Source organism: Cryomorphaceae bacterium (assembly GCA_017798125.1).
GTDB lineage: Bacteria > Bacteroidota > Bacteroidia > Flavobacteriales > ECT2AJA-044 > ECT2AJA-044.
In genome coordinates this window covers 2,306,858-2,422,200 of sequence record CP059070.1, presented here as the reverse complement: position 1 = coordinate 2,422,200, position 115,343 = coordinate 2,306,858, and the positions used below count along the sequence as shown (strand labels likewise).

At 49.4% G+C, this 115,343-nt stretch carries 105 protein-coding genes, 2 tRNA genes, 1 other RNA gene and 1 pseudogene (2 of these 109 running past the window's edge); 31 read left to right on the top strand and 78 right to left on the bottom strand.

The annotated features are described in order from the left end of the window. The 32 genes from HZ996_10725 to HZ996_10570 form a co-directional block, all read right to left on the bottom strand. Nucleotides 1–363, bottom strand: partial view of a hypothetical protein gene (locus HZ996_10725; protein QTN39591.1) — the 5' portion only. 144 nt of this gene lie to the left of the window's left edge; only the first 363 of its 507 coding nucleotides appear in the window; it begins with the start codon at nucleotides 361–363; its stop codon lies off the left edge, out of view. Beyond that, nucleotides 360–1,082 (bottom strand): hypothetical protein, encoded by a 723-nt coding sequence (locus HZ996_10720; GenBank protein ID QTN39590.1) that lies wholly within the window; start codon nucleotides 1,080–1,082, stop codon nucleotides 360–362. Before HZ996_10720 ends, HZ996_10725 begins: the two co-directional genes overlap by 4 nt. Next, a complete protein-coding gene (locus tag HZ996_10715) occupies nucleotides 1,079–1,561 on the bottom strand; it encodes an HYR domain-containing protein (GenBank protein QTN39589.1) in 483 nt (160 codons plus the stop codon). Before HZ996_10715 ends, HZ996_10720 begins: the two co-directional genes overlap by 4 nt. After that, nucleotides 1,558–1,800 carry a hypothetical protein gene (locus HZ996_10710; protein ID QTN39588.1) on the bottom strand — a complete coding sequence of 81 codons (243 nt, stop codon included), beginning with the start codon at nucleotides 1,798–1,800 and terminating at the stop codon, nucleotides 1,558–1,560. Before HZ996_10710 ends, HZ996_10715 begins: the two co-directional genes overlap by 4 nt. Continuing rightward, nucleotides 1,778–7,081 carry a hypothetical protein gene (locus HZ996_10705; protein ID QTN39587.1) on the bottom strand — a complete coding sequence of 1,768 codons (5,304 nt, stop codon included), beginning with the start codon at nucleotides 7,079–7,081 and terminating at the stop codon, nucleotides 1,778–1,780. The genes HZ996_10710 and HZ996_10705 overlap by 23 nt, the downstream gene beginning before the upstream one ends. Then, nucleotides 7,059–7,748 carry a hypothetical protein gene (locus tag HZ996_10700; protein QTN39586.1) on the bottom strand — a complete coding sequence of 230 codons (690 nt, stop codon included), beginning with the start codon at nucleotides 7,746–7,748 and terminating at the stop codon, nucleotides 7,059–7,061. The genes HZ996_10705 and HZ996_10700 overlap by 23 nt, the downstream gene beginning before the upstream one ends. A gap of 31 nt (nucleotides 7,749–7,779) precedes the next feature. Next, complete coding sequence (locus HZ996_10695; protein QTN39585.1) at nucleotides 7,780–8,043, bottom strand: hypothetical protein; 264 nt, start codon at nucleotides 8,041–8,043, stop codon at nucleotides 7,780–7,782. 67 nt (nucleotides 8,044–8,110) lie between these two features. Further along, nucleotides 8,111–8,284, bottom strand: a complete 174-nt coding sequence (locus tag HZ996_10690) for a hypothetical protein (protein ID QTN39584.1) — start codon at nucleotides 8,282–8,284, stop codon at nucleotides 8,111–8,113. Continuing rightward, nucleotides 8,262–8,522, bottom strand: coding sequence for a hypothetical protein (locus HZ996_10685; GenBank protein QTN39583.1), 261 nt, complete (start codon nucleotides 8,520–8,522; stop codon nucleotides 8,262–8,264). Before HZ996_10685 ends, HZ996_10690 begins: the two co-directional genes overlap by 23 nt. Then, nucleotides 8,500–8,763, bottom strand: a complete 264-nt coding sequence (locus tag HZ996_10680) for a hypothetical protein (GenBank protein QTN39582.1) — start codon at nucleotides 8,761–8,763, stop codon at nucleotides 8,500–8,502. The genes HZ996_10685 and HZ996_10680 overlap by 23 nt, the downstream gene beginning before the upstream one ends. Further along, nucleotides 8,760–9,002, bottom strand: a complete 243-nt coding sequence (locus HZ996_10675) for a hypothetical protein (protein ID QTN39581.1) — start codon at nucleotides 9,000–9,002, stop codon at nucleotides 8,760–8,762. Before HZ996_10675 ends, HZ996_10680 begins: the two co-directional genes overlap by 4 nt. Beyond that, nucleotides 8,999–9,241, bottom strand: a complete 243-nt coding sequence (locus HZ996_10670) for a hypothetical protein (GenBank protein ID QTN39580.1) — start codon at nucleotides 9,239–9,241, stop codon at nucleotides 8,999–9,001. The genes HZ996_10675 and HZ996_10670 overlap by 4 nt, the downstream gene beginning before the upstream one ends. Then, nucleotides 9,238–9,480, bottom strand: a complete 243-nt coding sequence (locus HZ996_10665) for a hypothetical protein (GenBank protein QTN39579.1) — start codon at nucleotides 9,478–9,480, stop codon at nucleotides 9,238–9,240. Before HZ996_10665 ends, HZ996_10670 begins: the two co-directional genes overlap by 4 nt. Beyond that, entirely contained in the window at nucleotides 9,477–10,199 is a 723-nt protein-coding gene (locus HZ996_10660; GenBank protein ID QTN39578.1) for a hypothetical protein, read from the bottom strand. The genes HZ996_10665 and HZ996_10660 overlap by 4 nt, the downstream gene beginning before the upstream one ends. Further along, nucleotides 10,196–10,384: a hypothetical protein gene (locus tag HZ996_10655; protein QTN39577.1), complete on the bottom strand. Its 189-nt coding sequence runs from the start codon at nucleotides 10,382–10,384 to the stop codon at nucleotides 10,196–10,198. Before HZ996_10655 ends, HZ996_10660 begins: the two co-directional genes overlap by 4 nt. Beyond that, nucleotides 10,311–10,676, bottom strand: coding sequence for a hypothetical protein (locus HZ996_10650; GenBank protein QTN39576.1), 366 nt, complete (start codon nucleotides 10,674–10,676; stop codon nucleotides 10,311–10,313). The genes HZ996_10655 and HZ996_10650 overlap by 74 nt, the downstream gene beginning before the upstream one ends. After that, nucleotides 10,673–10,915, bottom strand: coding sequence for a hypothetical protein (locus HZ996_10645; GenBank protein ID QTN39575.1), 243 nt, complete (start codon nucleotides 10,913–10,915; stop codon nucleotides 10,673–10,675). Before HZ996_10645 ends, HZ996_10650 begins: the two co-directional genes overlap by 4 nt. After that, the gene (locus tag HZ996_10640; GenBank protein ID QTN39574.1) at nucleotides 10,912–11,154 is read right to left on the bottom strand and encodes a hypothetical protein; all 243 of its coding nucleotides are present in this window, start codon (nucleotides 11,152–11,154) and stop codon (nucleotides 10,912–10,914) included. Before HZ996_10640 ends, HZ996_10645 begins: the two co-directional genes overlap by 4 nt. Continuing rightward, complete coding sequence (locus HZ996_10635) at nucleotides 11,151–11,633, bottom strand: HYR domain-containing protein (protein ID QTN39573.1); 483 nt, start codon at nucleotides 11,631–11,633, stop codon at nucleotides 11,151–11,153. The genes HZ996_10640 and HZ996_10635 overlap by 4 nt, the downstream gene beginning before the upstream one ends. Further along, nucleotides 11,630–11,872: a hypothetical protein gene (locus HZ996_10630; GenBank protein ID QTN39572.1), complete on the bottom strand. Its 243-nt coding sequence runs from the start codon at nucleotides 11,870–11,872 to the stop codon at nucleotides 11,630–11,632. The genes HZ996_10635 and HZ996_10630 overlap by 4 nt, the downstream gene beginning before the upstream one ends. Then, nucleotides 11,869–12,111, bottom strand: coding sequence for a hypothetical protein (locus HZ996_10625; GenBank protein ID QTN39571.1), 243 nt, complete (start codon nucleotides 12,109–12,111; stop codon nucleotides 11,869–11,871). Before HZ996_10625 ends, HZ996_10630 begins: the two co-directional genes overlap by 4 nt. Continuing rightward, the gene (locus tag HZ996_10620; GenBank protein QTN39570.1) at nucleotides 12,108–12,590 is read right to left on the bottom strand and encodes an HYR domain-containing protein; all 483 of its coding nucleotides are present in this window, start codon (nucleotides 12,588–12,590) and stop codon (nucleotides 12,108–12,110) included. Before HZ996_10620 ends, HZ996_10625 begins: the two co-directional genes overlap by 4 nt. Continuing rightward, the gene (locus HZ996_10615) at nucleotides 12,587–14,029 is read right to left on the bottom strand and encodes a hypothetical protein (GenBank protein QTN39569.1); all 1,443 of its coding nucleotides are present in this window, start codon (nucleotides 14,027–14,029) and stop codon (nucleotides 12,587–12,589) included. Before HZ996_10615 ends, HZ996_10620 begins: the two co-directional genes overlap by 4 nt. Continuing rightward, a complete protein-coding gene (locus HZ996_10610; GenBank protein ID QTN39568.1) occupies nucleotides 14,026–14,508 on the bottom strand; it encodes an HYR domain-containing protein in 483 nt (160 codons plus the stop codon). The genes HZ996_10615 and HZ996_10610 overlap by 4 nt, the downstream gene beginning before the upstream one ends. Further along, the gene (locus HZ996_10605) at nucleotides 14,505–14,747 is read right to left on the bottom strand and encodes a hypothetical protein (protein ID QTN39567.1); all 243 of its coding nucleotides are present in this window, start codon (nucleotides 14,745–14,747) and stop codon (nucleotides 14,505–14,507) included. The genes HZ996_10610 and HZ996_10605 overlap by 4 nt, the downstream gene beginning before the upstream one ends. Further along, the gene (locus tag HZ996_10600; protein QTN39566.1) at nucleotides 14,744–15,466 is read right to left on the bottom strand and encodes a hypothetical protein; all 723 of its coding nucleotides are present in this window, start codon (nucleotides 15,464–15,466) and stop codon (nucleotides 14,744–14,746) included. Before HZ996_10600 ends, HZ996_10605 begins: the two co-directional genes overlap by 4 nt. Continuing rightward, nucleotides 15,463–15,945, bottom strand: coding sequence for an HYR domain-containing protein (locus HZ996_10595; protein QTN39565.1), 483 nt, complete (start codon nucleotides 15,943–15,945; stop codon nucleotides 15,463–15,465). Before HZ996_10595 ends, HZ996_10600 begins: the two co-directional genes overlap by 4 nt. Next, nucleotides 15,942–16,424, bottom strand: coding sequence for an HYR domain-containing protein (locus HZ996_10590; GenBank protein QTN39564.1), 483 nt, complete (start codon nucleotides 16,422–16,424; stop codon nucleotides 15,942–15,944). The genes HZ996_10595 and HZ996_10590 overlap by 4 nt, the downstream gene beginning before the upstream one ends. Continuing rightward, nucleotides 16,421–26,218: a hypothetical protein gene (locus HZ996_10585; protein QTN39563.1), complete on the bottom strand. Its 9,798-nt coding sequence runs from the start codon at nucleotides 26,216–26,218 to the stop codon at nucleotides 16,421–16,423. The genes HZ996_10590 and HZ996_10585 overlap by 4 nt, the downstream gene beginning before the upstream one ends. 24 nt (nucleotides 26,219–26,242) lie before the next feature. Then, entirely contained in the window at nucleotides 26,243–26,410 is a 168-nt protein-coding gene (locus HZ996_10580) for a hypothetical protein (protein QTN39562.1), read from the bottom strand. A gap of 253 nt (nucleotides 26,411–26,663) precedes the next feature. Further along, complete coding sequence (locus HZ996_10575; protein QTN39561.1) at nucleotides 26,664–27,611, bottom strand: type IX secretion system membrane protein PorP/SprF; 948 nt, start codon at nucleotides 27,609–27,611, stop codon at nucleotides 26,664–26,666. Between the two features lie 385 nt (nucleotides 27,612–27,996). After that, nucleotides 27,997–28,923: a sulfotransferase gene (locus HZ996_10570; GenBank protein ID QTN39560.1), complete on the bottom strand. Its 927-nt coding sequence runs from the start codon at nucleotides 28,921–28,923 to the stop codon at nucleotides 27,997–27,999. A gap of 154 nt (nucleotides 28,924–29,077) precedes the next feature. Between HZ996_10570 and HZ996_10565 the strand changes: the two genes are divergently transcribed. From HZ996_10565 to HZ996_10530, 8 genes are read left to right on the top strand one after another with little or no spacing between them, the layout of a single operon-like run. Further along, complete coding sequence (locus tag HZ996_10565) at nucleotides 29,078–30,430, top strand: sigma-54-dependent Fis family transcriptional regulator (GenBank protein QTN40042.1); 1,353 nt, start codon at nucleotides 29,078–29,080, stop codon at nucleotides 30,428–30,430. A gap of 8 nt (nucleotides 30,431–30,438) precedes the next feature. Continuing rightward, nucleotides 30,439–30,777 (top strand): Hpt domain-containing protein, encoded by a 339-nt coding sequence (locus HZ996_10560; protein ID QTN39559.1) that lies wholly within the window; start codon nucleotides 30,439–30,441, stop codon nucleotides 30,775–30,777. 24 nt (nucleotides 30,778–30,801) lie between these two features. Continuing rightward, nucleotides 30,802–31,182: a response regulator gene (locus tag HZ996_10555; protein QTN39558.1), complete on the top strand. Its 381-nt coding sequence runs from the start codon at nucleotides 30,802–30,804 to the stop codon at nucleotides 31,180–31,182. Between the two features lie 7 nt (nucleotides 31,183–31,189). Then, a complete protein-coding gene (locus tag HZ996_10550) occupies nucleotides 31,190–32,230 on the top strand; it encodes a sugar transferase (protein QTN39557.1) in 1,041 nt (346 codons plus the stop codon). Between the two features lie 30 nt (nucleotides 32,231–32,260). Continuing rightward, on the top strand, nucleotides 32,261–32,347 hold the full coding sequence (locus HZ996_10545) for a hypothetical protein (GenBank protein QTN40041.1): 87 nt from the start codon (nucleotides 32,261–32,263) through the stop codon (nucleotides 32,345–32,347). Continuing rightward, nucleotides 32,347–33,075, top strand: a complete 729-nt coding sequence (locus HZ996_10540) for a TolC family protein (GenBank protein ID QTN39556.1) — start codon at nucleotides 32,347–32,349, stop codon at nucleotides 33,073–33,075. The genes HZ996_10545 and HZ996_10540 overlap by 1 nt, the downstream gene beginning before the upstream one ends. After that, nucleotides 33,075–35,252 carry a hypothetical protein gene (locus tag HZ996_10535; GenBank protein QTN39555.1) on the top strand — a complete coding sequence of 726 codons (2,178 nt, stop codon included), beginning with the start codon at nucleotides 33,075–33,077 and terminating at the stop codon, nucleotides 35,250–35,252. The genes HZ996_10540 and HZ996_10535 overlap by 1 nt, the downstream gene beginning before the upstream one ends. Beyond that, nucleotides 35,249–36,439: a glycosyltransferase gene (locus tag HZ996_10530; protein ID QTN39554.1), complete on the top strand. Its 1,191-nt coding sequence runs from the start codon at nucleotides 35,249–35,251 to the stop codon at nucleotides 36,437–36,439. Before HZ996_10535 ends, HZ996_10530 begins: the two co-directional genes overlap by 4 nt. 2 nt (nucleotides 36,440–36,441) lie before the next feature. On the opposite strand, the gene HZ996_10525 is transcribed toward HZ996_10530, so the two are convergent. After that, nucleotides 36,442–37,890 carry an O-antigen ligase domain-containing protein gene (locus tag HZ996_10525; protein ID QTN39553.1) on the bottom strand — a complete coding sequence of 483 codons (1,449 nt, stop codon included), beginning with the start codon at nucleotides 37,888–37,890 and terminating at the stop codon, nucleotides 36,442–36,444. After that, complete coding sequence (locus tag HZ996_10520) at nucleotides 37,887–38,678, bottom strand: hypothetical protein (GenBank protein QTN39552.1); 792 nt, start codon at nucleotides 38,676–38,678, stop codon at nucleotides 37,887–37,889. The genes HZ996_10525 and HZ996_10520 overlap by 4 nt, the downstream gene beginning before the upstream one ends. A gap of 39 nt (nucleotides 38,679–38,717) precedes the next feature. Between HZ996_10520 and HZ996_10515 the strand changes: the two genes are divergently transcribed. The 5 genes and pseudogenes from HZ996_10515 (at nucleotide 38,718) to HZ996_10495 (ending at nucleotide 43,078) form a co-directional block, all read left to right on the top strand. Beyond that, nucleotides 38,718–39,605, top strand: a complete 888-nt coding sequence (locus tag HZ996_10515; GenBank protein QTN39551.1) for a glycosyltransferase family 2 protein — start codon at nucleotides 38,718–38,720, stop codon at nucleotides 39,603–39,605. Continuing rightward, entirely contained in the window at nucleotides 39,602–40,273 is a 672-nt protein-coding gene (locus tag HZ996_10510; GenBank protein QTN39550.1) for a glycosyltransferase, read from the top strand. The genes HZ996_10515 and HZ996_10510 overlap by 4 nt, the downstream gene beginning before the upstream one ends. A 15-nt stretch (nucleotides 40,274–40,288) precedes the next feature. Continuing rightward, nucleotides 40,289–40,780, top strand: a complete 492-nt coding sequence (locus tag HZ996_10505) for a hypothetical protein (protein QTN39549.1) — start codon at nucleotides 40,289–40,291, stop codon at nucleotides 40,778–40,780. Next, nucleotides 40,777–41,904 (top strand): glycosyltransferase family 4 protein, encoded by a 1,128-nt coding sequence (locus tag HZ996_10500; GenBank protein ID QTN39548.1) that lies wholly within the window; start codon nucleotides 40,777–40,779, stop codon nucleotides 41,902–41,904. The genes HZ996_10505 and HZ996_10500 overlap by 4 nt, the downstream gene beginning before the upstream one ends. Nucleotides 41,905–41,910: 6 nt before the next feature. Further along, nucleotides 41,911–43,078, top strand: a pseudogene (locus tag HZ996_10495) (glycosyltransferase family 2 protein). A gap of 193 nt (nucleotides 43,079–43,271) precedes the next feature. On the opposite strand, the gene HZ996_10490 reads toward HZ996_10495, so the two are convergent. The 6 genes from HZ996_10490 to rfbC form a co-directional block, all read right to left on the bottom strand. Continuing rightward, the gene (locus tag HZ996_10490) at nucleotides 43,272–44,834 is read right to left on the bottom strand and encodes a hypothetical protein (GenBank protein ID QTN39547.1); all 1,563 of its coding nucleotides are present in this window, start codon (nucleotides 44,832–44,834) and stop codon (nucleotides 43,272–43,274) included. 223 nt (nucleotides 44,835–45,057) lie between these two features. Further along, entirely contained in the window at nucleotides 45,058–45,957 is a 900-nt protein-coding gene (locus HZ996_10485; protein QTN39546.1) for an amidinotransferase, read from the bottom strand. Beyond that, entirely contained in the window at nucleotides 45,957–46,655 is a 699-nt protein-coding gene (locus HZ996_10480) for a TIGR00730 family Rossman fold protein (GenBank protein ID QTN39545.1), read from the bottom strand. The genes HZ996_10485 and HZ996_10480 overlap by 1 nt, the downstream gene beginning before the upstream one ends. Beyond that, nucleotides 46,639–49,512: an excinuclease ABC subunit UvrA gene (gene uvrA / locus HZ996_10475; protein QTN39544.1), complete on the bottom strand. Its 2,874-nt coding sequence runs from the start codon at nucleotides 49,510–49,512 to the stop codon at nucleotides 46,639–46,641. Before uvrA ends, HZ996_10480 begins: the two co-directional genes overlap by 17 nt. Then, nucleotides 49,509–50,456, bottom strand: coding sequence for a transglycosylase SLT domain-containing protein (locus HZ996_10470; protein ID QTN39543.1), 948 nt, complete (start codon nucleotides 50,454–50,456; stop codon nucleotides 49,509–49,511). The genes uvrA and HZ996_10470 overlap by 4 nt, the downstream gene beginning before the upstream one ends. Further along, nucleotides 50,453–51,001: a dTDP-4-dehydrorhamnose 3,5-epimerase gene (gene rfbC / locus HZ996_10465; protein ID QTN39542.1), complete on the bottom strand. Its 549-nt coding sequence runs from the start codon at nucleotides 50,999–51,001 to the stop codon at nucleotides 50,453–50,455. Before rfbC ends, HZ996_10470 begins: the two co-directional genes overlap by 4 nt. A gap of 71 nt (nucleotides 51,002–51,072) precedes the next feature. On the opposite strand from rfbC, the gene HZ996_10460 reads away from it, so the two are divergent. Then, entirely contained in the window at nucleotides 51,073–51,744 is a 672-nt protein-coding gene (locus HZ996_10460; GenBank protein ID QTN39541.1) for an NAD(P)H-binding protein, read from the top strand. Here HZ996_10460 and HZ996_10455 read toward each other — a convergent pair. Genes HZ996_10455 through mtaB form a run of 6 tightly spaced genes read right to left on the bottom strand, consistent with a single transcriptional unit; the run spans nucleotide 51,707 to nucleotide 57,045 of the window. Continuing rightward, nucleotides 51,707–53,365 (bottom strand): DUF4139 domain-containing protein, encoded by a 1,659-nt coding sequence (locus tag HZ996_10455; GenBank protein ID QTN39540.1) that lies wholly within the window; start codon nucleotides 53,363–53,365, stop codon nucleotides 51,707–51,709. The two genes, HZ996_10460 and HZ996_10455, sit on opposite strands and share 38 nt — an antisense overlap. Before the next feature lie 34 nt (nucleotides 53,366–53,399). Further along, nucleotides 53,400–54,056: a hypothetical protein gene (locus HZ996_10450; GenBank protein QTN39539.1), complete on the bottom strand. Its 657-nt coding sequence runs from the start codon at nucleotides 54,054–54,056 to the stop codon at nucleotides 53,400–53,402. Beyond that, nucleotides 54,056–54,856 (bottom strand): inositol monophosphatase, encoded by an 801-nt coding sequence (locus HZ996_10445; GenBank protein ID QTN39538.1) that lies wholly within the window; start codon nucleotides 54,854–54,856, stop codon nucleotides 54,056–54,058. The genes HZ996_10450 and HZ996_10445 overlap by 1 nt, the downstream gene beginning before the upstream one ends. Continuing rightward, a complete protein-coding gene (locus HZ996_10440) occupies nucleotides 54,853–55,164 on the bottom strand; it encodes a hypothetical protein (protein ID QTN39537.1) in 312 nt (103 codons plus the stop codon). The genes HZ996_10445 and HZ996_10440 overlap by 4 nt, the downstream gene beginning before the upstream one ends. Continuing rightward, the gene (locus HZ996_10435; GenBank protein QTN40040.1) at nucleotides 55,161–55,706 is read right to left on the bottom strand and encodes a TIGR00730 family Rossman fold protein; all 546 of its coding nucleotides are present in this window, start codon (nucleotides 55,704–55,706) and stop codon (nucleotides 55,161–55,163) included. Before HZ996_10435 ends, HZ996_10440 begins: the two co-directional genes overlap by 4 nt. Before the next feature lie 4 nt (nucleotides 55,707–55,710). Continuing rightward, nucleotides 55,711–57,045, bottom strand: coding sequence for a tRNA (N(6)-L-threonylcarbamoyladenosine(37)-C(2))-methylthiotransferase MtaB (mtaB, locus tag HZ996_10430; protein QTN39536.1), 1,335 nt, complete (start codon nucleotides 57,043–57,045; stop codon nucleotides 55,711–55,713). Here mtaB and HZ996_10425 point away from each other — a divergent pair. Beyond that, the gene (locus HZ996_10425) at nucleotides 57,037–58,668 is read left to right on the top strand and encodes an ABC transporter substrate-binding protein (GenBank protein QTN39535.1); all 1,632 of its coding nucleotides are present in this window, start codon (nucleotides 57,037–57,039) and stop codon (nucleotides 58,666–58,668) included. The genes mtaB and HZ996_10425 overlap by 9 nt on opposite strands. Here HZ996_10425 and HZ996_10420 read toward each other — a convergent pair. The 5 genes from HZ996_10420 to HZ996_10400 are packed head-to-tail and all read right to left on the bottom strand — an operon-like array spanning nucleotide 58,665 to nucleotide 63,402. Next, nucleotides 58,665–59,723 (bottom strand): endonuclease/exonuclease/phosphatase family protein, encoded by a 1,059-nt coding sequence (locus tag HZ996_10420; protein ID QTN39534.1) that lies wholly within the window; start codon nucleotides 59,721–59,723, stop codon nucleotides 58,665–58,667. The genes HZ996_10425 and HZ996_10420 overlap by 4 nt on opposite strands. A gap of 4 nt (nucleotides 59,724–59,727) precedes the next feature. Continuing rightward, entirely contained in the window at nucleotides 59,728–60,606 is an 879-nt protein-coding gene (locus HZ996_10415) for a rhomboid family intramembrane serine protease (protein QTN39533.1), read from the bottom strand. Nucleotide 60,607: 1 nt separating this feature from the next. Next, entirely contained in the window at nucleotides 60,608–61,351 is a 744-nt protein-coding gene (locus tag HZ996_10410; GenBank protein ID QTN39532.1) for a rhomboid family intramembrane serine protease, read from the bottom strand. Then, nucleotides 61,352–63,163 carry a DNA mismatch repair endonuclease MutL gene (mutL, locus tag HZ996_10405; protein QTN39531.1) on the bottom strand — a complete coding sequence of 604 codons (1,812 nt, stop codon included), beginning with the start codon at nucleotides 63,161–63,163 and terminating at the stop codon, nucleotides 61,352–61,354. It lies immediately after the preceding gene. After that, a complete protein-coding gene (locus HZ996_10400; GenBank protein ID QTN39530.1) occupies nucleotides 63,160–63,402 on the bottom strand; it encodes a hypothetical protein in 243 nt (80 codons plus the stop codon). Before HZ996_10400 ends, mutL begins: the two co-directional genes overlap by 4 nt. A gap of 112 nt (nucleotides 63,403–63,514) precedes the next feature. On the opposite strand from HZ996_10400, the gene HZ996_10395 reads away from it, so the two are divergent. Next, nucleotides 63,515–66,703, top strand: coding sequence for a response regulator (locus HZ996_10395; GenBank protein QTN39529.1), 3,189 nt, complete (start codon nucleotides 63,515–63,517; stop codon nucleotides 66,701–66,703). Here HZ996_10395 and HZ996_10390 read toward each other — a convergent pair. After that, nucleotides 66,700–67,815, bottom strand: a complete 1,116-nt coding sequence (locus HZ996_10390) for an AhpC/TSA family protein (GenBank protein ID QTN39528.1) — start codon at nucleotides 67,813–67,815, stop codon at nucleotides 66,700–66,702. The two genes, HZ996_10395 and HZ996_10390, sit on opposite strands and share 4 nt — an antisense overlap. Nucleotides 67,816–67,895: 80 nt before the next feature. Here HZ996_10390 and HZ996_10385 point away from each other — a divergent pair, with 80 nt between their 5' ends. The 3 genes from HZ996_10385 to bshA are packed head-to-tail and all read left to right on the top strand — an operon-like array spanning nucleotide 67,896 to nucleotide 72,692. Beyond that, nucleotides 67,896–70,841, top strand: coding sequence for a serine hydrolase (locus HZ996_10385; GenBank protein ID QTN39527.1), 2,946 nt, complete (start codon nucleotides 67,896–67,898; stop codon nucleotides 70,839–70,841). After that, nucleotides 70,831–71,562 carry a toxin-antitoxin system YwqK family antitoxin gene (locus HZ996_10380; protein ID QTN39526.1) on the top strand — a complete coding sequence of 244 codons (732 nt, stop codon included), beginning with the start codon at nucleotides 70,831–70,833 and terminating at the stop codon, nucleotides 71,560–71,562. The genes HZ996_10385 and HZ996_10380 overlap by 11 nt, the downstream gene beginning before the upstream one ends. Continuing rightward, the gene (gene bshA, locus HZ996_10375) at nucleotides 71,559–72,692 is read left to right on the top strand and encodes an N-acetyl-alpha-D-glucosaminyl L-malate synthase BshA (GenBank protein ID QTN39525.1); all 1,134 of its coding nucleotides are present in this window, start codon (nucleotides 71,559–71,561) and stop codon (nucleotides 72,690–72,692) included. Before HZ996_10380 ends, bshA begins: the two co-directional genes overlap by 4 nt. Here bshA and HZ996_10370 read toward each other — a convergent pair. Then, a complete protein-coding gene (locus HZ996_10370) occupies nucleotides 72,673–73,026 on the bottom strand; it encodes a translation initiation factor (GenBank protein QTN39524.1) in 354 nt (117 codons plus the stop codon). The two genes, bshA and HZ996_10370, sit on opposite strands and share 20 nt — an antisense overlap. A 66-nt stretch (nucleotides 73,027–73,092) precedes the next feature. On the opposite strand from HZ996_10370, the gene HZ996_10365 reads away from it, so the two are divergent. Next, on the top strand, nucleotides 73,093–75,075 hold the full coding sequence (locus HZ996_10365; GenBank protein QTN39523.1) for a dehydrogenase: 1,983 nt from the start codon (nucleotides 73,093–73,095) through the stop codon (nucleotides 75,073–75,075). A 194-nt stretch (nucleotides 75,076–75,269) separates the two neighbouring features. Continuing rightward, nucleotides 75,270–83,267 (top strand): fibronectin type III domain-containing protein, encoded by a 7,998-nt coding sequence (locus HZ996_10360; protein QTN39522.1) that lies wholly within the window; start codon nucleotides 75,270–75,272, stop codon nucleotides 83,265–83,267. A gap of 178 nt (nucleotides 83,268–83,445) precedes the next feature. Here HZ996_10360 and HZ996_10355 read toward each other — a convergent pair whose 3' ends face one another. The 7 genes from HZ996_10355 to HZ996_10325 are packed head-to-tail and all read right to left on the bottom strand — an operon-like array spanning nucleotide 83,446 to nucleotide 92,443. Further along, a complete protein-coding gene (locus tag HZ996_10355) occupies nucleotides 83,446–85,647 on the bottom strand; it encodes a patatin-like phospholipase family protein (GenBank protein ID QTN39521.1) in 2,202 nt (733 codons plus the stop codon). Between the two features lies 1 nt (nucleotide 85,648). Then, nucleotides 85,649–86,149 (bottom strand): DUF1569 domain-containing protein, encoded by a 501-nt coding sequence (locus HZ996_10350; protein QTN39520.1) that lies wholly within the window; start codon nucleotides 86,147–86,149, stop codon nucleotides 85,649–85,651. Continuing rightward, nucleotides 86,146–86,601 carry a nuclear transport factor 2 family protein gene (locus HZ996_10345; GenBank protein QTN39519.1) on the bottom strand — a complete coding sequence of 152 codons (456 nt, stop codon included), beginning with the start codon at nucleotides 86,599–86,601 and terminating at the stop codon, nucleotides 86,146–86,148. Before HZ996_10345 ends, HZ996_10350 begins: the two co-directional genes overlap by 4 nt. A 25-nt stretch (nucleotides 86,602–86,626) precedes the next feature. After that, entirely contained in the window at nucleotides 86,627–88,189 is a 1,563-nt protein-coding gene (locus tag HZ996_10340; protein QTN39518.1) for an FAD-binding protein, read from the bottom strand. Between the two features lie 2 nt (nucleotides 88,190–88,191). Further along, complete coding sequence (locus tag HZ996_10335; GenBank protein ID QTN39517.1) at nucleotides 88,192–90,153, bottom strand: gliding motility-associated C-terminal domain-containing protein; 1,962 nt, start codon at nucleotides 90,151–90,153, stop codon at nucleotides 88,192–88,194. Nucleotides 90,154–90,192: 39 nt separating this feature from the next. Next, the gene (locus tag HZ996_10330) at nucleotides 90,193–91,209 is read right to left on the bottom strand and encodes a formimidoylglutamase (protein ID QTN39516.1); all 1,017 of its coding nucleotides are present in this window, start codon (nucleotides 91,207–91,209) and stop codon (nucleotides 90,193–90,195) included. Next, nucleotides 91,196–92,443 (bottom strand): imidazolonepropionase, encoded by a 1,248-nt coding sequence (locus tag HZ996_10325; protein QTN39515.1) that lies wholly within the window; start codon nucleotides 92,441–92,443, stop codon nucleotides 91,196–91,198. Before HZ996_10325 ends, HZ996_10330 begins: the two co-directional genes overlap by 14 nt. A 42-nt stretch (nucleotides 92,444–92,485) precedes the next feature. Here HZ996_10325 and aroC point away from each other — a divergent pair, with 42 nt between their 5' ends. From aroC to HZ996_10310, 3 genes are read left to right on the top strand one after another with little or no spacing between them, the layout of a single operon-like run. Further along, on the top strand, nucleotides 92,486–93,550 hold the full coding sequence (gene aroC, locus HZ996_10320) for a chorismate synthase (GenBank protein ID QTN39514.1): 1,065 nt from the start codon (nucleotides 92,486–92,488) through the stop codon (nucleotides 93,548–93,550). Beyond that, on the top strand, nucleotides 93,547–94,947 hold the full coding sequence (locus HZ996_10315) for a dicarboxylate/amino acid:cation symporter (GenBank protein ID QTN39513.1): 1,401 nt from the start codon (nucleotides 93,547–93,549) through the stop codon (nucleotides 94,945–94,947). Before aroC ends, HZ996_10315 begins: the two co-directional genes overlap by 4 nt. 35 nt (nucleotides 94,948–94,982) lie before the next feature. Then, nucleotides 94,983–96,911 (top strand): PD40 domain-containing protein, encoded by a 1,929-nt coding sequence (locus HZ996_10310; GenBank protein ID QTN39512.1) that lies wholly within the window; start codon nucleotides 94,983–94,985, stop codon nucleotides 96,909–96,911. Between the two features lie 57 nt (nucleotides 96,912–96,968). On the opposite strand, the gene rplS is transcribed toward HZ996_10310, so the two are convergent. The 7 genes from rplS to HZ996_10275 form a co-directional block, all read right to left on the bottom strand. Continuing rightward, nucleotides 96,969–97,316, bottom strand: a complete 348-nt coding sequence (gene rplS, locus HZ996_10305) for a 50S ribosomal protein L19 (protein ID QTN39511.1) — start codon at nucleotides 97,314–97,316, stop codon at nucleotides 96,969–96,971. A gap of 64 nt (nucleotides 97,317–97,380) precedes the next feature. Next, entirely contained in the window at nucleotides 97,381–98,070 is a 690-nt protein-coding gene (gene trmD, locus HZ996_10300; protein ID QTN39510.1) for a tRNA (guanosine(37)-N1)-methyltransferase TrmD, read from the bottom strand. Between the two features lie 48 nt (nucleotides 98,071–98,118). Next, nucleotides 98,119–98,201: transfer RNA gene (locus tag HZ996_10295), tRNA-Leu, on the bottom strand. A 61-nt stretch (nucleotides 98,202–98,262) separates the two neighbouring features. Then, a tRNA-Lys gene (locus HZ996_10290) sits at nucleotides 98,263–98,335 on the bottom strand. A 99-nt stretch (nucleotides 98,336–98,434) separates the two neighbouring features. Next, nucleotides 98,435–99,112 (bottom strand): SCO family protein, encoded by a 678-nt coding sequence (locus tag HZ996_10285; protein QTN39509.1) that lies wholly within the window; start codon nucleotides 99,110–99,112, stop codon nucleotides 98,435–98,437. Beyond that, on the bottom strand, nucleotides 99,084–99,623 hold the full coding sequence (locus tag HZ996_10280) for a toxin-antitoxin system YwqK family antitoxin (GenBank protein ID QTN39508.1): 540 nt from the start codon (nucleotides 99,621–99,623) through the stop codon (nucleotides 99,084–99,086). Before HZ996_10280 ends, HZ996_10285 begins: the two co-directional genes overlap by 29 nt. A 46-nt stretch (nucleotides 99,624–99,669) precedes the next feature. Further along, nucleotides 99,670–100,428 (bottom strand): YHYH protein, encoded by a 759-nt coding sequence (locus tag HZ996_10275; protein QTN39507.1) that lies wholly within the window; start codon nucleotides 100,426–100,428, stop codon nucleotides 99,670–99,672. Between the two features lie 75 nt (nucleotides 100,429–100,503). Between HZ996_10275 and HZ996_10270 the strand changes: the two genes are divergently transcribed. Both HZ996_10270 and HZ996_10265 read left to right on the top strand, forming a co-directional pair. Beyond that, entirely contained in the window at nucleotides 100,504–101,022 is a 519-nt protein-coding gene (locus tag HZ996_10270) for a shikimate kinase (protein QTN39506.1), read from the top strand. Then, nucleotides 101,009–101,602, top strand: coding sequence for a nitroreductase (locus tag HZ996_10265; GenBank protein ID QTN39505.1), 594 nt, complete (start codon nucleotides 101,009–101,011; stop codon nucleotides 101,600–101,602). Before HZ996_10270 ends, HZ996_10265 begins: the two co-directional genes overlap by 14 nt. Here the strand turns inward: HZ996_10265 and HZ996_10260 are convergent. Further along, a complete protein-coding gene (locus HZ996_10260; GenBank protein QTN40039.1) occupies nucleotides 101,599–102,621 on the bottom strand; it encodes a pirin family protein in 1,023 nt (340 codons plus the stop codon). The genes HZ996_10265 and HZ996_10260 overlap by 4 nt on opposite strands. A gap of 217 nt (nucleotides 102,622–102,838) precedes the next feature. On the opposite strand from HZ996_10260, the gene HZ996_10255 reads away from it, so the two are divergent. Both HZ996_10255 and HZ996_10250 read left to right on the top strand, forming a co-directional pair. After that, nucleotides 102,839–103,774, top strand: coding sequence for a hypothetical protein (locus HZ996_10255; GenBank protein QTN39504.1), 936 nt, complete (start codon nucleotides 102,839–102,841; stop codon nucleotides 103,772–103,774). Further along, nucleotides 103,774–104,568: a hypothetical protein gene (locus HZ996_10250; GenBank protein ID QTN39503.1), complete on the top strand. Its 795-nt coding sequence runs from the start codon at nucleotides 103,774–103,776 to the stop codon at nucleotides 104,566–104,568. The genes HZ996_10255 and HZ996_10250 overlap by 1 nt, the downstream gene beginning before the upstream one ends. Before the next feature lie 4 nt (nucleotides 104,569–104,572). Here the strand turns inward: HZ996_10250 and HZ996_10245 are convergent, their stop codons facing one another. Genes HZ996_10245 through rlmD form a run of 4 tightly spaced genes read right to left on the bottom strand, consistent with a single transcriptional unit; the run spans nucleotide 104,573 to nucleotide 107,637 of the window. After that, nucleotides 104,573–105,079, bottom strand: coding sequence for a hypothetical protein (locus HZ996_10245; protein ID QTN39502.1), 507 nt, complete (start codon nucleotides 105,077–105,079; stop codon nucleotides 104,573–104,575). Next, the gene (locus HZ996_10240) at nucleotides 105,072–105,578 is read right to left on the bottom strand and encodes a phosphoribosyltransferase (GenBank protein QTN39501.1); all 507 of its coding nucleotides are present in this window, start codon (nucleotides 105,576–105,578) and stop codon (nucleotides 105,072–105,074) included. The genes HZ996_10245 and HZ996_10240 overlap by 8 nt, the downstream gene beginning before the upstream one ends. Before the next feature lie 26 nt (nucleotides 105,579–105,604). Beyond that, nucleotides 105,605–106,195 (bottom strand): SAM-dependent methyltransferase, encoded by a 591-nt coding sequence (locus tag HZ996_10235; GenBank protein ID QTN39500.1) that lies wholly within the window; start codon nucleotides 106,193–106,195, stop codon nucleotides 105,605–105,607. Continuing rightward, entirely contained in the window at nucleotides 106,192–107,637 is a 1,446-nt protein-coding gene (rlmD, locus tag HZ996_10230; GenBank protein ID QTN39499.1) for a 23S rRNA (uracil(1939)-C(5))-methyltransferase RlmD, read from the bottom strand. The genes HZ996_10235 and rlmD overlap by 4 nt, the downstream gene beginning before the upstream one ends. Before the next feature lie 90 nt (nucleotides 107,638–107,727). Between rlmD and HZ996_10225 the strand changes: the two genes are divergently transcribed. Beyond that, entirely contained in the window at nucleotides 107,728–108,849 is a 1,122-nt protein-coding gene (locus tag HZ996_10225) for an MBL fold metallo-hydrolase (GenBank protein QTN39498.1), read from the top strand. Here the strand turns inward: HZ996_10225 and HZ996_10220 are convergent. The 3 genes from HZ996_10220 to HZ996_10210 form a co-directional block, all read right to left on the bottom strand. Continuing rightward, a complete protein-coding gene (locus tag HZ996_10220; GenBank protein ID QTN39497.1) occupies nucleotides 108,846–109,424 on the bottom strand; it encodes a DUF479 domain-containing protein in 579 nt (192 codons plus the stop codon). The genes HZ996_10225 and HZ996_10220 overlap by 4 nt on opposite strands. Then, a complete protein-coding gene (gene rocD, locus HZ996_10215; GenBank protein ID QTN39496.1) occupies nucleotides 109,421–110,707 on the bottom strand; it encodes an ornithine--oxo-acid transaminase in 1,287 nt (428 codons plus the stop codon). The genes HZ996_10220 and rocD overlap by 4 nt, the downstream gene beginning before the upstream one ends. A 62-nt stretch (nucleotides 110,708–110,769) precedes the next feature. Next, a complete protein-coding gene (locus HZ996_10210; GenBank protein QTN39495.1) occupies nucleotides 110,770–111,858 on the bottom strand; it encodes a glutaminyl-peptide cyclotransferase in 1,089 nt (362 codons plus the stop codon). Between the two features lie 31 nt (nucleotides 111,859–111,889). Here HZ996_10210 and HZ996_10205 point away from each other — a divergent pair, with 31 nt between their 5' ends. Together HZ996_10205 and rnpB are read left to right on the top strand one after the other, a co-directional pair. After that, a complete protein-coding gene (locus HZ996_10205) occupies nucleotides 111,890–112,441 on the top strand; it encodes a Smr/MutS family protein (protein QTN39494.1) in 552 nt (183 codons plus the stop codon). 5 nt (nucleotides 112,442–112,446) lie between these two features. Further along, nucleotides 112,447–112,820: RNase P RNA component class A (gene rnpB, locus HZ996_10200), an RNA gene on the top strand. Nucleotides 112,821–112,883: 63 nt separating this feature from the next. On the opposite strand, the gene trxB is transcribed toward rnpB, so the two are convergent. From trxB to HZ996_10185, 3 genes are all read right to left on the bottom strand, one after another. Further along, complete coding sequence (trxB, locus tag HZ996_10195) at nucleotides 112,884–113,858, bottom strand: thioredoxin-disulfide reductase (GenBank protein QTN39493.1); 975 nt, start codon at nucleotides 113,856–113,858, stop codon at nucleotides 112,884–112,886. A 70-nt stretch (nucleotides 113,859–113,928) separates the two neighbouring features. Beyond that, the gene (locus HZ996_10190) at nucleotides 113,929–114,819 is read right to left on the bottom strand and encodes a DUF4249 family protein (GenBank protein QTN39492.1); all 891 of its coding nucleotides are present in this window, start codon (nucleotides 114,817–114,819) and stop codon (nucleotides 113,929–113,931) included. Then, nucleotides 114,816–115,343, bottom strand: partial view of a TonB-dependent receptor gene (locus HZ996_10185; GenBank protein QTN39491.1) — the 3' end only. Its footprint extends 1,827 nt past the window's final position; the window shows 528 of its 2,355 coding nt (coding positions 1,828–2,355); its start codon lies off the right edge, out of view — the gene reads right to left on this strand; the stop codon is at nucleotides 114,816–114,818. The genes HZ996_10190 and HZ996_10185 overlap by 4 nt, the downstream gene beginning before the upstream one ends.

Genomic DNA, 115,343 nt, shown 5'->3' with positions numbered 1-115,343 from the left:
AGCGTCGAGTTGGATGGTGATGTCTTGACAGATGGCTGTCGGATCGATGTTGTCGTCGACGGTCACCGTAGCGGTACACTGATCGGTATTGCCATTCTCATCGGTGACGGTAAGGGTCACGGTGTTTGGTCCGACGTTGGTACAATCGAATGTGGTGATATCGAGGAGATGTATGTTGTCGATGCCACAGTTATCGGCCGACCCGTTGTCGATATCGGAAGTGGAGATGGAGGCGTTACCGGAAGCGTCGAGTTGGATGGTGATGTCTTGACAGATGGCTGTCGGATCGATGTTGTCTTCGACGGTCACCGTAGCGGTACACTGATCGGTATTGCCATTCTCATCGGTGACGGTAAGGGTCACGGTGTTTGGTCCGACGTTGGTACAATCGAATGTGGTGATATCGAGGAGATGTTGTCGATGCCACAGTTATCGGCCGACCCGTTGTCGATATCGGAAGTGGAGATGGAGGCGTTACCGGAAGCGTCGAGTTGGATGGTGATGTCTTGACAGATGGCTGTCGGATCGATGTTGTCTTCGACGGTCACCGTAGCGGTACACTGATCGGTATTGCCATTCTCATCGGTGACGGTAAGGGTCACGGTGTTTGGTCCGACGTTGGTACAATCGAATGTGGTGATATCGAGGGAGATGTTGTCGATGCCACAGTTATCGGCCGACCCGTTGTCGATATCGGAAGTGGAGATGGAGGCGTTACCGGAAGCGTCGAGTTGGATGGTGATGTCTTGACAGATGGCTGTCGGATCGATGTTGTCTTCGACGGTCACCGTAGCGGTACACTGATCGGTATTGCCATTCTCATCGGTGACGGTAAGGGTCACGGTGTTTGGTCCGACGTTGGTACAATCGAATGTGGTGATATCGAGGGAGATGTTGTCGATGCCACAGTTATCGGCCGACCCGTTGTCGATATCGGAAGTGGAGATGGAGGCGTTACCGGAAGCGTCGAGTTGGATGGTGATGTCTTGACAGATGGCTGTCGGATCGATGTTGTCTTCGACGGTCACCGTAGCGGTACACTGATCGGTATTGCCATTCTCATCGGTGACGGTAAGGGTCACGGTGTTTGGTCCGACGTTGGTACAATCGAATGTGGTGATATCGAGGAGATGTTGTCGATGCCACAGTTATCGGCCGACCCGTTGTCGATATCGGAAGTGGAGATGGAGGCGTTACCGGAAGCGTCGAGTTGGATGGTGATGTCTTGACAGATGGCTGTCGGATCGATGTTGTCTTCGACGGTCACCGTAGCGGTACACTGATCGGTATTGCCATTCTCATCGGTGACGGTAAGGGTCACGGTGTTTGGTCCGACGTTGGTACAATCGAATGTGGTGATATCGAGGGAGATGTTGTCGATGCCACAGTTATCGGCCGACCCGTTGTCGATATCGGAAGTGGAGATGGAGGCGTTACCGGAAGCGTCGAGTTGGATGGTGATGTCTTGACAGATGGCTGTCGGATCGATGTTGTCTTCGACGGTCACCGTAGCGGTACACTGATCGGTATTGCCATTCTCATCGGTGACGGTAAGGGTCACGGTGTTTGGTCCGACGTTGGTACGATCGAATGTGGTGATATCGAGGAGATGTTGTCGATGCTGCAGTTATCGGCCGACCCGTTGTCGATATCGGAAGTGGAGATGGAGGCGTTACCGGAAGCGTCGAGTTGGATGGTGATGTCTTGACAGATGGCTGTCGGATCGATGTTGTCTTCGACGGTCACCGTAGCGGTACACTGATCGGTATTGCCATTCTCATCGGTGACGGTAAGGGTCACGGTGTTTGGTCCGACGTTGGTACAATCGAATGTGGTGATATCGAGGGGAGATGTTGTCGATGCCACAGTTATCGGCCGACCCGTTGTCGATATCGGAAGTGGAGATGGAGGCGTTACCGGAAGCGTCGAGTTGGATGGTGATGTCTTGACAGATGGCTGTCGGATCGATGTTGTCTTCGACGGTCACCGTAGCGGTACACTGATCGGTATTGCCATTCTCATCGGTGACGGTAAGGGTCACGGTGTTTGGTCCGACGTTGGTACAATCGAATGTGGTGATATCGAGGGAGATGTTGTCGATGCCACAGTTATCGGCCGACCCGTTGTCGATATCGGAAGTGGAGATGGAGGCGTTACCGGAAGCGTCGAGTTGGATGGTGATGTCTTGACAGATGGCTGTCGGATCGATGTTGTCTTCGACGGTCACCGTAGCGGTACACTGATCGGTATTGCCATTCTCATCGGTGACGGTAAGGGTCACGGTGTTTGGTCCGACGTTGGTACAATCGAATGTGGTGATATCGAGGGAGATGTTGTCGATGCCACAGTTATCGGCCGACCCGTTGTCGATATCGGAAGTGGAGATGGAGGCGTTACCGGAAGCGTCGAGTTGGATGGTGATGTCTTGACAGATGGCTGTCGGATCGATGTTGTCTTCGACGGTCACCGTAGCGGTACACTGATCGGTATTGCCATTCTCATCGGTGACGGTAAGGGTCACGGTGTTTGGTCCGACGTTGGTACAATCGAATGTGGTGATATCGAGGGAGATGTTGTCGATGCCACAGTTATCGGCCGACCCGTTGTCGATATCGGAAGTGGAGATGGAGGCGTTACCGGAAGCGTCGAGTTGGATGGTGATGTCTTGACAGATGGCTGTCGGATCGATGTTGTCTTCGACGGTCACCGTAGCGGTACACTGATCGGTATTGCCATTCTCATCGGTGACGGTAAGGGTCACGGTGTTTGGTCCGACGTTGGTACAATCGAATGTGGTGATATCGAGGGAGATGTTGTCGATGCCACAGTTATCGGCCGACCCGTTGTCGATATCGGAAGTGGAGATGGAGGCGTTACCGGAAGCGTCGAGTTGGATGGTGATGTCTTGACAGATGGCTGTCGGATCGATGTTGTCTTCGACGGTCACCGTAGCGGTACACTGATCGGTATTGCCATTCTCATCGGTGACGGTAAGGGTCACGGTGTTTGGTCCGACGTTGGTACAATCGAATGTGGTGATATCGAGGGAGATGTTGTCGATGCCACAGTTATCGGCCGACCCGTTGTCGATATCGGAAGTGGAGATGGAGGCGTTACCGGAAGCGTCGAGTTGGATGGTGATGTCTTGACAGATGGCTGTCGGATCGATGTTGTCTTCGACGGTCACCGTAGCGGTACACTGATCGGTATTGCCATTCTCATCGGTGACGGTAAGGGTCACGGTGTTTGGTCCGACGTTGGTACAATCGAATGTGGTGATATCGAGGGAGATGTTGTCGATGCCACAGTTATCGGCCGACCCGTTGTCGATATCGGAAGTGGAGATGGAGGCGTTACCGGAAGCGTCGAGTTGGATGGTGATGTCTTGACAGATGGCTGTCGGATCGATGTTGTCTTCGACGGTCACCGTAGCGGTACACTGATCGGTATTGCCATTCTCATCGGTGACGGTAAGGGTCACGGTGTTTGGTCCGACGTTGGTACAATCGAATGTGGTGATATCGAGGGAGATGTTGTCGATGCCACAGTTATCGGCCGACCCGTTGTCGATATCGGAAGTGGAGATGGAGGCGTTACCGGAAGCGTCGAGTTGGATGGTGATGTCTTGACAGATGGCTGTCGGATCGATGTTGTCTTCGACGGTCACCGTAGCGGTACACTGATCGGTATTGCCATTCTCATCGGTGACGGTAAGGGTCACGGTGTTTGGTCCGACGTTGGTACAATCGAATGTGGTGATATCGAGGGAGATGTTGTCGATGCCACAGTTATCGGCCGACCCGTTGTCGATATCGGAAGTGGAGATGGAGGCGTTACCGGAAGCGTCGAGTTGGATGGTGATGTCTTGACAGATGGCTGTCGGATCGATGTTGTCTTCGACGGTCACCGTAGCGGTACACTGATCGGTATTGCCATTCTCATCGGTGACGGTAAGGGTCACGGTGTTTGGTCCGACGTTGGTACAATCGAATGTGGTGATATCGAGGGAGATGTTGTCGATGCCACAGTTATCGGCCGACCCGTTGTCGATATCGGAAGTGGAGATGGAGGCGTTACCGGAAGCGTCGAGTTGGATGGTGATGTCTTGACAGATGGCTGTCGGATCGATGTTGTCTTCGACGGTCACCGTAGCGGTACACTGATCGGTATTGCCATTCTCATCGGTGACGGTAAGGGTCACGGTGTTTGGTCCGACGTTGGTACAATCGAATGTGGTGATATCGAGGGAGATGTTGTCGATGCCACAGTTATCGGCCGACCCGTTGTCGATATCGGAAGTGGAGATGGAGGCGTTACCGGAAGCGTCGAGTTGGATGGTGATGTCTTGACAGATGGCTGTCGGATCGATGTTGTCTTCGACGGTCACCGTAGCGGTACACTGATCGGTATTGCCATTCTCATCGGTGACGGTAAGGGTCACGGTGTTTGGTCCGACGTTGGTACAATCGAATGTGGTGATATCGAGGGAGATGTTGTCGATGCCACAGTTATCGGCCGACCCGTTGTCGATATCGGAAGTGGAGATGGAGGCGTTACCGGAAGCGTCGAGTTGGATGGTGATGTCTTGACAGATGGCTGTCGGATCGATGTTGTCTTCGACGGTCACCGTAGCGGTACACTGATCGGTATTGCCATTCTCATCGGTGACGGTAAGGGTCACGGTGTTTGGTCCGACGTTGGTACAATCGAATGTGGTGATATCGAGGGAGATGTTGTCGATGCCACAGTTATCGGCCGACCCGTTGTCGATATCGGAAGTGGAGATGGAGGCGTTACCGGAAGCGTCGAGTTGGATGGTGATGTCTTGACAGATGGCTGTCGGATCGATGTTGTCTTCGACGGTCACCGTAGCGGTACACTGATCGGTATTGCCATTCTCATCGGTGACGGTAAGGGTCACGGTGTTTGGTCCGACGTTGGTACAATCGAATGTGGTGATATCGAGGGAGATGTTGTCGATGCCACAGTTATCGGCCGACCCGTTGTCGATATCGGAAGTGGAGATGGAGGCGTTACCGGAAGCGTCGAGTTGGATGGTGATGTCTTGACAGATGGCTGTCGGATCGATGTTGTCTTCGACGGTCACCGTAGCGGTACACTGATCGGTATTGCCATTCTCATCGGTGACGGTAAGGGTCACGGTGTTTGGTCCGACGTTGGTACAATCGAATGTGGTGATATCGAGGGAGATGTTGTCGATGCCACAGTTATCGGCCGACCCGTTGTCGATATCGGAAGTGGAGATGGAGGCGTTACCGGAAGCGTCGAGTTGGATGGTGATGTCTTGACAGATGGCTGTCGGATCGATGTTGTCTTCGACGGTCACCGTAGCGGTACACTGATCGGTATTGCCATTCTCATCGGTGACGGTAAGGGTCACGGTGTTTGGTCCGACGTTGGTACAATCGAATGTGGTGATATCGAGGGAGATGTTGTCGATGCCACAGTTATCGGCCGACCCGTTGTCGATATCGGAAGTGGAGATGGAGGCGTTACCGGAAGCGTCGAGTTGGATGGTGATGTCTTGACAGATGGCTGTCGGATCGATGTTGTCTTCGACGGTCACCGTAGCGGTACACTGATCGGTATTGCCATTCTCATCGGTGACGGTAAGGGTCACGGTGTTTGGTCCGACGTTGGTACAATCGAATGTGGTGATATCGAGGGAGATGTTGTCGATGCCACAGTTATCGGCCGACCCGTTGTCGATATCGGAAGTGGAGATGGAGGCGTTACCGGAAGCGTCGAGTTGGATGGTGATGTCTTGACAGATGGCTGTCGGATCGATGTTGTCTTCGACGGTCACCGTAGCGGTACACTGATCGGTATTGCCATTCTCATCGGTGACGGTAAGGGTCACGGTGTTTGGTCCGACGTTGGTACAATCGAATGTGGTGATATCGAGGGAGATGTTGTCGATGCCACAGTTATCGGCCGACCCGTTGTCGATATCGGAAGTGGAGATGGAGGCGTTACCGGAAGCGTCGAGTTGGATGGTGATGTCTTGACAGATGGCTGTCGGATCGATGTTGTCTTCGACGGTCACCGTAGCGGTACACTGATCGGTATTGCCATTCTCATCGGTGACGGTAAGGGTCACGGTGTTTTGGTCCGACGTTGGTACAATCGAATGTGGTGATATCGAGGGAGATGTTGTCGATGCCACAGTTATCGGCCGACCCGTTGTCGATATCGGAAGTGGAGATGGAGGCGTTACCGGAAGCGTCGAGTTGATGGTGATGTCTTGACAGATGGCTGTCGGATCGATGTTGTCTTCGACGGTCACCGTAGCGGTACACTGATCGGTATTGCCATTCTCATCGGTGACGGTAAGGGTCACGGTGTTTGGTCCGACGTTGGTACAATCGAATGTGGTGATATCGAGGGAGATGTTGTCGATGCCACAGTTATCGGCCGACCCGTTGTCGATATCGGAAGTGGAGATGGAGGCGTTACCGGAAGCGTCGAGTTGGATGGTGATGTCTTGACAGATGGCTGTCGGATCGATGTTGTCTTCGACGGTCACCGTAGCGGTACACTGATCGGTATTGCCATTCTCATCGGTGACGGTAAGGGTCACGGTGTTTGGTCCGACGTTGGTACAATCGAATGTGGTGATATCGAGGGAGATGTTGTCGATGCCACAGTTATCGGCCGACCCGTTGTCGATATCGGAAGTGGAGATGGAGGCGTTACCGGAAGCGTCGAGTTGGATGGTGATGTCTTGACAGATGGCTGTCGGATCGATGTTGTCTTCGACGGTCACCGTAGCGGTACACTGATCGGTATTGCCATTCTCATCGGTGACGGTAAGGGTCACGGTGTTTGGTCCGACGTTGGTACAATCGAATGTGGTGATATCGAGGGAGATGTTGTCGATGCCACAGTTATCGGCCGACCCGTTGTCGATATCGGAAGTGGAGATGGAGGCGTTACCGGAAGCGTCGAGTTGGATGGTGATGTCTTGACAGATGGCTGTCGGATCGATGTTGTCTTCGACGGTCACCGTAGCGGTACACTGATCGGTATTGCCATTCTCATCGGTGACGGTAAGGGTCACGGTGTTTTGGTCCGACGTTGGTACAATCGAATGTGGTGATATCGAGGGAGATGTTGTCGATGCCACAGTTATCGGCCGACCCGTTGTCGATATCGGAAGTGGAGATGGAGGCGTTACCGGAAGCGTCGAGTTGGATGGTGATGTCTTGACAGATGGCTGTCGGATCGATGTTGTCTTCGACGGTCACCGTAGCGGTACACTGATCGGTATTGCCATTCTCATCGGTGACGGTAAGGGTCACGGTGTTTGGTCCGACGTTGGTACAATCGAATGTGGTGATATCGAGGGAGATGTTGTCGATGCCACAGTTATCGGCCGACCCGTTGTCGATATCGGAAGTGGAGATGGAGGCGTTACCGGAAGCGTCGAGTTGGATGGTGATGTCTTGACAGATGGCTGTCGGATCGATGTTGTCTTCGACGGTCACCGTAGCGGTACACTGATCGGTATTGCCATTCTCATCGGTGACGGTAAGGGTCACGGTGTTTGGTCCGACGTTGGTACAATCGAATGTGGTGATATCGAGGGAGATGTTGTCGATGCCACAGTTATCGGCCGACCCGTTGTCGATATCGGAAGTGGAGATGGAGGCGTTACCGGAAGCGTCGAGTTGGATGGTGATGTCTTGACAGATGGCTGTCGGATCGATGTTGTCTTCGACGGTCACCGTAGCGGTACACTGATCGGTATTGCCATTCTCATCGGTGACGGTAAGGGGTCACGGTGTTTGGTCCGACGTTGGTACAATCGAATGTGGTGATATCGAGGGAGATGTTGTCGATGCCACAGTTATCGGCCGACCCGTTGTCGATATCGGAAGTGGAGATGGAGGCGTTACCGGAAGCGTCGAGTTGGATGGTGATGTCTTGACAGATGGCTGTCGGATCGATGTTGTCTTCGACGGTCACCGTAGCGGTACACTGATCGGTATTGCCATTCTCATCGGTGACGGTAAGGGTCACGGTGTTTGGTCCGACGTTGGTACAATCGAATGTGGTGATATCGAGGGAGATGTTGTCGATGCCACAGTTATCGGCCGACCCGTTGTCGATATCGGAAGTGGGAGATGGAGGCGTTACCGGAAGCGTCGAGTTGGATGGTGATGTCTTGACAGATGGCTGTCGGATCGATGTTGTCTTCGACGGTCACCGTAGCGGTACACTGATCGGTATTGCCATTCTCATCGGTGACGGTAAGGGTCACGGTGTTTGGTCCGACGTTGGTACAATCGAATGTGGTGATATCGAGGAGATGTTGTCGATGCCACAGTTATCGGCCGACCCGTTGTCGATATCGGAAGTGGAGATGGAGGCGTTACCGGAAGCGTCGAGTTGATGGTGATGTCTTGACAGATGGCTGTCGGATCGATGTTGTCTTCGACGGTCACCGTAGCGGTACACTGATCGGTATTGCCATTCTCATCGGTGACGGTAAGGGTCACGGTGTTTTGGTCCGACGTTGGTACAATCGAATGTGGTGATATCGAGGGAGATGTTGTCGATGCCACAGTTATCGGCCGACCCGTTGTCGATATCGGAAGTGGAGATGGAGGCGTTACCGGAAGCGTCGAGTTGGATGGTGATGTCTTGACAGATGGCTGTCGGATCGATGTTGTCTTCGACGGTCACCGTAGCGGTACACTGATCGGTATTGCCATTCTCATCGGTGACGGTAAGGGTCACGGTGTTTGGTCCGACGTTGGTACAATCGAATGTGGTGATATCGAGGAGATGTTGTCGATGCCACAGTTATCGGCCGACCCGTTGTCGATATCGGAAGTGGAGATGGAGGCGTTACCGGAAGCGTCGAGTTGGATGGTGATGTCTTGACAGATGGCTGTCGGATCGATGTTGTCTTCGACGGTCACCGTAGCGGTACACTGATCGGTATTGCCATTCTCATCGGTGACGGTAAGGGTCACGGTGTTTGGTCCGACGTTGGTACAATCGAATGTGGTGATATCGAGGAGATGTTGTCGATGCCACAGTTATCGGCCGACCCGTTGTCGATATCGGAAGTGGAGATGGAGGCGTTACCGGAAGCGTCGAGTTGGATGGTGATGTCTTGACAGATGGCTGTCGGATCGATGTTGTCTTCGACGGTCACCGTAGCGGTACACTGATCGGTATTGCCATTCTCATCGGTGACGGTAAGGGTCACGGTGTTTGGTCCGACGTTGGTACAATCGAATGTGGTGATATCGAGGAGATGTTGTCGATGCCACAGTTATCGGCCGACCCGTTGTCGATATCGGAAGTGGAGATGGAGGCGTTACCGGAAGCGTCGAGTTGGATGGTGATGTCTTGACAGATGGCTGTCGGATCGATGTTGTCTTCGACGGTCACCGTAGCGGTACACTGATCGGTATTGCCATTCTCATCGGTGACGGTAAGGGTCACGGTGTTTGGTCCGACGTTGGTACAATCGAATGTGGTGATATCGAGGAGATGTTGTCGATGCCACAGTTATCGGCCGACCCGTTGTCGATATCGGAAGTGGAGATGGAGGCGTTACCGGAAGCGTCGAGTTGGATGGTGATGTCTTGACAGATGGCTGTCGGATCGATGTTGTCTTCGACGGTCACCGTAGCGGTACACTGATCGGTATTGCCATTCTCATCGGTGACGGTAAGGGTCACGGTGTTTGGTCCGACGTTGGTACAATCGAATGTGGTGATATCGAGGGAGATGTTGTCGATGCCACAGTTATCGGCCGACCCGTTGTCGATATCGGAAGTGGAGATGGAGGCGTTACCGGAAGCGTCGAGTTGGATGGTGATGTCTTGACAGATGGCTGTCGGATCGATGTTGTCTTCGACGGTCACCGTAGCGGTACACTGATCGGTATTGCCATTCTCATCGGTGACGGTAAGGGTCACGGTGTTTGGTCCGACGTTGGTACAATCGAATGTGGTGATATCGAGGGAGATGTTGTCGATGCCACAGTTATCGGCCGACCCGTTGTCGATATCGGAAGTGGAGATGGAGGCGTTACCGGAAGCGTCGAGTTGGATGGTGATGTCTTGACAGATGGCTGTCGGATCGATGTTGTCTTCGACGGTCACCGTAGCGGTACACTGATCGGTATTGCCATTCTCATCGGTGACGGTAAGGGTCACGGTGTTTGGTCCGACGTTGGTACAATCGAATGTGGTGATATCGAGGAGATGTTGTCGATGCCACAGTTATCGGCCGACCCGTTGTCGATATCGGAAGTGGAGATGGAGGCGTTACCGGAAGCGTCGAGTTGGATGGTGATGTCTTGACAGATGGCTGTCGGATCGATGTTGTCTTCGACGGTCACCGTAGCGGTACAGATCGGTATTGCCATTCTCATCGGTGACGGTAAGGGTCACGGTGTTTGGTCCGACGTTGGTACAATCGAATGTGGTGATATCGAGGGAGATGTTGTCGATGCCACAGTTATCGGCCGACCCGTTGTCGATATCGGAAGTGGAGATGGAGGCGTTACCGGAAGCGTCGAGTTGGATGGTGATGTCTTGACAGATGGCTGTCGGATCGATGTTGTCTTCGACGGTCACCGTAGCGGTACACTGATCGGTATTGCCATTCTCATCGGTGACGGTAAGGGTCACGGTGTTTGGTCCGACGTTGGTACAATCGAATGTGGTGATATCGAGGAGATGTTGTCGATGCCACAGTTATCGGCCGACCCGTTGTCGATATCGGAAGTGGAGATGGAGGCGTTACCGGAAGCGTCGAGTTGGATGGTGATGTCTTGACAGATGGCTGTCGGATCGATGTTGTCTTCGACGGTCACCGTAGCGGTACACTGATCGGTATTGCCATTCTCATCGGTGACGGTAAGGGTCACGGTGTTTGGTCCGACGTTGGTACAATCGAATGTGGTGATATCGAGGAGATGTTGTCGATGCCACAGTTATCGGCCGACCCGTTGTCGATATCGGAAGTGGAGATGGAGGCGTTACCGGAAGCGTCGAGTTGGATGGTGATGTCTTGACAGATGGCTGTCGGATCGATGTTGTCTTCGACGGTCACCGTAGCGGTACACTGATCGGTATTGCCATTCTCATCGGTGACGGTAAGGGTCACGGTGTTTGGTCCGACGTTGGTACAATCGAATGTGGTGATATCGAGGAGATGTTGTCGATGCCACAGTTATCGGCCGACCCGTTGTCGATATCGGAAGTGGAGATGGAGGCGTTACCGGAAGCGTCGAGTTGGATGGTGATGTCTTGACAGATGGCTGTCGGATCGATGTTGTCTTCGACGGTCACCGTAGCGGTACACTGATCGGTATTGCCATTCTCATCGGTGACGGTAAGGGTCACGGTGTTTGGTCCGACGTTGGTACAATCGAATGTGGTGATATCGAGGGAGATGTTGTCGATGCCACAGTTATCGGCCGACCCGTTGTCGATATCGGAAGTGGAGATGGAGGCGTTACCGGAAGCGTCGAGTTGGATGGTGATGTCTTGACAGATGGCTGTCGGATCGATGTTGTCTTCGACGGTCACCGTAGCGGTACACTGATCGGTATTGCCATTCTCATCGGTGACGGTAAGGGTCACGGTGTTTGGTCCGACGTTGGTACAATCGAATGTGGTGATATCGAGGAGATGTTGTCGATGCCACAGTTATCGGCCGACCCGTTGTCGATATCGGAAGTGGAGATGGAGGCGTTACCGGAAGCGTCGAGTTGGATGGTGATGTCTTGACAGATGGCTGTCGGATCGATGTTGTCTTCGACGGTCACCGTAGCGGTACACTGATCGGTATTGCCATTCTCATCGGTGACGGTAAGGGTCACGGTGTTTGGTCCGACGTTGGTACAATCGAATGTGGTGATATCGAGGAGATGTTGTCGATGCCACAGTTATCGGCCGACCCGTTGTCGATATCGGAAGTGGAGATGGAGGCGTTACCGGAAGCGTCGAGTTGGATGGTGATGTCTTGACAGATGGCTGTCGGATCGATGTTGTCTTCGACGGTCACCGTAGCGGTACACTGATCGGTATTGCCATTCTCATCGGTGACGGTAAGGGTCACGGTGTTTGGTCCGACGTTGGTACAATCGAATGTGGTGATATCGAGGAGATGTTGTCGATGCCACAGTTATCGGCCGACCCGTTGTCGATATCGGAAGTGGAGATGGAGGCGTTACCGGAAGCGTCGAGTTGGATGGTGATGTCTTGACAGATGGCTGTCGGATCGATGTTGTCTTCGACGGTCACCGTAGCGGTACACTGATCGGTATTGCCATTCTCATCGGTGACGGTAAGGGTCACGGTGTTTGGTCCGACGTTGGTACAATCGAATGTGGTGATATCGAGGGAGATGTTGTCGATGCCACAGTTATCGGCCGACCCGTTGTCGATATCGGAAGTGGAGATGGAGGCGTTACCGGAAGCGTCGAGTTGGATGGTGATGTCTTGACAGATGGCTGTCGGATCGATGTTGTCTTCGACGGTCACCGTAGCGGTACACTGATCGGTATTGCCATTCTCATCGGTGACGGTAAGGGTCACGGTGTTTGGTCCGACGTTGGTACAATCGAATGTGGTGATATCGAGGAGATGTTGTCGATGCCACAGTTATCGGCCGACCCGTTGTCGATATCGGAAGTGGAGATGGAGGCGTTACCGGAAGCGTCGAGTTGGATGGTGATGTCTTGACAGATGGCTGTCGGATCGATGTTGTCTTCGACGGTCACCGTAGCGGTACACTGATCGGTATTGCCATTCTCATCGGTGACGGTAAGGGTCACGGTGTTTGGTCCGACGTTGGTACAATCGAATGTGGTGATATCGAGGGAGATGTTGTCGATGCCACAGTTATCGGCCGACCCGTTGTCGATATCGGAAGTGGAGATGGAGGCGTTACCGGAAGCGTCGAGTTGGATGGTGATGTCTTGACAGATGGCTGTCGGATCGATGTTGTCTTCGACGGTCACCGTAGCGGTACACTGATCGGTATTGCCATTCTCATCGGTGACGGTAAGGGTCACGGTGTTTGGTCCGACGTTGGTACAATCGAATGTGGTGATATCGAGGGAGATGTTGTCGATGCCACAGTTATCGGCCGACCCGTTGTCGATATCGGAAGTGGAGATGGAGGCGTTACCGGAAGCGTCGAGTTGGATGGTGATGTCTTGACAGATGGCTGTCGGATCGATGTTGTCTTCGACGGTCACCGTAGCGGTACACTGATCGGTATTGCCATTCTCATCGGTGACGGTAAGGGTCACGGTGTTTGGTCCGACGTTGGTACAATCGAATGTGGTGATATCGAGGGAGATGTTGTCGATGCCACAGTTATCGGCCGACCCGTTGTCGATATCGGAAGTGGAGATGGAGGCGTTACCGGAAGCGTCGAGTTGGATGGTGATGTCTTGACAGATGGCTGTCGGATCGATGTTGTCTTCGACGGTCACCGTAGCGGTACACTGATCGGTATTGCCATTCTCATCGGTGACGGTAAGGGTCACGGTGTTTGGTCCGACGTTGGTACAATCGAATGTGGTGATATCGAGGGAGATGTTGTCGATGCCACAGTTATCGGCCGACCCGTTGTCGATATCGGAAGTGGAGATGGAGGCGTTACCGGAAGCGTCGAGTTGGATGGTGATGTCTTGACAGATGGCTGTCGGATCGATGTTGTCTTCGACGGTCACCGTAGCGGTACACTGATCGGTATTGCCATTCTCATCGGTGACGGTAAGGGTCACGGTGTTTGGTCCGACGTTGGTACAATCGAATGTGGTGATATCGAGGGAGATGTTGTCGATGCCACAGTTATCGGCCGACCCGTTGTCGATATCGGAAGTGGAGATGGAGGCGTTACCGGAAGCGTCGAGTTGGATGGTGATGTCTTGACAGATGGCTGTCGGATCGATGTTGTCTTCGACGGTCACCGTAGCGGTACACTGATCGGTATTGCCATTCTCATCGGTGACGGTAAGGGTCACGGTGTTTGGTCCGACGTTGGTACAATCGAATGTGGTGATATCGAGGAGATGTTGTCGATGCCACAGTTATCGGCCGACCCGTTGTCGATATCGGAAGTGGAGATGGAGGCGTTACCGGAAGCGTCGAGTTGGATGGTGATGTCTTGACAGATGGCTGTCGGATCGATGTTGTCTTCGACGGTCACCGTAGCGGTACACTGATCGGTATTGCCATTCTCATCGGTGACGGTAAGGGTCACGGTGTTTGGTCCGACGTTGGTACAATCGAATGTGGTGATATCGAGGGAGATGTTGTCGATGCCACAGTTATCGGCCGACCCGTTGTCGATATCGGAAGTGGAGATGGAGGCGTTACCGGAAGCGTCGAGTTGGATGGTGATGTCTTGACAGATGGCTGTCGGATCGATGTTGTCTTCGACGGTCACCGTAGCGGTACACTGATCGGTATTGCCATTCTCATCGGTGACGGTAAGGGTCACGGTGTTTGGTCCGACGTTGGTACAATCGAATGTGGTGATATCGAGGAGATGTTGTCGATGCCACAGTTATCGGCCGACCCGTTGTCGATATCGGAAGTGGAGATGGAGGCGTTACCGGAAGCGTCGAGTTGGATGGTGATGTCTTGACAGATGGCTGTCGGATCGATGTTGTCTTCGACGGTCACCGTAGCGGTACACTGATCGGTATTGCCATTCTCATCGGTGACGGTAAGGGTCACGGTGTTTGGTCCGACGTTGGTACAATCGAATGTGGTGATATCGAGGAGATGTTGTCGATGCCACAGTTATCGGCCGACCCGTTGTCGATATCGGAAGTGGAGATGGAGGCGTTACCGGAAGCGTCGAGTTGGATGGTGATGTCTTGACAGATGGCTGTCGGATCGATGTTGTCTTCGACGGTCACCGTAGCGGTACACTGATCGGTATTGCCATTCTCATCGGTGACGGTAAGGGTCACGGTGTTTGGTCCGACGTTGGTACAATCGAATGTGGTGATATCGAGGGAGATGTTGTCGATGCCACAGTTATCGGCCGACCCGTTGTCGATATCGGAAGTGGAGATGGAGGCGTTACCGGAAGCGTCGAGTTGGATGGTGATGTCTTGACAGATGGCTGTCGGATCGATGTTGTCTTCGACGGTCACCGTAGCGGTACACTGATCGGTATTGCCATTCTCATCGGTGACGGTAAGGGTCACGGTGTTTGGTCCGACGTTGGTACAATCGAATGTGGTGATATCGAGGGAGATGTTGTCGATGCCACAGTTATCGGCCGACCCGTTGTCGATATCGGAAGTGGAGATGGAGGCGTTACCGGAAGCGTCGAGTTGGATGGTGATGTCTTGACAGATGGCTGTCGGATCGATGTTGTCTTCGACGGTCACCGTAGCGGTACACTGATCGGTATTGCCATTCTCATCGGTGACGGTAAGGGTCACGGTGTTTGGTCCGACGTTGGTACAATCGAATGTGGTGATATCGAGGAGATGTTGTCGATGCCACAGTTATCGGCCGACCCGTTGTCGATATCGGAAGTGGAGATGGAGGCGTTACCGGAAGCGTCGAGTTGGATGGTGATGTCTTGACAGATGGCTGTCGGATCGATGTTGTCTTCGACGGTCACCGTAGCGGTACACTGATCGGTATTGCCATTCTCATCGGTGACGGTAAGGGTCACGGTGTTTGGTCCGACGTTGGTACAATCGAATGTGGTGATATCGAGGGAGATGTTGTCGATGCCACAGTTATCGGCCGACCCGTTGTCGATATCGGAAGTGGAGATGGAGGCGTTACCGGAAGCGTCGAGTTGGATGGTGATGTCTTGACAGATGGCTGTCGGATCGATGTTGTCTTCGACGGTCACCGTAGCGGTACACTGATCGGTATTGCCATTCTCATCGGTGACGGTAAGGGTCACGGTGTTTGGTCCGACGTTGGTACAATCGAATGTGGTGATATCGAGGAGATGTTGTCGATGCCACAGTTATCGGCCGACCCGTTGTCGATATCGGAAGTGGAGATGGAGGCGTTACCGGAAGCGTCGAGTTGGATGGTGATGTCTTGACAGATGGCTGTCGGATCGATGTTGTCTTCGACGGTCACCGTAGCGGTACACTGATCGGTATTGCCATTCTCATCGGTGACGGTAAGGGTCACGGTGTTTGGTCCGACGTTGGTACAATCGAATGTGGTGATATCGAGGGAGATGTTGTCGATGCCACAGTTATCGGCCGACCCGTTGTCGATATCGGAAGTGGAGATGGAGGCGTTACCGGAAGCGTCGAGTTGGATGGTGATGTCTTGACAGATGGCTGTCGGATCGATGTTGTCTTCGACGGTCACCGTAGCGGTACACTGATCGGTATTGCCATTCTCATCGGTGACGGTAAGGGTCACGGTGTTTGGTCCGACGTTGGTACAATCGAATGTGGTGATATCGAGGAGATGTTGTCGATGCCACAGTTATCGGCCGACCCGTTGTCGATATCGGAAGTGGAGATGGAGGCGTTACCGGAAGCGTCGAGTTGGATGGTGATGTCTTGACAGATGGCTGTCGGATCGATGTTGTCAACACCGGCAACTGCAACCGAAGCAATGCTCTTACATCCATTGACGTCGGTAACAGTCACGTCGTAGGACCCTGCAGAAAGACCACTCGCGGTGTTGGTGTTGGCACCCGAACTCCAGAGATACGAATATGGAGCAGTACCACCAGAAGCACTAGCCGTGGCGGATCCATCAGATGAGCTTGGGCAAGAGGCATCAGAAACAAGATCGGCATCTGCGACAAGCGCAGATGCTGGCTCTCCAACAACAAGACCTGAGATGACTTGCTTACAGCCATTCTCATCGGTAACAGAAACCGAATATGTACCAGCGGCCAAATCACTAATCGAGGAGGTGGCGAAATTGGAGGCTGGATTTCCATCAGGAGGACTTACAAGTAGGTTGCAATTTCCATTTCCAGGTACGTTTGCCGTATCACCAACAATTCTTCCAGCTATTACAATGCTGTCTAGGATGGCTCTAGTATTCCCGCCCCCGGTACTGTTGAACTCAAATTTTAACTGATAGTTGCCGGTTACACCAGACGGGAAGGTAACAGCTTCAGGAATAGATGGTACTAAGTTAGGACCCCAAATCGTCGATTCATTGTTGCTTTCATCGATGGCAACAACCTTCAGGGTTACGTTGCCCGTATTTGTGTTATTCTTATCGTAAATAAATGAAATCGGAGCGCTTGAGGTTAATGAGGTCCATGGGCTAGTAATAGACCGCTCAGAAGTTGAGTTATTCATGTTTCCAGAACGGAAGCTTACAGCACCCTCTATTACGTTCGTTGCATTGATGGATCCTCCCACTAACTGCCAGCATTCAGCCTCCACATTAGCCGTACTTCCTGCCTCCATATCTTGAAGATAGGTTGGCGAATATGAAGATCCTGAGCTACTAGCACCATTGGACCATTGGAAAGTCAATGATCCAGAGCCGCCAGATGCAGAAACGGTGATTGAGCCAGTAGACGCTCCGAAACAGTCTACGTCCGTAATGTTAGTTGATGATCCAGATATGCCATCCGGAGAAGTAATCAATAGGGATTCTAGTTCTGTTATACATCCGTTGGTATCAGTAATGGTCACCGAGTATGTACCGGCCGCAAGGTTTTCTACATCTTCAGTAATGTCTCCATTGCTCCATGCATATGTGTAAGGAGATGTTCCACCTGATACGACCATATTAAAGGCACCATCAGAATCTCCAAGGCAACTAACTCGACCAGCAGGGGCAAACGCAAACAAGGCGACAGGTTCGTTTATCGTAATCGAACCCGATACAGAACAGCCATTTGCGTCCGTTACAACTACTCCCTGGCTACCGGCAGATAGTGCTACTGCAGTTTGAGTGCTTTCAAGATTGTCCCAGGCAAATGAGTACGGAGGAGTACCACCGGAAACGCTTGCAGTGGCTGATCCATCCGCGTCACCATTACACTGAACGTCTTGAACGAGGACAACATTAAGTGTCAAGGCCTCAGGCTCAGTAATGACGACAGTTGTTTTACCTGTACAACCAAGTGCATCCGTTGCGGTAACTCCATAGGTTCCTGCAGAAAGGCCACTAACACTTGTACCAATTCCCCCGGTACTCCATTCATATGTAAAGCCACCATTTCCTCCAGTAGTAGAGTTAATGAGAGCTTGTCCGTCATTTAGTCCATTACATGAAACCGCACTTGATTCAATGGCGTTGACTACAATAGCATTCGGTTGACTAATGACGACAGTATTGTCAGAAGCCGTACATCCATTGGCATCAGTAATCACGACACTATATGTTCCCGCCGCAAGCCCCGTTGCTGTCTGAGTGGTTTGGTTACCTGCTGAAGCTCCCCATTGATAGCTATAAGGCCCAGTTCCTCCAGTAGGCGTTGCTGTAGCTGTTCCATCTGACAAGCCATTACATGTAACGGCTGAATTTTCGCTTCCCACGACTGTAAGGACATCAGGCTCTGTAATGGTAACCCAGTCGTTTGCGATACATCCGTTTGCATCTGTTACGATTACGTTAAAGACACCACCAATCAAGTTTGTAGCGTTCTGAGTAACCTGTGCTCCTGCATTTCCGTCCCATTGATAAGAATAAGGAGGTGTTCCTCCTGAAGGAACTACAGTTGCTTCTCCATCTCCATCTCCATTACAAGTAACACCTTGGACTTGAGATGCAACTACGGTTAAAACAGGAGGGTTTGCGATAACAATTGAACCAGTTTCAGTACAACCGTTTTGATCTGTAACGGTAACGCTGTAGGTCCCTGAACCAAGGCCGGTTGCCGTTTGTGTAGATTGTCCATCGGACCATAAGTAAGTGAAAGAGCCAGTACCACCTGAAGATGAAGCAGTGGCTGTTGCGTCGGATTCACCGGTGCATGATACTCCACTCGCCAAAATGACATCAACAGTTATTACATCCGGTTCCGAAATAACTACACTAACTTCTGAGGTACAACCATTATCGTCCGTAACCGTTGCTATGTATGTTCCTCCACTCAAGGATGAAACGGTCGCGGAAGTTGAACTTCCAGCTGAAGCAGGCCACTGGTAAGAATAGGGCGGGGTCCCACCGCTCGCCGTAATTGTAGCCTGAGCGCTATTATCACCATTGCAGCTTAAGGCAGTGTTAATAGTAAATCCTGTGATCAGAGGTGAAGGTTCTGTGAGCGTGACGTTGTTTTGGGCGGTACAGCCGTTGGCATCTGTCACAACGACTATAATTGTCCCAGCAGCAACATTGCTGGCTGTTTGCGTTGTCTGATTTCCAGCGGATGCACTCCAGCTGTAGGTATAAGGAGGGGTTCCTCCAGTCGGATTTGCCGTAGCGCTCCCAGTTGCATTGCCATTGCAATCAACATTCACGACACTTCCAATGGTCACGGATAAAAGACTTGGTTCGGTAACATCAACGTCCACGTTCGCCGTACATCCATTAGCGTCTGTAATTACGACATTATAGGTTCCCGCTACAAGCCCAGTGGCGGTCTGGGTAGTTTGGTTACCGGCAGGGGCATTCCATTGGTACATGTATGGGGGAGTTCCTCCTGAAGGATTAACACTTGCGGAACCCTCTGTGTCTCCAAAACATGGTACGGTACCGTCGACCGCTGTTGCTACTAGAGCACTTGGCTCGGAAACAACGGCTGATGCAGTAGTGGTACAACCATTTGCGTCAGTAACCGTCACGTTGTACGTTCCTGCGCTCAATCCACTTGGGTCTTGACTTGAGCCAGCGCCGTTGTCCCAGACGTAGCTATATGGTGGAGTTCCAAAGGTCACAGTAAGATCTATCGAACCATCTGAATCCCCATTACACGAAACATCTGTTGGAGAGGCAGAAGCAGAGAGTGCGTTGGATGGTTCGTTGATGGTAAAACTGATTTGAGCATTACACCCGTTATCGTCTGTGACATCAACCGTGTATGATCCTGCTGACAAGCCGGTTGGATCTTGAGCACTTCCAGCACCATTGGTCCAGGCATAAGCGTATGGAGGTGTTCCACCATTTACATCTAAGTCAATCGATCCTTGAGAGTCTCCGACACAGAAATTGTCCGTAGTTGAGCCACTAAGAGAAATGGAGGTAGGTTCGTCAATGATAGCGATCCCTTGTACCGTACAACCTTCGTCATCGGTAACCGTTACGGTGTAAACACCTTGTCCAAGTCCTGTTTCAGTAATTCCATTGCCTCCGCTGCTCCATGCGTATGTATACGGCCCAGTACCCCCTGAAACACTCGCTACTGCCTCTCCATCGGCGCTTCCATTACAAAGAGCATCGGTCTCCGTAATAGTGACTTGAAGATCCGTGGTAGAGGTAATACTGATTTGTATGTTATCAACAAGAATTTCTTCCGAGGCAATACTAAATCCATTTTGAATTCTAAACCGAAGTCTGGCCACTTTGCCCACATAGGAGTTCAGATTTTCGTTTGCAGATCCTGAACCGCTTTGGTTGGTCCCCGCTGCCGATAGAATAGTGTAGACAGTTGTGTATGAAGATCCTGTACCTGTGGTGTCTATTTCTACAATAACATTTTCACTCGCGCTACTTTCCGTCTCGAATGTAAACCAATCAAAAGTCAAGGTAGCAGTTGTCGCATTCGTTAAATCGACTTCACGATAAACGGCATCATTGGTTTGCGCCACAACTCCTCCAGCTCCGAAGACAAGACAATTTCCATTTGGGCAGTTTGCATTGGCTTCATTTCGGTTTCTTCCAGCGCTCGCATCTTGACCTTCTCCTTCTTCTGTCCAATCCGTACTCCAATTAATGCTTCCGTCCTGATTCGTCCAGACGTCTGGAGTGCTAAAGTTATCTGCGACTATACCACTACCACAATCGGCGGCAGGTATATCAGCGATAACGGTCTTACATACAATCAACGTACAACCATTATCATCGGTAATAGTGACACAATAGGTTCCTACCGCCAAGCCACTCGGATCTTGAACTACAGCCCCGTTAGACCAGAGGTAGGTAAATGGTGATGTTCCTCCTGAGACGTTCAAGTCAATGGCACCATCTGATGCGGATACTGAAGAGGCATTTGTAATTACCGTAGAAGTAGATATGACATTTGGATCGCTAAGTGAAATCGTTGTGTCAACAGAGCATCCATTTGCGTCAAAAACATTCAGCGTATAGCTTCCTTCGGTAAGCCCCGTTCGGTCTTGAGTATTTGGTCCGTCAGACCACCCATAAGTGTAAGGGCCAGTACCACCAATGACAGTAATGTCTATTTCTCCAAGTGCGTTTCCATTACATGGGTTTTGCGTAAGAACATAGGACAATGTAAGTTCATCAGGCTCCGTGATGGTATAGCTTTCTGTTACTTGACAGCTATTATCATCTGTAATGGTAACAAAGTAGGTCCCGGGACTCAACGAAGAAATAGAATTTGTTGCGCCTCCAGTAGACCAATTGTATGCGTAAGGCGATGTTCCTCCTGAAACGTTGGCGGTCAGTACACCGTCATTTTCACCGCTACATGTAACATTTGCTTGGACTATTCCAGAGGAAAGGGCATTGCTAGGCCCACCAACTACTAAGGTTTCAGTATATAAGCATCCATTTGCATCAGTAATGGATACCGTATAGTTTCCAGCGGAAAGGCTCGTTTGACTACTTACATTACCGGCTCCATTACTCCAAGCAAAAGAGTAAGGGGAAGTACCGCCTACAGGAACCAAAGTGATGGAACCATTTGCATCACCGAAGCAAAGAACATTTTGAATGGTTTCCCCTGGATCAATAGCGTCGGGCTCGTCGACAACTACGGTAATTTGTGCTGAACAATTGGCTGCGTCGTCTACAGTGACGAGATACGTTCCAGCAGGTACGCCGCTTAAGTCTTCTGTACTTGCACCGTTGGTCCATGAAATGGTGAAGGGTCCATTATTTCCGGTAATGGTAAGATCAATCGTTCCATCGCTTCCTCCGTTACAGGAAACATCGGTATTTGTTACACCTAAGCTTAGTTGAGCAGACTGAACAATGATACCAGTGCTGGTCTCCTTACATCCATTCCCGTCGGTTACAGTAACGGTGTATGTCCCCGCATCTAAACCAGAAACATCTTGAGATCCAGCACCGTTGCTCCAAGCATAGGCATATGGCAATGTTCCACCACTTACCGTCAGGTCGATTGAGCTAGCGCAAGCATCAGAAGAAACGGTATTAGCCAATACCAGGACGTCCGGTTCGTTAATCGTCACTTGTGCATTATCGGTACAACCATTGGCATCCGTTACAACTACGGAATAAGTTCCAGCCGGTAGACTATTCAAATTTGGAGTTACTGGACCGGTGTTCCATGCGTAGGAGTACGGAGGAGTACCGCCCGAAACGAAGCTGGTAACCGCCCCATCCGAATCACCATTACAGTTTAGGTCGGCGGTAACTAATTGAACTTCAAGTGAGTCGGGTTGACTGACGACAAAACTTCGAATAAGTGTACAACCGTTGGCATCTGTAATGGTCAAGAAGTAGGTCCCAGCTGAAAGGCTGCTAATATCTTCAGTTGAAGCACCTGTAGACCAATCATAACTAAGAGGGAAAAAGCCACCCCCAGTTGTCAGGTCGATTGATCCGTCATTCAAGCCGTTGCAAGAAACGTTGATGACAGTATCTAAAACGAAAATTTGTTGACCCGGTGGCGTTACAGTGATGGTCACAGTCGCTGTATCTCCTAAAGATGGGGATCCATCGTCGTAGATGGCATAGGTGAACTGGTCGGAGCCATTAAAGTTTGTATTAGGGGTGTATGTGATATCCCCTGTATTACCAGGATTGATATTGGACAATACACCGTTCAGTGGGTTCGTGATAATAACTAATGAGGCTGTATCAAGATTTCGATCAGGGTCCGGTCCGAAATCGTTAGAAAGAACATTAAAGGTAACGGATTCACACTGCTCTAACGTAACGTCATCATCCCCCACAACAGGTGGTATAAAGGCGTCAAATCCAAAGTCTGAGTCGCAATAAGTAGGTGCCGAACAGCATGAACCCTCCACAGGGATTTCGCTTAGCGTTGTGTAGAGGAACGGGAATGGAATCGTTGTGCTATCAACTTCAACAATGAATTTTTCTGGAACAGCTTCCTCGTATTGGACCTGAACGTCATCTACGAAGTACTCATCTCCACCTCCCCATCCGCCTGTGGGATAGAATCCAATAGTCACAATTTGACCAATAAAAGGGGTGAGATCAATCGACTCATTGGTTGGAGTGCTACCAACATTATTCGGCAAGGTAAGCTCTTGTGTGCCGTTTACGGAGACTTGTAAAAGATCATTACTACCACCAGCGTTTTCGGTGTAGACAAATGAGAATGTTGCTGTGCCGCATGCGTTTCTCAAATCGACCTGTCTACTAATGGTGTCGTTGTTGTTGACATCATCGAAAATCAAACACTGATCATCAGGACCGTTTGGACCGTCTACATCGGTACCGATATAGATCGATTGTCCATTTGATCGATTTTGGAATGGTGATGCGACGACAGGAGAGCCATTTTCATCGTCTTCCCAATTATTGAACCAATTAGCTGTGCCATCATTGTTGTCGTAGGCGATGGTCGAAAATTCGTCTCGTACGGTGAATGTAGGAGTGGTACAATTGCTGCCGGCTTCTACAATAGCAACGTCATCCAGGTACCATACGTCATTTCCAGCATCTGGCCACCACGCAGAAGTGGTCCCATTAAATGCCGAAAAGTCAATGATTACAGTTTGACCAACATAGGCGGATAAGTCAATGGTTTGGTCTGTCCACGTCTGGTTGTTATTTCCGACGAGCGTAAGTAAGGTCGTGTAACTAGAACCTCCGTTGGTACTGATTCGAACCAATACATTATCTCCCGATTCTCCATTATCATTACGCTCTGAAAACTGTAGTTCTGGACTAATATAACCGGTAAGGTCAATTGTTCTTTGAATACCGTCTCCGTCCTCAATATTGTTGGTGGCCGTAGCATTGTCTGTGTCGTCTCCAATATCATCGAATCGAATGGCGTAGGTCCCGCTATTCGTTTGTGCTGTAGAGATCTGAATATTTCCGGTAGATGTACCGACACCTCCGTTGTCTGTTTCGGTCCAACCGGCAGCCCACCCAGTTCCTCCAATGAGATTATTGCTCTCGAATCCATCGGTGGCGCCACTTCCTCCAGATCCGCCACTCACATCTATGGAAAGAGAGTACTCCCCATTTGCGTCCGTGAAAGTGGAATCGAATCGTGTATCACCAGAACTTAGAGTTCCATCTCCGTCAACGTCATTCCAAACCCTAATGAGAGCTCCTTGATACTCATTCTCAGAGCCGTCAATGGATTGATCTCTGTCTTCGTCTTCCCATACGGTTCCGGCCACTTTAATTTTACCTGTTTCAGGTGTACAAGGTCCTGCTACAATGTTTCCGTTGATATATACCCAAGCGGTGACACAAGTTGGCGTGGTGTGGTCGTCACAAATTTCATACTCCAAACTGTCTGAACCAGAGAATCCTGGCCCTGGAGTGTAGGTGAACGTTCCGTCTGAGGTGTTGATGTTGGTCACTACCCCGTTCACAGGACTCGTAACAATGGAGATTGTTGTGAAGTCAGGATTAGACTTGGGAAAGTCATCATTTGGAATGGGGTCTACTCCGGTGGCTTGGAATCCGTTGACTGTGACGGTATCGTTGATGGCCGTTGGAGGACAGTAGCTGTTAAAAATGTAGCTCGAAGTTGAGATGAATTCGTTGGAAACTACCCATGTGTTGTGGAAGATCTCATTTGTTCCACTCCAAGTATGGCACACAGTCGATGTACAGCCAGTTGTTGTGTCTGAACTCCCACCCACGGGAAGATCATTCCAGAACTGAGCTACGTTGTTTATAGAACTTGGCGCAAGCTGATTTACAGTAAATCCACCGTCGTTGTTCTCCGCATCGTAGATAGGGAAGTGAACGAGTCCCGCTTCGTATTTGAATTCGATGGAAATTGTGGCTCCATCCCCGACTTCAACTCCAAGTCCATCCAATCCGTCCCATTCGATACAATTGCTTCCTGCCTGAACCAATTCGAAAAGAACAAGGTCTTCAGGGTCATCGGTATCGCCATCGTTATTGGCATCGATATCCAAAGTGACCTGACCATCCGCATCCGCCGTAACGTTAATACAGTAGTTGCTTCCAACACATGAAATCCCGGTAATCGAGGTAAGCGCTGCAGAAGGAACAGTGGAGGCGTATGGAAAGGCAGAATCGTCGGGGGGATTCAAGAAAATCTTGTGTTCGGGCTGATAGGGGACCTCTCCATAGGCTGGAGCCCCACCGGATCCCGTAAATGTTCCGTTCAGGTCGGAACCATCTCTGGTTTTTCTGGATTCAAAGAGGTTCAAGGCGGTATCTAATCCCCATGTATTCGCCACAATTCCGAATCCAAAAGGACGAATATCGTTGTACTTGACTTCGTAGAGTGTTCCATCTTCGCGATATACGTACACGGAAGGTTTGAATACGACGTTGGAACCATTGGTGATTAACGCCCATTTTGTCGCCCAGACGCGACCGAGCTTTACTTCATCCACCGTTTCATCAATAACGGTGATGTCAAAAAAGTCATATCGGTTTGCGAAATCGCCTCCGCTAGAAGCGCGTGTAGTATTTTGAGCTACGTTGTTTTCGAAGTTTAACTCGATGTAGTAGTCCCCGTTCATTGAGGGATCGAATCGAATCGCATCGTATCCGCCCGGATTTGGGAAGTTCACGGCATCATTTGGACCAGCGACGGCCTCAGCATAGCTGTCAATGAAGCCAGGGTTCCCGGGTTCTATGGTACCGGAGGCAACAATATTGTCATTAGGGTCTCGAAGGCGCCAATAGGTGATTTCGTCCGTACGCTGTGGAGCGAAACCGAAATAGATGTACTCTCGAGAATTGTCAAAAATGTGAATGTTCAGTCGCTCATCAGGATTGGTGCTGGATTCCCAAGACGCAAAGTCGCCTCCCCAATCGTAAGGGGCCAAAGCTCCTTCGACCGTGAAGGTGGTGCCGCCAATGGTTGTGTCTTGCTGAGGACGAAGCTCTTTCGTTCCCTCGGCCCGTAGGGCCATAGCAGAGCCAAGCAACACAAAGGTTACCAGTAATAGGCGCAAGGTATGTCGTAGCGACAGTAGCACTTAATTCAGATCCGTAGCACTTGCGTTAATGAACAAAAACCCATCTCCATCAACAATGCAGTGCCCAAACGCAATGCCAGGGCGCTCTGAATCACTTGTAGATACTGGGTGGTTGGTCCTCTCGACTAAGATAGGAAGACCATTCTTAATGGTAATACTATAGCTCATAGTTCTAAGGCTTTGGTTTTCAAAATTTTACTAAACGTCATTCCATACATTCATTTAAGTTTTTGCTGCCTCACGGCAGGATAACTTGTTGATAACTCCATCAGACTACTCACATTGGGCGTTCATAATTTTTCCCAAAATGAGACAAGTCCTCTAATTCACCCGGAGCAGGAAGCGACCTTTGAGTTGAGTTACGGCTAGTAATTGAGTTAGAGATCGGCCGCTTCCCACCTGGGTAAATACTTTCACTATGTCAGAAATATCGTGGCGACTTGATCTTGTCTTTCTCGAAGACGAAATCAAACGTCACAGATATCTCGTGTGAACCGTCGTTCACATATTGCAAATCGCTCAAGGAGCGATCGTAGCTGTATCCAATTTTGAATTGCGGATTGATCTGGAAGGCCACCATAAGACCCCAGCTCGCTGGCAATTCTTGGTTAATCAAATCAGTGCGGTAGAACGCCCCAGTCCAGAGGCGATCGTAGAACAATAAGTTTGCGGTGAAGTCCCCGCTAAGTGGTGCTGCGTCTGCATAGCGCACCATCATGGTAGGCTTGAACTTCACGTAAGGGGAGAGGTCCACAACTCCTCCGGTGATGAAGTACATGTGGCGTGTATCGATTCCGTAAGTGTTGTCGGTACCGTCCAAATCGTCCTCAACGAATTTGGGGATACTGAACCCAGCGTAGAAGCGAGGGCGGTGATAGTAAACACCCATCCCAATGTTTGGAAGCCAGCTGTTCACGTTCTCCTGGAAGAGAGGATCGCTTTCTGCTACGGCCATACGAGTCAGGTCAACAACGTAGTGCTTGAAGCCCGCTTTCAATCCAAAGGCGAGATGTGATTTGCGATCGAGCTGAACGCGAGCGGTAAAGTCTCCGAAAATGCTCGTGGTTGTTGAAGGTCCAATCTTGTCGTGCATCAGTGAAGTACCGAATGCGAAGTTTTGATTGCGGAAAGGAGAGTGGAAGGTGAGGGTCTGAGTTTCAGGGGCTCCTTCGATTCCTACCCACTGGTCGCGGTGCAGCAATACCATCGTCATGGCGTCTCGTGAACCCGCGTAAGCCGGGTTGATGAGCAGCATGTTGTTGGTGTATTGAGTGAAGAGAGGATCTTGCTGAGCTACGGCTTGTTTCGGAGTAGCCACAAACACGAAAACGACCATGACCAGCAAGATGCTGTTCAGGGTCGTTCCCATGGTTTGGAACGCGCTTGTAAGGCGTGTGTTTATTTCTCCGTAAATACTCATAGCTGTAACTCGCACACGTATGCGCAAAGTCTAGGCCATGTGCCATATAATAGGGGGGTACAAGAAGGCAGGGTGTTCTCAAAAGGAGAAGCGGACTTTTGGTAAATCCAACAAAAAGCCTTTAAAACATTGAAAAACAAGCGAATAAGAGCTTCTAGTGGATAGAAGAATGTTTAGAAATGCGCTTGTTTTTCGTGGATATCTTTTTTTTGAGAGCGTGCCAAGAATTCAGAGAATCTTCCCAAAATGGGAAAGAAATCCAAGGAATGAAAAGTTTTTCAGAGTGTTTTTAGCCTACTGCAGGGGTGCTTAAAGACTAGGTTGGGCAGGAGATTCAGTATCCCCAATGACCCAAATCTCGGTTCAGTAAGCGGCTTAATTTTTCCATTTCGGAGGCGTAAACCTCTTCTTGAATTCTTCTCCGATCTTCAGGAGAAAGGGGAGCTTTTTCGAGATTTTTGGAACGGATGTTTTGAACCATTTTCTGTGCACCTTCGCTCGAACGTAGCTTTTCGACAAGCCCTGGAGCTAAAGAACGAATAGCTCGCTTTAGGATACTGCGCTGACCAAAGAGTGCATCGACAACGGGATTCTTGATTTTGCCGCTGACATTATGCTGACGTTCGGTATCGGGAATAAAATCTGCGTCTACGCCTATAAATGCATAAATTTCTTTGATGACGCGGAGCTCATCGGACCGTAGGTCCTCATACAGGAAAACCTTGATTTGTTCCGGGTTGAATTGATTGAAATATCGCTCGATATACGTTCCGTAGAACCCTTCTCGAACGAGATCATTTCGCTTCCACCAAATGCTATTGGAGTCTAGGCAGTTCATGAAGTCCTTTGATGGGGCTCGATGCTCTCGAACCAGATGCATATACCTTGAATAAAGCCGATCCACTGGCTCACGCAAGATCGCAATCAGCTTCATTTCCGGATTCCAGGCCTTGATGTTAACGGGTGCCTTTTCATTGTACAAATACATAGGTGATGTCTCGCCTTTTGCGGAGACCTTCCCGGCTTCCTCGAAGAGTTTCAAGTACTCACCCCGATCCGTTATAGCCCATGGGTAGTGTTCCATTTGATCTTCACTCTGATCTCCTTCTCGTTTGACATCTACCCCTTCAAGAGCAAAGAAATTGGTTTCCTTAACAGAGGACATATAGACGTCGGGGTGTTGATCCAGGTAGGCGTGCAGTGCAGTAGTACCGGACTTTCCAGCGCCTATGATCAAAAAGGTAGGGCCTTGGGTGTGCATAGTTCAGGATTGATGTCTTGAAAATAAGATTTTCTGCCTGAAGCCCTCGTTTCCGCCTTCATGTTCTGAACATTTTCTCGTTAATAAATCAGTGAGAATGCACTCTAGAAACGAGAAAATCACGCTATATTGCAGTGGAGACCAAAAGCAGCTTATGAAAGCACTGAAGATTTTCGTCGTTGAAGATGACTTGATGTACGGTAAAGTACTGGAGCATTTTCTGTCCCTTAACCCAGATAACGACGTACACTTATTCCCACCGGGCAAGCTTGGTATTGACAAGCTTCACGAACGCCCCGATGTAGTTAGTCTAGATTATTCTTTGCCCGATTTATCGGGAGCGGATGTCCTAAAAAAAATCAAGGCGTATAATAAGGACATTCCTGTGATCATTGTTTCTGGTCAGGAAGATGTGTCAACCGCAGTTGAGCTCTTAAAGAATGGAGCTTATGATTATGTTGTTAAAGATGAGGACACCAAGGACCGGCTTTGGAACCTGATCAAGAACCTGCGCGAAACCATCGATCTTCAATCGCAACTGGATGAGCTCAAGAAGGAGGTAACGACGAAATACGAATACTCCAACATTATCAAGGGTAATTCGGCAGCCATTAAGAGGGTCTTCAACCTGATTGAAAAGGCTATTAAAACCAACATCACCGTTTCCATTACCGGGGAAACGGGGACAGGTAAGGAGTTGGTTGCCAAGGCGATACACTACAATTCGCCCAGAAAGAAAAAGCCGTTTGTAACTGTCAATATTGCGGCTATTCCGTCAAACCTTATTGAAAGTGAACTTTTCGGCCACGAGAAAGGCGCCTTTACCGATGCTATTTCGAGAAGGATTGGAAAGTTCGAAGAAGCGCATACCGGGACCATATTTTTGGATGAGATTGGGGAAATGGACTTGCACCTCCAAGCCAAACTACTCCGCGTATTGCAGGAAAAGGAGATCACACGGATTGGTGGATCAGGTTCCAAGAAGATTGATTCCCGGGTAGTTGTTGCAACACACCGAGATTTAGCTGAAGAGGTGAGAAAAGGGAACTTCCGTGAAGACTTGTATTACCGCTTGCTTGGATTGCCCATTGAAATTGCACCGCTTAGAGAACGCAGCAATGATATTCTTCTTCTGGCCAAGTTCTTCTTGGATGAGTTTACACGGGACAATGGAATGGATAGTGTTGTCATCTCCAACGAGGCTCAAACCAAATTGATGAATTACCTCTATCCAGGTAATGTGCGTGAATTGAAGGCTACTATTGAGCTCTCAGCAGTAATGGCTTCAGAGGGTGTCATTCAACCCGAGGATATCTCCTTCAATTCTACCAATAAGATGAGTGACCTCTTTACGGAAGAAAAAACGTTGAGAGATTATCAATTGAGCATCATTCGCCACTTCATGGAGAAGTACGACAACAATATAGATACGGTAGCAAATAAGCTCAAAATTGGAAAGAGCACGATCTACCGTATGATTCAAACAAAAGAACTTGAAATCAACTAACCAGACTTATGGATAAGCTGTACAACTTAGATCAGCTCAAGGAACTCTCCGGTGGAATGGAGGATTTTGTCAAGAGTATGATTGACACCTTTCTAGAGCATACCCCAAATCACGTCTCGGAAATGAACGAGGCATTGAATCAGGAAGATCATGTTCAGGTTGGGCAAATAGCGCACAAAATTAAGCCTTCTATTGACCTCCTCGGAATTGAGAACATGAGAGACTTGGTTCGTCAAATAGAACGCAACGGCAAAGACAATGATCCTCAGGGAGATTTAAAAGAGCTCGTAAGCGAATTTAACACCAAGGCCGAGGCTGTCTTTGAACAGATTCGGGCAGATTTTTAACGACAAGCGCCTAAAACAGCAATCATGAGTAAAACCGTTTTGGTGATCGATGATGAACCAGTAATGCGCAAGCTTCTGGAGCAGTTCCTGAACAAGAAGTACGAAGTGACGGAAATGGACGACGGGAAGAGCGCCTTACAGTGGCTCTATAGCGGAAACATTCCTCACTTAATCGTAGCTGATTTGAACATGCCAGAAATCAATGGATTTGAATTTTTGGAGAAGGTTCGAGGAAGTGATTATTTCGAGTCTGTTCCCATCATTATTCTATCTGGAGAGGAGAGCAGTACAGAACGTATAAAGTGCTTGAAGTTAGGAGCTAATGACTATATCATTAAGCCCTTTAACCCGGAAGAGTTGATGTTGCGAATTGACAACCTTTTGACCCTTATTGAATCCAAATAACGAAGTCATGCCTACGATCACCTATGTGGGAGAAGACCAAGGGACAATTGACGCCTTTCAAGCAATTGATGGAGTTGAGGTTCAGGTCGTAAAAAATGCTCTGCTATTGGTCCACACCATTGAAAGTGGAGCCTTGACAACTGATCTCGTTATTGCCGAACGAGCGCTTACTGGAATGAACGGTGAAGAGGCCTTCGCAAAGGTCAAGAAGAACCTTAGATCCAAGGGGATTCCCTATGTGCTTCTGGATGAGCGATTTTCACAAGATGCAAGAGCCCGCCTAATTCGTGCGGGAATCGACGATGTCTACCGCAGGCCCATTGATCCGCAAAAAATTGTAGACCGAATCCCGTTTTGGACCCAAATGATGGAGTTCAAGAAAAGCGGAAAATCAAACTTCTCTGCGAAGTACGAATACCGTAAAATCTCGCCCTCCAAGCGTGTTTTTGATATCCTCGTAGCAGGAGGAGCGCTATTGGTCTTGTCCCCATTACTGATTGCGGTGGCCATTGCCATTCGTCTTGAAAGCAAAGGACCTATTTACTACATCTCCAAGAGGGTTGGAACAGGTTATAAAGTATTTGATTTCTACAAGCTACGTTCCATGTATATGGACGCCGATAAGCGCTTGAAGGATATGAAGCACTTGAACCAGTACAGCAATAAGTATACGGCTGAGAATAGAGAGCAACAGGCGGCCTTGAATCACGACACAGAAGAATCGACCACCTTGTTTCAAGATACGGGGTCAGTCAGTGAAGGTGAATACTTGAAGAAGAAGGCCGAAGAGGGCGGATCCGCTTTTGTTAAGATTGCCAATGATCCGCGGATCACCAAGGTCGGAGGATTTATCCGAAATACGAGTATCGACGAACTGCCCCAACTGATCAATGTGCTCAAAGGAGACATGTCAATAGTAGGTAATCGACCTCTTCCATTATACGAAGCTGAGCTATTAACAGATGACGACTGGTCTGAGCGATTTTTAGCTCCCGCTGGTATAACGGGTCTCTGGCAAGTAGAAAAGCGCGGAAAAGGCGGGAAATGAGCGAAGAAAGAAAGAAAGGGCTTAGACAATATTTATGCGAAGAAAGCCTCACTTTGGTTTGATATCAAGCTGATATTCAGAACGATACCAGCATTATTTCAGAAAGAAAACGTTTGATGAAGCGTTTGTTGGTCATCATATCGCTGTTTTTCTCTGTGTTCGCCCAGGCTCAATTCAACGAGCCCATCGATAGCGCGGCACTCGAGTTGCGTTGGATTGATACGGTTAAAGTAACCCTGAATAGTTATATCCCTCCGGTCGATATTCTTTTAGATACGGCTTTGAAGCACAGCCCAAAATTGGCGTTCTACAATGCTATTGTCAAGCAACGCGAATTTGAAGTCGGTGTGGCCAAAAAAGAATGGATGCACGGCATTCGTTTAGGGGGACAAGCACAAGCCGGTAATTTGGGGTCTGAAGCCTTGAATGACATTAACTTGGGTTACATTGGTGCCGTTTGGGTACAAATTCCACTTTCTTCTATAGTTGGTAGACCTGATGAGGTGGGAGCAGCAGAGTCTCTACTTGAAAGTGCGCGATACCGAGCCGATGATATTGAAAGGGAAATCATTGAAGACGTACTAGAGGAGTACAATCAGCTGCAGCTATCGCAACGGCTGCTGGTCATCAAGGCCGATGCCCGGGAAACGGCCATCCTTCTGATGGAGATGGCGGAAAAGGGATTTGAGGACGGCGATTTATCAGTGAGTGACCTAGCTCGAACCACAGATTTGAAGAGTAAAATACTTACTGAATACGAAGTTGTGCGCACTGATTACGAGAATTCGTATCACCGGCTAGAAAGACTCGTCGGACTTCCATTCAGTAGATTTGATAGGTACTAATGAATTTAATCCAACTCATTCGGATCCTTGCGCGTAAATGGAAGCTCATTCTGTTTACCGGTCTTTCCCTGGCTATCCTGGTTTTTTTCCTGACCCGAAACACCAAGCCGATCTACGTTTCTGAGACATCTATCTATACCGGAATTGCCTCAGGAATTAGCATTGAAAGTATTGACGGGGCAAAGATCGACTACAATGCTGTGAAAAACGCCTTTGATAATGTTCTTTTCACCATTGAGTCGAGAGAAACACTGGAAGAAACTGGGATGCGACTATTGGCGAGCCACCTGGTCTTGGAGGCGCCGAGGGATGAAGTTCTTTCGCAAGATTCTTGGGATTGGTTGAAAGAAAAGATACCTGCGGATGTTTGGGAACTGCTCAAAGATTCGACAGAAGAAGCAACTTATCAAAATATTCTGGTCAGCAGCCAAGAGTTTAGCCGTGGACAATTGGTTAAAGATTTATTTCATTCAGGGTCAAGTCCTTACAGTCATAATCAGATACGGTCAGTACGTGTCACTCGCGAAGGATTTTCGGATGTAATCAAGCTGCGCTATGAATACCACGATCCAGGAATTACGGCAAATACACTCCGAATTCTGACCGAGGTATTTATGAATAAGTACACCGACATGCTGCGCTCTCAGAGTTCAGATGTAGTTGCGTATTTCATGCGCCAGGTTGCACTTGCTGAAGAGCGACTCCTCATCGCCGAGAATGACCTAAAGACGTTTAGAACGGAAAAGAAGATTCTCAACTATCAAGAGCAAACAAAATTCATTGCCTCGCAGAAAGAGGACCTAGAAAAGGAATATCTAGAAGAACTGAGTCGATTGGCCAGTGCTCAAGCAGGGGTAGAGCGAATGGAGGAGCAGCTCTCCTTAAATCGCGCGTTGATTAAGTTCAGTTCTGAGGTACTGACCAAACGTCGTGAGCTTTCAGAGCTCAATGGTAAAATCGCGCAACTCGAGATCTACAGCAATGAGCCAGAAAAAGTGGCTCAATTAAAGAAGGAGGCTGATTTATTGAAGGCCGATTTGAGCAACACTTTGGAAACGCGCTATGCTTATAGCAAGACCACCGAAGGGATGAAAATCGAGGACTTACTGCGCGAGTGGTTGACGTTTACACTTGCCTATGACGAAGCAAAAGCACGCCTTGAAGTTCTAAAGCAGCGCAGAATATATTTCGATCGAACCTATGATGAATTCGCGCCGCTTGGAAGTCAACTCAAGCGATTGGAGCGAAAAATAGATCTGGAAGAAGACACCTTTTTGGAGCTGCTGCACGGGCTGAATTTGGCCAAGATTCGACAGAAGAATATAGAAATGTCGAATTCGCTCAAGGTTACTGATCAGCCTAGGTTCCCCATTGCTCCACTGCCGAGTAAGACCATGATTTTGGTGATCGTTGCCTTTATTATGGGCTTGATGTTGCCCATCGGTATTATCATCTTGCGCGAATTTTTAGATCAGACCATTAAATTCCCGGAGCGAGCGGAACGATTGTCCAGGCTCCGCGTTCTCGGTGCGTTCGCAGATCCAACCGTTAAGCTCTCAAATATTGATTACGATCAAGTGGATGATAAGTCCAGTAGGATCTTGCTGCAGAATATTCGATGGGAGTGGGAGAAGCATTACGGTGGTCTGATCGGACCTCGATTTATCGGATTTGCTTCTGCGCAATACGGAGAAGACAAAACCAAAGTGATGAAAGATTTGGCTTTGTCCATCCAGAAGAATGGACGTTCCGCCTTGCTCGTTACTCCAAATGATGTAGACGCACCATCGACCCTCAAATACAGAATTGATACTGACTTCACGCATCAGAAGAATATGCCGTCCTTCTTAATGGAATTGGGACGTGATGACTGGATGGAATTCGATTACATCTTGATGGAATTTCCTGCACTTCTAGAGCACAGTTATTCCATGCAGATCGTTCGTGAAATGCACTTTATTTTGTTCTGTATCAGAGCGCCTAGAATCTGGAAATCGGCAGATATGGCGGTGGTCGATTCCATGAAAGACACCAAGCGCAACCGAATTGCGGCCGTACTGACCAAGACCCACGTGGACTATCTGGACAGCGTACTGGGCACAGTTCCAAAGCGTCGAACACGAATCCGGCGACTCGTCAAGTCCATACTTACCTTCGAATTCTCGAACATCCGATGAGTAAGCCTGACCTCCTTTGCTTGGCCACACCGAATTGGGAGGGAGACTACGCCAAAACGATTGTTGAGATCATGACGGAGTTGTCCCAGGATTTTCGAATCCTATATGTGGACTATGCCTTTACATTTAAAGACGTGCTCAAGGGCCACCCGGATTTGCCTCTCGAACGAATTAAAAACAAGGCTCAATCGCTTCGTGCCCTCGAAACTAAGAGGGGTACGGAAATCCATGTTTTAACCCCTCCAGCCATCTGGCCGATAAACCCGCTCCCGGCAGGACCCTTGTATCGTTTCTTCCTGAAGCAGAACAATGCACGGATTCGCCGCCGCGTTCGCTGGGCTATGGCCGAACTCGGAATGAATGACCCCTTGGTCGTCGACGCCTTTAATCCGGCCGTAGGCCGATACAATACAACTTCTTTAGGCAAGGGGAGATGGATTTATTACTGTTATGACAACATTGCAGCGGCTCCATGGCTCAAGAAGCACGGGACTTATTTGGAGAAGGAGTTCATTCCGCTTACGGATGGCGTGATGACGACCTCGCCCGGAATTCAGCGCGAGAAAGAGCCACTCCACAATCGGGTAGGTCTTGTTCGGAATGGCGTAGATTTCGAGTTGTTTCACTCCGGTTTTAGAGATCAGGCCCTACGGGCCGATGAAAACGCTGCGCCAATCTTGGGCTACATCGGATCCATCGATGACCGCATTGACTATCAATTACTCGAAGCCCTATATCAAGCCATGCCTCAGGCCGAAATCCATTTTGTCGGTAGGGTGATGGACGAAGGGCTCGTAGCTTCTTGGCGAAACCGAGATCGGGTGGTCTTCCACGGAGCCCATCCACTGGAAAAGCTCCCAGAATTTTTGTCTACGTTTTCCGCTGCCCTCATTCCCTTTGTGAGCAACGAGTTTACGAAGGGTATATACCCTCTGAAAATTAATGAGTATTTGGCTGCTGGGGTACCCGTTATCAGTACTCGGTTTGCCGATTTGAGTGACTTTGAGACGTCCGTTGATCTATGCGAAGGTCACGAAACCTTTGTGCAAGCTGTCCAGAGCGCTGTGTTGGAGGATGACGCGGAGAAAAGAAGGAGAAGGGCCGAGGTAGCTCAGGGAAACTCTTGGAGCGCCCGTGCAGAAACGTTTAAGTCGTTGCTGAGGGAGTGGTTCCCTGGGGAATATTAGATTTAGTCTTCCGGGTCGTCGACGTCTACTGCGATTTTGCGCTGGGCAATTTCCTCTTCTCGATCATAGCGTTGAATGGAAGTGAAAATGGCGAGTAAGCTGAAATAGCATACAAAACTCGTAGGCATTTGGGTCAAGACGCTATTCCCGTAGCTCGCTCCAAGAATGCCGACGTATCCGGATAGAAGGGCTACTAAGACCGGCCTTCGAGGAGATTCCGGCATCCTGTATATCCTTACAAAAGCATAGATGGCCGGACCAAATATGAACAAGAAGAATAAGTTCAGACCAACGACTCCCGTTTCAGCTCTAATGGCGACATAAAGGCTGTCTGTAGGGAATTCGGCCAAAAAAGTCCCTGGAGCAAATCGCTCGCCCCAACTTCCTGCGCTTCCAACTCCGCCACCGAAGGGTTTGTCCCTCAGGTATACTTTAAGGCGAGCCTGGTTGTTGAGACGTACCAAAAGACTAGGATTGTTCGGGTCAAGAGCGGTTCGAAGACGATTGATTTCGTAGTTGCTATTGGCAATGGTGGTGTATTTCAAAAAGGCGAAGGCCGAAAAGCCAACTACGATACCCAATGCGAGAATGCGGAAGTTTTTGATCAAGATGAGGTACAGGATTCCTCCGAAAAAGGGCACCGCTAGCGCTCCTCGCGTACCTGATATGAGCATGCCGTAAAATGCGGCTAAGGCAACCACCAGCATGATCCAGCGAATTTTCCTTCTGTGGGAACTCAAAAAAAGCAATCCAGCAACCAGTGATGCTTGAGCCATGGCTGGTCCAAATTGCCCTGCATCGCTGTAGAACGAGAAGATCCGAAGCTTTCCAAAAAGCACGTGTTGAACGGCAGCACCAGCGTCCAACCAGCGTTGCTCAAAACCAAATACGCCGAAGAGTTGCTGCTTAACACCGTATAGAGCGCCCAGAAAGCTCAGCGTCATCCAAATAAAGAGAAAGCGGCTTATATCCTTAGGGCTTCTCAAGACCAGCATCCCTAAAAGTATGGTCAAAACAGGATAGAGAGCCATACCTCTCATGGCGTAAAACCAGGCTACGCGTGAACTTGCAATGGGGTTGGCAAGCTGTAAGATGATCATGGCCATCCATCCTACAAAACCCCATACCACAGGAGACTTCCAATACTTCGTGGGAGCTTTTTGCCAGAAAAAGAAAATAATGCCAATGCCGGTTAATACGAGTATAGCGTCAACCATTAAACCGAAGGGCACGCCGGGAATCAAGCGATTCAAGAACCCAACGAAAAAGCTGAAAATCAAAACCCCGTAGAGCCCAATCTTAGGATATCGGAAGAACCCTGCGACCGCCAGGATAATGAAAGGAAGCATTCCAATCATCAAGATTCCCATCATGCCATTTTTCATGATGAGTAATCCCCACACTACTAAACCAAAGAGAATCCCAACAGAGGTGGAGATCGTACGGCTCATAGTCGGTCTCTTGTGCGCAAATAAGTGAACATCAATTCAAAAGGGATCTCGTAGTAGAAATAGTCCATCAATTCGGGTTTGCCGTAAATGCGATTCCCTCGAATTTTTTGAACGTGCCGAACAGCATCAATATCCTTGAAAGCCCGATGCATGGCATAGAACTGAAAGCGGGCGACATTCTGTTCCCCAAATAGCGAGGCGTGAAAAACTAATTCCCAGGGATAGTCCTCTCGGGGAATCGCCTTTCGCATGATTTCCTCGACCCAGTCCTCTCTTTTCTTCAGTTTTATGTTTCGGACGATACCGTGATCCACCAATTTCAGCTGATACATAAAGGTGCCGATACTGTCTTTGGCGTGAATCTTCACGACTTCACTTTCCTCCAACATAAAGTAGTCAATGCGCGGAGCGGTTTCCCATCCGCGTTCGCGAGCCGGGTACTTGTAAGCACCTTCCTCAGAGGCCTTCACCATTACGTAATAGGCCTTTGTTCCGTAATACAGTCGAAAAGTCTCAATGAATCGAATATTGTCCTCGCCCAAGGCATAATTAGGGTCATCTTGGATGTTCTCCCAACGAAAACTAGTCGTTCGAACCGGAATAGCTCCGGGTAGGCTATACCAGCGCATATCTTCTCCAAAGGTCCATCCTGTGATGACTTCACCATCGAGCCGAGCTAAGGAGCTGTCCTCTGATACCGGTTGGGGTAGGTTTTCTCTTCCCTGTCCGAGCATGGTGCTGGAACAAAGAATCATCGCTAGATATAAGGTCAATTTCAACTTCCCCATGGGTAAAAATTAGTAAACTTGACGTAAAGTAACGCAGAATTGCCAACTACACCACCTAAGGTCGCGATAATCACCGTCAATTTCAATCAGACGGAGGCAACTGAAGAATTGCTTCGCAGTTTGAGGGCCTTTCCATATACTGAACTAGAGATTTGGGTGGTGGACAATGGATCCGGTGAAAATCCATCTGAGCTGGTCGAACGATTCCCGGAAATTAAATACATCCGTTCCGACCTGAACCTAGGGTTTGCAGGGGGAAATAATCTAGCGGTAACTGCAGCAGAAGCCGATTACTACTTTTTCATCAACAACGATACAGAGGTCACTGAAGGTCTCATCGAAAGACTTGTCGAGGATCTCGAGCAGCATCCGGATTGGGGAGGGGTCAGTCCGAGAATTCTTTACCACCATACACCGGACACGTTGCAGTATGCGGGAGCCACCAAAATGCACCCACTAAAAATTGGAAATGAAAGCCTAGGCTACATGGAAAAGGACTCGGAGTCCTTTCATAAAATTGTTCCCACGGAATTCTTGCACGGTGCAGCCATGATGATTCGGGGTTCTGTCATTAAGCAAGTCGGGCCCATGGATGATGTGTTCTTTCTGTACTACGAAGAATATGATTGGTGTGAGCGAATCAAAAGGGCCGGTTATCCTCTATACGTTGACGGACGTGTGGCCATCTATCACAAAGAATCTCTGAGTACAGGAAAAGCGAGTCCTCTAAAAACCTATTACCTTACTCGGAACCGCCGTTTGTGGGCGCGAAGGAATCAAACAGGAGTCACCAAGGTCCTTAGTGGGTTGTATTTCTACCTTGTGGTCATTCCAAAGAATTTGCTGAAATTCACCATATCCCGCGAGTTCAAGCACCTCAAAGCAACTTGGCAAGCGGCCACCTGGAACTTAAGTCATCGAGCATGATCGTCATCTCTATCTTATGGACGGCCCTTTTCATTTATCTCGGTTTTTCCGTGATCTATTTCCACCTATTCTCTTGGGGCGCTCTTTTCCCACTCAAGGACCCATCTCCAGTTGATGACTTAAAGCGAAAATATGCCGTACTGATTCCCGGGTACAAGGAAGATGCCGTCATCGTATCCGTAGCAGAAGCCGCGTTGAAACAGGACGCAAGTAAGGAGTGGTATGACGTCATAGTCATTGCCGATAGTTTTCAGTCCGAAACCCTTCAGCGATTAGCTGCGCTTCCTATTAAGGTAGTCGAAGTTGAATTCGAGGTAAGTACCAAATCCAAAGCCTTGAACAAAGCTATGGAGGTCGTTGGTGACGACTACGATGTTGCTGTGATCCTAGATGCAGATAACGTGATGGAAGAAGACTTCCTCCGGCGCATTGATGCTCAATTTGATCTCGGGTTTACGGTTGTCCAAGGACACCGCGTCGCCAAAAATACCGGCACTGCCATGGCGCAGCTTGACGCCATTTCTGAAGAAGTAAACAACAGTGTCTTTAGGAAAGGACACCGCGTATTTGGCTTGAGCAGCGCGCTCATTGGATCTGGAATGGCCTTTGATTACGCATTTTTCAAGGATATCATGGCCCGAATTAAGGCCATAGGAGGGTTCGATTAAAGAACTGAGCTCGAGATGCTCAGAGATCGAATAAAAATAGCGTATTCCATAGATGCTGTAGTTTATGATGAAAAGGTCAGTCAAGGAAAAAGCTTTCAGAATCAACGACGCCGTTGGCTTTCCGCACAGTTCATTTACCTCCAGCGGTATTTCGGTTCGGCACTCAAGCATTTGCTGACGAAAGGAAACGTGGACTTCTTTGACAAGGCGATTCAAATGGCCCTTGTTCCTCGTGCTTTGTTGATCGGATTTGTCGGGCTGTTTGGCGTGTTGTCCTTCTTCATCCCGATACCTCCGAGTAGTAATGGATGGCAGTTGCTCTTCTTGCTTCTGGTGTTGGCCTTTTTATTCTCCATTCCTCGAAAATTCTACAATGCAAAAACGCTCCGTGCCGTCTTGTATTTGCCAATCGGCATTTTGAACATGCTGCTCTCGCTCCTTCGAATTCGCGGGGCCAATAAGAAATTCATTCATACGCCTCACGGCGAAGACTCTAAGGACTCATGAGGATAGGTATTGAAGCACAACGCATATTCCGTCCCAAAAAACACGGAATGGACATGGTGGCCTTGGAAATGATCCGCCAACTCCAAAAAATTGACTCGGAGAACGAGTATTTCATTTTTGTCAAGCCCGATGAAGACCGTTGTTGGGAGCCTTCGGAGAACTTTCACTTGGTAGAATTGACGGGGTCATATCCCGTTTGGGAGCAGATCAAGCTTCCCAAAAAAGCCAAAGAACTAAAGCTCGATGTGCTTCACTGCACGTCGAATACAGCCCCTGTGAGAAACTCCGTTCCGCTGATTGTCACCTTGCACGACATTATCTTTCTAGAAAAGAATAACCTAATGACCAAGGGATTTACTTGGTATCAGAAACTCGGCAATGTTTACCGCCGTTGGGTGGTTCCAGCCATCTTGCCGAAGGCAAAAAAAGTGATCACGGTAAGCAATTTCGAAAAAGACCGGATCGGCAGACAGTTGGGCTTGAAGGATAACCAACTCGTGGCGGTTTACAATGGAGTAGGCGATCACTTTAAACCTGTTCGTGAAGAAAACGAGCAACGGCGCGTCCGAGAGAAGTATGGATTGCCGGATCAGTACATTTTCTTTTTTGGGAATACGGACCCCAAGAAGAACACCCCTCGAACGCTGCGGGCCTACGTAGATTATTGCCGTGAGAATGAGCATCCGCTTCCTCTGGTGATTGGGGATTACGCCCGGGAGCTCGTAGAGAATCTTTTGAAGGAGCACTCGGCATCTGATCTTATGGGGCAGTTCATTTTTCCCGGCTACATCCTGAACACCGATATGCCAGCCATTCTCACTATGGCAGACGTTCTCCTGTATCCCAGCCTCCGCGAGAGCTTTGGTATTCCCATTCTCGAAGGGATGGCTTGCGAAACTCCAGTACTCACGTCACGGGCTGCGAGCATGCCCGAGGTCGCCGGTGAGGCCGCCTTGCTGGTAGATCCCAATGAGCAAAAAGAGATTTCTGATGGTCTAAAGCGGCTTCTTGAGGATCAGGCCCTACGGGCCGATTTAATTGCTCGAGGCGTTGAAAGAGCCCGTGAATTCTCTTGGCGCAATACGGCGAAATCTGTTCTTGAACTCTATCATCAATTGAAGTAAGCTACTATGTGGGTGACTATTTTTTGGGTCTTGTTGTTTATCGTCTTCTATTCCTATCTCGGATACGGAATTCTTCTGGGCATCCTCATCAAGCTTGGATTCCGAAACAAGGAAGAGGTACCTGAATCGAATGAGTGGCCTTCAGTAGCTTTAATTGTCCCCTGTTTTAATGAGGGTAGCTATATCGAAGACAAAATCAAGAACTCCCTAGAACTGGATTATCCCAGAGATCGAATCGAATTCATCTTCATTTCAGATGGTAGCTCCGACAATACACCTGAGATTGTTCGTCGCTATGAAGGGCAAGTAAAACCCATGCACGAAGATGCGCGACGTGGGAAAGCGGCAGCTATGAATCGCGCCGTAGAGGCGACCCAAGCCGAGGTCCTCATCTTCTGCGACGCCAATACGGAACTGAATGCAGAAGCCATCAAGAGTATCGCCCGACATTACCATAATCCAAAGATTGGTGGAGTTGCGGGTGTAAAAACCATCAAACAAAACGACGCTGAGAGTGCCAGTGGAGCGGGTGAAGGAATCTATTGGAAGTACGAATCCACCCTCAAGAAGTGGGATAGTCGATTCTACACGGTGGTAGGCGCGGCAGGAGAACTCATGAGTTACCGTAGAGATTTATATGAAGAGCTACCTCAGGACACCATCCTTGACGACTTTATGCAAAGTATGCGCGTTTGCGAGAAGGGCTACAGAGTCGTCTACGTTGGAGCCGGAGCAGGCGAGCAGAGCGGCGAGTGCCAATGTTGAAGAAGAACTAAAGCGCAAGATCAGAATCGCTGCAGGAGGTTGGCAAAGTGTATTTAGACTCAAGCGTGCGGGAAATCCTTTCTTTGATTTTAGACTTTGGTTTCAGTACGTTTCTCACCGAGTGCTGCGGTGGAGTATTGGTCCCATTAGCTTCTTTTTATTGGTTCCGCTTGTTACTTTCCTTTGGTTGTCCAATACGCCTGGATTTGGGTTCTTCTTTTGGGCCATGGTGGTTGTGTACGGGATGATTTTCATTGGACGACTTCTCAACGATCGCAAAACACAGATCAAAGTCTTCTGGGTTCCCTATTATTTCTTCGTGATGAACTATGCTGTCATCATGGGACTCTTTAGGTTCTTGAAAGGGAATCAGAGCAGTCTATGGGAGCGAGCAAAACGCGCGGGATAAATTTTCTCATTCGCGTCTACCTATTCTCAAATTGGGAAGACATACAATTCCCCATTTCTGTTAAATGGCTGTTTATCAAGACTTAAGCCTTATGGTACTTTTGGCACAAAGCTTGAATATCTTGTAGCAGTTGTTTTTAGGTGGGGAAAGCCCTTTGAGAAGTCATACGATTTTGAAAAGGGTTTTCTTTTTTTTACCCCGCCTTGTCTAGAGGCTCAATTCCGTGCTTTACGCGAACCAAATGAGCGAACGACTGCCCGGAGATTTTACTGTCGCACCAAGAGATGAAATCAAAGTATTCGAAGGGTGCTTTTTCCAAGGGCTCTTCAATCAAGCTCATCAGTTCATCGCGCAATTCAATAAAGGGCTTTGTATCCTTAGGTTCATACTGATGAAGGCGCTTGAAGAAGCGAATGAGCGCTTGTTCCGTTTTGAAGACGCGGTTACGCTTTTTAAGGTATCGGTACGTGCTTTCGCTCTGATAGACCACCAGTTCGAAATGTCCCAATTCATAATGGAGAACCAGACTCATGAATTTCGAGAAGCTGAATAAATCCTCATTCTCGTCAATTCGCGTCTCATTCAAAATTTTATTGACATTCTTCAGGCTATCCGAGTACTGCTCTAAACCGAAATAGAGCGTAGCGATATTGAATAAGAAGTCAGCCTTGCGCAGCGGACTCAATTTTGTGTCGAACTTTTTAAGTCCACCTTCCACCTCGGGAAGGATATCAAGAGCCCTATCATATTCTCCTTTCTGCACATGAATAGTGAGCTCGAGTGATTTAAGAATGCTGAAAATCCGCATCTGAAGGTCCACATTGTCCTTTTGATCCAGTCGAGCAACGAACTCACCCAATTTGTCAAAGTGATCTCGTATTTCGCTGTGTTTCTTCAGTTGATTTCCGATGTAGATTACATTGGACAAGATGCTGAAGTAGGTGTTGGGTTCTTCTTTGAAGAGGATGAAGTTTTTTTCAATGAGTCTCAGGTTGAGAATCATATGTTGATAGCTCTTCTCGTAATCCCCGGTGGAGAAGTTGTGTGCTGAATAGATATGGTGAAACAAGTACTTCGCTTCAACGGTGAGCGCCATGTCCTCATCTTGAAGATGCGGATCCAAGAGGATCTGATTGAATTTCTCTTTTTCCTCTAAGTTTCGAACTTTTCCACCTTTGTATAGCGGAAGGAAGAAACGAGACTTCAAGTTCCAGAAGGTGTAGTAGTTCTTAATGAGCTCAATAGTATGTAAGTCTTCTTCGAGAATGTCCTTGATGGCCTGATCGTCTTGTCCCGAATAGTTGTCCTTTTCTAAAATCCGCTTTTCCCAAAGTCTAATTTCCAACAGGGTGGTGTGCTTGTCGTGTTCAAGCGCTAGCTTTTTGGCTTTTTTCAACAACTTGTCGCACTGTCTGTAAAGCGTCTTCTTGTACAGGATTTCCGCCATATGCAGCATTTTCTTGAGCTCAGCATCAACGGAGCTAGAAGCGTGATAGGCGTGAAGACTCTTGAGAATTAGTTCGTAGAGACGTGATTTTGTTACTGCAAATCGCTTGACAAACTTTTCCCCTTTAAAACGATCTAGAATGATCTGCTCGTCGTAGGTCTCTTGTTCGTCTACCGCGTCAAAGACTTGAATATGAACGTTGTTCTTTTCGATCACATGTCGCGTTGCATATATCTTGAAATACCGCTTTTCATGCGGTGTCAAGCTATGCACTAAAGCGTGAAGATGTTCGCTTGTTTTCTTAGACATGTAATTAGGTTTGGTGTGTTACAGAGTAACAGAGTACAATATAGTGGATTCAAGAGCCCATAATACAAGGGCTCTAGCTTGGAGGAAAATCAGAAGTGTGATATTAGGAAAAGCGGATTACCCGATTAGAGGCGTGATTTTAGGGAAATCAGGGGCTTGAAGCCAGTTTGCATCGGATATGTGATTTTATCCAGACTTTCGGAATTGTGATTTTAGCGAAAAGTCACCGGGCATCAACAGAGCAAATCATGCAACGCACGGATCCACCTCCAAATGTTTCGATCAAGGGTATAGTACCGACCACAACTTCGTAAATGTCCTGAATAACAGCTTTTTGGCTTGGCTGTAGTGATTGCCATGCTGTTTTGCTTAACGCCATAACGGGTCCGGAATGGCCTTCTAACTCAATCCAATTCCCCGCGAAAGAGGCCATTTGCTCGTGATTCAGATGCATCACCGGACGATTCGACGAATTCAGAGTGGTAATAACTTCAATGCGTTGATCTTGAGGGATTGCTTCCCAACAACCCATAGCCAGATGTTGGCCGAGGCCAAAAACGACATTGGTGTGGTAGATCGCCTGGCCATTTTTATCGAAGGCGTCGAAGAGCATGGCACGCAATCCTAAGTCTGTAGCTACTTGGTGGACCAATTCGTCGTCCGTTCGAGGTGAACGCGTTGCAAAGATTAATTCTTGAAGCGGGTCGAATATGAGGGATCCCGTGCCTTCAAGAAATCTACCGTCTTTCTCGTGAGGGCTCAGATCCGTGATTTTTGTCTGCGGCCAGTCAATGACGAGTTGATCTACCCATTGAGGACGCCGCTCATCGCGCCGTGTAGGCGCTAACATAGGATAAAGGAAAACGCGCCCTTTTTTTGGATGGAAGCTAACCCAATTGTTAGGGAAAACCGCATCGGGATTAGCCGTCTCGGAAGGCTCGTCGAATACCTCCACAAGTACACCGGCGTTCCGCAAGGAGTGGACCAAGGCATCGAATTCTAATCGAGCGAGTTCAGGAAGATTATCGGGGGGCTTTTCTTCACTTTGAAAGGCGTTGCTCTGCGCGGTTTGCGGATTGGGTCCAAAAGCGGCCGGGCGAACCATAAAGACTCTCGAGGCCATTAGAAATTCGGACGAAGAAGGTACTTCATGTAGAACTTGTCGATGGTCTGAACGACGTTGTCTGGCTCATCGCAAATGGTGATCAAATCCAGATCTTCAGGGCTGACGTTCGCAAATTCATTGAGCACAGTGGTTTTAATCCAGTCGAGCAGTGGGGACCAGAATTCAGAACCGTACAGAATAATGGGGAAGCGTTCTATTTTATTCGTTTGTATCAAGGTCAAGGATTCGAAGAACTCGTCCAAGGTTCCGAAACCGCCAGGCATGGCAATAAAGGCTTGAGAATACTTGACAAACATGACCTTCCGAACAAAGAAGTAATCAAAATCAATGTTTTTGTCTGGGTCGATATAAGGGTTCGATCCTTGCTCCATGGGGAGCTCGATATTCAAGCCTACCGAATTCCCTCCGGCACGCTTGGCACCTTTATTGGCCGCTTCCATGATACCGGGTCCACCTCCGCTTATTACACCATATCCACGTTGGCACAACCGGAAGGCAATGTCTTCTGCAAGCAGGTAGTACTTGTCCTCAGGTTTAGTGCGCGCGGAACCAAAAATACTGACGCAGGGGCCTATTTTACTGAGCTTCTCAAAGCCTTCAACAAATTCAGACATGACCTTGAAGATGGCCCAACTATCGTTGGCCTTGATCTCATTCCAGTCTCTCTGTAGATTACTCTTAAGTCGTTGGTTCATAGCTTGCCGTTTTAGCGGCTGCCGCACGAGTCCATTCGAGTTCTTTCTTGAGGAACTGACCGGTATAGCTGTGCGCCATTTCCGCGATTTCTTCTGGAGTACCCGTTCCCAAAATAGTGCCACCTTCTGCGCCACCTTCAGGACCAAGGTCAATGATGTGATCGGCGACCTTGATGACATCAAGATTGTGCTCAATCACAAGGACAGAATTGCCCCGATCTATTAAACGCTGCAGAACGTCCAGAAGTACGCGAATATCCTCAAAATGTAGACCGGTAGTGGGTTCATCCAGAATATACAGGGTCTTTCCTGTGTCCCTTTTACTGAGTTCCGTAGCCAGTTTAACCCGTTGTGCTTCACCTCCCGATAGAGTAGTGCTCTGCTGACCCAATTTGACGTAGCCTAGCCCTACATCGTTGAGTGTTTTGATTTTGTTGTAGATCTTAGGAATGTTCTTGAAGAACTCTGAAGCATCTTCAACGGTCATGTCCAGAACTTCGGCTATGGATTTCCCTTTGTAGCGAACCTCAAGGGTTTCTCGATTGAATCGCTTCCCACTACAGGTAGGGCATGGCACTTGTACATCGGGTAAGAAATTCATCTCGATCACCTGTACACCGGCTCCTTGGCAGGTTTCACAACGCCCACCCTTTACGTTAAAACTAAATCGACCAGGCTTGTACCCTCGGATTTTCGCTTCGGGAAGATTGGAGAACAGGGCCCGAATATCGCCCCACACATTGGTGTACGTAGCGGGATTTGATCTCGGGGTTCGTCCAATGGGGCTTTGATCAATATCGATGACTTTGTCAATGTGCTCGACCCCTTCAATTCGATCGTACTCCATAGGTTTGGTGACCGCGTTGTAGAAATGGGCGCTCAGAATACGATACAAGGTCTCGTTAATAAGCGTTGATTTTCCGCTACCACTTACACCGGTAACACAAGTCAATACGCCGAGAGGAAGCTCAATGTCCACGTTCTTTAAGTTGTTCCCTCGTGCGCCGAAAAGTTTGATCGTTTGATTAGCTGTCTCTCTGCGTCCTTCGGGTAGGTCAATCCGTTTAACTCCTTTGAGGTATTCCGCGGTCAGGGTAGGGAGCTCAAGTACGTGGTTTGGTTTCCCTTCGGCCACGATATGACCTCCGTGTACACCTGCTCCGGGGCCAATGTCAATCACATGATCCGCGTGTTCGATCATATCCCGGTCGTGTTCCACAACAATGATGCTGTTACCCACATCCCTCAGGTCCTTTAAAGCTTGAATGAGCTTGATGTTGTCTCGTTGATGGAGCCCAATACTAGGCTCATCGAGGATGTATAGTACACCGACCAGTTGAGACCCTATCTGAGTCGCTAAACGAATACGTTGTGCTTCGCCACCTGAAAGGCTCTTACTACCTCTGTTTAAGCTCAGATAATCTAGACCGACATCGCTGAGAAAACCGAGTCGGGATCGGATTTCTTTTAGGATTTCCAATGCGATGACTCGCTGTCGTTCACTGACGCGATCTTCTACACCAACCAACCAAGTTCGAAGGTCTCCAATGCTCATATTGCTGAGCTGGAAAATGTTATGATGATCAATGCGGAAGTGAAGGCTTTCTTTTCGAAGTCGCGCACCGCCGCATTCCGGGCAGTTCTTTTTGATCATGTAATCTCCGGCCCAACGTCTTAAGCTTCGACTCTTTGCGTTGTTGTGTTGCTGCTCCAAGAAGGGGATGAGTCCATCAAAATTGATAGAGTAGGTCTTAGTCACACCCAGCGTTTTGCTCTTGACTTCAAACGTCTCATGGGCTCCATGGAGAATGGCCTTCCATCCTTCATCTGGAATCTCTCCGACAGGCGTATTGAGGTCAAATCCAAAACGCTCTCCGATCATTTTAAGCTCTCCAAAGATCCAGTTGTTCTTCATTTCGCCGAGTGGCGCAATGCCTCCATTTTTAATGGACTTCTTTGGATTCGGAGCAATCTTGTCGCGGTCCACAACAGAAACCTTTCCAATTCCATTGCAGCTCGGGCAGGCCCCTTTGGGAGAGTTGAAGGAAAACGTATTTGGTTCGGGATGATCGTAAGCAATACCGCTTGTCGGACACATGAGCTGACGAGAGAAATACCGGACTTCATCGCTTTGATGTCGCTGAACCATCAGCATCCCCTTTCCCTGGTTCATGGCCGTCTCGATGGATTGCTTCAATCTTTGATCACTGGAGGAATCCACCTGTAGGCGGTCGATGACAATTTCAATGTCGTGGGTTTTATAACGATCCAGCTTCATGCCACGGGTCACCTCCACTAATTCTCCGTCAACACGGGCACGGACAAAGCCTTGCTTAAGGATGGTTTCGAAAAGCTCCCGATAATGACCTTTACGTGCTCGGACGACAGGAGCCAGCAGTAGAATTCGCTCTCCCTCAAAGTCTTCTTTGATGAGCTGTCGAATTTGCTCGTCTGTATAGCTTATCATTTTCTCACCCGAAACATAACTGTAAGCATCTGCGGCCCTGGCGTAGAGGAGGCGCAAAAAGTCATAAACTTCTGTGATGGTTCCTACAGTAGATCTCGGGTTCTTGCTCGTCGTTTTCTGTTCTATGGAGATGACGGGGCTCAGCCCGTTAATCTTGTCGACATCGGGTCGCTCCAGGCCACCCAGGAATTGCCGCGCATACGCGGAAAATGTCTCAATGTACCTACGCTGTCCTTCGGCGTAGATGGTGTCAAAGGCCAATGAACTTTTACCGCTACCACTCAAACCTGTGATAACAACCAGCTCATCCCTAGGAATAGATATATCGATGTCCTTGAGGTTGTGCACACGGGCACCAAGTACCTCTAACTTCTCTTCAAATTGGGTCATTCTACCGCCTTCTCTCTGTAGTAAACGCTTGTGTCTGTTGGTAGTTTAATCACGTACTCCTTTTCACTTGGATTCCGCAAATAGCTTTCGCGAAGCCAAGGGTTATAGTACTTAAGTGTTTTGTAGGATATTCCTTTCTCTTGAGCAAAATCACTCCAATGCGTCACACTCGAATCTACAACGGCATCGTACAAGTCGGGCATGGTATACAAATCCTTCTCTCGGTAGTGAAAACCGTATTTCTCCGGATGTTCCATGACTTCTTTAATGGCCATGATGCGGAATACATATCGACTGGTCTCGGGATTGAGCAATAAATTCCAATAGGAATTGACTTTTTGTCGCTCGAGTTGACGCTCTAGACCATTCATCCCCATATTGTAGCTCGCAGCGGCAAGGGACCAGGTTCCGAACTTTTCTTTAGCCTCCAAGAGGTAGTCACAGGCGGCATAGGTCGCCTTCTCTAAATGATATCGCTCATCAATTTCTTTGTTGACCTCTAAACCATATTCAGGGCCTGTAGACTTGAGGATTTGCCAGAAACCAGCGGCACCGGCGGGGGATACAATGTTTTGCAAGCCGCTCTCGGCAACCGCCAAATACTTGAAATCATCCGGAACACCCATTTCGGCTAGAATGGGCTCGATGATGGGGAAATACTTATTGGAACGCTTGAGAAGAAGAAGGCCATTCGACTGCCAGTACGTGTTCACCAAGAGTTCGCGGTCAAGGCGTTCCAACACGTCCGGGTCACTGACGGGAACGGTCTCGTCCATGAAACGAGGTTCGTTCGGCAAGTTGAGCGCGTAGACGTTGTAATTCCGCTCAAAGGTTTCCTCAAAAGTCACATCATCGGTTTCGACATCCTTATCCGAATAGATGAAGAGCTGGGTCAGGACAAAGAGGACAGCTAGTAATCCGGTAGCTTGAAGGAACTTTTTCATAGGGTAAAGGGACTCTCAAAGTCTTTCAAGAAGGCAGCAACTTGGTCCTTCTCGCTCAAAATTGGATTTTCCACATCCCAATTAATGTGTACGTCCGGATCGTTCCAGCGAATCGCGTCCTCACTTTCCTTGTTGTAGTACTGGGTGCACTTGTAGGAGAAAATCGTGTTGTCTTCAAGTGTTAAGAAACCATGTGCAAAACCGGGGGGAATCCAAAACTGATTCTGAAGCTCTTCGTCCAGGATTTCGGCATGATACTGTCCGTAAGTTGGGGATCCTTTGCGAATGTCCACGGCAACATCGAGTACGGAACCTTTGATTACACGTACTAATTTGCCTTGGGCAAATGGAGGCTTTTGAAAATGAAGGCCTCTAAGGACACCCTTTTGTGATAGGCTCTGATTATCTTGAACGAAAGGCCCAATAATTCCGGCTTCTCGGTAGCGTTCTTCTGAGTATGTTTCGGCAAAATAACCTCGGTCATCGCGGAATACTCGAGGAGTGATGACCAGCAGACCGTCTATATGGGAGGGGGTAATTTTCATAAGGAGCGAAGATACGAAGATTCTACCCCAAAATAATGAAAACAATACCTTCGCTGAGCTGTAATTAAGATATGCATCAAGTAAGTGTTTTAGGGGCGACAGGTCTTGTCGGACGAATGCTAATGGAAGAACTCATAGGGCATCCTGAGATCGAAAGGATTCAGGTTTGGTCTAGGCGTCCTCTTGCCATTAGCCACCCTAAAGTGGAGGTTATTGTTGCCGACCTATTTGATATTCAGCATCACGACACTCCTTTTTTAGAAGATGGAGTTTTCTGCTGCATTGGTACCACTAACGCCAAGACGCCGGATGAGGAAACATATCGAGCCATTGATTATGGTATTCCAGTCTCAGCAGCGTGTAAGGCGCGAAGAGACGGGGTGGAAGCCTTTGCGGTCGTATCCACCATTGGAGCCAATGCCGGTGCTCAGCCATTTTATTTGCGAACGAAAGGACAGATGGAGCTCGATGTTCTCAAGCACGGACCTCGGCGCAAATGGGCGCTCCGCCCAAGTTTTCTATTGGGCCCTAGAGGAGAGAAAAGAACGGGGGAGAGTATTGGGAAATTTTTCATCCAGCTGTTCGGCCCATTCCTCATGGGTTCGTGGAAAAGATATCGGGGGATTCAAGCCCGAGATGTCGCCAAGGCGATGATTGAATTGGTATTGAATCCCCGCGATAAATATGTGTGGGAAAGTGATGAGATCAAAGACCTTGCACTACTTTATCCTTCGGATAGCTAACCCGGAAACCACATTCGTACGTTTCGGTCGCCTTTCCATCTAAATCAAACTTCCATTCTAATTTCCCATCGTGTTCGGTATACGAACCCTTGCGACATTCCATTCGCTCAATTTCTAGACCTTCTTGCCTTGAAAGCGGGATATGATCCTCGATGTAAACGGTGACTGGACTGGACTTGAAGTTCTGTACTCGGTAACTGTATACGCGCTCTTGCTCAATTCGTTTCCCAATAATGCGGTTCTTTGAACCACTCATGAGGAGTTCGCGAGTTACTTGAATACCATCGTCGAAGCCCATGCTTACCTCAAGAGTATCGGCGTACATATTTTGATGAATCGCCAGCTCGCCTAGGAACATGTTTTGGTAGTATAACTTGGCCTTTGCGTCAGGGAGCATGTATTCTTGCCAATCCGCAAATCGGGCCTGAACATACACGCGCGAATCGAGCTTAGGCACCGCAACTAGGCGATACTCGCAATCGAGTTTCGCGGACTCCAATTTTACACGGACGGGATAGGCTGCCCCCGATTTCACTGTGAACTTTCGATCAAACTCAAAGCGCTTGTAGGCCAGTTGTTGATATGATTTGGCTTGAGCCACATCAAAGGATTGGACTATAACCGCATCCATGACCTCTTCGTCTGCCACATCCTCTTCCGCCGCATAGACCTGAACGGCGTCCAGTAAGGCCGCATCTCTACGAGCACCGCGTTGGATGAAATTCAACACCCACGGCTGAAGCATGGGCTTATTCCGATATCCTGCTGGATTGCTGGTCGATACAAAGAGGTCAATGCCCTTCCAATCTGTTCCTGTATTCTGATGCAGCAGAGCGCGTTGCTGCAATTCCATGGGTTCACCATATCCGTTCGAGCGAAACTCGATTTCAGGTTGCCAGCCCGCTGAAGGCACGGTGTAGCTGAAATCCATGCTCCCGCTTCCCGCTCGCTCGGCGTCAATTGTAAGGACCAAGCGATAGTCGTAATACGGATTCTTTGTAGGGTAAAGACTCTGGTATTCTTGACGTAGCGCTTGCAGTCGTTGACCCAATCGGCCACCGGTTTGCGTATAAAGCGCTTCTTCGCGCTGCAATTCAAGAAGGGCATCATTGACGATGGTCAAGCGTTTGCTTAGATAGTCCACGGCATTCTTCAACAATTCAAGGGAATCCCCGATGGCTTGCCCTTGGTTGATCGGATTTTCCAATAGAAGCCGTTTTTCGTTCTTGAGTACATCCAGTCGAAACCTCATGTCTTGCTGCCAATAGCGCATATCACTCAAGCTGTCGTCCGCAGCTTTGATCTTGGCCTGGAGTTCCCGTGCACGGGGATCCGTCGGTTCGGCGTTGTCCGGTTGAATGGTTCGGATTTCGTGGCGATAAGAGAGCAGGGTATAAGGGCCGGTTCCCGCAAGTATGATGCTGCTCGGATTAATACTGGGTTCCAAACCGTGCAGAATAACTTCCTGTATACCAGCGCTGAATTGAATATCGGCTGAGCGCTTTATTTGTGCGCCTGAAAGGAAGAACGTGACTTCATCCACCTCGGAGATAATTTCGCCTTCAGCGGATACGGAAAAGGATAGCAGTACGGCTAAAGCCGCGGTGAGTAGGTGTTTCATGACAAAGGAATTGAATTTGTAGAGAGAACTACAATTAGGATGCCAGATTGCCTAAGAAGGCGTCAATCTTCAATTGCATGGCCCTACGGGCCGATGAGTCCGCGAGCAAAAAGTGATTCCCTTCCAAGAATTCAACCCCGGTCGTTGAGGTGTCCAACGGGAGTACTCGATCTCCCAAACCATGGATTCTAAGTTGAGGGTAAGACGATTCTGTTCCTTCCCATTTTCCCAAAGCATCAATCACCCAGCGGTAGAATGAGGGGTCTGTTTTGCGCTCAATGGCCGCAATGGCCCTGGCGTTTTTAGGATCCAATATCGCCTTTCGACGAGCCCACCTCTTGCCCAACCACCAACCCAGTCGGTAGGGGATCCAATGATGAAGACCGAGCCGCAGGGCGCGACGGTGAATTTTAGGGAGTTCCTCAGGCGTAACAAAAGTGGAGAGAAGCACACAGCCTGCCAGTTTAAAATGATCCGTCATTTCCAGGGCCATGGGACCGGCAAAGCTCATGCCGATAACGACATCACCGGCTTGAAGTTGTAGGTGATGTCCCCATCGTAAAGCGTAGGCTCTAAGGCTTTCCTGGGGCTCCTGAGGAATCTGGTGGTGCACTTCAATATTGACCAGTGAGCTCAGCTGCTTCACCGCACGAGCGTCCATTCCCAGTCCAAGAAGTGCCACCACTCGCATCAAAGGAACTTTTGAAGAGCTTCGGTCAAGGGCTGAGCCGTATGGGCATTGGCCGAAATGATTTCACGGCCATAGATGAAGTCTACACTTTCGGAGAAATCCGTGACAATACCACCGGCTTCCATAACCAAAAGAGATCCGCCGGCAACATCCCATGGACTGAGTCCGTATTCGTAAAAGCCCTCAAATCGTCCACAAGCCACATAGGCTAAGTCCGTCGCGGCAGAGCCCAATCGGCGTATACCGCGAGAGTGCTGCATGAGATGAGCTAAGAGGTCTAAATAACCCCGCATCTTTTCGAAATCGTAATACGGGAAGCCCGTGGCGTACAAGGAGGCAGCAAAGCTGGTTTGCGGACTTACCTGAATGGCCTTTCCATTCAAGTAGGCACCGCCATCTTTCCAGGCGTAGAAGTTCTCGTCCTTGGTGATTTCATACACCACCCCAATCAAGAGTTTGTTCCGATAGGTCAACCCGATACTTACGGCATAGCAAGGAATACCGTGAATGTAGTTGGTGGTGCCGTCTAAAGGGTCGATGATCCAGAGGTAGTCTTGATCTTCGGCTCCAGCAGTTCCTTCTTCGGTTACGAAGCCAGCTTCAGGTAGAAGCGCTCCCAGTGCTTCGACCAACTGTTCCTCTGCGGTCTTGTCCACGTAACTGACCAGTGAGTTGAAACTCTTGCGTTCCACGTGCTCAAAGGCGTTGAATCGAACGCGTTCATCTTCGATGTATTGACCCACGCGCTTGGCCAGTTCGGCAACTTGTAGGGTGAAGTCTTGAAGTTCTTTTCCGCTCATTTCCAGAGGTTGATTCGATCGATGAGTTCTCTTTTCTCCACTAGTGTATACCCGGTATCCGTCATGGCCTTACCCCATTTTTCTAATTCGGGATTATCTGCTGGAATATGTTCCTCTCGGCTGTCGTAAGCTTCGCGTGAAGGCCAAAGAGCAAGGGCGACATACAGACCAGTGGACTTTTCGAACCAAAGACGACTACCACCGCTGTTGGAGTAGTGGAGGTAGATTTCGGTCACGCGAGCCCAAGATTCCTCAAAGGCATCTTTTTGGCCTTCGGGGACAGCGAAGGTGTATTGCATAGTAATCATGCGTTTTGTTTTGTCATGGATTCAACCAAGGTGTCGATGCGGTCTGAGCGGAGCAATTCATCGGCCCGTAGGGCATGAAGAAAGCCTTGCTCGGAAATGTGATCCACCATGTTTAGCAGGGGGTCAAAATATCCGTCGACATTGAGCAAACCTACTGGTTTCGCAATAATTCCAAGTTGGTTCCAGGTTAAGATTTCGAAGAGTTCGTCCAGGGTTCCCAATCCTCCTGGGAGGGCAATGAACCCATCGGCCAGTTGAGCCATAAGGGACTTGCGTGCATGCATGGACTCCACGACGTAGAGCTTGGTCACGCCGTGATGCGCTCGTTCGGCGGCCACCATTCGGTCGGGAATCACTCCGTACACTTCTCCGCCACCTTCGAGGACGGCATCGGCCACTGTACCCATGAGTCCGGCTCTGCCACCTCCATAAACCAGTCCAATCCCGGATTTGGCGAGGTGTTGACCAACGACTTTGGCCGCATCTACATACTTTGGATCACGTCCTGTGGACGCGCCGCAAAAAACCGCAATATTCTTCATGGACTTAGGCGTGTACGTTCGCCCCAAGATACTCAAATCGGACCAAGCCATCTTCGTCGATATCGGTCAATCGGACTTGAGCGCGTGTATTGACCAGGGCTGGATCCCAGGGCATTTTCACCTTCACGTAGTTCTCGGTGAAGCCGTGGATGTATCCTTCCTTGTTTTCGCCCTCGAATAGGACATCAAAAGTTCCGCCCAGTTGAGATTCATAGAATTGACGGCGCTTCTTAGCGCTCAATACGCGAAGCATTTTGGAGCGTTTGTGCCGAACGGCTTTGTCGACGACCCCTTCCATTTCAGCGGCTTCCGTATTCGCCCGTTCACTGTAGGTGAACACGTGCAAGTAGTTGATGTCGAGGTCGTTCAGGAAGTTATAGGTCTCCAAGAATAGCTCGTCGGTTTCGCCCGGGAAGCCCACAATCACGTCGACTCCGATACACGCTGCAGGCATGACCTCGCGTATGCGATTGACTCGATCAACGTAGAGCTCGCGCAGGTAGCGACGCTTCATCTTTTTCAGGATGGTATTGCTTCCGCTCTGAAGAGGGACATGGAAGTGAGGAACGAAGCGCTGTGAGGTGGACACAAAATCGATGATCTCATTTCGAAGTAGGTTCGGCTCGATGCTCGAAATCCGAAAGCGATCAATGGGCTTCACTAGATCGAGGGCTTGAACGAGTTCCAAGAAGGTATTGTCGTGCTTCTTGTTCCCGAACTCTCCCTTTCCGTAATCTCCAATATTGACGCCCGTTAGAACCACCTCTTTGCGGCCTTGTTTCGCAATTTCATGGGCAGAAGATACGACGTCTTCCAACCGAGCACTGCGCGATATCCCACGCGCCAAAGGAATGGTGCAGTAGGTGCACTTGTAGTCACATCCATCCTGGACCTTCAGAAAGCCGCGGGTCCGATCCCCAGCGGAGTAGGCGGGAACGTAGAAGTCCGCTTCGCTGATCTCGCAGCTGTGGACCTCGCCCATATCGTTTTTGGTGAAATCGTTGATGTAGTCCGTGACCTTGAACTTTTCAGTAGCGCCAAGAACCAAATCTACACCGTCAATGGCTGCGATTTCCTCTGGCTTGAGCTGTGCATAACAACCCACGACCACCACAAAGGCCTTGGGGTTCTGTCGCAGGGCAGTCCGTACGGTATGCCGACAGCGCTTGTCTGCATTGTCCGTTACCGAACAGGTATTGATAACATATACATCCGCAGATTGCTCAAAATTCACACGCTCATAGCCCTTCTGTTCAAAGTCCCGCGCAATGGTCGAGGTCTCCGAGAAATTGAGCTTACAGCCCAGTGTATAAAATGCTACTTTTGGCGTATGCGTCATGGGGCGGCAAAGATACTGCTTTTTGTGCTGTTTTTCAGCGGATTCACAGCCTGTTCGGTGAAGGAACAACCCCAGCGCGGAATGGTTTTTCGCTACAATGAAAGCAGTGGCATTACCACCCTTGATCCGGCATTTTCCCGCAATCAAGCCCTGATTTGGGCCACAAATCAGCTGTATAACGGCCTGGTTCAATTGGATTCCAACCTGCGTCCTCAGCCGGCCATTTCCCATTCCTGGAGCATTGACTCTACCCGTCGGGTATATACTTTTCGCCTACGGCGCGATGTCCACTTTCACGCCCATCCCATTTTCGGTCCGGAACACGGTGATCCTTCAAACCAGAAAGGACCTCGAGTGACCGCAGAGGATTTCGTGTACAGCTTTGACCGTCTGCGCTCTTCCAGTCTGGCTGCACCCGGCGCATGGGTCATGGAAAACGTGGCGTCGTACACAGCTCTGGATGATTCCACCCTTCAAATTTCCTTAAACGAGCCCTTTCCGCCTTTCTTGGGTCTGCTATCAATGAAGTACTGCTCCGTTGTTCCACGCGCGTTGGAAGATCATCCGGAGGTTGATCTACGGAATGCACCGATTGGTACAGGGCCTTTTTACTTCAAGCTCTGGGCGCCCAATGAAAAACTGGTCTTCCGAAGAAACCCCTTTTACTTCGAATCGGACGATACGGGCCGCGCGCTTCCTTATTTGGAGGCAGTGGCCGTCACCTTTGTTCCAGACAAACAGGCCGGATTTTTAGAGCTGGTGAAAGGAAACCTCGACTTTTTGTCCGGGCTGGATGCCAGCTACAAGGATGAACTATTAACCTATGAAGGGGAGCTTCAAGAGAAATACGCGGATCGCTTTCGACTGCAGACCCTACCGTATTTGAATACCGAATACCTGGGTATTGTGGTGGATTCCAATCAACAAATCAAACCTCTTCAAAAACGAGCCCTCAGACAGGCACTGAATTATGGCTTTGATCGGGCTGAAATGATGCGCTACCTGCGCAACAACATCGGTCAGCCGGCCACAGCCGGATTTGTGCCTTCGGGGTTGCCCAGCTATGATCCAGAGCGGGTGAAGGGGTACAGCTATGATCCTGGTAAAGTGGAAGAGCTTCTTCGGGCCGTAGGCCCCAATCTTCCGGAAATTAGGCTTCAAACAAACGCGAGTTACTTAGACCTTTGTGAGTATATGCAGGCGCAGTGGAATGCACTCGGTATTCCCGTTCAAGTAGAAGTATTGCCTCCATCGACGCTACGGCAAATGATGGCCACCAGTAAGACGCCATTTTTCCGTGGAAGCTGGATTGCAGATTACGCAGACGCTGAGAATTACTTGAGCTTGTTTTACAGCGCAAATGCTGCCCCGAACGGTCCCAATTACACGCACTTCAGCCATCCGCAATTCGATGCCTGGTATGAAGAAGCTCGCCGAGAAACCGAAGATTCGATTCGGTATGCCTTGTATCAGCAAATGGATTCTCTAATCGTATATGAGGCACCCGCGGTTCCGCTTTTTTACGATGAGGTCCTGCGCTTTACGCGAAAGGAGGTGAGGGGATTGACGCCCAATGCGCTCAATTTATTAGACCTGCGTCGGGTAGAAGTTCTTGCAGACTAGTTCCAGGTGTAGTGACCGACTAGGGGGAAATGATCACTGATTTCCACTTTGCGTACACGTACGAATTGAGCCTTGAGCATAGGGTCGTGGAAGTGATAGTCAATCCGCAGAGGTATAAGACTCTTTCGATATGTTTTTCCCCAGCCGCGACCGTTCTCCCCATACCCATCGACCAGATCCCTAGTCATTTCACGGTATGCGTTGCTCAAAGGGGTATCGTTGAAGTCCCCGACAACCAGGACTGGGTAGGGTGATGCCGAAATGTGCTCTTTGAGCACTTCCACCTGTTTTTCACGGAAAAGAAATCCCGTTTTCAAAAGGCGATACATGGCTCCAAAACGAGAATTGACCTTTTCGGTGGTAATATCTTCGACCTTTTCGATCAACTCTACTTGGCTTCGTTCTAATTGATTGGAACTAATGTGGCAATTGTATACCCTCAAAGTGTCTCCTTCGTATAAAAGGTCAGCCCATTGAAAACCATTGGCGCCGTAGTTGATGTGGGACGCAAAACGATGAGAGCCTGTTTCAACGACCGGAAGGTCCGTGAATAAGGCCAAATTACTTTTTCCATTTAGTCGTGAGTAGCTCTCGGATTCCAGGATGCGTACTGCTCGTCCTTTGTTGAATTCTTGAAGGGCAATGACGTGGGCTTGTTCTGCTCTAAAGAAGCCATCAATAGTACCCAATAGGTCGTAGTCCGGATCCCAATAGCTCTGATCAAAATGTCGGCTATTGAGAGAGATAACTCTAAGGGCATCTTTGTTTGGGGTCAGGACGGCCGCACCTCCCCAAGGGAAAAAGGCGGACAATTGTCCCCATCCAAGGGCTAGGGCCAGTATTGGGATGAGTAAAACACGTTTAAAGCGGAACAGCCAAAACAGAAGCCAGCCCAGGACAGTGATTAATAGCACCGGGTAGGCCAGTCCAGCGAAAGTGGCTAGGATAAACTGAGAAGGCTTTAGATACCATGCAAGGTAGGAGAAGACGAGTGCACCGACACTGAGCCAGGTCAAGGGCAAAAGCAGTTTGTCGATCCAGCGGTACTTGTTCACTCGTTTATTCCTTGTTCATCTGAAACAGGAAGTCCTTCTCGTCTTTGGAGAGACTGTCGTATCCGGACTCCGAAATCTTGTCCAAGATAGCATCCAATTTTGCTTTTTGCGAAGCTTTTTGCTCGTGGTACTGCGTTTCCGTTCTCGTTTTGGCCTTGTAAGCCGTCCGCATCTTGGGTCTAGGGCGGATAAACGTGAAGAAGGACTCGAGGAATTTTTCGAATCCAGCAGCGATGTTGTTTCCTTTTTGAAGTTGACGGGCATAGAGGAAGCCAAAAAGCGCCCCACCCAAGTGAGCGATGTGGCCGCCGGCATTTCCGCTCGGGATGCTCAACAGGTCCAGCAAAAGATAGAAAATGGCTATGTGCTTGAGCTTCACGTTCCCAACGAACATCAAACGGACCGTGTAGTCAGGAACAAAGGTGGCAATAGCCACAAAGATGGCCATAACAGACGCGCTAGCCCCTAGAGCTTGAGAATAGGGGAGTTGATCAGCGAAAACCGGAAAGAGGTTGTAGGCCAGGATGTACAAGGCAGCACCAGCTAGACCCCCGAGGAGGTAGACGCTCAAGAGTTTTTTCTCATTGAGGTATTCCAAGAAGATCCGGCCTCCAAAGAACAGCCAAATCATGTTGAAGAGAATGTGCAGGAAGCCCTCATGGAGAAACATATAAGTAATGAGCCCCCATGGTTGTAAGAGCAGGGCTCCGGGAGCTGCCTTCACTGTAAAATATTCCGCTATGGAAAAATCAGCATTAAAAAAGAAGCCCAGTACCTTCAAGATGTTGATCACCAAGAAGATGCCAATATTGATGTAAATAAGCCGCGTCATCATGTCTCCGCGGCGGAAGTTTTCTCTGATTTCGTCCGTGATGCTTGCCATGTCAGTAACGTGTTCCGTTTTTGTTCTGCCAATACTTGATCAAGAGGAAGCCGAAGAGCATTCCGCCCAAGTGAGCGAAGTGCGCAACATTACTGGATGGATCGTTAGAAATACCGTTGAAGAGCTCGAGTAAACCGTACCCAATGACAAAGTACTTGGCCTTAATCGGGAAGGCGAAATACAAGTAAATACGGGTTTCAGGGAAGAGCATACCGTAGGCCAGCAAAATGCCGAACACTGCTCCTGATGCCCCAACAGTAGGGATGTTGTAGATGAGGTTCAATTTAGCTAAGGCGGGGTCGCTGTAGTTTTGCCCGCGCATCAACACGTCCGTTCCTCCCTCCACAATGCGCTGAACCTGTTCCGGCGATACACTTTGGAGCACTTGCATGAGCTCAAAGTAGTTCCAGCCCAAGTGGATGACCGCAGCGCCCAATCCGGTGACCATGTAGTACACCAGAAAGCGTCGTCCTCCCCAGACGTTCTCAAGCATATTTCCGAACATCCAAAGGGCGAACATATTGAAGAAAATATGCCCGAGGTTCCCGTGCATGAACATGTGCGTAATCAACTGATAAGGTCGAAAATGCTCTGAACCGGGAACGTAAAGCCCCAAAATTCGATTGAGGTCAATACCAAAGGTGCTCTCCAAGACGAGAGAACCAAAAAAGAACAAACCATTGATAATCAAGAGGTTCTTGATCACTTCAGGCAATATGCTAAACCGCGTGGGTTGATAATTCATCTACTGAAACCTTTTATCGAGCTCATCGAGACTCAGGGTGATTAGCACAGATTTTCCATTGGGCGCCACGAATGGCTGTTCACAGGCAAATAGCTCATCAACCAGTTGATGCATCTCCTCTTTTTCCAGTGATGCACCGCTGCGAATGGCCAAATTCCGTGCCATGAAGCCCGCAACCCGATCCGTGTTTCCACGACCCAGATCATCGCGATGGTTCTTTAGGTCATCAAGAAGGGTCTCGATGAGCCCTTGCACGTCTGCTTCCCGCACTCCCGGTGGGATTCCGCGAACGACAATGGATTGACCTCCAAAGCGTTCTAGGTCAAATCCAAGCTGACGCAGTGTCTCTTCGTGTTCTTCGAGAAGTGACAAATCGCCAGCTCCGAGCTCGATGGTCTGTTGAAACAACAGCTGCTGCGTGACAGAGTTCTGTCGTCCGAGGCTCTTTTGAAACTGTTCAAAGAGAATGCGTTGATGGGCTCTGTTCTGATCGATGATCATAAAGCCCGATTTAATGTGGGTCAGGATGTACTTTCCGTGAAGCTGGTAGGCCATCACGCTTTTGGATTCCTCGAGTGACAGCTGCTGTTCTTCGACCTGCGGCGCCGAGTCCTGTGCGTACGCGGCTGTCCAGTCGAATTGGTTGTGATGGGTTTGGGGCCTACGGCCCGATGCTCCCGCCTGGCCACCGCGCTCCTCACTTGTATCAAAGGGATTGAAATCCGGATCCACTTCAATCGTAGGCATTCGAACAGGACCGCTGGGCTTTAATGGGATGTCGTCGAAACTGGTCTCGCGCTCAAAATCCAAGCTCGGCGCAATGTTGTACTGACCCAGGGACTTCCGAATCGCCGATCGAAGAATGGCGTAAATCGCTCGTTCATCTTCAAACTTAATCTCCGTTTTGGTCGGGTGAATATTGACATCAATGGTCTGTGGATCTACTTCTAAATACAGGAAGTACGATGCGTGGTGTCCTTCTGGTATGAGTCCTTCAAAGGCAGAGGATACGGCGTGGTTGAGGTAGGGGTTTTTAATGAACCTGCTGTTCACAAAGAAGAATTGTTCTCCTCTTGTTTTCCGCGCGTGTTCCGGTTTTCCGACAAAACCCTGAACTACAACTACGTCGGTTTCTTCTTCTACCGGGACGAGGCGCTCATTGAATTTTGTGCCGAAGACATCCACGATTCGTTTGCGGAGGACATCGCGCCGTAGGCGAAAAAGCTCATGATCATTGTGGTGAAGGTCGAAAGCAATGTCCGGATGGGCCAAAGCCACGCGCTCGAATTCGTCAATGATGTGCTTGAGTTCGACCTTGTCGCTCTTCAGAAAGTTCCGACGCGCGGGTATGTTGTAGAATAGGTTTTTGACCGAAATACTGGTTCCATCAGGCGCCTGCGCGGGTTCTTCCGAGCTCACCTCTGAGCCCGAAATGGTGACCGTTGTGCCCAGTTCATCTTCGGTCCTTTTGGTTCGGAGCTCCACATGTGCTACAGCGGCGATGGATGCCAATGCTTCACCTCGAAATCCTTTGGTGCAGATTCGAAAGAGTTCCTCTGCATCCTTGATTTTTGAGGTGGCATGCCTTTCAAAACATAGTCGGGCATCAGCCGTAGACATGCCTTTTCCGTTGTCCACGACTTGGACCAGGGTTCGACCCGCGTCGCGCACAATCAATGAGATTTCCGTGGCGCCAGCATCAATGCTGTTTTCCAGGAGCTCTTTCACCAAGGAAGCGGGTCGTTGGACCACTTCACCGGCAGCTATTTGATTCGCTACCCGATCGGGCAGCACCTGAATGATGTCGGTCATCGGAACAGTAGGAGGTAGGCGAGGAAGAATAAGATGGCCATGATGGCGACCAATCGTCCAAAGGGATAACCGGAAGCTGCTGGTTTTCGACGACTCCAATTCTCTTGAAGTCGATCCCGAAATTCAAGGGTATCTTTTCCTTCGCCGTGGTACTTTTTCTTGAGGTTGTCCAGACGTTCTTTCTGCTCATCGTAATACCTCGGTTTAAAATCAAACCGACGTATCCTATTGATTTTCATGAAAGACGGTAGTCTGGGTGCATCCATAGCTACAAAACTATCCAATTTTCTCGTATTTTAGGCCTCGACAGGACGGTTCTACGCTCATGAAACAGGCATAAGGAACAGCTGCATGAAAGAGACAGAAGAGGGAAACCAAATGGCGGGGTTACAGAATCTGGCCAACGTTTCCGGATTTAATTACTACATACTTCCCTTGAGTCCTGTTGAATCCAGACTTCGAGAGGTGCTGAGCACCATGAATCGTGAGCTTCATGTCTGGTCCAATGATACTCTGAATAAAAACGTCGTTTGGTTCGGTGCATTGTCCGAAATTCAGGAGCTCCTCATTCAAGCCAATCCGGGAGACTTGGTGGTCATTGTCGCCTCTAATGCGGATGAAGTAGAGGAGGCCTTCGCAGAAGGTGCAGACGACGTGGTATTGAGTCCCTTCGAGGATCGAAACATGGTCATGTTTGAAGCTCGCTGGCTGCGACGTAGTTCTGGCTATGACCTTACTTCTCAAGTTACCTTTGACGAAAACGGTAAAGTAATCCGCTGGAACCGAGAGTTTTTGCTATTAACCGGCTATGCGCTCGAAGAGTTGCGTGGACTTGACTTTGCTGATTTAACCAAATTGGATTTTCAGGAGCAGATTGATCGCCAAAATCAACAAGCCAATCCCGCGCATTCAAGCCGACCCATGCAATGGGGAGTGCAAAGTGCCCTTCGAAAGGAGATCCAAGTCTTGGCCAGTACCAAAATGATTGGTGACGACAGGAGCGTAGAGCTCGAGGTTACCTTGTTGGATCTGAATAACCGCCGTCAATCGAGAACGTATCGGACCACACAGTTGCTCAACGATATTGCGCGAAGTTCTCCCATTATCTTGACGGTTTATGATTTACGCCTCAAGAGAAACACCTATCAGAGTCGTTCACTCTTCGCCTCCTTGGGCTATACCAATGAGGACATTGAGGCGGCCTTGCGCAAAGGAGGTGGCCGAAGCCAATTCTTCCACGACGATTATTTGTTGGCTATTGACACCTACTATGAAGAAATTCTTGACCTGCCGGATGGTGAAAAGAAGGAGTTGATCTACCGGGTACGTGACAAGGAGGGAACCTGGAAGTGGATTCGAAAAATAAGTTCGGTTTTCTATCGAGATGAATTGGGCATCCCTACCCAGGTATTAAACTCCTTTGAGAACATTACAGAACAAAAGGAAAGCGAGAGTCGAATTTTTGAAACTGAGGCGAGAAACCGGGCACTTATTGAATCAGTTCCGAGTCACATATTTAGGATTTCTGCCACAGGAAAGGTGATTGATTTCAAGGTCGGTCAGACGGAATTGGACATCTACAACCCAAAAACAAAGACCAGAATTGGTCAGGAGCATCTTCATAAAATGAACGTGATGGAGATGCTTCCTCCAAAGTATCTTGAAGAATTCCAGACCAAATTCAAACGCGCATTAGAAACGGGTGATCAGGAGTTTGCCGAGTTTGATTTTAACATTGAAGGGCAACCTCGGAGCTTTGAAGTTACTTTAGTTCGTAGTGCCGTAGACGAAATTATAGTCGTGATCAACGAGGTGACTGATTCACGCATCAAAGAACGCTTGATTCAGAATCGGTTGAATTTTGTGGAGCGCATCAATGAGATTTCTTCGAAACTCATTGGCGTGTCCATTGATCGAATTGACGAGAACATCAACGAGGTGTTGGAGGCGGTCGCCGAATTCACAGGTGTTGATCGGACCTACGTCTATCAGCTTGATGATAGTGGTGAACATGTTGACTTGACCTATGAATGGACGCGAGCAGGCGTTCGTCCTTTGGGTGAAGTGCTTCCCCGAGCAGTCGCCGGCCCTTTTGTTTCGTTCCGTGAAAAAATGGAGCGGGGAGAGAACGTTATTCGGACCATAGATCCAGAGCGCGTAAAAACCTATCCGGAGCTCGTTCAAAAGATCACATATGCCTTAAAGACTAAGAGTTTTGCCAATATTCCGTTACTGGAGCAGGGGCACGTGTACGGGTTTGTAGGATTCGACGCAGTGCACGACATGAAGCAATTCACTCAGAAGGAGATTGAATTTTTCATGTTTACTTCTCGCTTGATTTCGAGTGCACTATTGAGGAAAGAATCGGAGATCAAGCTCATTGAATCCAGAGAGAAAGCGATTGAGGCAAGCACCGCAAAGGAGAACTTCTTGTCTACCATGAGTCATGAGATTCGCACGCCGCTGAATGCCATCATTGGGATGACCCACCTCCTGGAAAAAACCGAGCTGGACGGTAAGCAGGAAGAAATGGTGGACGTCGTGAAGTTCAGTTCAGACAACTTATTGAACCTGATCAATGACATTCTGGATTTCAGCAAAATCGAATCTGGAAAAGTAGAGTTGGAGATTCGCAATTTCTCCTTGAAAGAACTTGGCACAAGCCTGCGTAATGCCTTTTTACCTAAAGCCACAGAAAAGCGCTTGAATTACGAGGTTATCTGTGACGAGCGTATTCCGGAATTTTTGATGGGAGATACGACCAGGTTGCTTCAAGTGTTGGGAAATCTTATTTCAAACGCATTTAAGTTTACCAATGAGGGAGAAGTGGTTGTAGAAGCTAAACATCTCGAGGAAACGGACAAGACTGTATCCATCCGGTTTGAAGTCAGAGATACGGGTATTGGTATTCACCCGGATAAGCATTCGGAGATTTTTGAACGATTTGTACAGGAAGATTCAAGCACTACCCGGAATTACGGGGGAACGGGCTTAGGTTTAGCCATTGTCCGCACCCTCTTGCTCCATATGGGCAGTGACATTCACCTAGAGAGTAATAAAGACGCTGGATCCGTATTCTACTTTGAGTTAACCTTTGCTCGAGGTAGTGAAACTGCGGAGCCGTTAATTACGGAGGTGGCCGAATTTGCTGAAGGAGATTTAGAAGGAAAGAAGATCCTCTTGGTAGAAGACAATATTCTCAATCAGAAAGTTGCCGAGCGATTCTTGATGAATCACGGCATGGTGGTTACCATTGCCGAAAACGGAAAAATGGCCCTGCAAAACATGCAGGACCATTCTTTTGATTTAGTGCTTATGGACCTCCAGATGCCCGTTATGGATGGGCTAGAGGCTGCGCTTCAGATTCGAGCTTCCCAAGAAGAGTGGCGAGAAATTCCAATTATCGCTTTGACCGCGAACGCTAATCAAAGCGTGGAAGATCAAGTTCTGGCTGCTGGAATGAACGACTATATTACCAAGCCTTTTGATCCCGAGCTGCTCAAGAGAAAGCTCATGCACTGGATTTATGCAGAGGCTTAGGCCTCTGCAAAGAGTTCATCCAGCTTTTCGCGCAATTCTTCTCCACGTAGATTTTTAGCAATGATGTTCCCTTCTGGATCTAGAAGAACCGTATGAGGAATAGAGCGAACACCGTATAGTTTTCCGGCGGCATTATCCCATCCGGCCAAATCGCTAACCTGTGGCCACATGAGTCCATCTTGATCGATGGCACCTAGCCATTTATCGCGATCGGTGTCAAAGCTTACTCCGAGGATCTCAAATCCTTTCTCGTGGTACTCTCCGTACATAGCCACTACATTCGGGTTCTCCTGACGGCAAGGTCCACACCAGCTCGCCCAAAAATCGATCAAGAGGTATTGTCCTTTGAATTGATCCAAAGCAATGGGTTGTCCTGAAGTATCATTCTGCGTAAAAACAACGGCAGGCATTCCCACGGCTACCTTTTCGAGTAAGGCAATTTGTTCGGTCAACATCGTGTAGTACAAGCTTTCGGAAAGGGAAGTATCCACAACGGCCAATTCCTCTTGGAGCTCAGAAGCTTCTTTTCCATATAGGTTGCTGAAGATGAGGTAAGGAGCCACAGGACTGCTGGCATTGTTTGCAATGAATTCTTGACGGTAAGCATCCTGACGCTCCATAAGGGCATCATACTCATCATCAATGGCAGACATTTGAGCGCTATCTCCTTCCTGTTGCGCTTGCATATAGCGCATATAGAGTTCGCGATTGTCTTTGTCAAACGCGCTCATGTCATCGGTAAAGGACTTGAACGTATCGTACGTCTCAGAACCTGAAACCACTACGGCGTCTAGAGAATCCATGGATCCCGTAATACTCACTTGGTCACCACCAATAAAGAGGTCAATAATATTGCGACCACCGCCTACGCCGATGTAATAAAGCTGAGCTTCTTCACGATCTCCACTAAAGGTAAAATGGCCATCATGGTCAGAATAGGTCGAGTCGATGACTTCGTACTCGCCATCCACAAGGGCAATTTGGCGAACCAGTACAGAATCTGCCCCTGTAATGGTCGCATCAATAGAATAACCAGAGGCATCTTGGGCCGCTGGATTGGTGCACGCGCCGAGAGCGGCCAACCCCAGGGCGAATAACATTACTTTTTTCATATCCGTTAATTAATGAGTTGCAAAGCTATGAATTTGTTCAGTGGGCTTTTTCTAATTTAGGACCCTCGACGGATGGCGGTATGAAAAGAACCTTTTTGCTTTTAATTTCACTCCTTACAGGAGTTGTTTTCACTTCTTCAAGCTTACCTCAAGTAGATCCCAAAGAGGCTTGGGTACAGTCCATTCTCGACACCCTCTCCCTTGAACGCAAAATTGCTCAGCTCATTATGATTGAGGGCTACAGCAACAGGGATGAAAAGTATCGCAACGAACTTAAATCCACAATCGACCGATATCAGCCCGGTGGACTTATGTTTCTTCAAGGTGGTCCCGTTCGTCAAGCGCGGTTGACCAATGAAGTCCAGGAAATAGTTGACATCCCAATGCTGATTGCGCAAGACGCGGAGTGGGGCTTGGCGATGCGATTGGATAGTGTTCGAGCATTGCCATGGCCTTTAACGGTCGGCGCCTCCTCCGACGATTCGCTTGCATATCGCATGGGAGCTGAGATAGCCCACCAATGTAGACGCGTTGGAGTCCACATCAACTTTGGTCCGGTAGCGGATGTCAATGTAAATCCAAACAACCCCATTATTGGAAATCGGTCTTTTGGAGAATCTCCGGAGCATGTCGCCAACCTTGCCGTTCTCTACGCTAAAGGTCAACAAGACCATGGCGTAATGGCCTGCGCCAAGCACTTTCCCGGGCACGGCGATACGGACCAAGACTCCCATAAAACGCTTCCCACGGTAGCACACGACCGCAAGGAACTAGATGAGGTGGACCTGAGGCCCTTTAAGGCTTTGTTTGAAGCAGGAATTGGATCGGTCATGGCCGCTCACCTCAATGTCCCGGCCCTTGATCATTCAGGTATACCTACTTCCTTGAGCGAACCCGTGATTTCTGAATTACTCAGAGAAGAACTTGACTTTCAAGGGCTCATCTTTACTGATGCTCTGAATATGAAAGGGGTAAGTGCACGCTACGGCACTGGTGATCTTGAAGTCAAGGCACTTCTTGCCGGAGTAGACGTATTGCTAATGCCAGGAGATGTTCCTAAGGTCATTAGTTCCGTGTTGCAAGCCGTCAAGGAAGGAACGCTCAGTGAAGAAGAGCTCGACGAAAAGGTCCGCCGCGTACTCGAGGCCAAGTATGACTATGGTTTGAATGACTACCAACCGGTATCCATGGAACGTATCTATCCCGAAGTGAATAGGGTGGAAGGTCAACTTCTGGAACGGGAAATTTTTGAGTCTTCTGTCACGATACTGCTGAATGATGGGGACGTATTGCCCCTGAAAGATTTGAGCGAAGTCAAGCCTGCCTATGTGGCCCTCGGAGAAGGAGCACACGAGGCCTTTTCCAAGCGCCTCAACAGCTACTTGGAAATGCCTACGTACGAAATCAAGGCCGACGCTACCGATCAAGAAATCCGCACCTTACTGGAGCAGCTCAAGGTTTATGATCCGATCGTCGTAGGAGTGCATAAGAACACTTCGAAATTTTGGTCGAGCCCAAAAGTGACTGCGGGGGATCAACAAATCTTCCAGGCCATTGCTCGAGAGCACAAGACTATTCTGGATCTTTTTGTCAACCCGTACGCGTTGGTCAATTTTGGCCAGGCCTTAATGGCCGATGCGCTGATCGTGAGCTATCAAAATACACCCGTGACACAAGATGTCAGCGCTCAAATCATTTTCGGCGCTCAGAAGGCCGAAGGCACTTTGCCCGTTAGTCCTTCCAAGGCCTTTGAGTTGGGCCAGGGTGTTCCACTAGGAGCGCTAGGGCGACTGCGCTACGGTATGCCCGAGCAAGAGGGGATCGACGCTCGCCAGTTGGGAAGGGTTGGTTGGATCATGCAAGAAGCGATTGATGACGGGGCTACTCCTGGCGGTCAAATTTTGATCGCCAAAAACGGGAGAATCATCTACGACGAGCAGTTTGGTTATCAGACCTACAGCAAAAAAGTGCCCGTAGATCAAAGTACCATGTACGATTTGGCTTCCATCACTAAAATTGCGGCTTCAGTTCCAGCCGTCATGCATCTGTACGAAAAGGATAAACTCGATATCGATGGAGCGCTTGGCGACTATCTTGAAGAAGCCAAAGGAACCAATAAGGAGGATCTGCACTTTCGTGAGGTTCTGGCGCATCAGGCGCGCTTGAAACCGTGGATTCCTTTCTATCAAGAGACGTTAATTGAGGAGGGTCAACGAAGAGCGGAGCTCTTTTCGGATACCGAGAGCGAGACCTTTCCCTGGCAGGTGGCTGCGGATTTGTACCTACGGTACGATTATCCAGATTCCGTCTACCGGCGCATCTACGAATCGGAGTTGCTCACGAAGTCCGAATACCGCTATTCGGACCTAGGGTATTATATGATCAAAAAGATCGTGGAGGAAGGTTTGCGTCAAGACCTTGATTCTTGGGTCAAGGACTCTATCTACCGACCCCTAGGAGCCACGACCTTGGGTTATCGCCCTTTAACTTATGCCGAAGAAAACCGGATTGCGCCGACTTCAGATGATCAAATGTTCAGAGGGCAACTCCTTCGGGGATATGTCCACGATCCAGGTGCAGCCTTGACCGATGGGGTCAATGGACACGCAGGTGTGTTTGGAAGTTCCAGGGATGTTGCGAAGCTCATGCAGATGTTTCTGAATAAAGGAGAGTATGGTGGACATCGTTTTTTTGAATCCACAACACTTGATTTGTTTACCAGTTGTCAATTCTGTGAAGACGATAACCGCAGAGGTATTGGATTTGATAAGCCCAAACCAGACGGTGATGGGGGCCCCACCTGCAATTGCGTATCCTTACTCAGTTTTGGACACACTGGATTCACGGGCACGCTCGCGTGGGCGGATCCCGATGAACAGATTATTTACATATTCCTAAGCAATCGCGTACATCCCGACGAGACCAATCGAAAGCTCATCTCCATGGATGTTCGCACCGATATTCAAGAACAGATTTATCAATCGCTCTATACCTATCCAGAATCTACTGAGCTCTATGAAAACTAAGCTTCTTCTTTTTGCTCTATTGTGCGCCGTAGGCTTAACGGCTCAAGAAATCGACAGTACCGTCACCGACGGACCATATTTGCAATATTATCCGGATAGCAGTCTCCAGATTTCAGGCCAGTATCAGAATGGTTTGAAAGAAGGTATGTGGTTGAGCTACCACAAGAATGGTTTGCTCGAATCTATGACCGAATGGAAAGCGGGGAATCAACACGGACTTGTGATTCAAGTGAGTGAGCGCGGAAGCGTACGTCAACAACTCGTATTCTCCAATGGGGTTCAAGATGGCGAACAGCGTTATTACTTTGATTATGGTCGCCTCAGCAAGTTGGAGAACTACAACATGGGCATCCTAGAAGGGAAGTACACCAAGTTCTACAATAGCGGCAAAATCCAAGAAGAGGCGGTCTATGTACATGGGTTGAAAGAGGGAAAGGCGACGTGGTACTTTGACAGCGGGGACCCGAGTATTGAATACGACTACGTTGCCGGAGAAATCGACGGTACCATGACCACCTATTATCGCAGTGGTGGCATTAAAACCATTGGTCAGTTCAAGGACAATGAACTTAATGGAGATTATCGAATTTTCTACGAGGACGGAAGTATCAAGGAAGAAGGAACCTACCAAAATGGAAAGAGGGAAGGGTCCTGGATCAAGTACGATGCTGAGGGACAAGTTTCTGAAACGGTCAAGTACAAAAACGGAGAAGTGAAATGAAGATAGGAATGGTCTTGTATCCCACCTTTGGTGGAAGCGGCGTGGTCGCCACGGAATTAGGAAAAGCGCTGGCATCCAAAGGGAACCAAGTCCACTTCATCACGTACAGTATGCCCGTTCGTTTGGACATTCTGGCCGAGAACGTTCATTACCATGAAGTCAAAGTTGTCGACTACCCGCTCTTTGAATACGCTCCGTACGAATTGGCTTTGGCCTCGAAGTTGGTGAGTGTTGTTAAGAAAGAGCGCCTCGATATTCTTCATGTTCATTACGCCATTCCACATGCTTACGCCGCCTTTATGGCCAAGCAGATACTGGCTGCTGAAGGGATCTCCATTAGTGTTATCACCACCCTTCACGGAACAGATATCACTCTCGTTGGACGGAATCCGAGCTACAACCCCGCGGTCACCTTTAGCATCAACCAAAGTGATCTTGTCACCTGTGTTTCGGAAAGTCTAAAAGAAGAGACCTACGAGTACTTTGATGTGCACAAGGATATTGATGTGGTTCCAAACTTCATCGACTTTGATCAATACGTGGACGACAAGCCCTGCGTTCGGGCGGGAATTGCGCCGAACAATGAGTCCATTGTTACCCATGTCTCCAATTTTCGACGTCTTAAGAGAACGGAAGACGTAGTTCATGTCTTCGCGAGAATATTGAAAGAAAAACCGGCAAAACTGCTCTTTGTCGGAGACGGGCCTGCAAGAATAAGGACCGAACAACTCGTCAAAGATTTAGGTCTGCGAGATGACGTGGTTTTCATGGGCAAGAGCAATGATGTTATTCGCATCCTTTGCCTATCCGATCTGTTCATCCTTCCTTCCGAACACGAAAGCTTCGGTTTGGCTGCCCTTGAGGCTATGGCAGCGCGAACCCCAGTCATTAGCTCCAATGCCGGCGGGATTCCCGAAGTCAACATTCACGGTGTGAGTGGATACGTAAGTGAAATAGGGGATGTGGACGATATGGCCAACAATGCGCTCAAGCTGCTCTGCAATCCGACCCAGCTGGAGCACTTTAAACAGGCCGCGTTCGAAACCGCGCGGAAGTACGACATTGACGCTATTCTTCCACAGTACGAAGAACTGTATGAAAGAGTGATGGTCAGCCGCCAGCTTTCTTGACCCCGTAGCCTTTCTTCTGAAGATAAGCGAGCGCTTTATCGCGAACATCGCCTTGAAGGATAATCTCTCCGTCCTTTACCGCACCTCCAACACTGCATGTGGTCTTCAGTGCTTTACCAAGGTCTTTAAGGTCATCGTCGCTACCTACAAAGCCCTTCACAATGGAAGCGGTTTTACCCCCGCGACCCTTGCGATCCAACCAAATCCGCAGATCTTGCTCACTGGGCTCTAGGGTTTCAAGTTCCTCTTCCTCATCGTACTGGTCGTAGTCAAAATCGTTGTTGGTGGAATAGATAAATCCGCCCTCGTCTCTCTTGTTTTTTCGCTTTCCCATAGCCCTTGAATTGCAGGGCACAAAGTACCGAAAATATACCTACTTTAGGCGCCCAAATGCCCCTTCATGGAGATCAGCTATCGACGCCAAGACCTAAGCCCTGACGAGTTAATCGACCTCTATAAAGCCATGCTCTTTCCGCGCATGATCGAGGAAAAGATGCTCATTCTATTGCGCCAGGGTCGGATCTCCAAATGGTTCAGTGGAATTGGTCAGGAAGCCATTGCTGCCTCTGTTGCATATGCCCTACGGGCCGATGAATACATTCTCCCCATGCACCGTAACCTCGGTGTGTTCACAGGGCGGAACGTTCCACTCGAACGACTCTTCGGTCAGTTTCAAGGAAAATCGAGCGGTTTTACCAAAGGCCGAGATCGAAGCTTTCACTTTGGATCCAACGAACACCACATTGTGGGTATGATCTCACACCTCGGGCCGCAACTGGCCCTGGCGGATGGGATTGCCCTAGCGCAGAAGGTCCGCGGCACGGGAAAGGTGACCGCTGTCTTCACCGGAGAAGGAGGGACTAGTGAAGGAGATTTCCACGAGGCACTCAACGTGGCCAGCGTTTGGGATTTACCAGTCCTCTTCATTATCGAGAACAACGGATATGGATTATCAACGCCTACCCATGAGCAGTATCGGGCCGAGCGTTTGAGCGACCGAGCTAAGGGCTACGGCATGGAAGGCTATACCATTGACGGAAACAATGTCCTTGAAGTGTACTCGACCATTAAACGACTGACCGCTGAAATGCGCGAGAACCCAAAACCGGTTCTGCTCGAATGCATGACCTTCCGCCGCCGGGGCCACGAAGAGGCATCAGGTACCAAGTACGTTCCGAAAGAGCTCATGGAACACTGGGAGAAACTGGACCCCGTGGACAACTACCGAGACTTCCTGATTTCTGAGGGATTGGTTACACCTGAGGACCGAGAGCGTTTCCGCGATGAATTCCGAGTACAAATCGATCGGGCCTTGGAGATCGCCTTTGCCGAAGATGAGGTCATCAGTACTCCGGAAGCCGAACTCGCCGATGTGTATCGAGCTTTTGATGCACCGACCATCGCGCCGCAAGGCGCAAAAAGAGAAATGAGACTCATTGATGCCGTCCATGAAGGATTGCACGAGGCGATGACGCGTTATCCCGAACTCATCATCATGGGGCAGGATATTGCGGAATATGGAGGGGTTTTTAAGGCAACCGAGGGTTTCCTTGAAGAATTTGGACGCGACCGCGTGCGGAACACACCCATTTGTGAATCGGCCATCCTCGCGGCAGGGCTCGGACTCAGCGTAGCGGGAATGAAATCCATTGTGGAAATGCAGTTCGCCGACTTCGTCAGCAGCGGATTCAACAACATTGTGAACAACCTGGCGAAGGTGCACTACCGTTGGGGGCAGAATGCCGATGTGGTGGTACGTATGCCAACGGGTGCCGGTGTCAATGCAGGTCCGTTCCACAGTCAGAGCAACGAGGCGTGGTTTACCCATGTTCCCGGCCTTAAGATTGTGTACCCGGCTTTCCCAGATGCCGCCAAAGGACTTCTGCTTCGCAGCGTAGAAGATCCGAACCCGGTCATGTTCTTTGAGCATAAAGCCCTTTACCGATCGTTGTACGGCGAGGTTCCTGAGGGTCACTATACCTATAATATAGGGGAGGCCGCCCTTCGGGCCGATGGCGATGAGCTCGTGATCATCACCTACGGGCAAGGCGTCCATTGGGCCCTAAAGGTCGCTCAAGAAGTCGGGCAGGGCCAAATCGCCGTCCTAGACCTTCAAACCCTAGTGCCTTTAGACTGGGACAACGTCTTCCGCTCGGTTCGTTCAACAGGAAAGGTCTTGGTCTTGCACGAAGACACCCTCTTCGGCGGGATAGGAGGGGAGATCGCTGCTCGAATTTCGGAGGACTGCTTCATGAACTTAGATGCCCCAGTGCGCCGACTCGGGTCTTTGGACACTCCCGTGCCTTTTGCCAAGTCCTTGGAAGAAAGCTTTTTGCCGCTTTCCGAGTTGAAAAAATGCGTTGAGGAGCTACTGGCCTACTGATCAGGAGTTTCACACATTTTATCCACAATTTTATTCACAGCGTTTCATTTTTTGTTCATAACTTACGCCTCCCGTAATTGTAGGGGCGCTGGAAGCGTCGCATTTTTACGGTTGTTCCCGTAATGGGGACTTTTTGTGCGTGGCGGTAGGTCGCTGCGGTCAATGAAATGAGAGTAACCTAAACTAAATCTACTATGAAGAAGATCTACTCTGGGATCTTGTCCTTATTAACAATTCTCCTTTGGACGACTAATGTGTCGGCACAGTGTGTGTCCGGGGGAGGAGCTATCGAAGAATCTTTTGATGGTTCATCTTTACCCTCTGGTTGGGATCAAAGTACCGGTGCTGAAAACTGGATCTTTAGCACTGGCCAAGGATGGGGAGCTGGAACGGCAGATGAGAATACTGGTAATGGCGGAAATGCTGCCTGGGTTGACGGCTCAGGAACTTCAACCACAGGTATTCTTATTTCACCTGCTATAGATGCTAGTACATTGGCTAATCCAATATTGGATTTTTGGTGGCACAGTAACAATACCAATGTCCCTGGCGATAATGCACTCTTAATTGTAGACGTTTACAATGGTAGCACTTGGGTGAATGTCGCTACACTTTCTGGTGATAATGCAGCTTGGCAGAATGCTACACCCAGTTTGGCAGGTATTACTTGGACAGGAAATAGCCACCAGGTACGATTTACCGTAGATTTTACGGGTATGACAAGCTTCACTTATTACAATGATATATCCATTGATGATATTTTCTTCGGTGAGCCAACCCCTTGTGCCATTCCGAGTGCTGTAACCGTTTCTAATGAAACAGCGACTTCCTTTGATTTGGCATGGACGGAAGGAACTCCAGGTGCGACATCTTGGGAGATTGTTATTGAAGAGCTGGGATCAGGAGCTTGTCAGACTATTTCGACAGGATCAAATCCGGTTACCATTAATGGCCTAAATCCTGGAACGGGTTACGCAGCCTATGTGCGAGAATATTGCGGATCAGGTAGTGATTATTCGTTTTACGCGGACGTGGCAAATGCATTTACTCTTTGTCCGACTTCTTTCTCCGCTCCTTACTTTACGAGTTTTGAAAACCCGGGGGATGGAGACCCTTGTTGGACGCAGGATGGATCAGATGATTTTGACTGGTCATTTGGAGCCACTACGCCAAGTAGTTCGACTGGACCATCTTCGGCATTCGATGGAAATCAATTCGCATACACAGAATCCTCTGGAAATTCCGGCGAAATAGGAATTTTTGTAAGTCCAGACATTGACTTGTCATCGGTAGCAAATCCAACGGTTCGTTTCAATTATCACATGTACGGATTTCAGATGGGTTCACTCGATTTGGAAGTAGAATCCCCAGCTGGTTCAGGAAACTGGACATTGGTTTGGTCCGAGATTGGAAACCAAAACAATCAATGGAGAGAGGCAATCGTACCTCTTACTCCTTTTGCAGGTCAGACAGTTGCCTTCCGTTTTTACGGTGTTCCAGGAGGAACCACCACTTCGGATATGGCGGTAGACAATTTTTCTGTAGAGGACGAGTTTTGTGTTACTCCCTTCGATGTTATTGTTAACCCACAAGGACTATTCGCTGACGTATCTTGGACAACCTTAAACGCAGATAGTGTAGCATTGGCTTACAGAGAGGCTGGTGCAACAACTTGGGATACCATTAGTGGATTAACTAGCTCAAGCTTTACCATTTTTGGTCTTGATGAGCAGACTAGCTATGAATTGACCATTACAGCTTACTGTAGCAGCACAGGTGGTACAGCGACTACACAAGTTTTCAATTTCACTACTCCAATTGCTTGTCCCGATCCGTTCAACGGGTCAACAAGTGGTGTTACAACTAATTCCGCTGATTTAAGTTGGATTAGTGGAGGTAGCTCAACATGGGATATTCAGTCCGGACCCGCTGGCTTTATCTTAGGTCAAGGAACGGTAACATCTGGTGTGACGTCAAATCCATACACACTTGGAAACCTAATGCCAGGTACCAATTACGAATGGTATGTACGTGACGATTGCGGCGCTAATGGTACTTCGGACTGGGATGGTCCTTATTCCTTCACAACCAATCCAGTTTGTCCTCCTGGGACTCGTAAGGTCTTAATTGCAATTAATTCGGGAAGTTTTGCAAATGAAGTCACTTGGGATATACGATCATCGGCAGGTGCTGTAGTTGCCTCTGGTGGTCCATACGCTGTGAATAATACAAACTACGCAGCGGAAGCCTGCCTCATGGATGGCGAGGTTTACACCTTTAATGCCTACGATTCTTGGGGTGACGGGTGGAATGGAGGAACATACTCTGTCACTTGTGAATCGTCTGGTAGTATCTTGGCAAATAATGGTGGAGCCACTCCCAATAATGGAACCGGTGGTGGTAACAACTTCGAATTGGAGACATCAGAAAACTTCCAATCTGATTTTTGTGATTGTATCAACGCGACAGGGATGACTGTGAACTCAGCATCAGCTGCTTCTGTAGATGTTCAATGGACTCCTGGAGGAAATGCTAATGGGCCATGGGACTTAGTAATTGTTGACGCTGGAGCTGATCCAAATTCAACTATCCCCGTAGCTTCTGCTAATGGGGTTACTTCTACGAGCTACGTCTTTACAGGATTGACCTTAAGTTCGAATACGAACTACGACGTTTACGTCGCGGAATTTTGCACCGGACCGGGAGCAATGCAGCCATTTGGATCATCAGCGTCTTTTACGACTCCAGATGTATTCTTATGTGCCTCACCCGTTGTGGCTCCGGTGACAGAGGATTTTGATCTTCTTACACCGAATAATGCGGGCATTTTCTCTTGTATAACGACCGATAATATTTCCTCAGGATTGTTTTCAAACATATCCAATGATGACATTGAATGGACGGCAAGATCATCATCTACAGGATCTAGCCTTACCGGTCCTCCGGGGGACCTTGACGGCACGGGGAATTATATTTTCTTAGAATCCTCGAGTTGCTCGTTTAACACCGCAATTCTTGTATCGGAATGTGTTGATTTATCCGGACTTGTGGCTCCATCGATAAGTTTCTATTACCATATGTATGGAAGCAACATGGGTTCCTTGTCACTAGAAATTTCCTCAGCCTCTTCAAACTGGACCCAAGTTTGGACATTATCCGGGGATCAAGGAAACAGTTGGTTCCAAGCTGCAGTGGACCTCAGTGCATACGCAGGGGATAATGTTCGAGCTCGATTCATTGGAACAACTGGATCTAGTTTTAGATCGGATATGGCTCTTGATGAAATTACTTTTGGCGAAGCTCCTTGTACAGCTCCATCTGGTGTTACAGTTGACGCCTCCACGTCTTCAAGTGTTTCCCTAAGCTGGACAGCTTCTCCAGCGGCTCTTACTTATGACGTAGGGGTTTGGGCTTCAGGGGATGATCCTGATGTGGATCCTGCTGTTGCTACACTTACGGGAGTTTCAGGGACTACTGCAACCGTTTCAGGATTATCTGCTCAAACGACTTACGATGTCTATGTCACCTCAAATTGTTCAGGAAATGGAACTGGACGTGTTCAAGGGCCAACATTCTCTACTCCGTGTGCAGGTTTCACTGCTCCATTTGCAGAGAACTTTGATGGACCAACTTGGGGTGCACTAACGACCTTTGACCCTTGTTGGCAGGTGCTTCCTGATTTATTCGACCCGAATTGGCAAATTGAAGATGGACCAACGGGTTCTTCTCCTACCGGGCCGAATAATGATGTTAGCGGCCCCGGGCAGTATGCGTATGTCGAAACCTCTGGTGGAACGGCTGGTGATGAGACTTACCTGATTTTACCTGTAATTAACATTAGTGCGTTGTCGAACCCAGGTATTGAGTTTTTCTACCATATGTTCGGAGCGAATACTGGTACACTTGAAGTACAAGTAAGAAATGCAGGTTCCGCAACTTGGAATACAATATGGTCGTTAAGCGGCCAACAACAGACGAGTTCGGCAGATGCTTGGGCCCCAGCTTCGGCTTCACTGAGTGGATATTCAGGAGATATCGAGATTCAATTTGTTGGAATTCATACTGTAGGAGGATGTTGTACTGGTGATATGGCGATTGACGAAGTAAAAGTGGATAATGTATGTCCAGCTCCTTCAAATGTCTCTGTATCCAATGTATTCGATACTTCATTTGATGTTTCATGGACAGGATCCGGAAGCAACTATCAAGTTGAAATTGTTACCTCAGGAACTGCCCCAACTGGATCAGGAACTGCGGTTTCCGGAACCTCTTACACTGCATCAGGTTTGACTCCTGAAACTTCTTACGATATCTACGTCTATCAAGATTGTGGGTTTGGTGTAAGCGCAGGTGCAAGTGCTACTCAAGCGACGAGTTATTGCCCACCTCCAGTGGCGATTCCATTTAGCGCTTTGCCATACAATGAAAACTTCGATGCACTTGGAGCTCCTAGAATTCCTTGTGGATGGTTGGTAGACGATGCCAATGTTGATGCAATTGTTTGGGAAGGTCAGGATCGTTCATCCCTTTCTCAATCAAACCCGAATGCATTGGAGATAGAGCGAAATACCTCTACGGACATGGATGACTGGATCTTCTCTCCAGAGTTTATCGTTCCGGCGAACACGTCTTTGGATATCACATTTAGCTATCGTGTTCGTACCAACCAGTATGTTGAGAAACTCGAAGTATTCGTTGGTAATTCTCAGGATCCAGCTGGTATGAACTTGAAACTGTTCGATGTTCCAAACCTTCAGAACAGCTTCTATAAGACAGTAACGGTTTCTTACACCACTATTGCGGCCGAGAACATCTTTATCGGATTGCACGGTTATTCTGATGCGGATCAGTTTGCTTTGTACATCGATGACTTTGAAGTAAAAGAGGCAGATTGTCCGACGCCATTCTTGTTAAGTGCTGTGGCCACGGGTCAAACCTCAGCTGATTTGAGCTGGAACGGCCCAGGAGATACGTTCATTGTAGAATACGGTCCTGCTGGTTTTGCACCAGGAACAGGAACTTCAGTTATTGCAGGAGGAAGCCCTCTCAGTATTTCCGGACTTGAAGTAGGAGCAGACTACGAATTCTATGTTCAGAACGACTGTAATGGAACTGGGGATGGATTGTCTCAAAACGCAGGGCCTGCTGCCTTTACGACTGATTGTCCTTCTGTGACTGCAACGGAGACAATGTCTTGTCCTGATGGAAGTCTCATTACGTTGACAGGAATGCCAGCTGGTGGTGTATTCTCTGGCCCTGGTCTTACTGGAAACGTTTTTGACCCAACATCTGTACAGCCAGGTACTTATACCTTGAACTATACTGTTACTAATGCCTTCGGAACATCTTGCCCAGGTACAGTGGACATCACTGTCAATCCATTCCCAAATGTTGTATTTGGTGACCTTGGATCATACTGTGATGGACAGAATGGTTTCACCATTACCACAGCGAGTCCTACTGGTGGTGTATTCACTGGTCCTGGAATTGTAGGAACTGACTTTGTTCCTGCGCAGATCGGAGTACCTGGTACCTATACCTTGTACTACACGTATACCGATCCGGCCACGGGATGTACCGCTATGGATTCAGCTTCAGTGAATTTGATTCCAACGCCTAACGTTACATTGAACGCACCTCAAACCTCATTCTGCGGTGTTAATGACTCAATCGTAGCCCTAAATGGTTCTCCAGCAGGAGGAGTATTCAGCGGTCCGGGTGTAGTGAATGGAACTTTTGATCCTTCAATTGCTGGTGTTGGAAATCACACTTTGCGATATACTGTGACGTCTGGAAGTTGTGCAACGTTTGATCAATTGGTGATGACAGTGAACGAGATTCCTTCGGTGACTGCTTCTCCGGATGTAACCGTTGTCTTTGGTACGGGTACCCAACTAAGTGCGGTCGCAACTGGCGGTAGTGGAAACTACACGTATTCTTGGTCTCCAGCAGATAGCATCTTAGGTGCCGGAATTGGTAATCAAGTGACTACTGGACCATTGACCGTTGACCAGCAGTTCGTAGTTGAAGCAATTGACAATGTAACGGGATGTCGTGGATACGATACCGTCAATGTTACCATCTTCGGTGGACCAATTGAGATCCTTTTGTCTGTTGATAAAGACACCATTTGTGTTGGTGAGACTGTACAATTGTCAGCTTCTGTAACCGGAGGTTCTGATACGACGTATAGTTTCTTGTGGACTCCAAGTTCGTATGTAACAGATATCAATACGTTGAATACGAGCTCATCACCTATCGTGACGACTACTTATTCTTTCTATGTAGATGATACCTTCTCTCAGAAAGTAGAGTATATCACTGTATATGTGAATGATTTACCAAACGTTCAATTCGGTGTTGTACCTAACCAATGTGTGGATGGAGGAGCTGTTATGCTTACGCAAGGTTCACCAGCTGGTGGAACTTATTCTGGAGCTGGTGTAACTGGAGCAATGTTTGACCCAGCTGCTGCTGGAGTTGGAACGCACACCTTGACATATACTTACGTAAATGCAAATGGTTGTGAGGCTTCAGCTACTACGGACCTAATTGTATCCGATATACCTACGGTAACGATGGGAGCTTTGGCAGATGTATGTGCTGCAGATGCACCGTTTGCTTTGACTGTTGGTGCTCCAGTAGGAGGTACCTATAGTGGTAACGGGGTATCTAATGGAATCTTTGATCCAGCTGCTGCTGGTCAAGGACCACACAACATCTTGTATACCTATACGGATGCGAATGGATGTACGAGCTCTGCAAGTACGCAGATCATCGTAAATCAAGCGTCGATTGGATTCCACTTGCCAATTCCAGATGTATGTACCGATGCAGGTGCAGTGACATTGACTGGTGCAATTCCTCCGGGAGGTACGTATACCGGTCCTGGTGTTAATGGTGGAGTGTTCTATCCTGCTCAAGTGGGACCTGGAACATATACGCTTGACTACGAGACCTTGAGTGTCTCTGGATGTCCTATTGCATTCCAAGCGACTATTACAGTTAATGCGGTTCCATCTGTAAGTACTCCGACCTTGGCCAACACTTGTGCTAGTGCTGCTTCATTCGCTCTTTCTGGTGCTACACCAGCAGGTGGAAACTGGAGCGGTCCTGGAGTTAGCGGTGGAAACTTTGATCCCGCCGCGGCCGGTGCAGGTACGCATGTATTGACCTATACCTATACAAGTGCGGACGGATGTCCTGCATCAAGTACTTCGACCATCGTAGTTACTCCAGCTCCTGTGGTGAGCTTGGCTGCTCAAGGAAATGTTTGTGCTGATGCAAGTCCAGTTTTGATTTCTGGAGCATCTCCTGGAGGTGGTGTTTACAGTGGTCCTGGAGTATCGGGTAACACCTTTGATCCAGTTGCTGCGGGTTCAGGTACACATACCATTACCTACACCTACACGAATCCAGAAGGTTGTGTTGGAACGGCAACGACGACCATTACAGTTGACGCCTTGCCTAATGTAAGCTTCAGCGGTATTGGAGATGTATGTGCTAGTGCAGCGCCAGTGGCGATGACCGGTAGCCCTGCAGGTGGTACCTTCAGTGGACCTGGTATTGTCAATGGAGATACATTCGATCCTACCATTGTTGCTCCTGGAACGTACACCATCACGTATACGTACACAGACCCAGCAACAGGTTGTACTAACTCAGCTAGCCAACAGCAAAATGTGAATGCGGATCCAGCGGCTCCGATCATCTTGCAAAACGGTTGTGATTTGATTGTACAGTCTAGTGTGACTAACCCAGTCTACACTTGGTTGGATGATCAAGGAAACGTGGTTGGATCTGGTTCGACCATTACAACTCCATGTGTTGGATTCAATGTATACTTCGTTGAAGTAGAAGATCCAGTTACAGGTTGTACTTCTACAAGTGCGCAGTTCGTAGCGAGCTACGTGAGCTTGGAGGATGAGTTGACCAACGAAACCATTGAGGTATATCCTAACCCGAACCGCGGAAGCTTCGAATTGAGCATTGCTCAGTTGAGTGCTGACAACGTAGAGGTGGCGATTACCGATGCTCGTGGTCGATTGATCATGGAAGAAGAAGTTGAGCACACGAACGGTGCAATCTTCGAGCGCAACTACAACTTGGAGAATGTTGAAAACGGCGTTTACTTCATCCGTGTAACTGCGGAAGGACACAGCAGCGTTAAGCGAATTGTGATCGAGAAGTAATCGATTAGAAATAGATGAAGAAAGCCGCTCTCGAAAGGGAGCGGCTTTTTTTTTGAACATGGGGGAATGGGTGAATTGATTATAATGGTGGGCTTTCCCCTTGGTCAGGTTTGGATCTTTTTAAAAAGGTCCATTACGTTATTGAGCCTGTTGTCGAATTGAGAAATAGAGTATCAGTTCAATCCAATAGTTGAATGAGCTCTTTCGTTTTGGCTGAATTGGCTTCCGAGAAGATGGAGGATCGGACTTGGGCTTTTTCACTTGTTGAAAGATGCCAACTCAAGCTCACCGCTTCTTCTTCCTCAAATAGATTGAACTCAATGACGTCAATGGGGACATTGCACCATTCGTCGGCAAGAAGCAACAATTGACTTTGATTGAAATCCTGCATGTTGTCGAAGCTTTTGACCACACCGCTTACAGGGTTGAAGAGGTTTTCGAAAACACCGCGTTTATGTTCATCCCGGATTCGGGCATCATTCAAGCCATCGCTCCGTAGGCGCACAAAGACAATTCCTGAAGTAAATCGATTGAGCCATTCGTTGAAGTGGTAAGCGTACCGCATACTAAGCTCAAATCCGTTGTTGTCTCGAGCACCTGCATCAATCAGTTCCATAGCGGGCTTGCTTGGCAGGTTGATGAGCGGTGTGATGTACGGAAAGGAAGCACTCATGCGGATAGCTGTTGAGAAGCGAAGGCTATCGGCCCGTAGGGCCTCAAAGAAACGGCTAAACTCAATTCCGTCATGGTATTCAGGACGTTCGTTGTTCGGACCCACCAAAGAAAGATAGGAGGTGGGGCTGCTCGAAATGTTCAGGCGACGACCATCATTGACGATAATGGGTGAAAAGACCATTTTAGGGATAGAACCGCTTAGCTCCGGATTTCGGTAATAGCTTAGTGGCACGTCGAGAATGCCCAGGGTATTGCGATGCAGGGCTTGTTCGAAGGAATATCCGCGGTCCTTGTTGTAGCGCTGATTGCCAGTGCGCCAATGAAGCGTATTGAAGAATAAGTCGTTGGTGACTAATCCAAAGACAATTGGATTGAGCATGTCCGTGCTCAAGCAGTCTTGAAGGAGATCTATGGAAACGGAATCCAAGGAGTCTTCGTGTTTGAGCCCCCGGTAATAGGCAGCCCCCATCATTCCTCCCGATGCTCCGGTAATAAGCCTTGTTTGTTTGAAAAAGGCACCCTCCGTTACGCTGTCTAGGACATGCATCATCTCAAAGGTGAAGAGTGCTGAGCGAAGCCCTCCTCCTGAGGTGTTGACAATGATGAGTTTGGGCTTTGTTTTCCTGGTTTGAGCGTGCCAGCCTTGAAGAGCTTGGAGTTCTAGATTCCGATCATAGGTGTAGATACTGTCGGTAGTGAGGGGAACTAAGTCTTCGAATCGGTAAGGAGCCGGGGCAGCTTTATAGTCCAAGCCAAAAGCGTGATTGACTTTTTCGAAAAGCGGGTAATGTGATAACCACTGTATACAAATTAGCACAACGGCCACACCAAAGGCGTACCAGCTCCTAAACCAGGAATGTAAGACTGCCGTGAGCATGAGGTACATCGTAAAAAGTAGGAAAATGCTGCCCGCCGCTGGGATATTCGCCCATTCTTGTTCACGAAGGATGCCGAAGCCAAGAATGACCAGAAAGATGACCAAGATGAACAAGGCGGCGTTCCGGTGATGCTTGTCTAGGATCCGTATGAGGGTGCCCTTTGGGTAGTGGTCTGTGGAACGCACAATCCTCAGGGTAAAGAAATTACGGAGGTAGTACTGTGTCTTGGTGTGTTCGGAGAGACTGGAGGTATCTCGGTCGCGTTTGACCAGAAGGTTCAACGGACGGTTCAAGGACTGCTCAAGCCCGCGGAATACGTTTCGGTTCGCGTTGAAGAAGTAGGTGAACGTAATGGAAATACTCACCACAGATCCGAAAATCCAAGCAAATAGATGGAGCAGCGCCTTCAACGGCGCGATTTGTTCCTCGCCTGTCTGATACTGGTAGCTGAAGTATAGATACACAAGAGAGAAGGAGAAGGGCAGCAGGGAATTGTTGATGCTGAATCGGTACAGCGGTTGTTGAAGGGTAGCTAGGAAAGTGAATTTATGGCTGTAGTAGATATACGTGCTCACATGGAAAGCCATAAAGAACAGGCCCGTAAAGACGCCGAGCAGAAAAAAGGACAACCAGCCCACTGTTCCCATATACTCTGGAGCAAGGAACAGGAGTGGAATGCCGTACGACTGGGCGAAAAGTTTTGTGACAAAACCGAACAGCAATATCCAGAACAAGAGAAGAATAAGGCTTCTCTTGAAATGAAGTGCCAGCAGCTGGATCGGAAAAAAACGACCCCACTGAATCCGTATGCGGGGCTTTTGCGTCATATCAATCGGGTAAACCTTCCCAGATAGTTAAACGCGGAAAAACACCGAACTGACTTAAATGGTGGTAGAAATGTTTGCCTTGAAACAGCCACCATTGGTCTTTATCCAGGGTGCCAAACTTAGGATGGGCATGTTGCCAATCCTCTGGAGCACTCGAGACGTAGTCCAGAGTTCTAGCATACTGGGCCTCTAATCGATCCACCCATTCCGAGAATTCTCCTTCATCGACGGATGGGCTTAACTCTTCGTAGAACACCGGTTTGGTGGCTCCGGGCCGAATCATGTGGGGTCCGGCCAAGAAGGCTTGAGCCTTGCCGACCTTATCCTTCGGGATCTCAAGTTCTACGGGCTTTTCGTAAAAGGTGAGGGCCAGACTCCCCATAAGGTGTCGGATCATGTCCACAGAAGTCATGACGCCGAAGGCGGGAGGTGTATTGGGGTCAATGGACCTTAGGCCCTCAATCCCTTTGGAGATGATGTTTTTTCCTTCTTCTGGTGTCATTCTTCGCTGTCTTCGTCAGGGTGAGGGTAGAATACTTTGGATACAATTTTCCATTCGCCTTCTACTTTGTAAAGGCTTAGGTAATCGGTGTAGAGGAGCTTGTCTCCGCGGAAGTAGTCAATCTTGGCCATGCCTACATGTCCCGTGACATCGATGTAGGGGTATTCGAAGCGCACGGGCTCACGATCGGCCTGTTCAGGATCATTGGCACGCGTAAGGGCCGATTGCTTCCAGTAGTAGATGGGATATTCCCAAATGCGTCCATTATCCGTGTTGTAACCAAGAATATTGAACCCAGGATGGAATCCCGCATCAATTTTCTCGGCATTCCCTTCGTTAGTGATACCCTCGAGGTATGCGGACTCAATGACGGCTTTAATGGCTTTGTGTTCTTCTTTTTGCGCCCACAAGGAGATGGGGAGCAGGAGTGCTAGGAGCAGTAGTTTCTTCATTGGAGTAGATTTTACTCCAAGATAATCATTTCACTACCGCGGCGGCGATGGCTGTGGCCACTTTTTGACCGTCCATGGCGGCTGAGACAATTCCTCCAGCGTATCCACCTCCTTCACCGCAAGGATAAAGCCCTGAAATCTGAGGGTGTTCCAAGGTTTCACGATCACGCGGAATGCGGACTGGGGAACTGGTGCGGGACTCCGTTGCGTGTACGACTGCATCGGCGGTAAGGTATCCGCGCATCTTTTTTCCAAAGGCCGTGAATCCGCCCCTTAATCGGGCCGCGACATCGGGTGGCAATAATTCATTGATTTCTGTCGGTGTAACGCCCGGTTGGTAGGAGGAAGGCGCCACGGTCGTAGACCGCCTTTTGTTAACAAAGTCGGTGAGTCGCTGTGCTGGAACAGCTTGGGTTTGACCGGCCGCTTCCCAGCATTTTTGCTCTACAGAGGCCTGAAAAGCCAAGGCGGCGAGGGGACCCTCAGATTCGTAGGCGGCAAAATCCGACGCTTGAAGCTCTACGACAATACCGCTGTTGGCATAGGGATTGTTTCGTTTGGAAGGGGACCAACCGTTCGTGACTACTTCTCCCGGCGCGGTAGCGCAGGGCGCAATAATGCCTCCTGGGCACATGCAGAAGCTGTAAACACCTCTTTCGCGAACTTGATGAACCAGTCCGTAGGAAGATGGGGGAAGATAAGGTGAGCGGGTTTTGCAGTGGTATTGAATGGAGTCGATTTGTGCTTGTGGGTGCTCGACCCGTACGCCAAGAGCAAAGGGTTTTAATTCGACCAGAATGCCTTGATGGTGCAGTTGCTTGAATATATCGCGAGCGCTGTGGCCTGTAGCGAGAATGGATGCGATCCCGGTGTGTGATGTGCCCGATTGATCGCGAACACCGGTGCACGCACCGTTCTTGACCAGGAATTCTGTGACCCGGGTTTCGAAACGCACTTCGCCACCGCATGATTCGATGAACTCGCGAATGGCCGTGATTACTTGCGGAAGCTTATTGGTCCCAATATGAGGGTGGGCATCGACTAGGATGTCCTCAGGGGCTCCAAAGGCTACCAAGAGTTCTAAGACCTTGGAGATGTGCCCGCGTTTCTTGGAACGTGTGTACAGCTTACCATCGCTGTAGGTTCCAGCACCACCTTCTCCGAAACAGTAGTTGGAGTCGGGATCAACGATGTGTTCCTTATTCAGGGCAGCGAGATCGCGGCGACGGGCGCGAACGTTCTTTCCGCGCTCCAGGATGATTGGCCTTAAACCCAGTTCTATAAGTTCGAGGGCCGCGAAAAGTCCCGCAGGGCCAGCACCGATGATGATGACTTCTGGAGCGTATTGGACATCGCGAGCAACAGGCTCGTGGTATCGACGCGGAATTTCTTCGGAAGGCTCAAATACGTCCAGGCGCAGGTTGATCCAAACGGATCGACCACGAGCGTCGATGGATCTGCGATCGATGCGGTATGGGGGAAGAGGGGCATCGGGCCGTAGGCCCAAAGCTTCGGAAACTGCCTCATCCAGCAATTCAGGGGTGCCCGCCACTTCGGGGCGAACGCGCAGCTGCAGAGGCGAAGGCATGCCTATCGGATCATGAAGAGGTTTCCGGTCAGTCGGTCTTGCTTGACGCGGGTATCCCCTTGATTTCGGACGCTGTAGATGATCTCATAGAAATAGACATTGTCCATGAGGTACTCGCCGTTAAACGTTCCATCCCAACCATCTGCAATGCTGGTCGAAACGAAGAGTTCCTGTCCCCAACGGTTGAAGATGCGCATTTCGAACTCCAGAACCACACAACTGGTAAAGTCTGTTACGGGTCTGAAGATTTCGTTCTTGCCATCTACGTTTGGAGTAAAGGCATTGGGAACGTACATATTGCACGAGCACGGATCTACTTCCGTAGTCAAAGTATCCGACATCACGGTATCACACACGTTGAAGATGGTGACATAATAGTCACCCGGATCAGTTACGGTATACGTCGGTGTTGTTGTTCCATCTTGCCAGAGGTAGGTCGAATTCGGGAAGCTCACTTGAAGCTGGAAGCTCTGTCCGTCACAAATAGTGGTGTCGTTTCCAAGGGTGACTTCAAAGCCCGTAAACGGTGTAAAGGTTATGGCATCGGAGACACTGACACATTCATCCGTAACGGTTACGGAGTACGTTCCGACATCTGTTACTGTGTAGGTAGCCGTTGTGGAACCGTCTTGCCATACGTAGTTGTACTGAGGTCCAACCAAACCGGGATCCAAAACTATGTTGTCTGCTGCACAGAATGTAGTGTCGTTCCCTAAATCAAAAGTGAATGCTGGTGGAGTGGAAATCACAATGGTATCGTACTGCGTAGAGCAGCTGTCCATAACTTCCACAAAATAGGTTCCTGCAGTGGTCACCACGCGGATACTATCGTTCGAACCGTCGTCCCAATCGTAGATGTAGGGAGCACCACCAAGTCCTGGATCGAGTACGATTTGATCGCCATTACAGATGATGGTATCGTTCCCGAGATCAAGAATGAAGGACTGTGGTTGAGAAATGACAATGGTGTCGTATACGAACTCGCAGTCGTTGGTTGCGGCTACCCAGTACGTTCCTCCCGAATTCACAGTAAAGGTGGTTCCTCCGTTGTTCGGGTTCCCCATCCATTGGAACTGAACGTTGGGCTGATTGGTTGTTGCCGTAATGGTGTAGGATTGTCCCTGGCAAATCAAGGTGTCCGGTCCCACGTCCACCGTCAACGGCGGAGGCGTGGTCGCGATAAAGGTATCGACGTAGCTACCACACGGGTTGGTCATGCTCACCCAGTAGGTTCCCTGAGTAATGATGGTGTCTGTTGCGGCAGTAGAACCACTACTCCACAAGTAACTCACAGGCTGTGCGCTGGCCGGCTGAATAGCGTCCAAAATAGGAATGATGTCCCCAGGGCAGATGACAAAGTCCAATATGTCAACGAAGACTGAATCGATGTGCTGTAGGTTGAAGGTCAAGGTGCCCGAACCGCAAATATTGGTGACCACACAAGTGACCACCGTATCCGCCGCTGTAGCGGTATAAGTCGGGGCTACACTTCCTCCAGGCGTCCAAGAATAGGTGCTGAAAGGCTGAGTGGCGTCGAGAACTAAAGTTCCGTTGGTACAGATCGTCGGGGCTGAAACTGCAGTGGGTGGCGTTAGTGCGACGTCAATGGAGTTAGAGGTATTGCCCACAGCAACCCCAGCTACGTCAAATCCAGTCACCGAAACGTCGTAGGTACCCGCATTCAAAAACTGATAGCTGATGGGTGTTCCTGATCCGTTGCTGGCCGTTCCTGCCAAAGCATCATCGAAGTCCCAGAAAAGTGAATCAACCACTACGGAACCCGTGTAATCAAAGGTCAAAGCGTTGTCTCCACAGACCGGGCTTGCATTACCTCCGTTCCAAGTGAAGGTGAACTGTGCACCGCGAAAATCAAAGTTTTGTGCCTGCGGCACGATGAGTGACGCCGCGGAAAACAATAGGAAAAGGGAGGAGAGTAGGTTGCGTAAATTCTTTTCGGTGATCATATCCACTTTTTCGTGATTCGCAAAGATAATCTATTCGTCTTAATGCCGGCCAGCGCCGCTTTTAATGAAATCGCAGAGCAGAAGCGCTAAAGCGCGGCCCACTGTTCGGTCCGAACCAGGCACCAATGAAGGCGCCGCTTCGGCTATATGCAGGTACGGTACATGCGCCTTGAGATGACCCAGGGCCACGATCATTTGACGCACTTCATTCAAGCTCCATCCGCTCGGGGTATCCGCGCTGGATGGGAAATTGGTAACCCCGTCCATATCGATCTCCAATCCGACCTTTTCGCGACCAAAGCGCGTCCAGATCTCATCCCAATGATCGATGTAGGGCAAATGTCCAAAGGACAAATGCTCAAAAGACTTGTACCACGTATGACTAGGTTCTTTCATCAACGACAGCATTTCTGCTGAATTGTACCCCTCATGTAGACCAAATACGGCGTATCGGTCCAAGTATCCCTCTTCGCGGGCATACCGAAAGCCATTTCCACTGTGTCTTCCTTCCAAGCTGCGGTAATCCGCGTGCGGATCGATATTGACGCAGTGTACGGGCCGTCCGATGGCCTGTGAAACCCCACGCAAGCAGCCGTAGCTGTTGTTGTGTCCACCGCCAATGACCAAGGCCGTTTTTCCCAATGCGGCAATGCGTTCGATCAGTGGCCATAGGGCCTCGTCAATCTCAGCGGTCATTTCTCGCAATCGCGGGAGGGAAGCAGACTGGGCTTCGGCTTGCCAATCATCGGCCCGCAGGGCCCCAAGGACAAGCACCTGAGCACCATCCAGGTACTCGTTGCTCTGTACGTTTAGAAAATGGGGGAGACTTACCTCCCAAGCGCTCGCCGCACCGGGTCGTCCTCCGTTCGCACGGACACCCACGTCTTCCGGGAGGCCGATGAGCACATAACGTGCATCGCTGGCCTCTAAGGACTCCAAAAGTCCCTGATCGGCACAAGACACCCGTTGTCCCAGCTTGACTTCCCCTTCACGGGTATGGGTCAAACGGGCGCAGTCTTCAGATGTAAACGGTCTCCAGTGGTCAGTCCAGGTCATGGTAATTGCGTTCCCCGTTGATGTAGGTGGCTTCGATCCAATTCGTGCCGAAGGCATACGGCAGGAAACTATAACTACTCACGGTTTTCGTGACAATTAGGTTGGCTTGCTTGCCCGGACAGATGCTCCCGTGCGTCGCCTCAAGCCCCATGGCGTAAGCCCCGTTGAGGGTTGCGGCTTGGATGGCCTCTTCGGGCAACATCTTCATTTTGATGCAGGCCAAGGACAGGATGAAGGCCATACGGCCGGAGGGGCTAGACCCTGGATTGTAATCGCTGGCCAAGGCTACCGGAAGACCGGCACTGATCATTTTTCGGGCCGGGGGATATTCGATGCCTAGAAAGAATGCCGTTCCGGGAAGAAGGGTCCCCATGGTGTCGCTGCTCAGTAGGGCGTCGATCTCTGCATCACCCGTACATTCCAAATGGTCCACGGAGCGCGCCGCGTGCTTGACCCCAGCTTGAATTCCTCCACTAAAGTCCAATTCGTTGGCGTGAATTTTCGGGGCTAGTCCCACTTCAGCTCCGGCAGCAAGGATGCGCTCGGTTTGATTTGGAGTAAAGAATCCTCGATCGCAGAATACGTCAATGTAGTCAGCCAGTCCTTCTTCGGCGACCGCCGGAATCATTTCATTGATCACGAGGTCTACGTACCCTTCGTGGTTGTCTCGATACTCTGCAGGGAAAGCATGGGCTCCCAAAAAGGTCGTTTTTACGGCCATCGGGAAGTCTGCCTGAAGACGACGGGCCACGCGGAGCATCTTCAGTTCGCTTTCGGTACTCAACCCGTAACCGCTTTTGATTTCCACCGCGCCAGTTCCTAAGGTGATGAGTTCGCGCATGCGCCGAGCACTTTGTTCGTAAAGTTCGTCTTCAGAGGTGTCGCGCAAACGCGCAGCGGAATTGAGGATTCCACCACCACGCCGAGCAATCTCCTCGTAGCTCAGTCCATTGATTTTGTCCACGAACTCGCCCTCGCGACTGCCGGCATAGACCAGGTGAGTATGGCTGTCGCACCAAGCGGGCATCACAATCTTACCCGTGCAATCCACCGTTTCATCTGCGCCCTCCGGCGTGGTGTCCATACCGCCGAAGCTCACAATCTTATCGTCTTCAATCAGCAGCCAGGCGTCGTTCAAATGGGGTAGGGTAGCCATGTCTGGGCCCGCGACCCAGCGAGTTGGTTCTTCTTCCGTCAACAAGAGGGATTGGATGTTGGTGAAGAGGGTTTTCATGTATCAATAGGTTTGCAGCGAAGATAGTTATCTTTGCCCTCTATGGCTGGAAATTCCTACGGACATCACCTGCGTTTATCCACATTTGGCGAAAGCCATGGCGTAGCCATCGGCGGGGTGATCGACAACTTCCCTGCAGGCGTCGAATTGGATCTAGACGCCGTTCAATTGGCACTAGATCGACGCAGACCCGGGCAATCGGCACTGACCACTCAGCGCAAGGAAAGCGATACTGTAGAGTTTTTGTCCGGAATCTACGATGGACGTTCTACAGGGACTCCCATAGGATTCATCATTCGCAACGAAGATGCAAAGTCCAAGGACTACAGCCACCTCAAAGAAGTATATCGCCCATCCCATGCAGACTTTACCTACCAAGAGAAGTATGGGCATCGCGATCATCGCGGAGGAGGACGATCCTCGGCCCGAGAAACAGCATGCCGTGTGGTGGGAGGGGCATTGGCCGCTCAAATTCTCCCCGATGTAGAAATTGCCGCCTACGTGAGTGCGGCAGGCGAGATCTCCTTGGAAGCAGGGTATGAAAACCTCGACCTAAACCGTCGCTTCGACAACGATGTCCGTTGTCCAGATGAAGCTGTGGCGGATCAAATGGCTCAGCACATTAAGGCCGTTCGCAAGGAAGGGGATACCATTGGTGGCATTGTAACTGGGGTCATTCGCGGACTACCTGTGGGCCTTGGAGCTCCTGTCTTTGACAAGCTTCACGCGGACTTGGCCAAAGCCATGATGAGCATCAATGCGGTCAAGGGATTCGAATTCGGAAGCGGATTTGCTTCGGCCAAAATGCGTGGAAGTGCCCACAACGATCGTTTTAATCCCGACGGATCCACGGAAACCAACTTCTCCGGAGGAGTACAGGGAGGCATCAGCAATGGAATGGACATCTATTTCCGTGTGGCTTTTAAACCAGTGGCTACTTTGATGCGCGATCAATCGAGTATCAATAGCGAAGGAGAGGAGGTGACGGTTAAAGGCAAAGGACGGCACGATGCCTGCGTGGTTCCTCGTGCAGTCCCCATCGTTGAAGCTATGGCCGCGTTGACCGTGGCCGATCATTTTTTATTGAATAGAAGCAGCAGAATATGAGCAAGTTAGCCTTGCATTGGCAAATCATTATCGGTCTGGTGGCCGGTATCCTCTGGGCCATTTTGTCCAGTACCTTGGGGTGGAGTGAATTTACCCTCAACTGGATCGACCCCTTTGGCGTCATCTTCATCAACCTGCTCAAATTAATAGCCGTTCCCCTCGTGCTTTTCAGCATCATCAGCGGGATCAGCGGACTCAGCGATACTTCCTCTTTAGGGCGAATGGGCTTCAAAACCCTTGTTGCCTATTTGATCACAACCGTTTTTGCGATTTCCATTGGCCTCACCTTGGTCAATACCTTCAAGCCCGGTACACTGGTCGATGAAAGCCAGCGTCGCAGTAACCGCGTTCGCTATGAGCTCTGGGTCGCCGAAACGCCCGGGGTAGAAAAGCTGGACGACGTCAACCTTTTGGCTAACCTCGGAGAGGAAGAGAAAGAGGCCCTACGGGCCGAAGAGCTCGCCCTAGCCAATAACGCCACCGTCCAAAGTAAGATGGAAAGTGCCAAACAGACCAAGGATGCCGGACCTCTCCAGTTCGTTGTCGACATGGTGCCCAACAACATTTTCTTTTCCCTGAACGACAACGGACTCATGCTCCAAGTCATCTTTTTTGCCATTTTCTTTGGCGTCACCTTACTTTACGTGCCACCGCATCAGGCCAAACCCGTCATCGATTTCATCAATGGAACCAATGAAGTATTCCTGAAAATGGTGGACATCGTCATGAAGGGAGCACCCTTTTTCGTCTTCGCTCTGCTCGCCGGGACTTTGAGCGAAATGGCAGGTGACGACCTTGGTAGCGTCATTGAAATCTTCAAAGGCTTGGGCTGGTACAGCCTGACCGTTGTGCTGGGCTTGGCCCTTATGATCTTCGTGGTCTATCCCTTTATCATGGTGGTCATCGTTAAGCGCAAGAGCTACCGCGAATTCTTTAATGCCATAGGCGCTGCTCAAATGCTGGCCTTCTCCACAAGTTCGAGTGCGGCAACACTTCCTGTAACCATGGAGTGCGTACAGGATAACTTAGGGGTCAATGAGCGCATTACCAGCTTTGTATTGCCCATCGGTGCTACGGTCAATATGGACGGTACTTCCTTGTATCAAGCCGTTGCGGTCATTTTCTTGGCTCAGTTCCACATGGTGGACCTCTCAGTGGCCCAACAGCTCACCATTGTGCTCACGGCGACCTTGGCTTCCATCGGATCTGCCGCTGTACCGTCTGCCGGATTAGTCATGCTCATCATTGTGCTGGAGTCCGTAGGACTGAACCCAGCTTGGATTGCCATCATCTTCCCGGTCGACCGTATCCTCGATATGTGCCGAACGGTGGTGAATGTAACCGGTGACGCTACCGTCAGCACCATCATTGCTTCTACGGAAGGCGAGTTGTCCTAAGCAGAAGAATTTCCATTCTACAACGTTTATTTATCGTGTTGAAACGAATTTCCATCCTGTTGCTCTTGATTCCAGCCGCGCTTTGGGCGCAACCAGAGCTGGATTGTGACTACGAAGTCAGCAAAAAGGCAGAGAAGCTCTTCGAAGAAGGACTGGCCGAATTGATCGGAGGACATCCTATGGCGGCGCAAACACTATTCTTGGAAGCCCTTCAAAAGGAAGAGTTCTATCCGCAAGCGCGATTTTACTTGGGCGAGATCAGTTGGAGGCAAAAGAAATACAACATTTCCCGCCAACACCTTGAGCTGGCCATTGAAGACTGCCCGGATATCGCAGGAGAGGCCTACCATCACTTAGGACTCTTTGCCCTGCAGAATTACGACTACCCGCTGGCGGAGCGCTACTTTGAAAAGGCCCTCAAGCTCGACTTCGAGTACAAAGCGGATCGCGACGAAACCGTCGAGCTCCTTGGCAGCACCAAGACCTTGGCCCACTTGATGAATAATCCGGTTCCCTATAACCCGCAATCCGTACCTGGATTGAGTACCACCGGAGACGAGTACTTGGCCATCATCAGTCCGGATGGGAGTCAGGCCTACTATACCCGTCGCTATCAAAAGAAGGAAAAGACCATGCTCACGGCCACCTTTGTGGAGGAGTTTACGCGGGCTATCAATGATGGAGGCCGCTGGCAACCGGGAGAAACCCTGCCTTACCCGTTCAATCAAGGGGACAATGAGGGCGGACCTTCCGTGACGGCCAACAACAATGAATTGTACTTCACTGTATGTGCGCCGAACAGCCGAGGGCAAATCAATTGTGATATTTATTATTCCCTACGGGACGATGGCTTCTGGACCGAAATCAGACCTGTAGAGAACCTCAACCTACCCGATGCCTGGGATTCTCAACCGAGCGTTTCCGCCAACGGAGATGTGCTTTATTTCACCAGTAGCCGCGGGGGAGGACTAGGCGGACTTGACCTGTGGCGCTCTAATCGGCAAGAAGACGGAACATGGGGGTCACCCGTCAATGTAGGTTCTGATGTCAATACTCCTGGAGATGAAAAGTCCCCTTTCATCCATAGTGATAGCCGAACCCTCTACTTTGCTTCCGAAGGTCATTTGGGATTTGGTGGATTTGACATTTTCTACAGTCAGGAAATGACCGAGGGCTGGGGAAGACCCAAAAACATCGGCTACCCCATTAATACGGAAGGAGACGAAGTTGGTCTTTTCGTCAGTCTGGATGGCGGAACAGCCTATTTTGCCTCGAACGAGCTTAAAAGCATGGGCGGTTGGGACATCTACAGCTTTGACATGCCTCGGGAAGCTCGTCCGGACAAAGTCGTTCTACTCCGCGGAAACCTCAGTGATGAGTTCAGCGAACCCGTACGGGAGGCCCGAATTGAAATTAAGAACCTTGAGACGAAGGAAATCCAAACGTTCAAAACCGATGCCGATGGGCGCTATGCCGCTGTGGTTCGTAGACCAGCAGACGAAGATCTGATCATGACCGTGAAAAAGGAAGGTTATGCCTTCCAAAGCGAGCTACTCGCCTCCGACGAAAAGCTCGAAGAGATTGAGGAAGTCAACATGGACATCAAGCCGATTGAAGTGGGCGGGACCTACGAGATCAAGGACATCACCTTTGCCACCAGTAGCTTCGAATTAGGCCACCGCAGTCGACTCATAGTCGATGAGTTCGCCGAGTTCCTCAAGGAAAACCCAACGGTACACGTCAGTATTGAAGGACACACGGACAATGTGGGAAACAGCTCCGACAACATGGTCTTGTCCAAGAATAGGGCAGAGGCGGTCTATTTAGAGCTCATCGAGCAAGGCATCCCCGCTGTTCGCTTGGACTACAAAGGCTTTGGATCTACGCGGCCCGTTGCCGACAATAATTCGGAGAATGGCCGGGCTCAGAATCGTCGGACGGTATTCCGGATTCTGAATTTCTGAGCGCAAAAAAAAGCCACCCGTTTCCGGATGGCTTCTTCAAACCTTTTGGTCGGTCGCTTAACGACGACGCTCTTTGATACGAGCTTTCTTACCAGTCAATTCACGCAAGTAGAAGATTCGCGCACGACGCACAACTCCACGCTTGTTTACCTCGATTTTCTCAATCGCTGGTGAATTGATTGGGATAACACGCTCAACTCCCACGTTTCCGCTCATTTTGCGGATAGTGAATGTTTCGGTTGCTTTCTCACCACGACGCTGGATCACAGTACCACGGAAAAACTGTGTACGTGTTTTGTTACCCTCGCGGATGGTGTAATATACGGTAATGGTATCTCCTGCACCGAAATCAGGGATATCGTTTTTGGCTACTAATTCGTCGTTGACGTACTGCACTAAATCCATGTCTGTCACTCTTTTATGGTGTCCTGAAACAGGGCGCAATATTACGAAATATTTAGGAATTGAGCTATTCGCTATGCCCTTTTTTCCACAAATCCGGCCGGAGGTTTTGTGTGCGCTCTTCGGCTTGCTCTTGTCGCCAGCGATCCACTCCTTTATGGTCCCCGCTCAAGAGGATGTCCGGCACTTTACTTCCTTGATATTCAGGGGGTCTGGTGTAGACAGGCGGGGCTAGCATGTCGTCTTGAAAAGTGTCGCTCAACGCGCTGGTTTCATCGTTGAGCACTCCTGGAAGTAGGCGAATTATGCTGTCAGCCAAGACGGCAGCAGCCAATTCTCCGCCGGAAAGTACATAGTCGCCAATGGAAACTTCACGCGTCACAAAGAGATCGCGGACGCGTTGATCCACGCCTTTGTAATGACCGCAAAGGATAATGATGTTCTTTTTAAGGGAGATCTCATTGGCGATTCCTTGATTGAGCGTGGAGCCGTCTGGAGTCATGTAAATGATCTCGTCGTAGGAACGATCGGCCCGTAGGGCCTCAATACAAGCGGCAATGGGCTCGATCATCAGTACCATCCCAGCGCCTCCTCCGTACTGGTAGTCATCGACTTGTTGATGCTTGCCGTGCCCGAATTGACGGAGGTCGTGGAGGTGTACTTCGACCAGGCCTTTGTCTTGAGCGCGCTTGAGGATGCTCGCCGCAAAAGGGCTGTGCAAGAGCTCGGGCAATACAGTGATGATGTCGATGCGCATAGAGTACTAAGCTAAAAAAAAGCCCCGAGCGGCGCTCAGAGCTTCTTGTGCCCACGACTGGATTCGAACCAGCACGTCCTAGGGACACCACCCCCTCAAGATGGCGTGTCTACCAATTCCACCACGTGGGCTGGCAATTCAAAGGTAATTAAACCTTCAACAAAAAAGGGCTGCCTACGACAACCCTCTTTGTGACCCGGCTGGGGCTCGAACCCAGGACCCACGCCTTAAAAGGGCGTTGCTCTACCAGCTGAGCTACCGAGTCATTCCCGATTTGGGAGTGCAAATATAAAACGAATATTCTTTGTGACAAACGAGCGCTTTGAGTTTTTTGTTCGCAAGAATCAAACGACTGATTTTTGACTCAACCATTTGCCTTTAGTGTGCGGATGTCAGCGATCAACTGTTGCACAGAGCCTTTATTCAGGCCATTGTAAATTCCTCGGATATGTCTGTTCTGATCGATAAGGACAAAATTTTCCGTGTGAAGAAATTCGTTTGGACTGCGCTCGAGGCCTAAATCTTCTTCTACGAAGTACTGTTCGCGCCCCATGGTGTAAATCTCTTGACGGTCTCCGGTCAACAAGAGCCACTTGTTGGATTGTACGCCATGTTCAGACGCGTAGGCGGCGAGGACTTCAGTGCTGTCTTTATTCGGAGTGACCGAATGAGATAGGATAAGCACGTTGGGATCATCGAGGAAGGCCTCTTGAACCAGGGTCATGTTGGCCGTCATTTTTGGACATATCCCCGGACATGTCGTGAAGAAGAAATCGGTTACATAGATTTTTCCCTCGACAGTTTCTTCGTTCACCACAAGACCATTTTGATCCGTAAAGGAAAAAGGAGCAATCTTATGAAAGGTATCCAAGGCTGCGCTTGAAGGGCTCAACCAGTGTGGGGTGAAGGTAGCTTCATTGTAGAAGGGCAATTGATCCACACGACTTGTCTTTTCTCCAGAGGGCGCACATGCGCTCAGGATCCAAAGGAAGCCTAGGCCTAGTAAATAAGACTTATTCAGATGCAAATTGGACTTTCTCATCTTTGAGTTCGTAACATAGATTGGCCCGTTTCAGGCCAAAGATTCTTCCGTTTTTTGCTTCGTAGTTGTTGTAGATCTTTCCATTTTCTCTCCAAGACTGCTGAAGGCCTTCTTCAAGCCCTTCATTCAGTGTGCGTCGCTTTAAGAGCGCTCCGCTGGTGTACCATTGAAGCTGCGTGCCATGGGGGATACCGTCTTTATAGTGGCTTTGGGAACGCAAATTTCCATTGGCCCACCAGGACTTGACTTCTCCGTGAAGCTTTCCGTCAACATAGTGCGCCTCGTAACTCAAGGTGCCGTCAGGAAACCACTTCTTCCAGGTCCCGTGACGAACGCCGTGAACGTACTGCTCTTCTTCGGCCCGAATTCCATCGGGATAGCGTTCATAGGCAGTACCCGTGAAAATCTGATCCCCGAAGAAGACCAGGCCTTGTTCGGGTATCAGAGAGATGGAATGTTTGGGTAGTCGAATGTCGCTTGCTTGCTTTTTGGAGCTGGATGGATCTTCCATCGGGCCGCAGGCCCAAAGCGAAAGACAAATTAGGACTACTATGAGTTTACTGAATGGCATTAGGGCTTCCTTGGTAATCCTCTGGGAAGAGAATGTAGTACTGATTGAGGTACAGCTCATTCATGATGTGGTAGTGGTATTCCGCATCATCCGTATGCTGCGTGGTCGCCATATGACCTCCAGAAACATCCAGATCGGTAGGGTAATCTCCGGTAGAAGCACATTTTCTTCCGTAGAGGAAAAAACCGTCTGAAATGATTCCAATGAGCGCGTCATCATCATCCGACCAAGCCTTAGGCTCCAGGTGGTAGTGATAGCTTTGAGGTCCCGTGTGCGCTCCGGTATAATCCAAAGATGGTGCGGCATTGTCCAAAGGAACATTAGGTCCTTCTTGGTCGTTGTAGATCACGCTACCGCTGACGGCAAAGCCAATGGCACCCAGTCCCGTTGCCGAAGAACTATTGGCCAATGCTGGGGTGATGGGAACCCGCAAGGTGTAGGAGCCGTTGAATTGATCAATGTCTCCTGGGGCCATCTGAGCGTAGGAGGTCACCGTAGGTTCAATGTCTAAAGGGTGACCGGCCGACCAGTATGGAGAAGTGTGGTTGGGTAATCCGGTGGTTTCCAGTACCACTTCATCGTCGTTGATGTAGATGTTGAAGTTCTCGCTGTCAAATTCAGCGAAGGCGGCATGGAGTTCCATGTTGTCGCCGGTATTGTCTGTGTTGTCGTCATCTTTATCACAAGCTATAAAAGCGAGTAGGGCAAAGGAGGAGACAAGGAGTTTAAAAGATTTCGTTTTCATGACTACAGGTTTTTTATTCAGATACACCTCGCGTTCAATGGTTTAATGGGCATGGAAAAAAACTAACTTTAAAGAATGGAAGAGCGCAAACCAATTGCTTTGATTGGCCCTATGGGCTGCGGAAAGAGCACCATCGGTCACTTGATGGCGGAACGCCTCGGCTGGCCTTGGGTGGATTTGGACTTGTGGATTGAAAAGCACGAAGGCATGAGTATTCGCGAGATCTTTGCCGAAAAAGGTGAGGCCTACTTCCGACACCTGGAAGAAGAACACATTCGGCTGTGGACCGAGCAAAGCCCACTGATTCTGTCTCTCGGAGGTGGAGCACCTTGCGCACCAGAACGGTGGGCCATACTCAAAGAGCATTTCTTCACGATTTATTTAAAGGCGGAACCCGAAGTATTGATCGATCGATTGATGCAGCAAAGGGCTTCCAGACCCTTGATTGCCAAAGGGGATGACTGGGAATCTCGCTTTCGTGATCTTTTGCGCGAAAGAGAGCGTTACTACACCCAAGCGGACTGGACCCTGGAAACGGGTTCGGCCACGCGTGAAGAAACCGCAGAACACATATTAGAACATGTCTTACAATGAACAGCTCGGATTACAGGCGCTTGAATTGATCGCCCACCGACGCACCATTAAGCCGGAACAGTTTGACGGCACCACCATCCCTGAAGAAATTATTGATCAAATCCTCGAAGCGGCCAACTGGGCACCGACACATGGCTATACCGAGCCTTGGCGATTCTTCGTCTTCAAGGGCGAAGGTTTGCGTGAGTTTGGCGATCGTATCCTCGAAGCGATGGCTGAAAAAAGCGGGGCGGAAGTTCCCGAGCCATCGGCCCAAAAGCTCCGTGAGCGGCTTGCTCGAACCAGCCATCTTATTGCCATTGCGATGCAGCGCGGAGACAACCCCAAGATTCCGGCAGAGGAGGAAGTGATGGCCACCGCCTGCGCCGTGCAGAACTTGTGGCTTGCCGCCAACGCCTTTGGAGTGGCAGGGTACTGGAATTCGGGTGGCTTGAAGCTGGAAGATCAGATGAAAGAGGATTTTGGCCTACGGCCCGATGACCGTCTTCTCGGGTTCTTCTACCTCGGAAACACAAAAGAGCCCTGGCCCACGGGAAGGCGCCAGAGCTCTATTGCATCTAAATCAACACGGGTCTATTAACCCGGATATTCTTCTCTTCCGTCCGCATGTCTGGCGAATCGTCCCAAGTTGCGATCGTGAACCGGGTCAATTCGATTCCATGGCCATCCGCCAAAACGGGTGCGTTGGAAGTCATTGTAGGCCTGCTGTACTTCTTGACGGGTATTCATTACGAAGGGTCCGTGTTGCACCACAGGCTCGCTGATTGGCCGTCCTTGCAAGACTAAGATTCGTGTCTCTTTTCCTTCGCCTGCTTTAAGCGATAGTGCCATGTCTCCTTGAACGTCTACGGCATGATAGTGCGGAACAGTGGTGTCGTGCACCAATAGTTCATCTCCTTTGTAGAAGTATAAGGTGCGGTTCACGCCTGATCCTGCCGCAGGCAGCAAATACTCCGCTCCGGGCTCCATGCGAATATTCCAGATGCCCACTTCATGCTCCGGCTGTGCAGCCCAGCTATTCGGGGGTGGGGAAGGAGCTGTATTGGGACCTATGGCTCCTGCCAATACTTCGATTCGCGTTTTCTTGCCTGCACTGTCCACGTGGTCAATGTCTGGGATTTGCTCCGCCCACAACATCTTAAAGTGCGGATCCACCATCTTGTCCTTGCGTGGCAAGTTCAGCCAGATTTGGAAGAGCTCCATGGTGTTTTTCTTGTCCGGATGAATCAATGGAAACATCTCGGCGTGCTGGAGTCCACTGCCGGCGGTCATCCACTGAACGTCGCCATTTCCATAGCGTCCAGCGGCTCCTTGGGAATCGCTGTGATCTACATAGCCCTCACGGACCACAGTAACCGTTTCAAATCCTCGATGGGGATGTCCCGGGAATCCAGGAACACTAGTGCCGTGGTACATGCGGAAACCGTCTTTCACCAAGAAATCCGATCCAATATTTCGTCCCTGCAACAGGCTTTTCTCCGGGCCCATTTCAGAATTACCTTCAGGAAAAAAGTCCTCGTGATGCACGCAAAACAAGAACGGATCTTGTGTCTGCCATTGGAATCCCAAGGCGCGTACACTCTTTACAACTGGTGGCATATCTTCTTCTTTTTTAGCGTTCATGGCAAAGCCTCCCTGGCTGGCCACGACACCTCCTGCCGTTAAGGCAGCGAGTTTTTGCAGAAAGCTTCTGCGGCTTTTTTCGTCGCTCATAACCAAAATAGATGTATCTACATCAAAATTACAAAAAATACGGCAAATGACGTATGGTCGGAGTAGGGCATTGACAACACCTTTGTAATCAAATACATAAGTTATGAAGCGTACAATTGTTCTTTTACTCGCCCTTTTCGTCGCTTCAACGTCGCTCAGGGCGCAACAACTCAACTACAACGTCGAATACGACAATCCGGACATCGACCCGTTCTGGATCCTCAACCTACAATTCCTCGACTTGGAAGTCATGTCCGATAACTTAAGTGGACTGACCTTTAACGTTGGTCTTTGGGGTGTTGTGGAACCGGTAAATCGCATTGGTATCGACTACAAACTGCGTCGAAGCATTCTGTCTTTTGCATCCTTCAATTACGATGGAAACCCCACACTCAACGATATTCAAGTGGGGGGCTACTTGACTTTGAGTTCCAAGGTGAAGACCAAGAACACCAAGATTGTACTGGATATAGATGAACAAGACAGCTATGATGGGAATACGCGAACGACGACTTCAACCTACATCGTCATTCCCGCTCAGCGCCGCACGGAATTCATGGTTCGCGGAGGGTACTATCATTTTAGCTCTGCTATGGACGCCGAAGGATTATTGGCTTACGGTGGAGACGAAAACACCATTGCTGCTTTTAGTGAGGATGTGGGTCGCGCCAACTACAATGGACTGTACGCGGGGATTAACCTGCGCAACATCACCAACGTCTTTACCCGTGTGGATGGATGGGGCTACCAGTTTAATTCGATTGCCAGTAATTTTTATGCGGATGTACTCCTGATCGACGCTACATTTACGGATCCTCAAGTTGACGGAGAGCCCGATGTAACCGACCAAGTAAAGGACACCCGCGATGCCTTGCCGGTGGGCTTTCGAATCGGCTTGAGCGGATACCAAATCGAAAAGAAGGACCGCACAGACAAGAAGTTCGGCCTTTCCTACAACTTTGAATTCGGATACCGTCCTTATATGGGCTATTTCGTCGGCGGTGGTATTGGTATGACCTTGGTCAAGATGACGAAGTAATGAAACGAGTAGCCTTCTTACTCCTAATGTACATAGCGCCCGTAATGGCCCAAGGTCAGCTCGCTGATTTCAAATACCTAGGCGAGTCGTATTTTGATCGCGAACTGTACCTGGGCCTTTCGGTACGATCTTCCACCACAAAAAATCCTACAGCGCCACGGCCAGAAAACCACGAGAGCTCCTTTTGGACGGGTGACTTCTATCTCTATCGTACGGAGAGTCCCCAAGCGGGTAAAGTGAAGATCATGTTTCGCAATAAAGTGCTTGGAGAGATTTTCTCCTTTCTCTCGGATGAGGAAGGCGGAGTCAATATTTACCGAGAAGAGGAGAGCGTCTTCACGAATTTCCTGATGGGCTCGTTTGCTCCGTCTTGGTACGTGTTTGCCACAGATAGGCTCGCTCTAAGTGCCGGTTTTAACCTGACTGATTTTGCTGTAGGGAGCACCTATATCGTGGAAAATGAAAATGGAGTACCGGAAGAAGTCACGCCGACACCACACGGCTGGTACATCGGCGCGGGACCCACATTAACCTGTGATCTTCTGCTGACGTCTTGGCTACTGCTCGAAACGCAAGTCGACTACACCTTCAATTTTGCCAATCCCGTTCCGCTCACCTATGGAGTAGAAAACCCCGATCACGAGAAACCGCATTGCGCCTTGCTCTCGGCACGACTCATGTCTTCACTTGGACTCTTCATAGGAGTGGATTACAGCATGCTCTTCGATCGAAGTCCCGAGGCCTACAACATCTACAAAACCGACCTGCAATTCGGTTGGGCCATCATGCTTTAGCCCGTTAGCGCCTACGGCGCGATGCAGCACTGACCTCAGGATTAAACGACGTGAGGTTACTCCCGATGACCTCGGCCCAATGAGCCGCGGCTTCACGCGCCTGTTCCACATCCGGGTAACGGCACAAGGTCAGGCGTTCCCGATGATTGGGCGTCAAGAGACATACATCAAAAACGCGCTCTGAATTCTCAATGCGCTGATTGCTGTAGTACGAATACATCGTATGGCTGAGCGTTTTTCGAAGCACAGCCATATCCGGGAAATGTTCCAACGGTTCCCAGGTGCCTTGATCCATCCAGAACACCCGCGTGTACTCTCGAATTCTTCCGTTTTCGAGATCCAGTTCGGTACCTAGGGTAGTAAAGCTTAGGAAAATTCCTCCGGCCAAGGGAAGAAGAGCCACAAGGGGATTGAAAAAGACGCTCACCACGCTCATCGCGAGAAGGAGATAACCCGCAAATACACCTGCTGGTGGGAAGTTTTTCCCGTGAACGAATCGGTGGCTATTCAAGATATACGGCGTCGGTTTCTCCAAATTCCACGCTGACGTGTTCCTGAAGTGTCGTGCTCAGTTTGAGACCTACATACGTTGCTTGAATAGGGAAGCGGTTGTGTCCTCTGTCCACAAGCACCAAAATATCCAAGGCCTTCAAGGGGGTGGTCAAAAAGTGTTTTGCACCATAAATCAAGGTTTTCCCCGAATTCAGAACGTCGTCTACCAATACGACCGTTTTGCCCGAATAGTCTTCTACGTCCAAGCTGAGCTGGATGGGATTGTCGATGGGGTTGTCCTTGTCCAAATGGAGCTCGGCAAGGGTAATCTTGAGGTCCGTGATCTTGGCCAATAATACGCTCACGCGTTTGGCGACCATGTATCCGCGCTTGGCGATTCCCGCAATGATGATTTCCGATTCACCGTGATGATTTTCATAGATCTGCCAAGCCATGCGGATAATCCGCTGCTCAATTTGCAGGTGGTCGAGAATCAAGGTGCGTTCTTGTGCGGACATAGTGCTTAATTTCCTAGCTAAGATACTTACTTCCTGCGAAGGTGCATGAACCATTCGCTACCGGCTCTGGGCGGTATACTGTTCCCACAGGGCTCCCAGACCAGGAACTCGAAATCTTCTTCAAAAAGAGGCCTGTAATCAGCTTCGTGCCCACCGAAGGGAGGGCGGTCCTCGTTGAGTGGAATATTGAATAGAACACCCGCCAAGTGCCCGCCACTGGGCAAGAGCTTCGCCATTTGTTTGACGTAATCGACCCGTAATTCTGGATGCAGGGCGCAAAAAAAGGTCTGTTCGATAATTAAGTCGTATTGATCGCGATGCATGAAAAAGTCCTGCTCAATCAGGTGCCCGGTCGGAAAATCAGGTACGCGTTTGTGAAACCCGCGCAGTGCTTGTTCGCTGACATCCAATACGTGGATATGCTCGTACCCATTTTCCCAGGCATACTCAGCCTCGTACGCGTTTCCCGCTCCTGGGATCAGCACCTTAGCATTCTTCTTAGGATAGCGGTCTAGAAATTCAACCAGTGGACGGCTTGGGCCGCCCAAATCCCATCCCATTTGATTGTGGATGTAGCGTTCGTTCCAGAACTCCGCATTTAGGTCTTCCGCTTTCATAGAGGCTTCGCTTTGAGGGACACAATGTTTTCAACGTGATGGGTGTGCGGGAACATATCGACCGGCTGTACTTCTACAATATCGTATGCTTCTTTCAACAAAGCCAGGTCGCGTGCCTGTGTTGCAGAATTACAGCTGACATAGACGATACGATCAGGGCGTGCGGCAAGTAGGGTTTCTACAACTTTGGCATGCATACCATCGCGTGGAGGATCGGTGATCACCACGTCAGGTACGCCATGAGTGTCAACAAACTCAGAGGTCAGAACATTCCGCATATCACCCACGTGAAACTCGACATTACTCAGTCCATTTCGTTCTGCATTTTCCCGTGCCGCCAGAATTGCTTCTTCCACGGCTTCTACCCCCACAACGTGTCTCGCTTTATGCGCTACGAATTGGGCAATAGTTCCCGTTCCGGTGTATAAGTCATAGACCAGCTCATCTCCCTTTAGATCGGCCATTTGACGGGCACGTTCATATAGTAAATAAGCCTGCTTTGGGTTGGTCTGGTAAAAAGTCTTGGGACCGATTTTGAAGCGCAGTGGATCGCTGTCTCCCTCGAATCGAGGCATTTCTTCCATGATGTAGGGCGATCCAGAATAACACTGAACGTCTAAATCATACCAAGCGTCGTTTCCTTTGGTGTTGACGGTCCACATGAGACTGGTCAGTTGCGGAAATGTGCTTTTGAGGTACTCCAACAGCGCTTCACTACGTTTTTGGTCATCATCTCCAAACTGAATGGCCAGCATGACTTCACCGGTCGTAGTGGTGCGCACCATCATGGTTCTCAGAAGTCCGACTTGCTCATATGGATTGAAGAAACTCAAATCGTTCTTTAAGGCGTATTCGCGTATTGCGTTACGCAGTTCATTGCTGGGTTCAGGCTGCAAATGGCAATGATCGATGTCCAGGATCTTATCCCACATCCCGGGGATGTGGAAACCGACGGCACGGCGATCTTCAAAAACTTCATCACTGGCCATTTCCTCTGGACTGAGCCAGCGTTGCGAACTAAAGCCAAATTCGAGTTTATTTCGGTAGTAGAATTGCTCTCCGGAACCCAGGATCGGATGGGTTTGATTCTCCGGAAGATCCAAATGGCCTATACGGGTCAAATGATCGAGCACCTCGCGCTCCTTCCATTCAATCTGCTTCGCGTAATCTACATTCTGCCATTTGCACCCGCCGCAAACACCAAAGTGTTTACAAGGCGCGTCTACGCGAGCTTCTGAATATTGATGTACGGCAGCGGTTCGCCCCTCGTAGTAGCTGCGCTTTTTCTTGATGACCTGCACATCTACGACATCACCAGGTACAGCGCCTGAAAGCATAATGGTCTTTCCATCCGGGGCTTGAGCTATACTCTTTCCACGTGCTCCTGCACGAAGTACCTCGACGGATTCAAAAAAGGGATTGGGACGTTTTCTTCTCGGCATAGGACAAAGGTCGGGAAAAGTCCGCTTCGGAGAAACGGATATATCGTCTTCCTTCTTTTGACGTTCTTTGCACCAGCAACGTAGACATTCATGAAAATTTTGAAGAAAATGGGATGGATCCTGTTGATCATCGTCGTCCTCTTGGTGGTAGGGATCGCCATCTTTATTAAAACCGCTCCTCAATTCGGCCAATCGCCCAAAGGAGCTGATCTGGAACGTATTTCTGAATCTCCCAATTACGGAGACGGCCAGTTCATCAATCTTATCGAAACCAAAATGGGATCATTCGGAGAAATGATGGGAACCATGCCCGAATTCATCTTTGGAAAGAACAAGGCGCCTAAGAACCCGCTCCCAACGAAATTCGATACTGCTGAGGCTCCAGAGAGTGACACTGCATGTTACATCACATGGTACGGGCATTCTGCTTTCTTGATCGAGATGGATGGTCAGCGTATTCTCATTGACCCCATGCTCGGAAAAGTAGCTGCACCGGTATCTTTTGGATCCAAAAGGTGGCCCTATCAACAACCCATTCCCTTAGAGTCCATCACACAGATTGATGCCGTCATCCTCTCACATGATCATTATGACCACTTGGATTATGCGAGCATCAAGCTCTTGAAGGATCGGGTCGGGCATTTCTATACTGCATTAGGGGTGGGATCACATCTGAAACTTTGGGGAGTGCCTGAAGAAAAGATCACCGAGCTCGATTGGTGGCAGTCGGCTACTCAGGGCGATTTGAGCTTTAAAGCAACTCCAGCCCGTCATTTCTCTGGGCGAGGAATTGGAGATCAAAATAAAACACAATGGGCCAGCTGGGTGATCCGCGGAACTCATCAAAACCTCTACTTCAGTGGAGACGGTGGGTATGGTCCTCACTTTAAAGAGATTGGTGAGAAAGAGGGACCTTTCGATCTGGCCATGATGGAATGTGGTCAATACAATGAGGCATGGCATGCCATCCACATGATGCCTGAGGAAAGCGTGCAAGCCGGTCAGGAGGTAGGAGCAAGCCTACTCATGCCGATTCATTGGGGTGCGTTTACGCTAGCCGTTCATGAATGGACAGACCCTATTGTTCGATTCAAGGCAGCGGCAGACACAGCAGAAGTAACCATGATTCATCCGTTTATCGGAGAACGATTCCAACTTGGCGTAGATCTTCCTCAAGAGCCATGGTGGGTTGGAGTTGATGACGCCAACTAGGATAAAAAGTCGCGACAAGCAGCTTCCAAGTCCGGAAAAAACTCAAAGAAATCGGCTTCTAGCTCGGCGTGATAGGCCTTGAGTTCTCGAACACCCTCTTCCATTCTGCTTTCGAAACGGGCCCGTCGGCCCATGCCTTGAAGCACGCTGTTGATTCCTTCAAAATTGGCATAGTTTGTCAACCAATCGTAACGCTTCATATAGGGTAGCATAAACTGTATGCGCTCCGGCAATATAGGTTTGTGCGCATACATAAGATCGTACATTGATTGAGCGTATACGGGCAAGTCGATGGAGGAGTACTTGGACCAGTGTAAGGCCAAGAAGTGGTCGTAATAGATATCCATCAGCACCGAGGCATACTTGTGGTATACAGGCCTGATGCGCTCCTTGGAACGTTCAACAACGGGGTGATGATCCGTAAACTCGTCAATATGCCAGTGCAGCTCCACGCCGCGCTGCATTTCTTCAGGGTACTGATCAAGTTGAGAGCGACGAATCGCATCGCCGCAAAAATTGCCCACTGCGAGTAACTCATCATCCCCGCTTAAATAAAGGTGGGCTAGATAGTTCAAGCGTGTTCCGCTTCGTATTCCCGAATCGTCCGAGTGATGATTTCCACGCAATCCATCAACTGCTCTTCATTCATGACTAGAGGAGGAGCAAAGCGGATGATGTTACCGTGGGTAGGCTTAGCCAAAAGACCGTTATCGCGCAGTTTCAAGCAGATATCCCAGGCGGTACTAGAATCTTGGTGGTCGTTGATGACAATGGCGTTTAACAAACCTCGACCGCGCACCAAACGAACCAGAGAAGTCGTTTCGATAAACTTGTTCATCTCTTCGCGGAAGAGTTTGCCCAGGCGTCGTGCATTGCCACTGAGTTCTTCATTCTCCACTACTTCCAAGGCGGCGATCGCCACTTTAGCTCCAAGAGGATTTCCTCCAAAGGTAGAGCCGTGGGTTCCAGGAGTAATCACTTCCATCACATCGTTGTCGGCCAATACTGCAGAAACCGGATAAACCCCACCGCTGATGGCTTTACCGAGGATAAGGATGTCTGGCTTGTACTCGTACTGTTGCTCACAACGCGCACCGCACGTACATTCACCGCAAACGGCCAATAGTGCTCCGGTTCGGGCAATACCCGTTTGAATTTCATCGTCGATCAACAGCACGTTCGCGTCTTGACACATCTTGGCTGCTGTAGCCATATATCCAGGCGTCGGAACAAAAACTCCCGCCTCGCCTTGAATGGGCTCTACTAGGAAACCTGCGACATGCTCATCTTGCAAGGCTTCACGGAGTGCGTCTAAGTCGTTGTAGGGAATGCGGATGAATCCACCGGTATAGGGGCCGAAGTTTCCTCGAGCTTCAGGATCACTGCTGAAGCTGATGATGGTTGTGGTGCGTCCGTGAAAGTTGTTCTCGGCCACGATGATCTTGGCTTGATTGGGCTCAATGCCTTTTTTCTCATAAGCCCATTTCCGCGCTATCTTAATCGCCGTTTCAACAGCCTCAGCTCCCGTATTCATAGGAAGCAATTTGTCGAACCCGAAGTACTCGGTCGCATACTTTTCGTACTCACCGAGTACATCATTGTAAAAGGCTCTAGAAGTCAAGGTAAGACTATCCGCTTGATCCTTCAAGGCATTGATGATGTGAGGATGGCAATGACCCTGATTTACAGCGGAATAACTGCTCAAAAAGTCATAATACTTCTTGCCGTCCACATCCCAAACGTGAACCCCTTCACCGCGACTCAAAACCACCGGTAAGGGATGGTAATTGTGTGCTCCATGCTCATTCTCGAGCTCTATATATTGATTGGCTTTACTGTCAACGGCTACGTGATCCATAATCTTTTCCTTTAAGTCCTTACCAAAGGTACGTTTTGCGCGTGAAAGCGCCATGGATTTGATTAGGGTGCCTGCGGCACGATGCGCACTTCATACACGCTTGGCCAAAGTTTCCCCGTCACATACACGTGCCCAGTTTCGGCGTTGTAGGCTATGCCGTTGAAGACATCGGTTCTGCGTGGATAGCTCCGACGATCAAAAATGGAGTTGAAGTCAATAACGCCGGTCACTGCTCCTGAATTGGGATCGATACGGGCGATATACCGCGTTCCATAGATGTTGGCCCAGAGTTCCCCGTTGATCCACTCCAATTCGTTGAGGTTGATCATCCGGGCTCGTTCATTGTACACCTGAATCACGTCGATTTGCGTCATGGTCTTCGGGTCCAGCACGTAGATTCGATGACTTCCATCGGTCATGAACAGAGCAGTGTCGTTGTGCGTCAGTCCCCAGCCCTCCGTGTTGTAGTAGAACTCTTCAACCGGGGTGAAGGTCTCAAGGTCGTATATAAAACCGGTTTGTCCTTTCCACGTCAACTGGTATAGGCGATCTTCATAAATAGTGATGCCCTCACCGAAGAATCGCGCTGGAATATTGTGGCTTCGCGAAATTTTCCCCGTCTCAATGTCAACTTCTCTCAAGCTGGATTGACCTTTGAGCCCTGTTCCCTCATACATGACACCTTCATGGTAGAAGAACCCCTGCGTATAGGCATCTGGGTCATGGGGGTACTCTTTAATGAGCTCATAGGTGTATTGAGCAGGTTCTGTGGAAGCCGCCAATTCCTTTATAATGGTCTTGCTCTGAGTGCGCCCATCTGATGTAGTCCCGGTCAAGGTGAAGGCATACTCTCCTAAGCGCATTCCTGTGCTGAACCAGAGTAGTCCGCTTTCTGATCCGGCCGTAGGCCGTCCATTTACCGTCCACTGCCACTGGTCAAAAAGAATGCTCTCATCGACTCGCTCAACGTCAATAACGAGCGTATCGCCTTGCTGCAGCAAGGGAACGGTAGTCTCGGTACTCAAACGAAAAGCCGTGGGCAGCTTCTCTTTTTGAGGCTGGGTAGAACCTTTCTGACTGGGCTCAGAAGAACACCCGGCCAAAAATGCGAAGAGGGAAAATAGAACGATTCGGCGCATCAAGCGTTTCATTTGGCGTAAAAGTAGGTTGTATTTTTGCACTATGGAAATTAAAACCGGTATGCGGGTCGTTATGGTCGACGACGTGTTGGAAGGCACGGTGAGCGAGGTCCGTGGCAATCTAATCACCTTTATTACCGATGATGGTTTTCAAGAAGAGGCCTGGAGTCATGAGCTTGTCATTGATGCCGGTGAAACCTACGACATCACGCGTGCAACCGATGCAGAAGAGTTACCCAAGCTCATCAGGGAAAAGGAAGGAAGCCCAAGCCCTAAAGGCCAAAGAGGCTCCAAAAAGCACAGTCGACGCACCCGAAAGGTGGATATGGAGGTCGATTTGCACATACACCAGCTGGTTGATACCGAGCGAGGACTCAACTCCCACGACAAGCTTCGCATTCAAATGGAGCACTTTGAACGCAAGATGCGACATGCCTTGGAGAACAACTTACACCGGGTGGTTTTCATCCACGGAGTTGGAGCGGGTGTATTAAAACACGAAATTTGTCGACTGTTGGATGAAGTCTATCATCTGGAGCACTTTGATGCGGCCTTCCAGAAATATGGCTTCGGAGCCACAGAAGTTCTTTTATAAACGATTTTGCGAACCGTTCTGTCGCTGCCAGGCTTAGCCTGGGGGAGGAAAGTCCGGACAACTCAGAGCACCATACTTCCTAACGGGAAGGGCCTCCGATCGGATACGGGGGTACGACCAGTGCCGCAGAAAAGAACCGCCTCGCTTGCGGGGTAAGGGTGAAAAGGTGGGGTAAGAGCCCACCAGTGCATCGGGTAACCGGTGCAGCTGGGTAAACTCTATGGGTTGAAAGACCGTGTATACCGGGATTGAGGGCTGCTCGCTCGAACCGGGGGGTAGGTCGATGCCGATCGTACGCGTGAGCGTGCGGCTAGATAAATGACAGACTTTGCGCCTACGGCGCGATGGACAGAATCCGGCTTATAGGTTCGCCTTTATCCGACAAAAACAAAGCCGCCTTCCTAAAAGGAGGGCGGCTTTGCCATTTTATAGAGTGTGGCGCTTATCCAGCAGCCACTTCTTCTTCGACATTCTCAAATTCTGCCAAGTAGCGTTCGGCGTCCAAGGCAGCCATACAACCTGTTCCGGCAGCAGTCACCGCTTGACGGTAGACGCTGTCCATCACATCTCCTGAAGCAAATACTCCAGGTTTCCGCGTGCGCGTACTACCTGCCTGTACATTGAGGTAACCGACATCATCCATATCCAATTGACCTTCGAAGATGTCCGTATTTGGTTTGTGTCCAATGGCCACAAAGAATCCTTGGATGGCCAATTCAGTTTTCTCACCGCTTTGGTTGTTCACCACGCGAACTCCTTCTACCACATTGCTTCCGAAGATTTCTTCGGCTTCCGTGTTCCAGTGAACGGTAATGTTTGGCGTATTGAATACGCGGTGCTGCATCGCTTTAGATGCGCGCAACTCATCACGACGCACCAACATGTGAACGTGCTTGGCCAACTTCGATAGGTAAGTTGCTTCTTCAGCAGCGGTATCTCCACCACCAACGATGGCTACGTCCATGCCTTTATAGAAGAATCCATCACATACAGCACAAGCACTTACCCCAGAACCGGCGTAGGTCTTCTCTGACTCCAATCCTAGGTACTTAGCAGTAGCACCAGTAGAAATGATCACCGTGCGCGCGTGGATTTCTGTTTTTCCGTCGACCCAAAGCTTGTGGTAAGCTCCCGGCTCATCGCTGAACTCCACTTTGGTCACCATACCCCAACGTACCTCAGTTCCAAAGCGCTCGGCTTGTTCTTTGAGTTCCTCCATCATGGCAGGACCAGTAATTCCCTTTGGATATCCAGGGAAGTTCTCCACGTCCGTGGTGGTGGTCAATTGACCTCCAGGCTCCATTCCTTGAATCATCACCGGCTTCAAGTCTGCGCGGGCCGCATAGATGGCTGCGGTATATCCTGCTGGACCCGATCCAATGATGACGGTGTCCAGTTTTTCGATTGTGTTGCTCATAGCTTAATCATTTACAAGACAAAATTACAAAGATTGGCAAGGCCAGAATGTCAGAGGGGTTACAAAGTTATTATGGAATATAAACAGTGTCGATGGACTCGGCATATCCACCCCAGATTCCAATACCGCCTTCTCCTTGAATATTAGAAGCCAAGTTTTGAGAGGGGCTGAAGGCATCACTCGCCTCGTTGTTTCGGGTACTTTGCCAAAATTCATAGGTCACTGGATCAATGGCGTTCCAATACAGTGCTACGGTCTGTCCCGGCACAAAACGGAATTGATCGGGAATTTCCTCACTCACGGATGAGTCATAGCGCTCGGCATAGGTTCGAGATCGATACACCGTGGATTCATAGGTAAGGCCATTGACCAAGCGATCGGTTCGAGTGGCCCCAGAGGTGGCGTATGGGATATCATCTATCCCAATACGTTGATAGGCGAGTCGATGGTTATTGCCTAAGGTGTCCGGATCGGAGAATTGATAATAGATGGGACCGATACTATCTCCAGTTTCCAGGTGAACCGCATCCGGGAACCACCAAAGAGAGTCCAAGGGCTGAACCCTCGGAATAAGGGTGGTCGCCGTGAGTACCTTTCCATCGACGTACACCTCAAGATCGTAACGCCGATTTTCTTGTCCAATGATTTCTTGTCCAAAGTAGGCGACAGGCGGTAAGTACCCTTCGTTGAGATCAAAGATACAGGTGTCCCGAATGGTTCCGTCTGTTATGACGACAATGGCATCCTCAATGATGAAATCTTCAACATTGGTTAGGTCAATAGGATCGAAAAAGCCGACGTTTCGGGTCAGGGAAACGCGAGCGTATTGTCCGGAAGTAATGTATCCTTCCACAACGATACGATCCTCAAAAGCATCGATATCCAGATCGATCTCGCTCTCGCATCCGCCCGTGAGGGCGAAAGCCAGAATCATTAAGATATGATGCATGAACTTTTTCATAGAAACTTGAAATTCCAGGTGATGCTCGGGAGAATAGGGAAGAGGGTGACTTGCTGTGCGGAAAGGCTGTAGGTGCCTTCTAGTATAGAGCCTTGATCATCAAAGAAGATGAAGAAGGGGTTCTGTCGATTGTAAGCGTTGTATACGCTGAAGACAAAGGAGCTTTCAAACCGCTCTGTTTTCTTGGCGATCCACGTGGCGCTGAGATCCAACCGATGGTAGGCTGGCAGTCGCTTGCTGTTTCGCGGTCCCCATTCGGTGTACAGCCGTCCATCGATCATATATCGAGATTTCGGAGGAGTGTAATTGGCCCCGGTTCCATAGACAAAGACGCTCCCAAAGCTCCATCGATCATTCAGTCGATAGTTCAAGGCCACGGAAATATCGTTGGGGCGGTCGTAAATGGCCAAGAAGGTATTGCCCTCGTTGAGCTCTGGGAAGTACCGAATACTTCTGCTCCAGGTGTACCCGATCCAGCCCGTTAATTTTCCGGTATTCTTTTTTAAGAAGAATTCGACGCCATA

Excerpts from the sequence above, each read along its gene's own strand:
- HZ996_10580 (QTN39562.1), bottom strand. The coding sequence starts at position 26,410 with ATGAGCTATAGTATTACCATTAAGAATGGTCTTCCTATCTTAGTCGAG.
- HZ996_10575 (QTN39561.1), bottom strand. The coding sequence starts at position 27,611 with ATGGGAACGACCCTGAACAGCATCTTGCTGGTCATGGTCGTTTTCGTG.
- HZ996_10570 (QTN39560.1), bottom strand. The coding sequence starts at position 28,923 with ATGCACACCCAAGGCCCTACCTTTTTGATCATAGGCGCTGGAAAGTCC.
- HZ996_10565 (QTN40042.1), top strand. The coding sequence starts at position 29,078 with ATGAAAGCACTGAAGATTTTCGTCGTTGAAGATGACTTGATGTACGGT.
- HZ996_10560 (QTN39559.1), top strand. The coding sequence starts at position 30,439 with ATGGATAAGCTGTACAACTTAGATCAGCTCAAGGAACTCTCCGGTGGA.
- HZ996_10555 (QTN39558.1), top strand. The coding sequence starts at position 30,802 with ATGAGTAAAACCGTTTTGGTGATCGATGATGAACCAGTAATGCGCAAG.
- HZ996_10550 (QTN39557.1), top strand. The coding sequence starts at position 31,190 with ATGCCTACGATCACCTATGTGGGAGAAGACCAAGGGACAATTGACGCC.
- HZ996_10540 (QTN39556.1), top strand. The coding sequence starts at position 32,347 with ATGAAGCGTTTGTTGGTCATCATATCGCTGTTTTTCTCTGTGTTCGCC.
- HZ996_10535 (QTN39555.1), top strand. The coding sequence starts at position 33,075 with ATGAATTTAATCCAACTCATTCGGATCCTTGCGCGTAAATGGAAGCTC.
- HZ996_10530 (QTN39554.1), top strand. The coding sequence starts at position 35,249 with ATGAGTAAGCCTGACCTCCTTTGCTTGGCCACACCGAATTGGGAGGGA.
- HZ996_10525 (QTN39553.1), bottom strand. The coding sequence starts at position 37,890 with ATGAGCCGTACGATCTCCACCTCTGTTGGGATTCTCTTTGGTTTAGTA.
- HZ996_10520 (QTN39552.1), bottom strand. The coding sequence starts at position 38,678 with ATGGGGAAGTTGAAATTGACCTTATATCTAGCGATGATTCTTTGTTCC.
- HZ996_10510 (QTN39550.1), top strand. The coding sequence starts at position 39,602 with ATGATCGTCATCTCTATCTTATGGACGGCCCTTTTCATTTATCTCGGT.
- HZ996_10505 (QTN39549.1), top strand. The coding sequence starts at position 40,289 with ATGCTCAGAGATCGAATAAAAATAGCGTATTCCATAGATGCTGTAGTT.
- HZ996_10500 (QTN39548.1), top strand. The coding sequence starts at position 40,777 with ATGAGGATAGGTATTGAAGCACAACGCATATTCCGTCCCAAAAAACAC.
- HZ996_10490 (QTN39547.1), bottom strand. The coding sequence starts at position 44,834 with ATGTCTAAGAAAACAAGCGAACATCTTCACGCTTTAGTGCATAGCTTG.
- HZ996_10485 (QTN39546.1), bottom strand. The coding sequence starts at position 45,957 with ATGGCCTCGAGAGTCTTTATGGTTCGCCCGGCCGCTTTTGGACCCAAT.
- HZ996_10480 (QTN39545.1), bottom strand. The coding sequence starts at position 46,655 with ATGAACCAACGACTTAAGAGTAATCTACAGAGAGACTGGAATGAGATC.
- uvrA (QTN39544.1), bottom strand. The coding sequence starts at position 49,512 with ATGACCCAATTTGAAGAGAAGTTAGAGGTACTTGGTGCCCGTGTGCAC.
- HZ996_10470 (QTN39543.1), bottom strand. The coding sequence starts at position 50,456 with ATGAAAAAGTTCCTTCAAGCTACCGGATTACTAGCTGTCCTCTTTGTC.
- rfbC (QTN39542.1), bottom strand. The coding sequence starts at position 51,001 with ATGAAAATTACCCCCTCCCATATAGACGGTCTGCTGGTCATCACTCCT.
- HZ996_10460 (QTN39541.1), top strand. The coding sequence starts at position 51,073 with ATGCATCAAGTAAGTGTTTTAGGGGCGACAGGTCTTGTCGGACGAATG.
- HZ996_10455 (QTN39540.1), bottom strand. The coding sequence starts at position 53,365 with ATGAAACACCTACTCACCGCGGCTTTAGCCGTACTGCTATCCTTTTCC.
- HZ996_10450 (QTN39539.1), bottom strand. The coding sequence starts at position 54,056 with ATGCGAGTGGTGGCACTTCTTGGACTGGGAATGGACGCTCGTGCGGTG.
- HZ996_10445 (QTN39538.1), bottom strand. The coding sequence starts at position 54,856 with ATGAGCGGAAAAGAACTTCAAGACTTCACCCTACAAGTTGCCGAACTG.
- HZ996_10440 (QTN39537.1), bottom strand. The coding sequence starts at position 55,164 with ATGATTACTATGCAATACACCTTCGCTGTCCCCGAAGGCCAAAAAGAT.
- HZ996_10435 (QTN40040.1), bottom strand. The coding sequence starts at position 55,706 with ATGAAGAATATTGCGGTTTTTTGCGGCGCGTCCACAGGACGTGATCCA.
- HZ996_10425 (QTN39535.1), top strand. The coding sequence starts at position 57,037 with ATGCGTCATGGGGCGGCAAAGATACTGCTTTTTGTGCTGTTTTTCAGC.
- mtaB (QTN39536.1), bottom strand. The coding sequence starts at position 57,045 with ATGACGCATACGCCAAAAGTAGCATTTTATACACTGGGCTGTAAGCTC.
- HZ996_10415 (QTN39533.1), bottom strand. The coding sequence starts at position 60,606 with ATGGCAAGCATCACGGACGAAATCAGAGAAAACTTCCGCCGCGGAGAC.
- HZ996_10410 (QTN39532.1), bottom strand. The coding sequence starts at position 61,351 with ATGAATTATCAACCCACGCGGTTTAGCATATTGCCTGAAGTGATCAAG.
- mutL (QTN39531.1), bottom strand. The coding sequence starts at position 63,163 with ATGACCGACATCATTCAGGTGCTGCCCGATCGGGTAGCGAATCAAATA.
- HZ996_10400 (QTN39530.1), bottom strand. The coding sequence starts at position 63,402 with ATGAAAATCAATAGGATACGTCGGTTTGATTTTAAACCGAGGTATTAC.
- HZ996_10395 (QTN39529.1), top strand. The coding sequence starts at position 63,515 with ATGAAAGAGACAGAAGAGGGAAACCAAATGGCGGGGTTACAGAATCTG.
- HZ996_10390 (QTN39528.1), bottom strand. The coding sequence starts at position 67,815 with ATGAAAAAAGTAATGTTATTCGCCCTGGGGTTGGCCGCTCTCGGCGCG.
- HZ996_10385 (QTN39527.1), top strand. The coding sequence starts at position 67,896 with ATGAAAAGAACCTTTTTGCTTTTAATTTCACTCCTTACAGGAGTTGTT.
- HZ996_10380 (QTN39526.1), top strand. The coding sequence starts at position 70,831 with ATGAAAACTAAGCTTCTTCTTTTTGCTCTATTGTGCGCCGTAGGCTTA.
- bshA (QTN39525.1), top strand. The coding sequence starts at position 71,559 with ATGAAGATAGGAATGGTCTTGTATCCCACCTTTGGTGGAAGCGGCGTG.
- HZ996_10370 (QTN39524.1), bottom strand. The coding sequence starts at position 73,026 with ATGGGAAAGCGAAAAAACAAGAGAGACGAGGGCGGATTTATCTATTCC.
- HZ996_10365 (QTN39523.1), top strand. The coding sequence starts at position 73,093 with ATGGAGATCAGCTATCGACGCCAAGACCTAAGCCCTGACGAGTTAATC.
- HZ996_10360 (QTN39522.1), top strand. The coding sequence starts at position 75,270 with ATGAAGAAGATCTACTCTGGGATCTTGTCCTTATTAACAATTCTCCTT.
- HZ996_10355 (QTN39521.1), bottom strand. The coding sequence starts at position 85,647 with ATGACGCAAAAGCCCCGCATACGGATTCAGTGGGGTCGTTTTTTTCCG.
- HZ996_10350 (QTN39520.1), bottom strand. The coding sequence starts at position 86,149 with ATGACACCAGAAGAAGGAAAAAACATCATCTCCAAAGGGATTGAGGGC.
- HZ996_10345 (QTN39519.1), bottom strand. The coding sequence starts at position 86,601 with ATGAAGAAACTACTGCTCCTAGCACTCCTGCTCCCCATCTCCTTGTGG.
- HZ996_10340 (QTN39518.1), bottom strand. The coding sequence starts at position 88,189 with ATGCCTTCGCCTCTGCAGCTGCGCGTTCGCCCCGAAGTGGCGGGCACC.
- HZ996_10335 (QTN39517.1), bottom strand. The coding sequence starts at position 90,153 with ATGATCACCGAAAAGAATTTACGCAACCTACTCTCCTCCCTTTTCCTA.
- HZ996_10330 (QTN39516.1), bottom strand. The coding sequence starts at position 91,209 with ATGACCTGGACTGACCACTGGAGACCGTTTACATCTGAAGACTGCGCC.
- HZ996_10325 (QTN39515.1), bottom strand. The coding sequence starts at position 92,443 with ATGAAAACCCTCTTCACCAACATCCAATCCCTCTTGTTGACGGAAGAA.
- aroC (QTN39514.1), top strand. The coding sequence starts at position 92,486 with ATGGCTGGAAATTCCTACGGACATCACCTGCGTTTATCCACATTTGGC.
- HZ996_10315 (QTN39513.1), top strand. The coding sequence starts at position 93,547 with ATGAGCAAGTTAGCCTTGCATTGGCAAATCATTATCGGTCTGGTGGCC.
- rplS (QTN39511.1), bottom strand. The coding sequence starts at position 97,316 with ATGGATTTAGTGCAGTACGTCAACGACGAATTAGTAGCCAAAAACGAT.
- trmD (QTN39510.1), bottom strand. The coding sequence starts at position 98,070 with ATGCGCATCGACATCATCACTGTATTGCCCGAGCTCTTGCACAGCCCT.
- HZ996_10285 (QTN39509.1), bottom strand. The coding sequence starts at position 99,112 with ATGAGAAAGTCCAATTTGCATCTGAATAAGTCTTATTTACTAGGCCTA.
- HZ996_10280 (QTN39508.1), bottom strand. The coding sequence starts at position 99,623 with ATGGAAGATCCATCCAGCTCCAAAAAGCAAGCAAGCGACATTCGACTA.
- HZ996_10275 (QTN39507.1), bottom strand. The coding sequence starts at position 100,428 with ATGAAAACGAAATCTTTTAAACTCCTTGTCTCCTCCTTTGCCCTACTC.
- HZ996_10270 (QTN39506.1), top strand. The coding sequence starts at position 100,504 with ATGGAAGAGCGCAAACCAATTGCTTTGATTGGCCCTATGGGCTGCGGA.
- HZ996_10265 (QTN39505.1), top strand. The coding sequence starts at position 101,009 with ATGTCTTACAATGAACAGCTCGGATTACAGGCGCTTGAATTGATCGCC.
- HZ996_10260 (QTN40039.1), bottom strand. The coding sequence starts at position 102,621 with ATGCCACCAGTTGTAAAGAGTGTACGCGCCTTGGGATTCCAATGGCAG.
- HZ996_10255 (QTN39504.1), top strand. The coding sequence starts at position 102,839 with ATGAAGCGTACAATTGTTCTTTTACTCGCCCTTTTCGTCGCTTCAACG.
- HZ996_10250 (QTN39503.1), top strand. The coding sequence starts at position 103,774 with ATGAAACGAGTAGCCTTCTTACTCCTAATGTACATAGCGCCCGTAATG.
- HZ996_10240 (QTN39501.1), bottom strand. The coding sequence starts at position 105,578 with ATGTCCGCACAAGAACGCACCTTGATTCTCGACCACCTGCAAATTGAG.
- HZ996_10235 (QTN39500.1), bottom strand. The coding sequence starts at position 106,195 with ATGAAAGCGGAAGACCTAAATGCGGAGTTCTGGAACGAACGCTACATC.
- rlmD (QTN39499.1), bottom strand. The coding sequence starts at position 107,637 with ATGCCGAGAAGAAAACGTCCCAATCCCTTTTTTGAATCCGTCGAGGTA.
- HZ996_10225 (QTN39498.1), top strand. The coding sequence starts at position 107,728 with ATGAAAATTTTGAAGAAAATGGGATGGATCCTGTTGATCATCGTCGTC.
- rocD (QTN39496.1), bottom strand. The coding sequence starts at position 110,707 with ATGGATCACGTAGCCGTTGACAGTAAAGCCAATCAATATATAGAGCTC.
- HZ996_10210 (QTN39495.1), bottom strand. The coding sequence starts at position 111,858 with ATGAAACGCTTGATGCGCCGAATCGTTCTATTTTCCCTCTTCGCATTT.
- HZ996_10205 (QTN39494.1), top strand. The coding sequence starts at position 111,890 with ATGGAAATTAAAACCGGTATGCGGGTCGTTATGGTCGACGACGTGTTG.
- trxB (QTN39493.1), bottom strand. The coding sequence starts at position 113,858 with ATGAGCAACACAATCGAAAAACTGGACACCGTCATCATTGGATCGGGT.
- HZ996_10190 (QTN39492.1), bottom strand. The coding sequence starts at position 114,819 with ATGAAAAAGTTCATGCATCATATCTTAATGATTCTGGCTTTCGCCCTC.